Source organism: Brevibacterium oceani (assembly GCF_013623835.1).
GTDB lineage: Bacteria > Actinomycetota > Actinomycetes > Actinomycetales > Brevibacteriaceae > Brevibacterium > Brevibacterium oceani.
In genome coordinates, this window is sequence record NZ_JABKDE010000007.1 from 172493 (window position 1) to 285617 (window position 113125).

Here is a 113125-nt window from a genome sequence, read left to right on the forward strand (position 1 = left end):
CTCAGAGCTCATCGGCATCGCCACCGGCCTCGACTCCGGAGCCGACCTCATCATCGATGACCGGGTGTCCGTCAGCGCCGGCGACGTTCACCATCTGCGTCCCGTCTCCGGTTCGTCCGGCCCCGTTCCGCCCGTTCCCGACGGAGGTGAGCACTGATGTCGATCGACGACGACACCGACGCGGCTTACGCAGACGCAGCGGCCGAGCACGGGGCCTCGACAGCCTCGGTGCAGGGGATCGAACACGGTGATGACGACCTCTTCCGCGGGCTCGGATCCGCCGACGAGGACGACACCGACGCGAAGGAGACCGGCGGCGCGAGCAGTGCGGCCCACTCGGCATCGCCGACGCAGACCGCGGCCCACTCGGCGGCACCGTCGCATTCTGCGGTCTTCGATGCCTCCGGGCCCGACGAAGAGCCGGAAACCGCCGACGCAGATGAGAGCCTCGACGACGTGCCCGAGGACTCTGTGTCCGCCGCCGAGGACTTCTTCGGGGGACTGCACGAGGATCCGCGAACCTCGGCGATTCCCATCGTCGACGCTGACGGCGCCGAGGCGGCCGACGATGATGACCCCGACTTCGACGACACGATCTACGAGACACGGACTGCGGCCGAACGCCTCGAAGAGATCCTCCTTGACGGCAAACGCGTCCTCGACCGCCGGGAAGCGGCCAAACTCGGCGGCATCTCCACCGTCTCGGCGCGCAAGATGTGGCGCGCACTGGGCATGTCACAGGCGAAGGAGACAGACAAAGCCTACACAGTCAGCGACGCCCATGCCCTGCGGATCTGGGCGAAGCCCGTGGCCGACGGACTCATCGACCAGACGACCGCGCTGTCGCTGGCCCGTGCGATCGGACAGACCACCGACCGCCTCGTGGTCTGGCAGATGGAGACCCTCGTCGAATTCCTCACCGAGGAGAAGGGACTGAGCGACCCGGAGGCCAGGCGGGACGCCCTGCAGGTCGTCGAGGACATGATCGACCCGCTGCAGAAGATGCTCACCTACTCGTGGCGACGCAACCTCGCCGATGTCATGGGTCGCCTCAACGTCAACGTCTCCGACGGACTGGCCATGGACAACAGGCAGGGCTGGTACGACTCCTCGATGCCGCTGGCCCGCGCGGTCGGTTTCATCGACCTCGTCTCCTTCACCCGCCTGTCCCAGCAGATGGAGCCCAGGCAGCTGGCGGACATGGTCCAGGAGTTCCAGGGTATGGCCTACAACATCGTCGCCACCGGAGGCGGTCGCGTCATCAAGACCGTCGGCGACGAGGTCTTCTTCGCCGCCTCCACCCCCTTGGCCGGAGCCGAGATCGCCATGACGCTGATGGAGCGCGTCACCGCAGCCGAAGACCTGCCCCAGGCCCGCGTCGGCTTCGTCTGGGGGCGGGTGCTCTCACGCCTGGGCGATATCTTCGGCTCGAGCGTCAACCTCGCCGCGCGCCTGACCGCCGTCGCCGAGCCCGGCACGATCTTCACCGACGAGGAGACCGCTCGAGTGCTCTCGGCCTCCGACGACTACGTCTTCGAACCGCGACAGTCGATCTCGCTGCACGGGCTGGGAGAGACCTCGGTGGGAGAGATGAAGCGCGGCACCGCGACCCGGATGCGCCTCGACCTCGACGACGACACCGAGGCCTGAGGCCCGGCGTCGACACCGGGCCATGAGGCCCGGTCTCGGCTCAGAACAGAGCCGAGTCGTCGTCTCCGTCTTCATCGTCGTGGGAGACGATGACCGCGTCCTCGTCATCGAACTTCGAGCGCGCGATCTCGTCCTTGGCCTCATCGAGATCGAGGTCGAGTTCGTCGAAGCTCGTCGCCAGGCCCTGCTGTCCGCGCCGGCCCGATCCCGCAGACTTCCGTTTCGACGATGCCTGTGAACCCGACGATGCCCGCGCTTCCGCGGCTGAGTCGCTGCCGCCGGCATCCGCGTCGTCTCCGTCAGCACCAGAGCCGGCACCCGTGCCTGCGCCGGTGGTGTGGTCGACGGCTTCTGCACCGCCGAGGCGGGGCAGCGTGCCGATGACATCGATCTTCGACTCCAGCGGAGAGCCCGTGCCGTCCCGTCGCGACAGCTCCCCCGGCAGGGTCCGGGCGCCGCCGCCGACGGCAGCGGCCTGCGGGGAGTCGCCGACCCAGGCCAGCGACAGCTCGGACTCTCCCTTGAGGAACTTGTGCGCACGCACCCCCGAGGTGGCCCTGCCCTTCGTCGGGAACTCGGAGAACTCGCTGACCTTGATCGACGAGGACGGGGCACCGTAGAAGTTCTCGCCGCTGGCGACGGTGACCACGGCGAAGCTGCCGAGTGCTCCGTCGGCGTCGCCGTCCTCATCGGTCTTCGCTGCCTTCGGCGTCATCCCGAAGAAGATCACCTGTGCCTCCGCGGCGACCTTGATTCCGGCGACACCCGAGGCGTTCCATCCCTGTGCGCGCAGGCCCGCGGCGTCGAATGCCAGCAGCTGGGCGTTCGAGGTGACGAACACGGCCAGGGAGTCATCGATGTCCTCCGGCTGGGCGACGCCGACGACGGTGTCCTTGCCCTTGAGGGTGATGGCCTCCCATTCGCTCTTGTTCGGTCGCCCCGCCACCGAGACGCGTTTGGCCACGCCCTGGGCGGTGCCGAGGACGAACTCCCGGTCGAGATCGATGAGGCCTAGGATCTTCTCGTCCTTCTCCAGTGCCGCATATTCGGCGATCTTCACTCCGCCGGCGACATTGGGCCGCGCCGCCGCGGGAGGCAGTGCGGGCAGGTCGACGACGTCGACCATGTGCAGCCGACCCATCGAGGTCACTGCTCCGACCTTGCCCTGCGTCGTGGTCACGATCTCCGAGCGCAGCGCATCATGGCTGGAGCGGCGCCCCTCACGCGCCAGCGGCGCAGCATCCGAGGTGCGGGCGATGCGCCCGGACGTCGAGAGGAGCACTCGGCAGGGGGAGTCGGCGATCTTGAGGTTCGTCGGCGCCTTCTTGCCCTTGGCACTGAGCTCCTTCATCGATCCTTCGATGAGCACCGTGCGTCGAGGCGAGCCGATGACCTCGGCGGTCGCCTCGAGCTCGGCGGCCACGAGCTCACGCAGCTTCGCCTCATCGGCGAGCAGCGATTCGAGATAGTCGATGCGCTTCTTCAGTTCGTCCCGTTCGGCTTCGAGCTCGAGACGGGAGAACTTCGTGAGCCTGCGCAGCTGCAGGTCGAGGATATAGGTCGCCTGGAGCTCGGAGAGCTCGAAGACGTCCATCAGCCGCGTCCGAGCCGTCGCCGCATCGTCGGAGGAGCGGATGAGCTGGATGACCTCGTCGATGTCGAGGATCGCGATGAGCAGACCTTCGACGAGGTGGAGCCGGTCCTTGGCCTTGCGCAGCTGGAAGACCGTGCGCCTGCGCACCACGTCGATGCGATGGGACAGGTAGACGGTGAGGAGCTCACGCAGTCCCAGGGTCCGCGGCTGTCCGTCGACGAGGCAGACATTGTTGATGCTGAACGATTCCTCGAGCGGTGTCTGGCGGTAGAGCTCGGCGAGGACGGCCTCGGGATTGAACCCGTTCTTCACCCCGATGACCAGACGCATGCCGTTCTTGCGGTCGGAGTAGTCGTCGATGGAGGCGATTCCCGTGAGCTTCTTCGCACCGACGGCGTCCTTGACCTTCGCCACCACTTTCTCCGGGCCGACGAGGTAGGGCAGTTCGGTGACGACGATGCCCTTGCGGCGGGCACTGATGTTCTCGAAGGACACGGTGGCCCTGGTGCGGAAGGTGCCGCGACCGGTCTCATAGGCCTCACGCACACCGTCGAGGCCGATGATCCGCCCGCCGGTGGGCAGATCCGGGCCGGGAATGTAGCGCATGAGCTCCGAGAGCCCGGCGTCGGGATTGCGGATGAGGTGGGCGCAGGCGGCGATGACTTCGCCGGGATTGTGCGGAGCCATGTTCGTGGCCATTCCGACTGCGATGCCCGAGGCGCCGTTGATGAGCAGGTTCGGGAAAGCGCTGGGCAGGACCTCGGGCTGGGTGAGCGTGTTGTCGTAGTTCGGGACGAAGTCGACGACGTCTTCGTCGAGCCCGGCGATCATCTGCATCGATGCGGTGGTCAGCCGGGCTTCTGTGTAGCGCGGGGCCGCAGGCCCGTCATCGAGGGAGCCGAAGTTGCCGTGGCCGTCGACGAGCGGCACACGCATGATGAAGTCCTGGCTCAGACGCACCAGTGCGTCGTAGATCGCGGTGTCGCCGTGCGGGTGGAGCTTGCCCATGACGTCACCGACGATGCGGGAGGACTTCACATGACCGCGCTCAGGGCGCAGACCCATATCGCCCATCTGATAGACGATGCGGCGCTGGACGGGCTTGAGACCATCCCTGGCATCGGGAAGGGCGCGGGAGTGGATGACCGAGACCGCATATTCGAGGAACGAACTCTCCATCTCTGATGAGACGTCGACTTCGATGACTCTGCCTTCGGGCATGGAACTCCTTTGACGCACGAACTGTTCGATTCGGTCGCCCGCCTGCGCCGAAGCGTCACTTCAGCGCACGAGGGCACCCGTCGATTCTAGCGTTCGATTCGAGGTCTCCGGCTCAATCAGGCGTTTCGGGAGGGTTCGTGTCGGAGTCTCAGGAGGTCTCGCGGCTCGCATTCAGCCACACGAAGAACTCCCTCATGTAGGTCTCGACGTGGTCGCGGTCGGCGGTTCCGGAGACGAGCTCGGAGAGCATCATTCCGGCAACCGAGCTGTTGAGCCTGCGGGCGTAGTCGGCGTCGACTCCCGCGATGCGCATGACGAAGTCGTGGATTGCGCGCAGGTTCTTCTCCTTGGCGGCGACGGCCTCGGGCGGCAGCGCCGGGTCGAGGCTGAGCATCATCATCGTGTAGAAGCGATTGCGGTCGGTGGTCAGCCAGTTCATGCAGAACTCGACGGCCACCTCGAGGGGTTCGGCACCCTCGGCGCGCATCTGTTCGGGCAGGCGCTCGAGCTGTTGGGAGTTGAGTTCGCCGATGCGCTCCATGATTCCGGTGATCAGGGCATCGCGGGTGCGGTAGACATTCGACGTCGAACCTACCGGCAGCTCTGCCAGGGCGTCGACGGCTCGGTGAGTGAGCCCGCGGACTCCTTGTTCGGCGACTACGGCGATCGCTGAGTCGGTGACGACGTCTCTGCGCGAAATCATGACTGTGAGGCCTCGCTCTCATGGGACACCCGCCGGATGCGGACGCCTGGGACGGTGGATGGCCAGTGACTGGCCACAGACTGCGGCCGCCTGAGCGACCACTCGGTAAAGCACGAATTCATAACGTTTCGTGGTGAACGGATACAGACACTACCTGTCGAGTCTGCGAATTGGTATAAGACGCGCCAGGCAGTCGGTCGGATTCGCATTTCTGCGTCTCCCCCTCCTCGGCCGCAGCAGGGTGTCCCGCCTTCGGTGTGTCGTCTCGGACCGAGGAGGCCCCTCGGACGAGGAACCGCGGATGCGGATTCGACCGCGTCATCGGCGCTCAGCTGAGGAGCCTGCGAGTGCCGTCGATGCGGGTCGGATCCGGCAGCAGATCCACACGGGCACTGAGCACATGCCCTTCGGCCTCCGTGGCGATCATCGGATGGATGACGAGTTCGAGGATCTGCGGGTGGCGTTCGACGAGCACCGAGAGCCTTTCGAGGACGTCGCTGAGCGGCTCGATGTTCATCGGGGGCAGGCCGCGGTAGCCGAACAGGCGCGGGGAGGCCTTGACCGTGCGGATCATGTCGTCAGCTTCCCGGTCGGTGAGGGGAGCGACCCGGTGCGAGACGTCGCCGAGCAGTTCCGTGGTGTCCCCGGCCAGAGAGAAGGACAGCAGCGGCCCGAGGAGCGGGTCCTCACCGGCACGGATGACGCAGGGGACACCGTGGGGAGCCATGGCCTGAACGTCGACGAGGGGATCGTCATCGCCGATCACCTGGGTGATGATCCTCTGCACGGCGGCGAAGTCCTCGGCCAGCTCTTCCGGCGTATCGATGTTCAGGCGCACACCGCCGAGCTCCATCCGATGCCGCAGCACGTTGGTGACCGCCTTGAGTGCCACGGGATAGCCGATCTTCTCGGCGGCCGCGAGCCCCTCGTCGACCGAGGAGGCGGCGATATACGGCAGGACCTCGATTCCGTAGGCGCGGAGCAGTTCTCTGGTGGCGTCGCGTTCGAGCCGCACCGGTGTGCCCAGTGTCGCTCCGTCCAGAGCCGAGTCGATGATCGAGCGCACCGCTCTGTCGTCGATGTCGTCGAGTTCGACGTAGCGACCGTGGTCGGCGGCCCGCCAGCGCGAGTAGTCAGTTGCCCGGGCCAGCGCCCACACGGCGTCCTCCGGGCCGATGTAGCTGGGCACCGTGCGGGAGACGCGATTGCCGTCCTCATCCTTGATGTAGCTGGTCAGTTCGTCATGGACGCCCTGAATGCCGAGGAAGCAGGCCACCGTGGTCTTGTCCGACCGTGCGGCGGCCTCGGACAGCAGCGCGGCGATCTCCGACTCCTCGGCTCCCGCCGACGGAGTGAACGTGACGATGACCGAATCGATGTCGTCCCGGGCATACATCTCGTCGAGTTCGGCGCGGAAGGTCTGCGCATCGACCTCCGGGTGCAGGGCCACCGGGTCGGTGTGCACGTGCAGTCCCTCTGAGCGGGCTCGCTGCATGAGCAGCGTGCCCATCGCCGCAGAGTTGCCGACGATGCCCGCCCGTCGCCCTGCCGGCAGCTTCTGGGTGGCGAAGACCTGCGCTAAGTCGAAGAGCTGATGGATGGTGTCGGCCCTGATCACTCCCGCCTGTTCGAGCACCTGATCGAGGGTGTTCGGGGCCAGGGAAGAGGTGCGCACGATGTGCCCGGGCGGCAGCTCCCTGCCGGTGAGGTCGGATTTGATGACGATGACGGGCTTGACGCGAGAGACCCTGCGCGCAATGCGGGAGAACTTCCGCGGATTGCCGATGGACTCGAGGTAGAGCCCGACGGTCTGCGTGGCCGGGTCCTCCTCCCAGTACTGGAGCAGATCGTTGCCGGACAGATCGGCCCGGTTGCCCGCCGAGACGAAGGTCGAGACGCCCAGACCGCGGTTCTTCGCCGCCGCGAGCAGCGCGGTGCCCAGTGCTCCGGACTGGCTGAACAGTCCGAGCGTGCCCGAGGCCGGCAGGAACGGGGCGAGGGAGGCATTGAGAGAGACGTCCTCGGCCTCGTTGACCAGTCCGAAGGAGTTCGGACCGACGACCCGCATCCCATAGGCCCGCGCGGTCGCGACCATCCGACGCTGCAGCTCGGCGCCGTCGGGGCCGGTCTCGGCGAAGCCGGAGGAGATGACGAGCACGGCCTTGACCCCGTGCACAGCGCAGTCCTTGACCACCTCGGTGACGGACTCGGCCGGGACCGCGATGACGGCGAGGTCGGCCTTGCCCGGCAGTGCATCGAGGCTCGGGTACGCCTGGACGCCGGCGATCTGATCGGCCTCGGGGTGGACGACCCAGAGGTCGCCTGCGAACTTCGCCGCGGTGATGTTGCGGATGAGCAGATGGCCGGTGGAATTGCGTTTGCGGCTGGCGCCGATCACCGCCACCGAGGTGGGGTGGAGGACCGTGCGCACGCTCAGGGCCTCGGCCCTGTGCTCCCGCGAGGCCTGCACCTCGATCGAGCGTGCCGTGGGATCGATGTCGAACTTCACGGCCACGACGCCGTCGTCGAATCCGCGGGACACCTCGTAGCCGGCGGCCTGGAAGACCTGGAGCATCGAACGGTTCTGGGGGAGCACCTCGGCGGTGAAACGCTGGATTCCCGACTCCCTGGCCGCGGCGGCCAGGTGCTCGAGGAGGATCGACCCGATGCCGCGGCCCTGATGGGCATCGGCGATGTTGAACGCGACCTCGGCCTCGGTGTCGGAGATCTTGTCGAAACGACCCACTCCGATGATGTCATCGCCGATGAGCATGATCAGTGCGACGCGATCGCGGTGGTCGACATTGACGAAACGCTCGAGGTCGCGCTTGGGCAGCCGCGGAAGCGGGGCGAAGAAGCGCAGATAGACGGACTCCGGTGACTGGGCCTCGTGCATGCGGGCCAGGGCATCGGCATCGGCAGGAGTGATCGGGCGCAGATGGGCGGTGCCGCCGTCGCGGAGGACGACATCGGCTTCCCAGCCGGCAGGATAGTTTTCCATGGTCCCAGCATAGGGGTCTCGGCGAGGTTGCGGCCGTCGGAGTCCGGAGGAGTCGCGACCGCGCTGGGAAGTCTCCGGGGGAGTGGGGCACAATGGAACGCATGGCATTACCCGAGGTTCTCGTTCACGATCTGCAGTCGGCCGGCTACTACCCCCAGCTCACTCAGGGCATACTCGCCGACTCCCTCTACGACGAACCGGTGCTCGCACACTTCGTCCACATCGACACCCACGTCGACATCGAATCCATCCACCGGCACGTCACTGCGTTCGTCCTCACCGAGACCCGGTTGCTGTTGGCCCATGTCGACGACGACCCGAACGCTGCGCCGGGATCGAAGCCGCGCGCCGTGACCAGCAGCGAGGACATCGAACTCGATCGCCTCGGCACCGTCATGGTCGGGCGCACCTACGCCGATCCTGCCGCGTACGAGCCCGGCGACAAACCTGTCGAGGTCTCGCTCACCCTGTCCTGGGGCGCCTCGAAGCGGGTGGAGGCCTTCCCGGAGACCTGCGGGGATCCCAACTGCATGGGTGATCACGGCTACGGCGGATCGATCTTCGCCGAGGATGTCATGCTCAGGGTCTCGGCCGAAGCAGAAGGCCAGTCCTCCGTCGACCGGATCGCCGACTTCGCGGCCAAACTGCGGGCCGCGGTCTTCCACGCCCGGCTCCGGTCGCGGCGCTGATGAGCGAGATGACACCCGAATCGGCCGTGAGCGCCGACCTTCTGCGTCCCCCGGACTATTCCGGCCCCATCCTCTCCGATGTGATCCCTGCCGCGGCACTCAGCCTCGGTGCGGGTGGAATCTTCGACGACACCGCACGGGCCAGGGCACGGCACTTGGGCATCGACCGGGAGACCCGCACTGCCGTCGTCGTGCTCATCGATGGTCTCGGTGAGAGCCAACTGCGTCAGTACAGTGGGTACACGCCGTTCTTCCGGTCCCTGGCAGCGTCCCGGCGGACTCTGTCGACAGGATTCCCCTCGACGACCGCGAACTCACTGTCCTCACTGGCCACAGGACGTCTGCCCGGTGGCCACGGAGTCGTCGGCTACCGGGTCCTCGACCCGGCCAAGGACGCCGTATTCAACCAGCTGACCTGGAACCTCGACGTCGACCCCGTCGCGTGGGTGCCCGACGCGACCCTGTTCGAACGCCTCACGGATGCCGATGTCGATGTCGTCAGCCTCGGGGAGGCGAAGTTCGCCGGTCGCGGACTCAACCGTGCCTCTCTGCGGGGCGGACGATTCCGGGCGTCCAAGACACTCGAGCAGCGCTGCGCTCAGGCCGTCGAAGAGGCGAAGGCTCCCGGCCGCCGACTGGTCTATCTGTACTGGGGCAATCTCGACAAGACCGGTCACGTCCACGGTTCGAACTCTTCGCAGTGGACCGAGGAACTCGAAAGCGTCGACCTGGCTCTGTCGCAGCTGGCCACGGATCTGCCTTCGGATTCGACGATGATCGTCACCGCCGACCACGGCATGGTCGACATCGACCACACCTGTCGCCTCGACCTCGCCGATGCTCCGGCGCTGCGTTCGGGTGTCCGGCACGTCGGCGGCGAACCGCGTGCGGTCCACCTCTATGCCGAAGCCGGCGCCGCGGCGGACGTGGCATCGGCCTGGACCGAGACGGTCGGGGACAGGGCGCTCATCCTCACTCGCGATGAGGCCATCCGACGCGGCTACTTCGGACCCGTCGACCCGCGGTTCCGGCCGCGCATCGGAGACCTCCTGGTCATCTGCCGTGACGAGTTCGCCGTCGTCGACTCGGATACCGAATCACCCTCGGCGATCGCCCTCATCGGACACCACGGTTCGACCACGGAGCGTGAGCTCCACATTCCGCTGCTCGTGGTGTGACGGTGGCCGAAGACATCGCGGGGTCGACGATCACGTGGACCGAGGGCGGTGTGGAACTCTCAGCCGGGTGGCGTTCGGAGAACCGGTCCGCCGCGCCGACCCAGGTGAAGGTCATCGGGGATGACATCACCGCCGACGCTGCCTTTCGCTTGGCCCGGTCGGGAATCGGACTGCTGTGGCGCGGGGACTATCACAACGGGCGCCAGCTCATGCAGGCACTCGATCGGCGGTTCACACGGAATCACGCCGGCCGAGCCGGCAGCGGGCGGGGACGCGGCGCTGCTCGAGGCGGTCGGAGGACCGGTCGTGGTTCGGTCCGAGCTGACGCGGCGGAGACCTTCTCAGCGGAGCGCGCCTTCAACGCCGAGCGCTCACGACTGCTCGGTCTGCTGCTCGTCGAACTCGGGGAGGGCTACGCGCTCGAGCTGCGTCGTGCTCCGGAGGTCAGGCCGGCCTGCGAAGCCGCTTACGGAGTCTCGGACGGGCCGATGTGCATGTCACTGACCGAGCTCGGCGGAGTGCTCAGCGCCCACCAATGGCAGCTGAGAGGGGTGGCCATCGACGCTCTGGGGGAGCGCATCCACCCGCGCTATGGCGTGTTCTCCCCGATTCGCGGTGAGTACGTCGACCTCGTGGCCACGACGCCGTTCGGGTCCGCACCCCCTGCGACGGCGTTCGACCTCGGAACGGGCACCGGCGTGCTCGCCGCCGTTCTTCTGCACCGGGGCATCGGGACGGTCGTCGCCACTGACATCAACCCGCGGGCCGTGGCCTGTGCGCAGGAGAATCTCGAGCGGCTCGGCTTCGCCGGATCCGCCTCGGTCGTCGAAGCCGATCTGTTCCCGCCTGGCCGAGCAGATCTCATCGTCTGCAATCCTCCGTGGCTGCCGGCCGACCCGACGTCCGCCCTCGAACTCGGCATCTACGATCCCGGTTCTCTCGTCCTACGCCGGTTCATCGACGGACTCTCCGACCATCTCACGGACTCCGGCGAGGGGTGGCTGATCCTGTCGGACCTTGCCGAGCACCTGAGTCTGCGGACTCGTCAGGAGTTCGAAGAGTGCATCCGGGCCGCGGGCCTGCAGGTGTGCGATCGATATGACACGGCGCCCCGTCACCGTCGGGTCTCGGACGCCGACGATGCACTTCATCAGGCACGAAGCGCAGAAACGACATCCCTGTGGCGACTGAGACGCAATGCCTGAGTTCCGCTGACGGAGCGCAGATACCCGACGGCAGAGGGCCGACCGCTCGGGGTTCGTATGCTGAACCCGGGGATGACCAGCCCACAGCGAACGATAGGATGACGAACGTGACTTTTCCACGAATCGGCGTCATCGGCGGAGGCCAACTGGCCCGCATGCTCGCCCCAGCCGCAGAAGCCCTCGGCATCCGGTTCTCCGTCCTCGCGGAGACCGCCGACGCCCCCGCCACCCAGGTCATCAGCGAGGTGACCGTCGGCGACTACACGGACTATCCGACGCTCAAAGCCTTCGCCGAGACCGTCGACGTCATCACCTTCGACCATGAACACGTCCCGCCCGAACACCTCGAGGCGCTCGCCGCGGCCGGCCATGCCGTCCGTCCGGGACCTCAGGCGCTGATCTTCGCCCAGGACAAGATCCGGATGCGCACGAAGATGGATGAGCTCGGTCTGCCGAACCCTGCATGGGCCGAGATCACCTCTGCCGCCGACGTCGAAGCCTTCGCCGCCCGAGTCGGATACCCCTTCATCCTCAAGACTCCCCGAGGCGGCTACGACGGCAAGGGTGTGCGCGTCATCGACAGCCTCGAGCAGGCCGCCGAATGGCTGAGCGAGGTCCCGCAGCTCCTCGCCGAGGAGAAGGTCGACTTCACCCGGGAGCTCGCGGTCATGGTCGGCCGGTCCCCGATGGGGCAGACAGCCGTGTGGCCCGTCGTCGAGACCTGGCAGCAGAACGGCGTGTGCAAGGAGGCGATCGCCCCGGCCCCCGACCTGCCCGCGGACAAGGCCCGGGCGATCACGGAGGCGATCCTCACCATCGCCGGCACGCTCGAGGTCACCGGCGTGATGGCCATGGAGATGTTCGAGACTCCTGACGGCTTCCTCATCAACGAGTTCGCGATGCGTCCGCACAACACCGGGCACTGGACGCAGGACGGGTCGGTCACCAGTCAGTTCGAGCAGCATCTGCGCGCCGTCCTCGACCTGCCGCTGGGCAGCCCCGCAGCCAGGGAGGAAGTGTCCGCGATGGTCAACATCCTCGGCGCCGAGCACGAGGACCTCTACCAGCCCTACCTGCACGTGATGGCCCACGACCCGGCCGTCAAGGTTCATCTCTACGGCAAGGGTGTGCGCCCGGGCCGCAAGGTCGGCCACGTCAACGCCTACGGGCAGGATCGGGACCTAGTCCTCGCGCGGGCTCGCCACGCCGCGGACTTCATCGCCGGCGTCGACGTCGATCCGCATCCCGAGATGCCGACTCCCGCCGACCTCGTCGCCGATCACGACGCCGACACCGCCTGAGCAGGCGACCCGGCACCTCCTGAGGCCGGGGCGCCTGTGTCGTCGGAGGCGATGTTCCACGTACCTCCCGAGACGACGATTCGACCACCTCCCGAGACGAAGGAAGCACAGATGACCACAGCACATGCAGACTCGAGCCCGGCCGCCCCGGTCGGAATCGTCATGGGATCGGACTCGGACTGGCCGACGATGCAGGCCGCCGCCGAGGCGCTTGAGGACCTCGGCATCGAATCGAGCGCCGAGGTGGTCTCGGCCCACCGGATGCCCGAGGACATGGTCGCATGGGCCAAGACGGCCGCCGAGCGCGGCGTACGCGTCATCATCGCCGGAGCCGGGGGAGCGGCGCACCTGCCGGGGATGATCGCGTCGATGACCTCCCTGCCGGTCATCGGCGTCCCCGTGCCGCTCAGACACCTCGACGGAATGGACTCACTCCTGTCCATCGTCCAGATGCCCGGCGGTGTCCCCGTGGCCACCGTGTCCATCGGCGGAGCGAAGAACGCCGGCCTGCTTGCCGCGCGCATCCTCGGGGCCGGTGACGGCGCGGAAGCCGAGGCCCTGCGTGGGCGACTCGATGACTACCGTGACGAACTGCGGCAGGTCGCTCTCGACAAAGGACGTGCTCTCCGGGGATAATAGAACTACTTAACGATTGTTCAGTAGAAGGAGAATGATGTTCGACCTCTATCGGCCCAGTGAAGAGCACGAAGAGATCCGCGCAGCCGTCCGCGATATCGTGGAGAAGAAGATCACGCCGTTCGCGGCCGAGGTCGACGCCGACTCCCGCTACCCGCAGGAAGCCCACGATGCTCTCGTGGAGACGGACTTCTTCGCCGCCCACATCCCCGAGGAATACGGCGGCATGGGCGCTGACGCGCTGGCAGTGGCGATCATCATCGAAGAGGTGGCACGCGGCTGCGCCTCGTCCTCGCTCATCCCTGCTGTCAACAAGCTCGGCAGCCTGCCCGTGCAGCTCGGCGGCAGCGAAGAGATCAAGCAGAAGTACTTCCCGTCGGTGGCTGCGGGCGAAGCCGGGTTCTCCTACGGGCTGTCCGAACGCGAGGCCGGCTCGGACACCGCCTCGATGAAGACTCGCGCCGTCCGTGACGGCGACGACTGGATCCTCAACGGAGTCAAGACCTGGATCACGAACGCCGGGGAATCCGAGTATTACACGGTGATGGCAGTGACCGACCCCGATGGGGCCCGTGGGCGCAACATCTCCGCCTTCGTCGTGGAGAAATCCGATGAGGGGTTCACCTTCGGCGAGAAGGAGCGCAAGCTCGGCATCAAGGGCTCGCCCACACGTGAGCTGCTCTTCGACAACGTCCGCCTGCCCGGGGACCGGATCGTCGGCGAGCCCGGGGAGGGCCTCAAGATCGCCCTGCGCACGCTCGACCACACGCGTGTGACGATCGCTTCCCAGGCCGTCGGCATCGCCCAGGGTGCCCTCGACTACGCACTCAACTACGTCAAGGAGCGCCAGCAGTTCGGCAAGGCGATCGCTGAGAACCAGTCCATCCAGTTCATGCTCGCCGATATGGGCATGAAGCTCGAGGCCGCCCGGCAGCTGACCTACACCGCCGCGGCCAAGAGCGAACGCGGCGATGACGACCTCACCTACTTCGGTGCCGCGGCGAAGGCCTTCGCCTCGGATGCGGCCATGGAGATCGCCACCGACGCCGTCCAGCTGCTCGGCGGTGCCGGCTACGTCGTCGACCATCCCGTCGAGCGGATGATGCGCGATGCGAAGATCACCCAGATCTACGAAGGCACGAACCAGATCCAGCGCATGGTGATGGGGCGCAAACTGATTCGCTGAGACACGCATTCCGCCACGATGGGCACTGCGGCGCGTCCGATCCTGACGACCCGCCGCAGTGCCCTTCTGTGTACCCACGGACGCGGCTGCCTGAGCCCCCGCACAGCGGTCGTCTGCTCGGCTGAGCCAGGGTGCGAGCGCCGTCTGTGAAGAATCGCACACGCGGCGAATCCGACATGCACGGCGCGGATGTGCGTCGATCCCGGGCCTGCAGGCGACACAATGGATGAACACAGTGGACTCTGAGCATCGTTTGGCACAGTTGTTCCGGTGATCATCAGGCCGCCGAAGGCCGTCGCGACCGCGGACGAGACGAAGGGAAGGCAGTGGCCGAAACGAGATATGTGGACCCGATCCGCTACCCGTCGTATGCCTCACAGCCGACGCGGGACGTGCGGGCCTGGCTGCTGCTTCTGGTCACGGTCATCGTCCCCGGCGGGGTCCAGCTCCTGTTTCGCCGTCGCCGCTGGGCGCGCATCTCGCTGTCGATCACAGCCATCAGCTGGATCCTGGTGATCATCGCCGCAGTGATCGTCCTCCTCGACAGGACGTTCCTCTTCACTCTCGGCACCAACCCGTTCATCCTCACGTTCCTCACGATCTGGATTCCGGTCATCGCGATCAATTGGGTCGTGTGCCTCTTCGATTCGCTGCGGAGGATCCGTCTCGTCACGATCTCCCAGCGCGCCCGCAGACGCTTCATCGCCGCCTTCTGCGCCCTCCTGCTCATCGTCGTCGGGCCGCTCGCGTGGGGGACGACGATGCTCAACTCCCAACGCGGCCTGATGAGCGACCTCTTCGCCTCAGGGAAGGCGCTCAAGCCCGTGGACGGGCGGTACAACATCCTGCTGCTGGGCTCCGACGCAGGAAAGGGGCGCACGGGGATCCGACCGGACTCGCTGTCGCTGGTCTCCATCGACGCGAAGACCGGCAAATCGGTCATCATCGGCCTGCCGCGGAATATGGAGAATGTGCCGTTCCCGGACGACTCCCCGCTGCACAGGCACTATCCGCAGGGCTTCAACTGCGGCGACGAATGTCTGCTCAACGCTGTCTTCCAGCAGGGCGAACAGCACAAGGACGAGTTCGAGGACCCGAAGACCGCGGGTGAACAGGCCACGATGGATGCGGTGTCGGCGACCACGGGCCTCGAGGTCCAGTACTACGCGATGATCAATCTCAAGGGGTTCGAGAACCTCATCGACTCCCTCGGCGGAATCACCCTGGTCTCCGGCAAGCGCGTGCCGATCTCCTCGAAAGTCGATCCGACCACCGGTCAGCACGGTCCGGTGAAGGGGTGGATCGAGCCGGGCAAGCAGAAGCTCGACGGCTTCCACGCGCTGTGGTTCGCCCGCTCGCGTGAGTTCGCCAGCGACTACGAGCGTATGGTGCGTCAGCGCTGCGTGCAGACGGCGATGGTCAAACAGCTCGATCCCTCAACGGTGCTCACCCGCTATCAGGCCATCGCGAAGGCGACCCCTGGGGCCGTCTCGACGGACATTCCGTCCTCGCAGGTCGACTCCTTCGTCGACCTCGCTCTCAAGGTGAAGTCGCAGAAGATCGAGTCCGTCGATCTCACTCCGCCGCGGATCACTCCGTCGAATCCTGACATCGATGTGGCGCATCAGCTCGTAGCCGATAAGATCGAGGAAGCATCCAAGTCCTCCGATCAGGACAAGGGTGCGCTCTCGACACCGGGAGGCGGGAAGTCGGCCGCCGCCGGAGTCGATGCGGGACTCGAACCGGACTCCGATTCAGATCCGCAGCTGCTGGCGCAGAGCGCCGGCGGATCCTCGGCTGACAGCGGCGACGAAGCCGACGCGAAGGCGATCTGCTACGTGCCCTGAGACAGAGGACGCGCGGTCGGTCAGGCTCGACGATGACCGAAACCGGTCTGGCGATGAGTCTTCCGGGAAAAACTTTTGCTCGGTGTGTCCCTTGCCAATACTGGGAACCACAACGGTGTAACTAGAATATTCCTGCCTGTGGCTAGTCTGACACGCCGAAAATGTGTAACAATTTTGAGATGTTGGGGTTGCCCACCGTTCTGCCAACGGTGAAGGGGACCTCGAGGCCTGAACTTCCCTGTCTTCCTCGAAAAGGCTGTAACGATGAAATATCTATTGCCCACTGTCGCGGGCTGCGCATCTGTCGCACTCGTCGGCACCTTGGCGGTCACGGCGCCGGCGGCCTTCGCGGCCACCTCGTCGCCCGAAGTGTCCAAAGAGGAGCTCGACGTCAGCAAGGACGGACTCGACGTCCCCGGCGCCCGCGATTCCAGTGATTCCACCGCCACCGCCGCCAACCAGAGCGCCACGAGCAATCTGCCGAACATCTTCAAGTCGCAGACCGCTCTCGCCTCGGCCAAGGTGCCCGATGTCGTCAATGCCTCCGCCACGGCTGCGACCGGCACGGTCAACAACGTCTCGGCCGGGCTGACGTCCGGCTCGGACGAGACCGAGCCCTCGGAATCCTCAGCTCCCTCCGATGCGGAGCAGTCGCCCGCCGAGGATGAGAAGACCGAGGATCCGTCGACGTCCGAGGACGAGAAGTCCGACGACGAAGGGGCGAAGGACGAGAAGTCCGACGACGAGGACATCTCCGGTTCGGTCCGGCAGAAGACCGAGGACGGTGTGAACATCGCGCTGATCTCGGACGTCCTCGACGTTCCGACGAACAATCCGAGCCTCGTCGGCTTCACCTTCTCCGAAGCGAAGTCCAACATCCGCATCCAGGTCCGCATCAAGCACGGGTCCGATTGGGGAAGCTGGGACACACTCGATGAGGAGCAGCAGGAAGAAGCGCAGAACAACGGCTCCGAACCGATGACGGTGACGAACGCTTCGGGTGTGCAGATGCGCATCCTCGGCGATTCCGCACCGAGCGATGCGGAGCTCGTGCTCGTCGATCCCAAGCGCGACGCCGGGGACTCCCAAGCGGTGTCCGAGAACGCTCCCGTCGAGCTCGATCAGCAGTCTTCGGACGCTTCCGAGGACGCCTCAGAGGCTGCGACCGATGAGTCGACCGACGCCGAGGCGGCCTCCGCCGACAACGTGTCCGCCGCTCAGGGGGCGACCGTGTCCAACCAGAACTATGTTCCCGGATCGTCCTCGGTCTCGACCGTGGCGAAGAAGGTCTCGAAGCCGAAGATCGGCTCGCGCAGCTCCTGGGGAGCGAAGGCCTACCGGGGCAGCCCGGACTACGCGAGCGGCATCAAGCAGGCCGTCGTCCACCACACCTCGGGCTCGAACAGCTACTCTGCAGAGGACGTCCCCGGCATCATCCGTGGTATCCAGGCATACCACCAGGATGGACGCGGCTGGAACGACATCGGCTACAACGTCGTCGCAGACAAGTACGGGCGTCTCTGGCAGGCTCGCGGCGGAGATGTCTCGAAGGCTGTCATCGGCGCACACGTGCAGGGGCACAACACCGGTACCTTCGGCATCTCCGTGCTGGGCACCTACAACAGTGCGGCACCGCCGAAGAAGACCCGCGACGCCGTCGCCTCGGCGATCGCCTGGAAGTTCTCCATCAACGGAATCTCGAAGGCGACGAAGTCGAACCTGGTCGGACACCGCGACCTGGGGCAGACCGACTGCCCGGGCGATGCCTTCTACGCGAAGCTTCCCGAGGTCCGTTCGACGGTCAACTCCATCCTCAAGACCGGCGAGCAGCCCAGCGACAGCAAGGACGACTCCAAGAAGAAGGACGACGACAAGAAGACCGAGAAGCCGAAGGCAAAGACCTCGATCGAGAAGTACGCCGAGAAGAACAAGCTCGGCAAGGCTCTCGGCAAGGAGTACTCGGTCAAGGGCATTTCGGGTGCCAAGGCTCAGAAGTTCGAAAAGGGTGTCGTCTACTGGTCCAAGAAGACCGGAGCGTACCACCTGTCCGGAGCGATCGCGTCGTCGTACAAGGGCGACGCGGTCACCGACTTGGGGCTGCCCACCTCTGCGGAGAAGGGCGGTCTCAAGGGCGGGGGCGCTGCACAGCGCTTCGAAAAGGGCTCGATCTACTGGTCCAAGGCCACCGGCGCCCACTACACCACGGGCGTGATCATGAAGTACTGGGGTGACAAGGGGACCGTGAAGGGTCATCTGGGTTACCCCAAGTCCGACGTGGTCTACAAGAACGGCCGCGGCGAGCAGCTCTTCGAAGGAGCACGCCTGGTCTGGGCCGAAGGCTACGGAACCACCGAGTTCTCCCCGAAGGGAAAGATCGCCGGTGGAGTGACCGACGACAACCGTCCGGGAGACGACTCCACCGATGGCAAGTCGCCTGCAGACTCCGGGGAAGGTGCTGCAGACGACAAGTCCAAGGACGACTCCAAGAAGAAGGACGACTCCAAGAAAGACGACAAGTCCAAGGACGACTCCAAGAAGAAGGACGACTCCAAGAAAGACGACAAGTCCAAGGACGACTCCAAGAAGAAAGACGACTCCAAAAAGGACGACAAGTCCAAGAAGGATGACTCCAATAAGAAGGACAAGCCGACCAAGGCTGAGAAGATCGCTGCTCAGCGTTCGTCCATCGTCAAGGACGCGAAGTCCCACCTCGGCGTGAAGTACGTCTGGGGCGGAACCTCGCCGACGAGCGGCTGGGACTGCTCGGGCTTCACCCAGTACGTCTACGGCAAGAACGGCATCAAGCTGCCGCGCACGACGAGCCAGCAGCGCTACGCCGGCAAGGAGATCTCCATCAAGGACGCCAAAGCCGGCGACCTGATCTGGATCCCCGGTCACATCGGAATCATCTCCGAGACCAAGGGTCAGATGTACGATGCGGGATCGACCCGGACGAACACCACGAAGCGCAGCTACAGCTGGATGCTCAGCCGCGGCGCGAAGGTCATCCGCGTCGTCGGCTGACCAGCCGCTTCGACGGACAGAGTCACAGCGCCTGAACGACAGTGCCCCGTCGGGATCCGAATACGGATCTCCGGCGGGGCACTGTCGGGTTCTCCTCCTTTCCTCTTCCCTCCTGCTGCAGACGATCCCGCATCGTCGCAGGTGGTAGGCGGTGAATAGTATGTGACTTCGTCTGAACAGTGAGTGAAGTGGATGTCGGCGCCGAAGCGTGAGGGCTATCGTGGACAGTGCACGCCCGGACTCGCCGAGCGTCGTTCCTACGATCCGACCAAGGGGGCCAGAACAGTGCATCGTCTGCACAATACGGTCAAGAACTTCGACTGGGGCAGCACGGACGCGATTCCCGCGATTCTCGGCGCCGTCCCCGACGGCACTCCCTGCGCGGAACTCTGGCTCGGCGCCCACCCGATGAGCCCCTCTCAACTCGACCTCGCCGAGGAACGGACGACAGCCGCACGCAGACGCAGCGGCCGACTCGCCGATTCGGCATCCGGCAGCCCGACCGCCACCGCCGGGACCGCCACCGAAACGGGAACACGACCGGGACCCAACCTCATCGAATACCTCGCAGGTGATCCCCACGGTCTGCTCGGCCGGGACTCGGTCGACGCGTTCGGTCCGCGCCTGCCGTTCCTGCTCAAGGTCCTCTCGGCCAGCAAGGCGCTGTCGATCCAGGTCCACCCGAACCGCGAACAGGCAGCAACCGGCTTCGCACGCGAAGAGACGGCAGGACCGGCCCTCGACGCACCAGATCGCAACTACAAGGACGCCTCGGCGAAACCCGAACTCATCTATGCTCTGACCGATTTCCACGCACTCACGGGATTCCGGCCCCGCAAGGCCGTGCGCGCGACGTTCGAGCGGATGCTCTCGCAGCCGCTGACGCCGCCTTCGCTGGACTTCCTCGGTTCCGTCATCGGTGCCCTGAAGACTCTGAGCGAGACGAAGGCGCTTTCACGCACTGTCGAGCTGCTGCTCGCCGATCCGCGAGCTGCGGGCCTCGTCGACGAGGTGGCCGCACACGGAATCGACGAAGTGCCGTCCGGGCACCCCAGCCGCCGGGGCAGCGCTGTCGACCCGGCGCAGACGTTCTGCGAACTCGTCGACGACTATCCGCACGATCCGGGTGTCCTCGTCGGTCTCATGCTCAACCGGGTGCATCTGCAGCCGGGCGAGTCACTGACGATGGAGGCCGGTGTCCTCCACGCGTACCTCTTCGGCACGGGCATCGAGATCATGGCCTCGAGCGACAACGTCCTGCGCGGTGGCCTGACCTCGAAACACGTCGACATCGCTGAACTGTCGAAGGTCGCCGACTTCCGTGCAGGAATGCCGCGCATGGTCGAACCCGACCACTCCGGGGTCCTGCGGGGTGCCACCGACGACTTCGCCCTCCAGGTGCTGCGCTGCCCGCGCCTGCAGAGCCTCGCGCGCAGGGGAGCGGCGATCGCGCTGTGCACCTCCGGGACGATCACGCTGACCTCACTCGGGTCGACCGTGACCCTCGAGCGCGGAGAGAGCGTGTTCATCTCGGCCAACGAGCCGACGGCGACGGCAGACGGTCACGGAGACCTCTTCGTCGCAACCACAGGCCTGGAACCGGCAGCACCTCTCGTCTGACGACGACCGCCGCGCCGTGAACGACGAAGCGGGCCAAGCCTCCGATCGGAGACCCGGCCCGCTTCGTCATCCGCGGTGGGAGCAGCCTCAGGCGGCGACGTCGACGGTGGGCACGTCGGCAGGGACGACCACCTCGGCGCCGGTCTTCTCCTTGACTTCGTCCACCGTGACTCCGGGGGCGAGCTCGACGAGGGTGAAGGAGTCACCGGTGACGTCGAGGACGGCGATGTCGGTGATGATGCGGCTGACCACGGCCTCGCCGGTCAGGGGCAGGTCACAGGTATTCAGCAGCTTGTGCGAGCCGTCCTTGGCCACATGATCCATGATCACGATGACGCGCTTTGCGCCGTGGACGAGGTCCATCGCCCCGCCCATGCCCTTGACCATCTTGCCGGGGATCATCCAGTTCGCGATGTCGCCGTTGACCGCCACCTGCATGGCACCGAGGATCGCGGCATCGACCTTGCCACCGCGGATCATGCCGAAGCTCGCGGCGGAATCGAAGTAGGAGGCGCCAGGGAGCATTGTGACGATCTCCTTGCCGGCGTTGATGAGGTCGGGGTCGATCTCATCCTCGGTCGGGTAGGGGCCGACGCCGAGCAGACCGTTCTCGGACTGGAGCACGAGGTCGACGCCTTCGGGCAGGAAGTTCGGCACGAGGGTGGGCATGCCGATGCCGAGGTTGACGTAGCTGCCGTCTTCGAGTTCCTGGGCAGCGCGGGCCGCCATCTGATTTCTTGTCAATGACATAACTTGCTCTCCTCAGGCTTCTCGGACGGTGCGCTTCTCGATGGGCTTGTCGGCCACCTGCTCCGCCGTCAGCGGGACCACGCGGTGAACGAAGATGCCCGGGACGTGGACGTCATCGGGATCGATCTCGCCGGGCTCGACGAGCTTCTCGACCTCGGCGATGGTGATCCGGGCCGACTGCGCGGCCGGAGGATTGAAGTTCCTGGCCGAAGAGTGGAAGACGAGGTTGCCGTGACGGTCGCCGACGGCGGCGCGAACCAGGGCGTAGTCGGGAGCCAACGACTTCTCGAGGACGTATTCCTTCTCCTCGCCGAAGGTGTCGAAGACCTTCGTCTCCTTGGCGGGGGATTCCTTGACGACGTTGCCGTCGGAATCGTACTTCCAGGGCATTCCGCCCTCGGCGACCTGGGTGCCGGCGCCGGTGATGGTGTAGAACGCAGGGATTCCCGCACCGCCGGCGCGCATCTTCTCCGCCAGCGTGCCCTGCGGGGTGAGTTCGACCTCGAGTTCGCCGGAGAGGTACTGCCGGGCGAATTCCTTGTTCTCACCCACGTACGAGGCGATGATGCGACGAAGTCGACCGTCGGCGAGCAGAATGCCGAGGCCGCGTCCGTCGACACCGGCGTTGTTCGAGATCACTTCGAGGTCTGTGGCCCCTTGGTCCTGGAGCGCCCGGATGAGGAATTCCGGTACGCCCACGACACCGAAGCCGCCCACGGCGATCGATGATCCATCTGCAATGTCGGCCACCGCTTCAGCGGGGGAATCAACTACTTTGTCCATGTGCCCAGTGTGCCATGGACCACGCCGAGGCTGTCCGCCAGGTCCGTGATGCGGGAATCATCGACTCCGTTGGCGAGAAGGACCTCACCGCCGCCGAGGAGGTGGTGCAGGAATCGCGGCCACTCGCCGGGCAGCGGGGTCGAGTTCGACACGAGGAGGCCCTGAGGGCGCCCGGCAGGTCGGTCGGATCCCTCCTCCGGATTCCACGCGACGTCCTCGCCGTTGACGGTCAGCGTGCCGGAGCCGTCGAGTCGTCGGTGCGTGACGTCGGGGTAGGCCCGAATGGCGGAATTGATGTCGATGAAGTCCTCGTCGACAGGGGTGCTCAGGGCCAGGGCCGGGGGGTTGAAGACGAAGACCTCGTCGGCCTCGGCCACGGACTCATCGTCCTCGTGTCCGAGCGGGACGATGGCCACATGGTCCTCATCCGGAGGCGCAGGGGATCCAGCGGTTCTGCTGACGGTGGCGGGCGCTCCCGAGTTTCCGGCACCGGTGTCGGCGGAGCAGCCGATGACCGCATGCCCGCCGGCGAGCAGGACGCTGAGGGCGGAGACGAGCTCTCGCCAGTGCAGCCCTTGGGGCAGGGGAGCGAAGAGCGTGAAGTCCTCACCGAGGTCGTAGTCGCCGAAGAGGCCGACGCCCTTGTTCACCCAGTTCGCGATGACCGGCCCGGTGAGATCGAGGCTGTCGTAGTCGGGGCCGCGCCAGAGCAGAACGGGCCCTCCGGTGTGCGTGATGGCTGTCAGATCCATATCCGTTGTCCTTCGATGGCGGTGAGTGGTCGGTCAGGGGACGATGAGACCGATGTCGATGGTCACCCCGCGGGGGAAGGCCCCGAGCTCACCGTCGACCCAGTGGTAGCGGGAGGAGGCGCTGAGGTCCTCGGCGAACAGCGCCGTGTGGAGACGCTCGACGAGCGATCCGAGTCCGACCATGGCCTCGAGCAGCGGGGGACCGCCCGACTGCGCCGTGGCCGGGGAGTCCGAAGGGCTGAGCGTGATCCGCGAGCCGGAACCCTCGATCCGCATCCTCCAGGCGGTATGTCCGGGGGTGCGTGACTGCCCGGCGCGGACGACGCGGATGGCGCGGGAGACGCGCTCGAGGATGTCGTCCCCGCTGTCACCGGCGGGGGCGCTGCCGGGAAGATCGGTGACCCCGAGTCCGCGCTGCACGGCTTCGACGTGCCCGTAGCGGAACCAGTCGTCGCCGAGTTCGCGAGACAGCGCCTTCGCCCCGCCGCGACCGTTGTCGAGATAACCGCCGGCGCCTCTCACCAGGGCCATCGGCAGACCACGGGAGGAGCCCTTGACGAGATCGGCGGCCGCGGCGATCTCATCGGCGACGGCACGCACCGTCACTGTCTGCACGCGACCGTCGTCGTCGGGTCGGCCACGCTGATCGTCGAGGCCGGAGAGGCCGGACAGGCCCAGCGCGATGTCACCGACGCCGACCCGCCACGGCCGTGAGCTGGTATCGGAGATGACCAGGCCGATGCGCACGGAGAACGCCTGCTCGACCCGAGTCCGGAGCACATCGGCCGAGCGGTCGCTGTCGAGGGGATGGAGGACGACCGCGCCCGCAGAGTTCGATTGGTCGAGCCCGGCTGCGGCCTGCACCGTCCCGGCCGGGGTGCGCACGACCTGAACCGTGGTTCCCGAGCCATAGGAGCGTTCGGCGACGAGATGAGTGCCGGTTCGGGTGACGAGCTCTTCGAACTCGGCGCGATCGGCGACGGTGCGCAGCCGACCCTCGGCCTTCGACACGACCTTCGAAGCGATGACGAGGATGTCGCCGTCCTTGAGGTCGATGCGGTTGCGGCGCAGAGCGTTGATGAGGATCGCGGCGAGGTCGGATCCCGGTGCGATGTCCTCCTCGACGGGAGGGGCGTAGACGGTGAGGAGACGGTCATTCATGCCAGGCCGCCGGTGATTCGACTCTCATTGCTCCATAATCCCATCCACGGCGACTCATTTCGAAATTCTGCAGGTTTGCTCAGGAGTACCCCACAGATTGTGGCCGTGCTCGCGCGAATTCCCTATATATGGTGTTGTCGGCGCGTGTGCATGAGAAAGTGTGTTCGAATACGCGATCAGGCCGTCCTTAGATACTCCATCAGGGCTTGACGGGGCGGTAATGACACGCGTGTAATTTATACCTAAAGGGGAACGCGCCGAGCATGAATCCTCAAGGATTCGACCGTACATCGGACTGATCGCCTCAGTCACGGTGGCAGACCTGCTCAAGCGTGAGAAAGGGGAAGACCGTGCAAAGCGCACAGAGAGACTGGCGAGAGAGAGAAGATCTCTCCGCCGCACCGGGAGTCACCTCCCGCCGTGCCGAAGACTGGTTCGTCGAACCGGGCGCACGCGCACCCGAGACGCTGCCCGATCCGCTGGCCGTCGATCCGAGCGATCTGACGCCGCTGCCGCCGGACAATTCCGCGGTCTCGCCGCTGTCGCTGCTGCTCGGAGCCGCAGAGGACGGAGAGCTGTCCTGGCAGGATCAGGCGCTGTGCGCGCAGACCGACCCCGAGGCCTTCTTCCCCGAAAAGGGAGGATCGACTCGTGAGGCGAAGCGGGTCTGCGCCTCCTGCGACGTCCGGTCCGAATGCCTCGAATACGCTCTGGCCAACGATGAGCGGTTCGGCATCTGGGGAGGAATGTCCGAACGCGAACGCCGTCGGCTCAAGAAAAAGGTCGTGTGAGGCCAGCCGTCACCGTCGTCGTCGCCTCGAGCGACACGGCCAGCAAGGTCGAGCTCGAAACAGCTCTGCATCCGCTTCACCCCGAGATCCCGGTCGTGGATCTCGGGGGCCTTTCGGTACGCGACGCCTCGGAGATTCCCGCCATCGCGGAATCGGACTTCCTGTGGTTCCTCACCCCTGACTCCCGCCCGGAGCCCGACTGTCTCGACGAACTCCTCGACGCCATCGGCGAAACCGAGTCCATCGCCGCCGTGGGACCCAAACTCATGCGCGGCGACCGCATCGTCTCCGCCGGAGTGAGCACCACTTCGGCGGGGGAGCGATTCAACCCCGTCGGCTCCGGTGAGTTCGATCAGGGCCAGCGCGACGGTCGCACGGAGACCCTCGGACTGGACCTGCCGGGCATGCTCATGGCCGCCGCCGAACTCACACGGATCGGCGCTCCCTCCCGCGTGCTCGGCCCCGCGTACCGCGGGATCGAATACTCCCGCCGCCTGCGCGACCTCGGCAGGCGCGTCATCCTCGCCCCGCGGGCACGGATGGAGATCTCCGCCGAGGCGGCCGCCCGCCTGGGTTCGTCCCCGCAGCCGCCCGTCTCGAAATTCCAGATCCGCACCGAACAGCGCTACCGACTCAGTCTCGCCAGTCCCGGGGCGGCCTCGCTCTTCGGCCTGCTCGCCGTCGTCAACCTCGGGCACATCCTCGGCGGGCTGCTCTCGAACAATCTCCGCTCGGCCGGCTGGCACCTCGGCGCCCTGTTCGGGCTCGCCGCCGACATCACCACCACGGCGCCCCTGCGGCGGGCCAACGCTCGCCGCAGTCGCCTGGCCAAACGCACGAGCACCTCCCATGTGGCTGCCCTGTTCGCCGATGACGACGAACTGGCCGTTCAACGACGCTCGATGAGCGGCGAGGCCGAGGACCCGCACCCGAGTGAAGTCCCCACCGGCGGGGTCGATCCCGACGCCGAACTCAACCCGATCGGCGACACCGAAGAGGCCATCGACTCGTTCTCGCGACTCGAAGTCTCCGGCGGGTCGAGCCTGCTGCGGATACCGCTGACCTATGTGGTGCTCGCAGCCCTCGTCATCAGCGGCTTCATCTCCTACCGACTCTTCGGTCCGGGCCACCTCGTCGGCGGTGCCCTGGGCTCGACCGACGTCGGCATCGGCGAGATCTTCTCCCGACTGCTGGGTCGCCACCTCGACGTCTCCACCGGTGCCGCCGTGCCGGCCGATCCCTACCATCTCGTCATCGGGGTCCTCTCCCTGCTCTTCTTCGGCCATGTCGACATCATGGTCAGAACGCTCCTGCTCGCCGCGCCAGTCCTCGCCGGGATCGCCGCATATGCCGGCGCCGGAGCGGTCGTGCCGCGCAGGTGGGTGCGCGGCTTCGCGGCCCTGCTGTGGATCGCCTCCCCGCTGTTCACCTCTGCGCTCTCGGACGGCCGCCTCGGCGTGGTCATCGTCTGGATCGCCGCGCCGCTGCTCGTGCTCACACTGCGACGGAGCCTGCGCACCGGGTCGATTGCGGCAGCGGCAGGCAGCGGACTGCTGCTGTTCCTCATCGTCTCCGGCATCCCGCTGCTGCTGATCGCGGTCGTCCTCGGCACCGTCGTGCTCCTGCTGGCCGGGCGCGGACTGCGTCACCTGTGGCTGCTCGCTCCGACGGCATTCCTCGGTTGGCCATGGTTGTGGGCGCTGGTCCGCGACCCCGGAACGCTGCTGACCATGCCCGGACAGACGTTGGCACCGCAGGCGGCACCGACGTACCTGCTGGCCGTGGGATTCCCCGGCCCCATCGACATGTCGTGGCTGTCGGACCTCGCCGCCCGCATCGGGATCGACGCGGTCTCACCGGGCATCCTCCAGCTGTGGGCGCCGGTGCTCATGCTGCCGATGCTCGTCCTCGCCTTCTTCACCCTCATCGAGGCCAGACTCGACCTCTCCCGACTGACCTGGGCCGTCGGCCTCTACCTGACGGGTCTCATCGTCGCCGCCGTCCAGGTGCACCTGCCCGCACAGACCGGCCCCTTCGACCTCATCGGCTCCTATCCGGCTGCCGGTCTGACGCTGGTCAGCCTCGGTTCGATCCTGCTGCTCGCCCTCGGGGCCGACCGCACCGCCACCATCCGCGCCGCCGGCCGAACCGGCGGACGGCTGCCGATGCGCGGCCTCGTCGGGCTCGTCGCCGTCGCCGCCGTCGGACTCATCGCCATCGGTGCAGGCCGAGCCCAGGTCTCGCTCGACGCCGTCACCGCCAGCGAGGACAGCACGGTGCCGGCGCTGGCGGCCGACCGCGCCGACGGAGCATCACAGGCGCGGACCCTGCGCTTGGACAACGTCGACGGTGAGGTCATGGCCACGCTCATCTCCTCGGCGGACGGAACCGTTCTGGGCACCTCCACGGTGACCGATGCGGACACCGTCGGCGGGTGGCCGTGGCAGCGGCGTCCGCTGCCGATCCCGGATGACCAGGTGCTCGTCGCGCAGGCCGCGGCCGCCCTGTCGGCCGATGACGCCGGCGATGTCAGCGATATCCTCGGCGAACTCGGCGTCGACTTCGTCCTCGTCGACTCCGGCGCCGACGGGCTGCAGAATTCTGTGTCCGTGGCACAGGGGCTGCTGCCGGTCGGGCCCACCGAGTCCGGTGAGCTGTGGCGGGTCGACAAGCCCTACAGCGGACGGTTCCTCATCCGCGATTCCGAGGGAGCGCTGAGCACCGCACGGATGCACGGAACGACCACCGCCGAGGTGCCCGCCGGTGAGGACGACCGCACCCTCATCGTCGCCGACGCCTCCCGCGGCGTCAGTGCCAGCCTTGACGGCGAGGCGCTGCCGACGCCGAAGGACGCCGATGAGACGTGGGTGAGCGAGTTCGACCTGCCCGCCTCCGGAGGTACCGTCGAGATCTCCCTGAACTCACCGCTCTACCCCGTCGGTGTCGTCATCGGCTGGGTGTTGGGAGCGCTGACCGTGATCGTGGCCATCCCCTTCGGTGAGACGAACCGAAACCGGCAGCGGCGGGGGACGAAGAGCCGTACGGCGGCCCGTGAGCAGGAGGAGACGAGAGCATGAAGCATCTGCGCAGCATCGTGACCTTCGCGGCCATCGCCGTGCCCGGAGTGCTCGTGGCCACGACCTCGTTCCTCACCCCGCTGACCCCCGGCACCCTCGACCGCAGTCCCGAACAGGTGCGGATGCCGACGGCCGATACCCGCGCCATCTGTCCCGGGCCGCTGCTCACCGACGGGGAGGCCGAAGGCACCGACGCCGAGTTCGTCGACGATTCGAAGGTCTCGACCCGTGTCGTCTCGGCTTCCGCGCCGATCGGAGCGGCCGACGGCTCCACTTCCTCGGCGCGCCTGCAGGTTGCCGACCTCGGCGGTTCCGTCGACTTCGACAACCCCGTCGGCCAGGGCTTCGTCTCCGGCGACGACACCATCGGCTCGACGAAGCGCGTCACCGGGTTCGCCCGCCCCGGCGCGCCCGCGCTGACCACAGGGCTCGAGACCGTCGAAGGCAGCTCCGGCGACCTCACGGGCCTGGCCGCACTCACCTGTGCACAGGCCTCGAGCAGCTTCCGGATCCTCGCCGGCTCGGGGTCGACCGGGTCGAACTCCCAGCTGCTGCTGAGCAACCCAGGCGATGTGCCCGTCCAGGCGAAGGTCAGGCTGATGACTCCGTCGGGATCCTCGGCCGAACCGACAGAACTGAGCATCAAGGCCGGTGAACAGCGTGCCGTGCGACTGGCCGGACTGGCCGCCGGTGCCGAGGCCCTGGCGGTCGATGTCACCGTCGATGGGGGAGCCCTCGCCGGTTCCGTGCAGGAGACCGTCCTCGACGGGCTCCGGCCTCAGGGCATCGATCTGGCCGCCGCCGGAGCCGATGCCGGCCGGCAGCAGGTGCTGACCGGACTGAGCGGCAAGGACGTACGGGTGCGCGTGGCCAACCCGGGCAAGGACCTCGCCGAGGTCACGCTCAAGGCCTATGGACCCGACGGCGAGATCGACATCCCCCGCTCTTCCATGACCGTGGTCGGTCGCGGCGTCGCCGAGGCCGACCTCGGCGATCTCGACGCCACCAGTGTGGTGCTCGACGCGAACCGTCAGATCCAGGCCGGAGCATTCATCGGCCGGGACGGACAGAAGGGGGCATCTGACTTCGGCAGCGTGCAGAGCACGTCGAACCTCGCCGAGACTCAGATCATGGCACTGCCGCGCACCGGCAGCAGCTCCCTGCAGATCTCCCCGGGCCAAGGTCAGGTGCAGGTGCAGGGGATGCTCGACGACGGGTCCCTGTCCGACCCGCAGACGATCGACCTCAACCCCACCGCCACCACCGAACTCGACCCGAACGAGGTGTCCGACGATCCCGTGCGGGCACTGGTGATCCACGGTGCGCAGGCCTCGGGATCACAGGCCGACGGAGTCCACGCGAGCCTCGTCGTCACCACCGACGACGGCATCTCGACGGTGGCGCCGACCCCGGCGCCGGCCGGAGTGGCCTACCGCGATATCCGCCTCGGCTGAGGATCAGGCGCGGCGGAGGATGTCGACCTGATCGGCCACGACCTCGGCGATGAGGGCATCCCGCGTGTCCGCCTCGGCGTGGTCCTCGATGACCCTGCGATAGAGGACGATGTGCGTGAGTCGGTTCGGCGTCGCGGGGAACACCCGCCCGAAGCAGGGCTCGGTCGAACTCGCCGGAGGGACGCCGTCGATGGCGAACACCACCTCGGCGAGAAGGGCGGGCTCCCGCTGCCGCATCCGCGCGAATTCTGCGGCCGCGACCTTCGCGAAGCTCTGTGCTCGGCTCAGCCGCGCAGGCACCTGGGCACGGTGCAGCGGAGAACGCAGACCCCGGCCGTGCCGGTCGCGATATCGCCTCGATCTCATAGCATGTCATTCTACGGGCGAGACCGCCCTGCCTGACCGAATCGGGCACCGGCGGCGTGTAGAGTGGTCAACTGTGTCAGCCGTGAGAATGTGTTCCAAAGTCAGCTGCTCGCGCCCCGCCGCCGCCACCATGACGTACGTGCACGCTGATGCGACCGTCGTCATCGGCCCGCTGGGCAGACGAGCCGAGCCGGGTGCCCACGACCTGTGCGCCGAGCATGCGGCGAAGCTGACCCCTCCCGTGGACTGGCAGCTCATCCGCATCGAATCGGGCCAGGCGCCGCCCGAGCGCAGCCGCGATGATCTGCTGGCCATCGCCGACGCCGTCCGGGAGGCCGCCGACCGGGCGGACGTCAGGTCGACGCGCAGTGAGACCAGCGCAGCGGACTCCGCGCGACCCGGTTCGTCCGACCAGGCTCAGAGCGGGCGCAAGCACGGCCACCTGCGCATCATCGGCGACTCATGAGCGACGTCGCAGGCGACTCTGCTGGTGCTGTTCCGGGTCCTGCCGATGTGGATCCGCCGCTGACACGCAGCCGCGCCACCGCTCTGGATGCGGCGGTCGGCGCCTATGACATCCGCGGACGGATCCCCGACCAGCTCGATGCGGACATCGTCTTTTCCCTCGGCTGGGCGACGGCTGTGACGATGTCCGAACTCCACACCAGCGCCGAGGTGGTCATCGGACACGATATGCGTCCGAGCTCGCCCGGCTTCGCCCGAGCCTTCGCCGCCGGCGTCGAGGCCTCCGGATCGCGGCCGATCCTGCTCGGGCTGTGCTCGACCGATCAGCTCTACTTCGCCTCCGGCATCTTCGATGTGCCCGGTGCGATGATCACCGCCAGCCACAACCCCGCCGACTACAACGGCATCAAGATCTGCGGACCCCGAGCCGCAGGCGTCAGCCTCGCCTCGGGACTCGGACGGATCAGAGAACTCGCCCCCACGGCTCCTGCTTCGGTCGCCGGGGACGTCGAGGTCGACGAATCCGCCGCGGCACGGATGCGGCAGCGCTATGCGGCCCGCATCCGCGAACTCACCCGCGTCGGCGAGGTGACGGGACTGAGGATCGTCCTCGATGCGGGCAACGGCATGGCCGGGCGCCTCCTCGGTGAGGTCTTCGGCACGGACGCGGGAGCCGCCTCGGTGCCCTTCGACGTGATCGGACTGTTCACCGAACTCGACGGCACGTTCCCCAACCACGAGGCGAACCCGCTCAAACCCGAGAACCTCGTCGATGCGGCACGCAAGGTCGTCGAGACCGGAGCCGACCTCGGACTCGTCTTCGACGGGGACGCCGACCGGTGCTTCTTCATCGACGAGACGGGAGTGACGATGTCGGCCTCGGCCGTCGGCGCGCTCGTCGCCGAACGCGAGATCGTCCGAGCCAGAGCGGCCGGAGTCGCGGAACCGACCGTCATCCACAACCTCATCACCTCCCGCAGCGTGGCCGAGACCATCACAGCTGCCGGAGGGCGGGCCCTGCGGTCGAAGGTCGGGCATTCGGGCATCAAGACACTCATGCGAGAGACCGGAGCGGTCTTCGCGTGTGAGCATTCCGCACACTTCTACTTCGACGAATTCTTCGGTGCGGACTCGGGCATGCTCGCCGCCTGCCACCTCATCGCCGCCCTCGCCGAATCGGACGCGCCGGCCTCACAGCTCGTCGACTCCTACGACCGGTTCTTCCAGTCCGGAGAGATCAACTTCACCGTCGCCGACCCCGACGCAGTGCTCGCCGACTTCGCCGCACATGCGGAGGACTTTCCCCCCAACACCGTCGACGACCTCGACGGAATCGGCCTGCAGGGCGAGGACTGGTGGGTCAACCTGCGCAAGTCGAACACCGAGCCCCTGGTCAGACTCAACGTCGAAGCCGCGAGTGAGGCGCACATGCGAGCACTGACTCGCCGGGCCGAAGACTTCGTCGTCGCTCGGGCCTGAACCGGCCGCGGCCGGTCTGTCCGGGCTGTCAGCCGAGCAGGCGTGAGTGCGTTCGGCCTGTCCGCGGACCGGGCGGGATGAGACAGGCTCGCTGCTCGGGCCATAGACTCGGGGACGATCCGACTGTCCGCCGTATGGAGGTACCGTGCTCGATTCCACCGACTTCAAGGTCGCCGATCTGTCTCTCGCCGAGGCCGGTCGCCACCAGATCCGACTCGCCGAACGGGAGATGCCGGGGCTGATGGCCCTGCGTGAGGAGTTCGCCTCGAGCGCACCGCTGGCCGGTGCCCGCATCGCCGGCAGCCTGCACATGACCGTGCAGACCGCGGTTCTCATCGAGACCCTCGTCGCGCTCGGAGCCGAGGTCCGGTGGGCCAGCTGCAACATCTTCTCCACTCAGGACGGGGCTGCGGCCGCTGTAGTCGTCGGCTCCGGCTCCCCTGAAGCTCCTGCTGGAGTGCCGGTCTTCGCGTGGAAGGGCGAGACGCTCGAGGAGTATTGGTGGGCCGCGGACAGGATCTTCGACTTCGAAGACGGACCGAACCTCATCCTCGACGACGGCGGCGACGCGACCATGTACGTGCTCAAGGGCACCGAGTTCGAGGCCGCCGGGGGAGTGCCCACCGCCGCCGATGACGATCCCGAGGAGTTCAAGGTCCTGCTGACCAAGATCGCTTCCGCCATCGAATCCGCCCCCGGTCGCTTCGCCCGTCTCGCCGCAGGAATCAAAGGAGTGAGCGAGGAGACGACGACCGGAGTCAACCGCCTCTACCGCCTCGCCGAACAGGGGGCACTGCCGTTCCCCGCGATCAACGTCAACGACTCCGTGACGAAGTCGAAGTTCGACAACCGCTACGGCATCCGCCATTCGCTTCCCGACGGCCTCAACCGCGCCACCGACGTCCTCATCGGCGGTAAGATCGCCGTCGTCGTCGGCTACGGCGACGTAGGCAAGGGCGCCGCGGAGGCGCTGCGAGGTCAGGGTGCGCGTGTCATCGTCACCGAGATCGACCCGATCTGTGCGCTGCAGGCGACGATGGACGGCTACCAGGTCTCCCACCTCGCCGAGGTGGCCCCGCAGGCGGACATCATCATCACCACGACTGGAAACACCCGGGTCGTGGGTGTCGAGGTGCTCCAGACGCTCAAGCCCGGAGCCATCGTCGGCAACGTCGGCCACTTCGACGACGAGATCGACCTGGCCGGTCTCTCACGTCTGCCCGGTGTGGAGAAGATCGAGATCAAGCCGCAGGTCCACGAGTGGTCCGTCCCGGTGCCTGCCGAGGCCGGACTCGACCGGGAGCGCACAGACTTCCTCGTCCTCTCCGAAGGCCGTCTGCTCAACCTCGGCAATGCCACCGGACATCCCTCGTTCGTCATGAGTGCCTCGTTCGCCAACCAGGTGCTCGCACAGATCGAACTGTGGACCGCCCACGAACGCTATGACGATGCGGTGCACAGGCTGGCCAAGGAACTCGACGAGAAGGTCGCGCGACTGCACCTGCCGGCGCTCGGGGCCCAACTGTCCGAGCTGACGAAGGAACAGGCCGAATACATCGGAGTGGACGTCGCCGGGCCCTACAAGCCCGACCACTACCGGTACTGAGCAGCTTCGTCGACCGGTGTCGCCGGCTCAGCGTTCCTGCAGGCTCAGCGTCCCCGCAAGGCTCAGCGTCCGTGCAAGGCTCAGCGTCCGTGCAGGCTCAGTCCGTGAGGGAGGACGTCGACTCCGGCGCGGAATGACTCCGCCCTGGCCGACCGTGCCCTGGCCTGCTCGACCTCCGCGATGCGCTGGCGGTGGATGATCGCCGAGAGGAACTGCTCGGGGAACGTCCCCTCGGGTGGGGCCGGAGCGACATACGGATTGAGCTCGGTGGCGAGCTCGATCGCCCTCTGCCACCGGGACTCCTGCCCGAGCTTCGGCGCCATTGCGAGGAACTGGATGATGCGACGGTGGAGGCCGTCGGGCAGCCCGGAGACATCCGTGCGTGCCAGCCAGTCATGCAGCTGCGGGGCGACATGGGTCTGCACCGGCGGAACGGGCGCACTGCGCTCACTGACCGCCAGCGTCCCGGCCAGGTAGTCGCCGAGGCGCTTCGCCTGCGGGGACACGAGCCCGGACAGGGCGGCGATCCCACCGCCGGTGGAGACGACCTCGAAGGGCCACAGCAGAGCCCGGATGAAGGAATGGCGGATCCGCACGGCCCCGCCGTCGTCGCGGACGATCCGCAGCCCGAGGATGAGCTTGCCGAGCGAACGCCCGCGGCTGAGGACCTCGACGAGCATCGGCAGCAGCACGAACACGCCGATGCTCATCACCGTCATCACCGAGCCCAGCAGCAGCCCGTTGAGCTCAGCGGTGCTGATCAGGAGCCAGAACATCGCGATGAGCAGACCGATGTCGACGAGCGTGTAGACGATGTAGTCGATCAGGCAGCTGAGTGCCCTCGCCGCCAGCGCGGCGGGCTGGACGCTGAGTTCGACGGCTTCGCCGGTGACCAGAGTACTCACCCGACCATCTTGTCATATCTCGGCGGCCGCATGTGCGGTCCGGGGACTCCGTTAGGGTTGAGGCATGGACCCGAACCTTCTGGCCGAGCTGCACGGCAACGAGTGGCAGGAGCTGGCGGGGCTGGCGAAGAAGAACACGCTGAGCCCGGACCAGACGAGACGGTTCCTCGACCTCTACCGTGCCGCGTCGAAGGATCTGTCGCGGATCATGACCGTCGCACCGGACTCACTCGAGGCCGCACGGCTCTCGGCGATCGTCCACCGCTCGCGCAACCACCTCTCCGCGGTTCCCAGCGGGGGACTGTCCGGGCTGTCGCGGTTCTTCGTCGTCAGCCTTCCGCTCTCGCTCTATCGGCTCCGGTGGGACTTCGCCATCGTCGCACTGTCGTTCCTCGCGGTCGCCGTCGTGTCGGGGATCTGGGCGGGCACACACCCGGAAGTGCTCGAGACCTTCGGTGATCGGCAGTTCCGCCGCCAGTTCGCCGAACACGACTTCGTCGACTACTACAAGGAGAACCCGGACGGCTTCTTCGCCGTGGGGGTGTGGACGAACAACGCCTGGATCGCCGTCCAGTTCGTGCTGCTGGGGATCACCGGCGTCTACGTCGTCGCCGGACTGTTCTCCAACGCCGTCAACGTCGGATTCTCCGGGGCGATGATGTTCGAGTTCGATCGAGCCTCCGACTTCTTCCTCTACATCCTGCCCCACGGCATCCCGGAGATCAGCTGCATCATCCTCGCCGCCGCGGCCGGTCTCCGCCTCTTCTTCGCCTGGGTCGTGCCGGGACCCAGACCGCGTCGGGACAAGCTCACCGCCGAGGCCAGATCGCTGCTCATCGTCGCCGGCGGGCTCGTGCTGCTGCTGTTCGGCTCGGGCATCATCGAAGGCTTCGTCACCCCGAATCCGATTCCCCCGGCGCTCAAGATCACCATCGGCGTGCTCTACACGGCAGCCGTCGTCGTCTACGCCTGGCACTTCGGCAGACGCGCGGCCCGGGCGGGGCTGAGCGCCGATCTCGACGCGCATCAGGCGGGATACTCCGTCATCTCCACCGACCGCTGAGCAGTTCAGAGTCCGCCGGCGACCTTGAGCCGAATGTAGAGATCGGCCAGCGCCCCGGGCAGCTGCTCGGGCAGCGCCTGGACAGAGGAGATGCCGAGTCCACGCAGACGCGTGCGCAGAGATGCCTGCCGCAGCTGTTCCTCTTCGGCAGCGGCTGCGGTGAAGATCGCGTCGGCATCTCCTCGTGATTGCGTGAGCTCCTGGAGGGAGGGATCCTCCACCCCGGCGATGACCACCCGGTGGTGCGAGGTCAGCGTGGGCAGGATGGGCAGGATGTCATCGGCGATGGTGGCTTCGTCGAACTCGGTTACCAGGACGACGAGGGCCTGCTGGCGCGAGGTCTGGAGCACGGCCGAGGCGATCGTCTCCCAGTTCGCGTCGTAGAGCTCGGGATCCACCGGGGCCAGGGCCACCGACAGATCATGGACGGGATCATGGGCCTGCCGGCTCGAGGCCACGGCCCGCACGCGTGCGTCGGCGACGATGACGTCGACGCGGTCCCCGGCCCCGGTGGCCAGGGCGGTGAGGAGGAGAGACGCTTCGAGAGCCGCATCGAAGACCGTTCCCTCACCGCAGCGGCGAGCCGCGAAACGAGAGGAGTCGACGACGATGATGACCCGGCGGTCCTTCTCCGGACGCCACGTCTTGACCACGAGGTCCTGGGCGCGGGCGCTGGCCCGCCAGTCGATGGAGCGCACATCGTCACCGTCGACATAGTCGCGCAGCGAATCGAACTCGGTGCCCATTCCGCGGATCATCACCGCGGAACGGCCCTCGAGTTCGCGCAGCTTCTGCGTCTTCGACGGCAGCTCCCGGCGGGACACGAACGGCGGGAGCACACGGATTGCGGCGGGCACCTCGATGCTCTTCTGCCGAGCGATGAGGCCGATCACGCTGGACGAGCGCACAGTCACCAGATCAGCGGTCAGCGCACCGCGTCGGCGCGGGTGGAGTTCGATGCGCACCTGCTTCTCGGCACCGGGGTCGAGGACATGGCGTGAGCGGGTCCGCACGGCGCCGGCGCTCGGCGGCCAGGCATCGCGGACGTCGACGCGCATGCGGCGGGTCGAATCGTTGATGAGGCTGAGCGTGCTGTGCGTGTCATCGCCGAGGCGGACCATCGGTCCGGGGGTCCGCTGCAGGGACAGCCCGTGGGCGCGGGGGACGAGGAAGAAGTCGACCACCGCGGCCGCGATGATCACGCCGGCGACGATCAGCGCCGTCGGCCACCCGGGCACGAGCATGACGGGAACGAGCCCGACGAGGGTGAGCAGGAACAGCCGGGCAGTCATTCAGCGCGGCACTTCCGTGGTAGCGAGGATCGAATCGAGGACCTGGGTGACATCGAGCCCGTCCATCTGCGCCTCGGGCCGCAGGATGACCCGGTGTCCCAGTGCCATGTGCGCGAGCGCCTTGACGTCGTCTGGGGTGACGTAGTTGCGGTCGTTGAGCCAGGCGTGTGCGCGGGCGGCACCGAGGATTCTGGTGGCACCGCGTGGTGAGACACCGAGTGCCAGCGACGGGGCCTGCCGGGTGGCCCGGGCAAGATCGACGATGTAGGTGATGATCTGCGGGGCGATGTAGATCCCGGAGATGGCTTCCCTGGCCCGGGAGATGAGTGCGGCATCCGCCACCGGTCGCAGCCCCGCGGCGGCGAGTCTGGCGGAGTCGAAGCCGCGGGCATGGCGGTCGAGGATCTCGAACTCATGGTCGCGTTCGGGCAGGTCGAGGACGAGCTTGAACAGGAATCGGTCGAGCTGTGCCTCCGGCAGCGGGTACGTGCCCTCGTATTCGACGGGGTTCTGCGTGGCCGCGACCATGAAGGGATCGGGCAGTCCGCGGGAGCGTCCGCCGACCGAGACCTGATGCTCCTCCATCGCCTCGAGCAGGGCAGACTGCGTCTTCGGCGGCGTCCGGTTGATCTCGTCGGCGATGAGGACGTTGGTGAACACCGGGCCCGGTCGGAAGGAGAAGTCCGATGCCGAAGCATCGTAGACAAGCGAGCCGGTGACGTCGCTGGGCATGAGATCGGGGGTGAACTGCACCCGCGAACTGTCGAGGCTGACGGCCGCGGCGAAGCTGCGCACGAGGAGCGTCTTGGCCACGCCCGGCACTCCTTCGAGGAGGACGTGTCCCCGGCACAGCAGGGCGATGAGCATGCCGGTGATCGCCTGATCCTGACCGACGACGGCCTTGCCGATCTCCGCACGCACTCCGTTGAAGGAGTCGCGCAGCGGGTCCGGGCCCGGGGCCGTGAGGGGACCGGTGGGGTTCGGCGCGGCCGTGGGTGGCTGGTCGGCGGCCGACGGTGCGGGCGTCCGACCGGCCGAAGGTGTCGGTTCTTCGTGTGGCGACTGGGTCATGGGATCTCACTTTCGATCTGGGTGAGCTGATGGACGAGATCGGTCAGCTCGGCGTCCGTGTGCACGGTCGCCGAGACGAAGATGTGGTGGAGCGTTCCGGGATCTCGTCCGGTCACCTCGGCGATGCGGGCGATGATCTGTGAAGCTCCGGTCTCACGACCGAGCGAGAGCCGTTTCGCGATCCGCAGGAGCGCCGCGGTGCGCAGTGTGTGCAGCGCCCCGGCACGGTCGTGGCTGCGGGCTGACAGTGCCGCCCGGCCGTGGACGGTCTCGACGGCCGGGACGATCACCGGCAGGCGTTCGATCGCGAGTGGTCCGAAGCGCCTGCCGATCACAAGCAGGAGGACGAGCACGGTGGGTGCGAGCCACAGCACTCCGGCGAGGAACCAGTCGGGCACGAAGTCGATCGTCGAGGGCGGCGGCTCCTCGGAGTCGTCGAACGTCGGGTAGTACACGACGAGGTGGGCGGTCTCCGAGAGCTGGGAGAGGACGAGGGAGGCATTGCCCTCCTCGTCGATGTGCTCGTTCGTCACCCACTCGGCATTGCCGATCACGGTCAGCGGAACGTGTCCGTCGGCGTCGGTGATCAGCTGTCCGCGGGCGGAGCCGGGAGCGACCTCGGCGCCGTCGATCTCATCGACACCGGGACCGGTCAGCGGATAGCACGCGGTGATGCCGTCGGTGCCTTTCTTCGTCTCCGCATATTCGGTCTCCCCGGTGGTCACTGCGCCAGCCGTGCGTGCACTCGGCAGCGCACAGTCCGGCTGGGACTCCGGATCTGGTGAGGTCAGCGGACTGAGGTTGTCGTTGACGGTGATCCGGTCGGTGAACTCGGCGATCGCCGGGCCCGGGTCGATGAGCACCAGGCGGTCGCCGTGGGTGGCCAGCGCGGACTCGACTCCGTCGACGTCCCCGGCCGACATCGCGTCGGCGTTGGTGGGGACGAGCATGGTGGTGTCGGGCTGCGCTGCGGCGCTGCGGGCTTCCTTGAAGTCCTCGGTGGTCGTGACGTCCACGCCGTGGGCGCGCAGGGTCTCGACCATGGCCTTCGTGCCGTCCCTGGCCGTCGAGTCATAGTGCAGCGGAGCTTCGGTCTCGTCATCCGTGGTCATCAGCAGGGTGGCGATGACAGTGATGAGGATGACGATCGCCGCGGTGATCCACACCCCGGCCGAACGCAGACGTGCCCGCAGGGGTACGCGAGCACTCGAACGGGTGCCGCGGGTGGCCACGTCCAGCTGCGCGCTCATGCTCTCGCCTCTTCGACGCGGTCCGATTCCCCGCTGTCGTCGATCATCCGGCCTTCACGGGTATTCCCGTCCGTGTCGGCGGTCCGACGATCGTCGCCCTGCCGACGGCGATGCGCGGGCAGGGCGCAGAGCGAGCGGTCGAGGTCGCACAGGTCCTCGTACACGGTCGGCAGGTTCCGGTCGGGACGGAGGGAGGTGCCTGTCTCGTCGCCGTAGAGGACGTCGTTGAACACCTCGGCGACATTGTGCACGGCGGCGGCATGGTCGGGCAGCGCCGCCTCGGCGTCATGGGCGATCTCACTGGCCGTGGCCGAGGATTCGAGGGAGACGATCTGCTTGACCGAAAGCACCGCGAAGATGGCGCGGGATTCGTCGATGACGGCGGCTCTGTAGTCGCCGGCCGCGGCAGCGCGAGCGGCGCGCTCACGCCAGGGGCCCGGTTCGGGCAGCGAGACGACGGGATCGAACGCCGAGAGCGGCACCCCGGTGCGGCGCAGACCGACTCTGCGGACGCGCCAGATGATGAGCGCGATGATCCCGGCGAGGGCGAGGACGATGAGGAGCAGCAGCCAGGGCGAGTTCGCGCGCAGGGCCGCCCCGACGAGGGATTCCCACAGGTCGCTCAGCCACCGGCCGAGCTGTTCGAGCGGTGTGAGGTCGTTCGCCGAGTATTCCGACTTCGACAGTTCGTGTTCGACCCATTCGCGGCCGGTGCGCCGATCGACGGCAGGTGCGGCTCCGGCGAGGGCGGAGGACAGTGCCGAGGACAGCGCCGTGGTGGGGAGGGCCGAGGCTGTGATCATGACTCCTCCTCGCTGCGGATGAGGACGAGATCGAGTCCTTCGGTGCGCATCTGCTGGTCGAAGAAGCAGACGGTGACCAGGCAGGAGAAATAGGCGAAGAGGACGGCCGAGGAGATCAGCGTCAGTCCCAACAGGAGGCCGGCCGCGACGACCCCGATGGCGACCTGCGCGGCAGGGGAGTCCTCCGTCGTCGCGATTCCCACTCCGAGGACGGCCGTGACGATGAGGACGAGCGGTGAGATGACGAGCTGAACGAGCTGATTGGACAGGAAGTAGCCGAGCGCGAGCTGGCCGAGCAGTCGCCAGAAGCCGCGGTTGGTGAGCCTCCACGACCTTCTCAGCCCGGCTCTGACGGTCAGGCCCTCGACGGCGATTGCGGCACCGAGGAAGGACAGGCGCAGATTGAGCCAGAGCAGCGCGAGCGCCCACAGGACGGTGGCGACCCCCGCCCAGACGATCGCTGCCACCGGGGAGTCGATGAGGGCGAACAGTGCGGTGGGAGCGGCGAGGGCGAGCAGCAGGCCGAGGTTGATTCCGGACATCAGCAGAGTGGCCAGAAGGAGCCGCATGCGCCGTCCGGCCAGGTCACGCCAGCCCTGTGACAGGGTCGTCTTCCGGGCGCCGAACGAGGCCCGGGTGCCCGAGGCGATGAGACCGGAGAGCAGGTGGGCGAGGCCGAGGCTGAGCAGGCTGAGCGCCGCCGACCCCAGCTGCGCCAGCAGGAGGAATCCGTTGAGAGCATCCTCATTGCCGCCGAGGTCGTTGAGGAAGGGCAGGAACCGCAGGGCGATGAGGGTGCCGACGGCGGTGAGGAGCAGACTCCAGAGGGTGAAGACGATGAGCGAGGATCCGATGCTCAGACCGGGGGCGAAGCGCAGGAAGCGGAACCCGGAGTCGAGGGCCTCGATGAACGTCAGCGGCCGCTTGGGCAGCAGTCCGCGCGGCGGGGGCGGGCGCCAGCCTCGGCGGCGGGGGCTCGGAGAGCGCATCTGCCACCGGCCCGTGTGCCAGTCGACCTCGGAGGTCCATGCGTTCGATCGTCCCATCACCGCACAATCCTGCCATGTTTCGCCTCTTCGTTGGTGAAGATCGCCGAGGTTGTTCGGCCCTTCTCGACGGCTGTCCGGCACCTGATGCGTCGTCCGCAGGCACGTGATGTGTCGTCCTCGGGAGCCTGATGCGCCATTGTCGGACATCGGCCCGATAGGGTAGGAGTGTCGAGAACCGAAGAACAGGCGAACATAAGGGACAATGGGAGCATGAACGCTCGAATCCTCGTAGTTGACGATGACACCGCTCTGGCCGAAATGATCGGCATTGTGCTCAAAAGCGAAGGCTTCGAGCCGTTTTTCTGCGCCACGGGTGATCAGGCCTTCGAGGAATTCCAGAAGGTCGGACCCGACCTCGTCCTCCTCGATCTCATGCTGCCGGGCAAGGACGGGCTCGAAGTGTGCCGTGAGATCCGTGAGGTGTCCTCGGTGCCCATCATCATGCTCACTGCCAAGTCCGACACTGTCGACGTCGTCCTCGGACTCGAGTCGGGTGCCGATGACTATGTGCCCAAGCCCTTCAAGCCCAAGGAACTCGTCGCGCGGGTTCGCGCGCGTCTGCGCATCTCCGAACCGCAGGCTCCGGAACTGCTCACCGTCGGTGACGTCGTCGTCGACGTGGCCGGCCACACCGTGACCAAGGGCGGCTCGCCGGTGTCGCTGACCCCGCTCGAATTCGACCTGCTGGTCGCTCTCGCCCGCAAACCCTGGCAGGTGTTCTCCCGTGAGACCCTCCTCGAAGAGGTGTGGGGCTACCGCCATGCCGCGGATACGCGGCTGGTGAACGTGCATGTGCAGCGTCTGCGATCGAAGATCGAACGCGATCCGGAGAAGCCCGACATCATCGTCACCGTCCGCGGCGTCGGCTATAAGGCCGGCAGAGCCGCGTGAGTTCCGAGTCGGCCGCGGGCGGCGCTCTGCGCACCGCGGCTTCGGCACTGAAGACGTTCTGGAATTTCATCCTCCGATCGTTCAGCCACTCCCTGCAGGTCAGGATCGTCGTGCTCACGATCGTGCTCACCTCGGTGGCGATCTTCGGCGTCGGGACGTACATGTCCCAACAGATCTCCCGGGGGCTCTTCGACACCCGGCTGGACTCCCTGTCCTCGCAGACGCGGTCGATCCTCGCCGAGCTGCGGTCCCTCGCCCCGGTCGACGGCCAGGCGGTCACCCAGGACACGCTCAGTTCGCAGCTGTCCTCCATCTACAATCGCTCGGCCGGCTCCGTCTATTCGCTGACCCTGGAACCGAAGGACCCGAATTCGTCGTTCTCGACGATCACCGCTGGAGAGTCGAGCCGGGACGGGGAGTCGGCATCGGTTCCCATCAGCGACGAACTCCGTGAGGCGATGCGCAAGGCTCCGACCGATGACAAGCTCTACCAGTCGGTGAGCCTGCCCGACGGCACCGGTCCGGGCCTGCTCATCACGCAGGAGCTTCAGATCCCCGGGGCCGGACAGTTCCAGCTCTACTACCTCGGCGATCTGTCCGAACAGCAGGACACGCTCAACTTCGTGCAGCGATCGATGCTCGTGGCCGCCCTCGTCCTCGTCGTCCTCATCGGCGCGGTCGCCTGGATCGTCACTCGCCTGGTCGTCACCCCGGTGCGCACCGGGGCCGAGGTCGCCCGCCTCATCGCCGACGGCGACCTCGACGAACGCATGCCCGTCCATGGCAATGACGAGATCGCCGTCCTCGGTGAGAGCTTCAACGACATGGCCGATACGCTGCAGCATCAGATCCAGCAGATGGAGCGCCTGTCGGTGCTGCAGCGGCAATTCGTCTCGGACGTCTCGCATGAGCTGCGGACCCCGCTGACGACCATCCGCGCCGCCGCCGACCTCATCTACGACTCCCGCGACGAACTCGATCCGGTCACCGCGCGCAGTGCGGAGCTGCTGAATTCGCAGGCCGAGCGCTTCGACAATCTGCTCTCCGACCTGCTCGAGATCTCCCGCTACGATGCCGGGGCCGCGGCCCTCGTTGCCAAACCCGTCGACATCGGGGGCATCGTCACCTCCGTCATCGAGACGGTGTCGATGGTGGCCGAAAAGATGTCGACGGGGATCGTCGTCCATGCTCCGTCGTCGCCGGTGATGGCCGAGGTCGACCGGGTGCGCATCACCCGGATCATCCGCAACCTCGTCGTCAACGCCATCGAGCACGGCGAGGGCAATCCGATCGACATCTACGTCGCCTCGAACGCCGAGGCGGTGGCCGTGAGCGTCCGCGACCACGGCGTGGGCATGAACGAGGAGCAGGTCGAGCACGTCTTCGACCGATTCTGGCGAGCCGATCCCGCGCGCAAACGCACCCTCGGCGGATCCGGTCTGGGTCTGGCGATCTCGCTCGAGGACGCGCACCTGCACAGCGGGTGGCTGCAGGTGTGGGGCAAGCTCGGCGAAGGCTCATGCTTCCGACTGACCATTCCGAGGCGCCCTGAACAGGAGATCACGTCTTCGCCCCTGCCGCTGCCGCCGCGCGATGCCCAGATCAAGGGAGCCGCCCTCGTCGCCGGGCCGCTGTCGTCCGATGGTTCGGTGCGAATCCAGACCGGTTCGATCCCCATCGTCGTCGAGACCGATCAGGATGTCCCTGAGGGCTCCGGGTTCGTCGCCGACGCCGACGCCGACGCGAAAGCACCATCGGACGAGGAGGCCGCCGGAGCAACGGCCGAGGATGTGGCAGGGGGACCCGCGAAGGAGGTCGCCGTTGCGCCGGCCGAGGACGTCGCCGAGGCCGAATCCCTTCCGACGGCCGATTCCGTGCCGCAGGACGGTTCGGGCCCCGGTCCCACGGTCGCTGGGAACAGCCGTGATGGTCGCAGTCAGCGGGGGAACGGGCACCAGGGGAAAAGCGAAGGAGGACGGTCATGACAGCCTCGAGAGATCGGCGATTCCGGCCGGCGATGATTCTGGCGTCAGTGTGCGCCTGCCTTGCTTTGGTCGGATGCTCGTCGATTCCGACGTCCTCGCCCGTCGGGCACATCGAAGACGATTCCGGTGACCCGGCCGCCAGCAACGCGCGGATCCCTGATGGTCCTGAACCGGGCGACAGCGTGTCCGAGATCGTGCGCGGCTTCCTCGCCGCCGGCGCCGGGACCGGGAACAACTTCTCCGTGGCCCGGTCCTTCCTCACCGAGGCTGAGGCGCAGAAGTGGAGTCCGCAGGAATCGGTGTCGGTGATGCCCAACGACACCGACCTCAAGTCGCTCAACTCCGATCTCACCACCGACCAGAAGACCCTGACCATGTCGGCTCCGGTCGTCGGGCTCGTCGACTCCTCGGGGGTGTACAGCTCGACGAAGCCCGGCACCCAGTCGACCCTGGAGTTCTCGCTGCGCCAGGAGAATGGAGAATGGAGGATCTCCTCGGCGCCGAACGGGCTGCTCATCAGTGAGACGGACTTCCAGACGATCTTCCTCAACTACTCACTCGAGTTCTTCACCTCCGACTACTCGTATCTCGTTCCCGACTCGCGCTGGTTCCTCCGCTCCTCCTCGACGCCGACGGCACTGATGAATGAGCTGCTGAGCGGACCCGCCCCGTATCTCTCGGGAGCCGTGATCACGGCGGTCCCCGACGGTGCGAAACTCGGCGACTCGAACGTGGTGACGATCGAGAACGGCGTCGCTCATGTGTCCCTGGGACCGCAGAGTCCTGCCCCGTCCGACCGCGAGAAGGGGCTGATCCGGCAGCAGATCGCCTCGACTCTGCAGGTCATCCCCTCGATTTCGAGTATCGAGCTGACAATCGGCGGACAGGCTGTCGCGGCGAGCCTGCAGCCGAAGACGGATTCCTCGGTTCAGGTCGACGGTCCGCCCGTCGTCCTCGCCGACGATCGGATCTCTCGTGTCTCGGGTACGACCGTGGCCAAGGTCGAGAACAGCCCGAACCTGAAGAAGGCGAAAGCCAGCGACCCTGCCGTCTCTCTCGACGACTCCCTGTACGTGTACCTGCAGAACGACGGCAGGGTACTCATGAGGCTGAAGTCTGATGCTGTGGACTCGACGCCGATCCTCAAGGGCAAGAGACTTGTGAGGCCGAGCATCGACCGTTTCAACACCACGTGGACGGGGGAGGCTGAGAACAATGGCGAGCTCAAGGCGGTCGGCCGAGACGGGCAGGTCTTCACCGTCGCCGCCGACTTCCTCTCCGGCCGGCAGCTGATCGATGTCGAAGTTTCGCGCGACGGCACCCGGGTCGCGCTGCTCAGCCGCCACAAGGGCGAACCCGATCGGGTCGATGTCGTCGGTGTGCCTCGGGATAAGGCGGGCAACCCGGCCGACGGTCTGTCAGGAGACCCGATCACTGTGGGGGCGAACTTCGCCGAAGTCAAGGACGTGTCGTGGGCGGGTTCGACCTCCCTCGTCGCGCTGGCCGCGGAGGAGGGCGACAAAGTCCAGCCCTTCCGGATCGGAGTCACCGGTCCTTCCGCTCAGCTCGGAGAGGTCTCCGACGGCAGTCGCATCGCCGGCGGAGCCGATGGGCGGTCGATCCTCGTGACCAGCTCTCACGGAGCCCTCTACTCCTACAATTCCAATGCCTGGCAGCGGCTCGTCGACGTCGCGGCCGAGGATCCCTCGTATCCGGGCTGAGCATCCGCCGGCATAGTAGATTTCTCCCATGGGGCTGCTCGGGGAGATAGGCGAACTGCTCCTGCCTCGACGGTGCGCCGGCTGCGGGCGGGAGAACGTCTCGCTGTGCACGGCGTGCCTGCAGCTGCTCGCCGGCATTCCGCGAGCCATGGAACCGCGCTACGGGCAGATCCCGGTCGTCGGCATCTGCGAATACAATTCCCGCATCTCCCGGATGGTGGTCGGTTTCAAGGACGAAGGGCGTCGGGACATCCGTGACCCGTTGGCTATGGGCCTGGCCCGGTCGATCGTCGCGGCTCTCGATCTCATCGGGTATACGGGCGGTCCGATACGACTCTTCCCCGCGCCCAGCTCCGACCGGGCACGCCGTCGGCGCGGCGGCTCGCATACGGTCTCACTGGCTCAGCGGGCGGCGGAACTCGCCCCTGAGCTGCCGCTCGAAGTCCACGATGTGCTGCTGGCACGCCGTTCCCGCGACCAGGTCGGCCTCGGTGCGAAGGACCGGGCGCAGAACGCCGCGAGAACGCAGTATCTCAATCGCGGCGAACTGGACAGGACGGTGGCCGCAGACACTGAGGATGCTTCGGCAGAGGCGCCGGCGGATCTTCTCATCGACGACTTCTCAACGACCGGCGCAACCTTGGCAGAAAGCGCACGATTACTAGCATCGGTGCAGATCAGACCTGCTGCCGGAGCCGTTCTGGGTCTCGGGCGCGGGGGCACTCGATTTGTCTCTCCCTTTACTGTATAACGGTGTTTACCCATCCAAGGGCATGGGATCGGACGAATCCGAAGAACGAGTCGCTAAGGACACATCATGGACATTGTTGTCAACGGCCGTCAACTGACCATCTCCGACAGCTTTCGCGCCCATATCGAGGACAAGATCGCGAAGGTCGAACAGCTCGCTCCCCGGGCTCAGCGAGTCGAGGTGCACGTCACTCACGAGAAGAACTCCCGCCAGCCGGAGACGAGCGAACGGGTCGAACTCACTGTAGTGGCGAAGGGACCGGCGATCCGGGCCGAGGCCATGGCCAGCGACAAGTATGCGGCACTCGATCTGGCCTGGGCGAAGCTGGTCGAACGACTCAGGCGGGCTCGCGATCGACACAAGGTCCCGCGTTCTGGGCATCACCGCAAAGAATCCACAGCCGAGGTGCTGGCTAAGATGCCTGTGGCCGATCCGCTGGATCCCGGTCAGGAGGCTGAGACCGCGGTGTCCGCGAACGAGAGCGCCGACCAGACCAACGGGCGGATCAAGGCCGAAGGCGACTCACCGGTGGTGCTGCGAGAGAAGACATTCACCGCTTCGCCCATCGGCATCGAAGAGGCGCTGAACCGGATGGAGCTCGTCGGTCACGACTTCTACCTGTTCATCGACGAGGAATCGAGCAAACCCTCCGTCGTCTACCGCCGCAAGGGCTGGAGCTACGGCGTGATCGCCCTCGACCACGACTTCGAAGAGGCCATCGACTGACCCTCCCATTTGCTACCTGACGGCGGCCCTGCAACCTCGCGCGAGGTTGCAGGGCCGCCGTCAGGTAGCAAATGGGAGGGAGTGGTGTCAGCGGGATGGCCTACCGTTGGACTATGCAGAAGATGACCTCGGCGGCAGCACGCCGAACCGCGATCGCCGCGACGGGACTCGACCGTCCTCGGCCGGACACCGTCACCGCCCGTCACCTCAAGTCCGCCTTCGCCACCATGGGCTTGGCCCAGATCGACTCGGTCGCCAAGGTGGTCCGGTCACACTATCTGCCCTTCTTCTCACGCCTGGGCCCGTACCAGCGCGCGACGCTCGACCGTCTCCTCTACTCCTCTCCGCGGATGGGCATCGAGTACTGGGCTCATGCGGCCGCCTTCGTCCCGCCGCAGACATGGATGCACTTCGAACGCACCCGCACCGAATGGTGGCGCAATGACTACGGTCAGCGCCACCCGGAGACCGGCGAGGGCTTCAGAGATCTGCAGGCCTCGGTGCTCGAGGTCCTCGCCGAGGGGCCGAAGTCGGCGCGCGGTGTGGCCGAGCTCGTCGAACACGACCTGCCCGAACGCCATCGCGGGCACTGGGGATGGAACCCCAGCCAGGTCAAGGTCGCGCTCGAAGCCCTGTTCGCCGGCGGCATCGTCAGCAGCTCCGGGAGAAACGATCACTTCGAACGCATCTACGCCCTGACGCGGGACGTCTGCGCTGATCTGCCCGAGATCCCTCTGTCCTACGGCACCGACGACGATCCGCATCTCGGCCTCGACCCGGAAGCGGCTCGGACCCGCGGCGTCTCCGGAACGAACAACGATGTCCTCGAACTCACTCGCACCGCCGCCCGCGCGCTGGGCATCGCCCGTCCAGATGACCTCGCCGACTACTTCCGGCAATTGCGCGCACCCACGGATGAGGCCATCACCGAACTGCTGTCGACGGGAGAGCTGCGAGAGGTCGAGGTCGCCGGCAGCCCGGCTCTGCGGTGGCACCAAGCACGCACCCCGCGCAGCGTCTCGGCCCGTGCCCTTCTGGCGCCCTTCGACCCGCTCGTCTTCTACCGTCCGCGCCTCGAATGGCTGTTCGACTTCCACTATCGGATCGAGATCTACACACCTGCGGACCGGCGGGTGCACGGATACTACGTCACCCCGTTCCTCCTCGGCGATCGGCTCGTCGGACGCGTCGACCTCCACAGGGATCGGGCGGCAGGCATCCTGCGCGCCCACCAGGTGACCTGGGAACCGGGGGAGGAGCACACCGAAGACCTCGTCGCCGAGCTGCGCGAGATGGCGATGTGGCTGGGACTGGATGCCGTGGAGCTCGAAGGCACTCACCTGCCATTAAGCTAGAGACTATACAGTCGTTCGAGTCGTTGTCCGGCAGTCATGCCGATTAGGAGAAAAGTGGCTAATTTCCTCGAGAAGCTTCTGCGCACAGGTGAAGGCAGAACTCTGAAGAAGCTCCGCCGATATACGGAAGCCATCAACCAGCTGTCCGATGAGTTCAGCGAGATGTCGGATACCGAGCTGCGTGAGGAAACCGGGCGGTTCAAGGAACGCTACAAAGACGGCGAGACGCTTGACTCCCTGTTGCCCGAAGCCTTCGCCGCCGTGCGCGAGGCGTCGAGCCGCACCCTGGGACTGCGCCACTTCGACGTCCAGCTCATGGGCGGTGCCGCTCTGCACTTGGGCAACATCGCAGAGATGAAGACCGGTGAGGGCAAGACACTCGTCGCCACGGCCCCGGCCTATCTCAACGCCCTGACCGGGGACCCGGTCCACATCATCACCGTCAACGACTACCTGGCCACCTACCAGTCCGAGCTGATGGGACGAGTGTTCCGCTTCCTCGGCATGGAGACCGGCTGCATCCAAGCGAACATGCCCTCGGATCAGCGGCGGAAGCAGTACGCCGCAGACATCACCTACGGCACGAACAACGAATTCGGCTTCGACTACCTGCGCGACAACATGGCGTGGTCGGCCGAGGAGCTCGTCCAGCGCGGCCACGCCTTCGCCATCGTCGACGAGGTCGACTCGATCCTCATCGACGAGGCCCGCACCCCGCTCATCATCTCCGGCCCCGCCGAAGGCGATGCGAACCGGTGGTACGACGAATTCGCAAAGGTCGTCAAGCGGCTCAAGACCGACCGTGACTACGAGGTCGACGAGAAGAAGCGCACCGTCGGTGTGCTCGAGCCCGGCATCGAACGTGTCGAGGACTACCTGGGCATCGGCAACCTCTACGACGCCGAGAACACCCCGCTCATCAGCTTCCTCAACAACGCCATCCGCGCCAAGGAGCTGTTCAAGAAGGACAAGGACTACGTCGTCCTCGACGGCGAGGTCCTCATCGTCGACGAACACACCGGCCGTGTGCTCAAGGGCCGCCGATACAACGAGGGTCTCCACCAGGCGATCGAGGCCAAGGAGAACGTCAAGGTCCAGGCCGAGAACCAGACCCTTGCCACGATCACTCTGCAGAACTTCTTCCGCCTCTACGAGAAGCTGTCGGGAATGACGGGTACGGCCGAGACCGAGGCCGCCGAGTTCATGTCGACGTACAAGCTCGGTGTTGTGCCGATTCCGACGAACAAGCCGATGCAGCGCGTCGATCAGTCGGACTTCGTGTACAAGAACGAAGTCGCGAAGTTCGACGCCGTCGTCGACGACATCGTCGAACGCCACGAGACCGGACAGCCCGTCCTCGTCGGCACCACCAGCGTGGAGAAGAGCGAATACCTCTCCAAGCACCTGGCCAAGCGCGGCGTCAAGCACGAGGTCCTCAACGCCAAGAACCATGCTCGCGAAGCCTCGATCGTGGCGATGGCGGGCCGCAAGAGTGCGGTCACGGTGGCGACGAACATGGCCGGCCGCGGCACCGACATCATGCTCGGCGGCAACGCCGAGTTCCTCGCGGTCGCCGAGATGGAGAAGCGCGGACTCGACCCGGTCGAGAACGAAGAGCAGTACGAGGCCGAATGGCAGGACGTGCTCAAGGCCGCCGAGGACAAGGTCAAGGAAGAGGCCGAAGAGGTCGTCGAACTCGGCGGGCTCTACGTGCTCGGCACCGAGCGTCACGAATCGCGGCGCATCGACAACCAGCTGCGCGGTCGTTCCGGCCGTCAGGGCGATCCGGGTGAGTCTCGCTTCTACCTGTCGCTGACCGATGACCTCATGCGACTGTTCGGGTCGGGAGCGGCCGAACGGATCATGGCGACGGCGAACGTGCCCGACGATGTTCCGCTGGAGTCGAAGATGGTCTCCCGCGCGATCCTCTCCGCGCAGTCCCAGATCGAACAGCGCAACGCCGAGCAGCGCAAGAACGTCCTCAAATACGACGACGTCCTCAATCGTCAGCGCACCGTCATCTACGACGAACGCCGTCGCGTCCTCGACGGAGCCGACCTCGAGGAACAGGTCGCGGGCTTCCGCGAGGAGGTCATCGACGCCTACGTCGCTCAGGCCACGACCGGCCCGGTCGAGGACTGGCAGATCGACGAGCTCTTCGACGCCCTCGGCAAGATCTACGAACCCTCGATCACCTCCGAGGACCTCGCTGAGGAAGTCGGCGGTCTGGGAAATCTGTCGAAGAACCAGCTCAATCGGGAGATCCAGTCGGACCTCGAACTCTTCTACTCTCAGCGTGAGGAAGAGCTCGGAGAGGAAGCCACACGCGAACTCGAGCGTCGCGTGGTGCTCTCCGTCATCGACAAGCGCTGGCGTGAGCATCTCTACGAGATGGACTACCTCAAGAACGGCATCGGTCTGCGCGCGATGGCCCAGCGCGACCCGTTGGTGGAATACCAGCGTGAGGGCTTCGAGATGTTCACCACGATGCAGGACGGCATCAAGGAGGACGTCGTGCGCCTGACGAACACCCTCAAGGTGCAGGTGAGCACGAGTGCAGCCGAGTCCGGGGATGACTCCGAGGTCGAAGTGGACGCGGCTGAGTTGCGTCATACGACTCCGAAGATGCAGCTGTCGGCCCCGTCGGAAGACGGCTCCTCGTCGATCTCGGAATCCGAGGACGATGACGAACCGGCTCCGGCCAATCGTGCCGAGCGCCGAGCGAAGAAGAAAGCGAAGAGCTGACCTCATGGTCGCTCCTCCTCACATCGTCTGCAGCGCCGTCATCATCCATCGGGCGGTGAGCAGTTCGAGTCGCACCGCCACCGCCCGATAGCGGTTCGGGGTGCGCACGATGACCGTGACCTCCGCGACCGCGGGGCCGACCCGGCAGACGTGCGCTGTTCCTGGCTGTACCACCCGCGGCGACGTCAGCTCGGCCGGCGCCCGTGCCGGGGCGACCTCGGCGCGCAGCTGAGCCCGCTGATCGAGCCGAGCCAACAGCTCCGGGTCGACCCAGCGCGAGATCGTTTCGCAGCGTCGTACTCCTGAGAGTATCTCGAGGCACGCGACCGCCAACGAGGTTGCCGTGGCCGCAATGCGCTGCCTGTCATCGGCATCACCGCCGTCGCGGATGCGCGAATCGGCAGGTGCCGATGTCCGCAGTGGAATTCGAGAGCGCAGAGGCGCGGCCTGCGCCTGCGGCCTGGTGAGGGTGAGTGGGGCGGTCATTGCTGAATCTCCAATCTCTGTCCGGCGATGATGAGGCTGGGATCCGGCCCGATCGTGTCGCGGTTCGCGGTGTAGATGTCCTGCACGAGTTCCGGGACCTCGGCGGGACTGTCGGCGATCTCCTCGGCGATCGACCACAGACTCTCGCCGTCGTCGACGTCATGGACGCGCTGCTGTGTCTGTTCGGGGGAGTCGCCCGGGCGGCTTCTGGCCTCGGAGCCGGCTTCGTCCGAGCTGCTGCGGCTCGACCCGCCTTCGTCTGAGTCGCTGCGCTCCGGTGCCCGGTCGACAGCTTCGTCATCACCGGTCCCTTCGCCGTGGTCATCCTCGTTCTCATGGGCCGGAGGGTCGGTCGGCCACCCCGGATCCCGGACCTTGTCATCGGTCGGCACCTCATCAGCCCCCGACGAAGAATCGGGGGACCCCGGTGTCGAAGGGCGCTCTGCGCTGGTCGGCCAGCCGGGGTCGACGGGAGCCGCGGCCGCCGGCTCAGCCCCTGTCGGGTTCGCCGCACCGGTGGACTCCATGCTCATCGCCGGAGCTGCGTTCGCGGCCTGCACCACAACCGCGGTCGAGGCCACGGCGAGAACGCTTGAGGTCAGGAGGCGCGGCATCACCCTGATGACGGCCCTGGCCAGCAGTGCCCGGATGCGACCGGACGGGAGAATTCGAAGCAGCAGTGCGGCGACGGAGACGAGGCCGAGTCTGGCGAACGCAACGGCCGCCGCACCGACGACGGCGAGGACGATGAGGTCGGTCGCGGACCATGGCCGAGGGATCGAGGCCCACGCCGTGACGAAGGAACCGAGCAGAACCAGCCAGCAGACGGCACATGCGATAAGACGATACATCTAGACATCCTCCATTGGATATTGATCTCAATGATGAAGTTAGATGCTGTTTGGTGTCAATAGACATCTGCTAACTACAGCAGTGTAGTTCGTTCGATGTTCCTTTCGAGTCTTGAATGTCGACTACAGCTGGGGCAGGCTTGACGATTATGGATGATCGCATAGATGCGCTCCTTGCCGACATCGAAGCCGCCGAGGCGACCGCCGGGCGGCATGCGCGACGCGGCGAACTCGGCGACGAGGTCGCGGCTCAGGCTGCAGAACGCACACTCGTGGAGCGGCTGCGGGGCGCCCTCGGCCAGAGGGTGAAGATGGTGCTGCCGATGCGGGAGATCGTCGGCACAGCAGACTTCCTCGGTCGAGGCATCATCGTCGTTGTCGGTGCGGAGGCGTCTGTCATCTCGATCGACAGCATCCGCAGCATGCGGACGGCCTCACGATCTCACCAGTTCGATGCCGGACCGCTCGAACGCCTGGGGATGGGATCGGCTCTGCGCCGGCTCGCTGCCGACCACACGGAGGTCTCGATCGACATCGTCGACGGACCGGGCCCAGTGCGCGGCCGCTGTGACCTCGTCGGCGCGGACTACGTCGAGATCGCGCAGCGAATCATTCCGTTCGCCGCGATCAGCGCTGTCCACTCCCGAGTCAATCCCTTCGGGTGAGATCGCATGACCGGAACGGGACGGCGAGAGACGCGGCAGGCGGTGTCAGTCCTCGATGGAGCCGGTCTTGATCTGGTATTCGGTGCGTTCGTACATGCGCTGGATATACGCTTCGATCTCGGACTTCTCGACGCGCCACTGTCCGCGGCCGCCGACCTTGATCGCGCGGAGGTCGCCCGAACGGACCAATGCCCGGGCCTGTGCGATGGAGACATTGAGCAGTTCGGCCACATCGGTCAGTGGCAGGAAGCGGCTTTCGACGACCATGAGATGACTTCTCCCGTTCCGTATGTCTGTCTGCTTGTTGACCTCATTTGCCAAAAACATTGCTTTGGCATCATTTGATGCCCAATACTATCACTGGGAAAAAGTTTCTGTCATGGAATTCTCGTCCGATCTGGAGATGCAATGGAGCTCTCGAAACGTATCCGCCGACCCAAATGGACCGATGCCAGGCTCCTCGTAGGAGCGGTGCTCGTCGTTCTCGCCGTCGTCGCGACCTATCTGCTCGTCAGTTCGGCCAACTCGACGACCCGGGTCTGGGCGAGTGCGAGGGCGCTCGTCCCCGGCGAGGTGCTCGACCCCGCAGACTTGACAGTGGCCGAGGTCAACCTCGCCGACCTGGGCAGCCGATATCTGTCCGCCGAGGTGAATCTGCCCGAAGGCTCGAGCGTCCGCAGCGTCGTCGCCGCCGGTGAGCTGCTCGCCGCCTCGACGGTCGCCCCGCTGTCCGAGCTCGAGGGACGTGTGGTCGCGATCGACGTCGCGGGATCCGTGCCGAGCGTCGTCGATGCGGGCAGCCTCGTCGACGTGTGGTCGCAGCCCGAGCAGAACGGGCTCGATGACGATGGGGCCGGACCCGAGCAGATCGTCGACTCCGCTCCGGTCGCCCACATCACTCGTGACGTCGGCAGCTTCGGAGTCGGTGACGGGGCTCGGATCGAAGTCTTCGTCGGCACGGGGGACCTCTCTGCCGTGCTCGCCGCACTCGACGGACGCAGCGTGCTCTCCGTCGTCGGCGCGCCCTCGCCGAACTCGGGCGAGGGCGAGCAGTGATGACGCAGGTCCTGCTGGCCGTCGACTTCGAGTTCGACCTCATCCTCTTCGAACTGCTCAGCGACATCGACGATGTCACCATCGTGGCCCGTCCCGCCGACGAGGTGGAGCTGCTCGCCCACTGCCGCACCGGTGGCGCCGAGGTCGTCATCATCGGCCGCTACTTTCCCGGCCTCGACGCCGAGGTGGTCGCTGCGATCACGGCCACCGGAGCGAAGGTGCTCGGCTTCGGCAACGACGCCGAGGTGCTCACCGGGCTGGGCATCGGCTCCTCGGTGCGGACCGATGCCGATGCCACCGCGCTGGCGGCTGCCATCGAGGACATCCGCGACTCGATGATCGTTCCGCCCAGGCCGGCGGCGCCGCCGGGGCCTCCGGGAGGGCCGGGCAAGATCGTCACAGTGTGGGGAACCGGTTCGTCTCCGGGGCGAACGCTTCTCGCGGTCAATCTCGCCGACCAGGCGTCGCGGCAGGGGCAGAAGAGCGTGGTCGTCGATGCCGACACCGTCTCCGGGATGGTCGCAGCGACGCTCGGGCTGACCGAGGAGTCCTCCCATCTGGCAAGCCTGTGCCGCTCGTTCAGCGAGCGGCCGACCCGGCTCGATCCGGAATCGGTGCCGCATGCGGTCATCCGCGAGGGCTTTCACGCCATCACCGGGCAGACGCGACCGGAACGCTGGCCGGAGGTCCGCGCCTCCGTGCTCGATGCGGTGCTCCGACGGCTCGCGAAGATCTACGACCTCGTCATCGTCGACGTCAGCGACCGCATCGACCCCGACGACGACCTCGCCGATCCCTTCTATGATCGACACTGCGCGACGAGGGCGGCTCTCGACACCGCGGACATCGTCCTTGTGCTCGCCGCCGGTGAGCCGATCGGACTGCAGCGTCTGGTGAAGCTGCTGGGGACGCCGCGTGCGGAATCGCTGCGGGAGAAGATGCGCCTGGTGATCACGAAACAGCGCTCCAGCGCGGTCGGTTCGCCGGCCGAGGCGCGGATCCGGGAGGTCCTCGACCGGTTCGTCCGCGTGGCCCCCGACTTCGTGCTCAGCGACGACCGCGCGACTGCGGATGCGGCGATGCTGGCCGGGAAGACCCTGCATGAGCAGAATCCCCGCTCGGTGCTCGCTGCCGAGATCGCCGAGGTCGCCGCAGCCCTCGTGCCGAGTCGCAAGCGCACCCGGCGATCCCGACGGGTTCGGCACGGTTCGCGAGAGGTCTAGGATGGGACGCATGCCCATCCGCTGCTATATCCCGACCACTCTGACCGCGCTGCGATCGAGGCTGACCGACCTCCGGGCAGTCGCCCCCGACGAAGCGCACCGCGGACTGCGCGGAGAGGAAGCCGAAGCAGCCGAGTTCGATGCGCTGTGCATCGCCGCCGCGCTTGCGGCCGATGCGGCCCTCGAACCGTTCGCCGCCGTCGCCGAGGTGGACGCTCCGGATGCCGGGCTCGGGCCTCGCGTCGTCGTCGCCTACGATGCCTCCGATGCGAGCCCGCGCGAAGCGCTGACCGAGGGCTTCGACCTCATCGCACTCGCGGAGGTCGACATGGATGCTGTGGCGAGCTTCCACCTCGATGAGGAGGCGGATTGGGACGAAGCCGTATCGCTCGCCAGGGAATCAGGGCCGACGGCAGCCGCGGATCGCCTCGGCGAATCGGATCTGCTGTGGTACGACGCGACAGAACTCGACCAGCTGCTCAGCGAACTCGGCTGAGCCGACCGACCGAGACTGATCGGCCGATTCCGGCCAGCCGACCGGCTGAGCCGGTCTCGACACCTCGGCTCAGGCAGTTTCGAAGCGCTGGAGACGATCGCTCAGCCGCTTCTGCAGGATCGGCACGACGGCCTGTTCGATCATCGCCCCGAACATCGGGATCGACGAACTGATCTCGGCGTGCGCGGTCAGCTTCGTCGCTGACTCCACCTCGTGGAGCTCGAGGACCGCATCGATTTCGACCGGCACCCCGGCCGCACGTGCGGTCATGCGGACCTCGGCATCGGTGCCGAGGACGTCTCCGGGAATCATGTAGACCTCGACGAGCTCGGTCTCCGAAGGCAGCCGGGACGCCAGCGCGGAGGGCAGCTCGGTCTTGGGCATCGGTGTCCGCACGGTCATCTCGGTGTCGGGATCGATGTGTTCGGCACTGGCTTCGGATCCGAGCTTCTCCCAGACTGCGACATCGGCGAGTTTGGTCAGAAAAGTCGTCAGATCTTCCGCATAGTCATGATTGAGAGTGAGAGTTCGCATAGCTTAAGTCTGCCAGCGAACTGACGCTGCTCCGCGGCATGCCGCTCGGCGTGCCTTTCTCGTTATTTGGGCATAGTGTTGGTGATGGCGGTTCGACGGCGAACCGAATGACGATTGCCCGCTGATCATAGAGGTGACAAGGTGACTCAGGTCTCAATTTCGGACATTGCAGAAGAGTGGAGGACGCTGAGAGGGCAGAGTGCCCCGGAGAATTTTCTCGACGCTTACTACCCGCGGTTCGAATCGGGAGCCATCGACCCCCAGGCCTATGCCGCCGCGGCCGCACGGCACTTCGCCTTGGGCACCCGCTACGACGGTGAGTCTCCGGCCATCGAGATCTACAATCCCGCCGTCGACTCCCCGGAGTTCAAGGACAACCACACCGTCGTGGCCATGGTGCTCGCCGACATGCCCCACCTCGTGTCCTCGATCGTCAGCGATCTGGCGGCGAATGGGCGCGCCATCCGCCGCGTCCACCACCCCATCATCACCGTGATCGGGTCCGGGGCGAACGAATCGATCGTCTCTCCCGCCGAGGCGCCGGCGCTGAGCGCGGACACCGCGAGCATTCCGCGGGTCTCCGAAGCTCCCGACGCGAGGACCCCCGATGCACCGCAGCAGCAGTCATGGATCCGCCTCGAGATCGATCGGATCCCAGAGGAGGACTTCGCCGCACTCGAAAAGCGACTGCGCGGAGTCCTCGACTACGTCACGGCCGCTGCCCGGGACGCTCAGACCATGGCGAGCAGGGCCAAGGACATCGCGGCCGAACTCAGCAGCCAGCCGCCGCGTCCCGAACTCGCCTCCGAAGCCGAGGCCGCCGCCGAACTGCTGAACTGGCTCGACGGTCACTTCACGTTCCTCGGCTACCGCGAGTACGACTACACTCACGACGCCGAACACAGCACCCTCGAGCCGATCGAACACACCTCACTGGGCATCTCCGCACTGCGGCCCCTCGCCGCATCACAGCTCAGCCGCGCGGTCGCCGCGAAAGCCCTCGAACCGCACGTTCTGGTGCTGACGAAGGCGAACTCCCGGTCGCGGGTCATCCGCTCCGCGTTCATGGACTACATCGGGGTGAAGACCTTCGACGCCTCCGGCGAGATCGTCGGCGAACGCCGCTTCGTCGGAGTCTTCAAGCCCGAGTTCTACAACGACAGCGTCCTCAACATCCCCGTCATCGACCGGAAGGTCCGCCGGATCCTGTCCGCGAGCGGTTTCCCTTCGGGCTCGCACTCGGCCAATGAGCTGCTCGGGGTGCTTGAGAACTACCCGCGCGAGGACCTCCTCCACGAAGACACCGAAGAGCTCTTCGACGTCGTCATGGAGATCGTCGACATGCAGGAGCGCCGCGAATCGCGCGTGTTCGTCCGCGCCGACCCCTACCAGCGATTCGCCTCGGTCATCCTCTACCTTCCGCGCGACCTGTACAACACCGATGCGCGTGTGCGCGTGCAGGAGGTGCTGCGCGAGTTCTACAACGCCGAGAGCGTCGACTTCGACGTGCTGCTGAGCGAATCCGCTCTGGCTCGAATCCACTTCGTCGCCCGCGTCGCCCGCGACGCGAAGCTGCCGGAGATCGACCCCGAACGGGTCGAATCCCGCATCGTCGGTGCAGTTCGATCCTGGTCGGAGGACGTGCACGCTTTCCTCACCCCGTCCGAGACCGGTGAGTCCGGGGGCGCGAATGCCCGAGCCGACCTGTGGTCGAAGGCCTTCCCACCCAGCTACGGTGAGCATCACACCCCCACCGAGGCGGTCGCCGACGTCGCACGGTTCGAGGCCCTCGAAGCCGGCACCGGTCCTGCCGTCCGCCTCTACCGTCCGGAACGCTCGGCCGACGCCTCCGTGCGACTCGTGCTCTATCGTCGTGATCGTGTCGGCCTCTCCAAGGTGCTGCCCTACCTCACCGCCTTCGGCGCAACCGTCGTCGACGAGCGCCCACACGAGCTCGACCTCGCCGACGGCAGCCACCGGTACATCTATGACTTCGGTCTCAGCTTCGACGAGGAGCTGACCGGGAACGCCTGCGAACGCGTCTCGGACGCGTTCATGGCCGGCTGGGAAGGCAAGAAGGAAGCGGGAGTCTTCGACCGCCTCGTCGTCGCCGGCCTCAGCTGGCAGCATGTGACGATCATCCGGGCGCTCGGAAAGTATCTCCGTCAGGCAGGGTTCACCTATTCCGACAACTACGTCGGTGAGGTCTACAGCGACAACCCGGAGATCTCGAAGCTGCTCGTCGACTACTTCGAAGCGAAGTTTGACCCCGCGGCCGACGACGCCGGCCGCGACGAGCGGATGCAGACGATCGACGACGCGATCGAGGCTGCACTCAGCGACGTCGCCAGCCTCGATGCCGACCGTGTGCTGCGCTCCTCGCTCGAGCTGCTGCGAGCGACACTGCGCACGAACTACTACATCGACGAATCGGGTGAGCTGCCGACGGCCCTCGTGCTCAAGATCCGGCCGACCGAGCTCAGTTTCGTGCCGAAGCCCAAGCCGGCGCTGGAGATGTGGGTGTATTCGCCGCAGGTCGAAGGCGTGCATCTGCGCTTCGGCACCGTCGCCCGCGGCGGACTGCGCTGGTCGGATCGGCGCGATGACTTCCGCACCGAGGTCCTCGGCCTCGTCAAGGCGCAGATGGTCAAGAACGCACTCATCGTGCCGACCGGAGCCAAGGGCGGATTCTTCCCCAAGCAGCTGCCTCCGATGAGCGACCGCGACGCCTGGATGGCTGCCGGGCAGGCCGCCTACGAGGTGTTCATCGAAAGCATGCTCGAAGTCACCGACGACCTCACCTACGGCGCCGATGACAACTCGGTCGTCGTCCACCCCGACCGCGTGGTCTGCCACGACGGTGACGACTACTATCTCGTCGTCGCTGCGGACAAGGGCACGGCGCGCTTCTCCGATGTGGCCAACGCGATCGCCGAACGTCGGGGCTTCTGGCTCGGCGACGCCTTCGCCTCCGGCGGTTCCGTCGGCTATGACCACAAGGCGATGGCGATCACCTCGCGCGGGGCCTGGAAGTCGGTCGAACGGCACTTCCGCGAGCTCGGCCTCAACACCGCGGCCGAGGACTTCACAGTCGTCGGCATCGGCGATATGAGCGGCGATGTGTTCGGAAACGGCATGCTCCGCAGCGAGCACATCCGCCTCGTCGCGGCCTTCGACCACCGCGACATCTTCCTCGATCCGAATCCCGACGCCGCGAGCAGCTTCGGCGAGCGTCGGAGACTCTTCGATCTGCCGCGCTCGAGTTGGCAGGACTACGATCGGGAGCTGATCTCCACCGGCGGCGGCGTCTTCTCCCGCTCGGCGAAGTCCGTCGACCTCAGCCGAGAGGCCGCAGCGGCGCTGGGAGTCGAACCCGGACGACGCAGCCCTGCCGACCTTATGTGCGAGATCCTCAAGGCACCCGTCGATCTCCTCTACAACGGCGGCATCGGCACCTACATCAAGTCCTCGGAGGAGTCCCACGCCGAGGTCGGAGACAAGTCCAACGATGCGATCCGCATCAACGGTGAGGACGTCCGCGCACGGGTCATCGGCGAGGGAGGCAACCTCGGTGTGACTCAGCTGGGTCGCGTCGAAGCCGCGCTCGGCGGCGTCGAGGTCAACACGGACGCGGTGGACAATTCCGCCGGTGTCGACAGCTCCGACCACGAGGTCAACATCAAGCTGCTTCTGCGCACCCTGCTGCACAAGGGCGCGTTCGCCGCCGAGGATCGGGAGGATGTGCTCCTGTCCTTCACCGACCAGGTCGCGGACCGGGTGTTGGCGAACAACTACGCCCAGAACGTCGTCCTCGGCGAGGCCAGGGCGCAGACCGAATCGATGTCGGGCACCTACGGCCGGATGCTGGGCTACCTCGAAAAGCACGCCGACCTCGACCGTGCCGTCGAGTTCCTGCCGAACGCCGAGGAACTGGCCAAACGCGAGTTCAGCTACTACGTGTCTCCTGAGCTGGCCGTGCTGTTGGCGTATGTCAAGATGCACGCCGCCGATGAGATCCTCGACAGCGTCGTCCCCGACGAGACCTGGATGCGCAGGGAACTCGTGTCCTACTTCCCGGATGCGCTGCAGGAGAAGTATGGGGAGCTCATCCCCGAACACCCTCTGCACAGGGAGATCGCGACTGCGAAGCTCGTCAACCGCCTCGTCGACCGCGGCGGACTGACCTACGTCTACCGGATGCTCGAGGAGACTCCGGCCTCGGTGCCGCAGATCGCACGCGTCTTCGTCGTCGTCTCGGCGATCTTCGGACTCGACGACTACTTCGACGCGGTGTGCGCCCTCGACAACAAGGTGCCCACCGAGGTGCAGGTGGCACTCCAGCATGACTATGTGCGCCTGCTCGACCGTTCCTCGCGGTGGCTCGTGCAACAGGCCCCCGACACCCTCGACGTCGATTCCGGCATCGAGATGTACGGCAAGGTCGTCGAGGCGCTGCGCTCCAGAGTCCCGGATCTCGTCGACGGATACGACGCGGAGACCATGCAGGCGAAGGCGCAGGGCTATATCGATCAGGGTGTGCCGGAGGAACTGGCGTGGCGCGCCTCGGCGCTTCTCGACGAGTTCGTGCTGCTCGACATCACGCAGCTGGCCGCCCGCACGAACGAATCCGCGGAGGACGTCGCCGAGGTCTACTATGCCGTGAACGAACGGTTCTCCGGTTCGCAGGTGCTCACCCTCATCGGCAACCTCGACCGCAGCGATCGGTGGTCGGCGCTGGCCCGCGGGTCGATGCGCGATGACTTCTACGCCGCGATCCTCTCGGTCGCAGGGACTGTCCTCGAAGCCACGGATTCTCCGATCTCGGGTTCTCCCGACGACCGCGCGAAGCAGCGGCTGGCCGAATGGCTCGACCGCAACGAGACCGTCGTCGGCCGGGTGCTCGAGACCACGGAGACGATCCTCGGCCTCGACACCGTCACCCAGGCGCCGCTGTCGGTGCTGCTGCGGTCCCTGCGGTCGATGGTCCGGTCCTCGGCATGGGAGAGCGAACACAGCGTCTGATCCTCGCGATCGCTCGGGTCGAGGCAGCGCCCGGGATGATCGTGATCAGTGATAGCGTCTGATCATCGAATGTTCAGCAGACCCGGGGGAGACCCGGGTCTGCTGTTCTCACCTGAGAGGAACACATGGTGCTCAATGAACTGCTCGCGGCAGAGGGGCTGACGAACGAGTCGGACGTCGAACAGATCCACCTGCTCGTCGGTGACTGGCAGCTGATCGCCGACCTCTCCTTTGCCGACCTCGTGCTGTGGGTGCCTTCGCCCAGCGGTGCCTACACCGTCGTCGCGCATGCGCGTTCGACGACCGGAGCGACGCTGTTCAACCGCGACCTCATCGGCGCCCGCGCGACCGGTCTGGAACGGGAGCTGCTCGACGAGGCGGCCGACTCCCACACCTACGTCACCCGAGTGTCGAAGGCCAGGGAGCTCGGAGTCAGCGCCGGTTCGGACGAGGTCGACATCCTCGCCGAGGCGGTCCCGATCGTGCGGCATTCCCAGACGATCGCGATCGTCGTCCGCTACTCCGAGGAGGTGCGCCGCCGGGGTTCGTCACGCCTGGAGAAGTACTACCGCGAGACGGCCATGGCGCTGATGCGGATGATAGTCCAGGGGACCTTCCCCGACCGTGATGCCCCGAGCGGAGTCCGACACGGGGAACCCCGGGTCGGCGACGGCATCTTCATCCTCGATCGGGACTCGCACGTCCAGTACGCCTCCCCGAACGCCGTATCGCTGATGCACCGACTCGGGCACGGGGGTGAGATCGAGGGCAGCTATCTCGCCGAGGTGGTCTCCAGCCTCGGGGCCGAACTGCGGCAGGTCGATGAGACGCTGCCGCTGGTGCTCACCGGCAGGGCACCTTGGCGTACCGAGCTCGAGGTCGGACGTACGAGCATATCCCTGCGCGCGATCCCACTGACCGACGAGGGGGAGAGGCTCGGGGCGATCGTCCTGGCCCGCGACGTCTCCGAGATCCGCCGTCGCAAACGCGAACTCCTCTCCCGAGATGCGATGATCAAGGAGATGCACCACCGGGTGAAGAACAACCTGCAGACCGTCTCCGCCCTGCTGCGGCTGCAGACTCGGCGCATCGACAGCCCCGAAGCCAAGAGTGCCCTGACGGAGGCGATGCGTCGGGTCTCGATCATCGCCGTCGTCCACGACGTCCTCAGTCAGGGGGTCGAGTCCGAGGTCGACTTCGACGAGGTCGTCGACAAGGGCCTGCGCCTGACTCCGGAGCTGACGAGTCCGCTGGTGCACATCGAACTCAAACGGTGCGGCAGCTTCGGCGCGATCTCCTCGGCCGATGCGACCTCGTTGGCACTGGCGATCACTGAGCTGATCACGAACGCCATCGAACACGGATTCCCCACCGAGAAGCAGGACAGCTTGGAGCCGGGGGAGACGCTCAACGGCCATGTGTGGGTCACCCCGCAGCGCGACGGCGATCATCTGCAGGTGACGATCGCCGACGACGGGGTCGGACTCGGTGAGACGCAGAGTCCGGGCAACGGGCTGGGCACCCAGATCGTGAAGACCTTGGTCTCGGCGGATCTGGCCGGCTCCATCCAGTGGCAGGCACGCGAGGGCGGTGGCACCGTCGCCATACTCGACGTCCCGCTGCGGCCCGACTCGTACGACTGAGTTGCCCGGCATCACGGGGAGGCCAGAGCGTCAGCGAGAGATCGCGGGCGTGTTACTCCGTTACCGGAGAGCCATACTGGCCATCAGCCGCAGATCCGGCGGACATGACTGAGTCCCTTGTCCGGACGGCGAATCATCGTCGTCCGGACAAGGGACTCGGCTGCGTCTGCGGAGGTCGGCGCGGGGCCGGTGGGCCCTCAGCCGGCGCGACGGGCGCGGGCGGCGCGACGCTTGAGCGCGCGACGCTCGTCTTCGCTCAGACCGCCCCAGACTCCGGCATCCTGACCGGATTCGAGAGCCCACTGCAGGCAGGTCTCTGCGACTTCACAGCGGCGACAGACAGTCTTTGCCTCCTCGATCTGGAGCAGCGCGGGTCCGGTGTTGCCGATCGGGAAGAAGAGCTCCGGATCCTCATTGAGGCATGCTGCACGGTGTCGCCAATCCATGGTGACCTTTCGACGAATTCAGTGAACGCGGTTGACCACGCCCGAATTCCGGGCGCGCAACTCTCTCAGACAAGGTTCACATACGGCAATTGGGCGCACAAGGGTCCGGCAGTGTGAAATTTCTGACAAATATTTTCCCTATTGTCCTGCTATGGACGCCTTCGCGCAAATCAGTCCGAGATGCGTCTTCAGGCCCTGGTCACGGGCGCTCCGCCTAGACTGGCACACGCAAGCAGACAGCACGTGAACCAATGGAGGACACATGACAAACGACCTCGCCCGCCCCCGCATCGTCTCCGTCGCCGGGCACACTCCGCAGATCGATCCCGGGGCCTTCGTCGCCGCCGGCGCCACCCTCGTCGGAGATGTCCGCGTGAAGAAGGGAGCGAGCGTCTTCTACGGCTGCGTGCTGCGTGCCGAAGCCGCTCCGATCACGATCGGTGAGGACTCGAACGTCCAGGACAACACCGTGATGCACACCGATGCCGGCAAGCCCGTCGTCATCGGCGCACGCGTCTCGATCGGTCACCAGGCGCTCGTCCACGGGGCGAGCGTCGACGACGACGTCCTCATCGGCATGCATTCGACGGTGCTCAACGACGCCCACATCGGCAGCGAGTCCCTCATCGCCGCCGGCGCCGTCGTCCTCGAGGGCACCGACATCCCCGCCCGTTCCCTCGTCGCCGGGATCCCGGCGAAAGTGCGCCGGGAGATGACCGACGACGGTGTGGAGAAGGTGCGTGCGAACGCCCAGTCGTACGTGCGACTGTCGACCCTGCACAAGGACACCGCCGAGGTGGTCGACGAGGGCTGAATCCGACACCGCGGGGGCTGCCGATCCGACACCCCGGGGGCTGTCAACCCGACACCGTGATGGCGGCCCGTCCGCCATTCGCCAGGTCGGGGGCGATTTGAGACAATCACAGTGTGAGTACAGAATTTGATTCCACTGCAGATCGTGTCGTCATCATCGGCGGCGGCCCCGGCGGCTACGAAGCCGCTCTCGTCGCCGCGCAGCTGGGTGCCGATGTCATGCTCATCGAGGAGAACCGCTGCGGAGGATCCGCAGTGCTCACCGATGTCGTGCCCTCGAAGTCCCTCATCGCCACGGCGGAGATGATGGACGAGATCGGCCGCTCCGGCGGTCTGGGAATCCGCATCTCCGACGCCGACACCCCCGAGGACGACGAAGGCATCGTCACCGCCGACCTCGAAGCCGTCAACAAGCGCATCCTGGCCCTGGCCGACGCTCAGGCCAACGACATCTACGAGGGGCTCATCCGCGCCGGGGTCAAAGCGATCCAGGGCAAGGCCACGCTCGCCGGTCGCGACCAGGTCCACGTCGTCGAGACCGGAGGCACCGAATACACCCTCGACGCCTCGACGATCCTGCTCTCGGTCGGTGCCCACCCGCGCGAACTGCCGAGCGCGCAGCCCGACGGAGAACGGATCCTCACCTGGACCCAGCTCTACGCCCTCGACGAGCTGCCCGCGCACCTCATCGTCGTCGGCTCCGGCGTCACCGGCGCCGAGTTCGCCTCGGCCTACCGGGCGTTGGGCACCGAGGTGACGCTCGTGTCCTCGCGTGAGAAGGTTCTGCCCGGGCAGGACGAGGATGCGGCCGACGTCCTCGAATTCGTCTTCCGCAACAAGGGCATGAACGTCCTCTCACGCTCTCGCGCCGCATCCGTGACCCGCACCGACTCCGGCGTCGAGGTCGTGCTCGCCGACGGTCGACGCGTCGAAGGCTCCCACTGCCTCATGGCCGTCGGCTCGATCCCGAACACCGAGGGCCTCGGCCTGGAGAAGGCCGGTGTGCGTGTGAACGACTCCGGTCACATCGTCGTCGACGGAGTCTCCCGGACCTCCCGCGCAGGCATCTACGCCGCCGGCGACTGCACCGGCGTCCTGCCGCTGGCCTCGGTGGCCGCGATGCAGGGTCGGATCGCAATGAACCACGCCCTCGGTGACGCGGTGCAGCCGCTCAAACTGCGCAACGTCGCCTCCAACGTGTTCACGGCACCGGAGATCGCCACGGTCGGCTTCACTCAGCAGAACTATCGGGAGAACCCGACGGACATCGACACCGTGATGCTGCCGCTGGACACGAATCCGCGCGCCAAGATGCTCGGGATCGAGGACGGTTTCGTCAAGATCTTCGCCCGCCGCGGATCCGGCTCCATCCTCGGCGGCGTCGTCGTCGGGCCGCGGGCCAGCGAGCTCATCCTGCCGATCACGATGGCCGTGGAGAACCGGCTCACAGTCGATCAGCTCTCCGCATCATTCGTCGTCTATCCCTCGGTGAGCGGTTCACTGACCGAAGCGGCACGGAAGCTCCACCGCCACCTCTGAGTCTCGGCGGCACGGCCTGCAGATCAGCGCGGGGAGGGAAATTCCGAAATTTCCCTCCCCGCGCTGTCGATCTCGGACCTCCTCGCCCGCCATGATGGTGTCTGGCCGCCCGGTCGCCGACTACTGATGGACCCCGACCCCGAGGCGGCCGCCCGGATCCTCAGCGCGATCAGCGCGGAGGACCACGGGCGGCTGCTCGCGGCATTGGTCAACCGGTTCCACGACTTCGACCTCGCCGAGGAGGCCCTCCACGATGCCGTGATCGGCGCAGTCGAGATGTGGCCCGGTCGAGGTGTGCCCGATCGTCCCCAGGCCTGGCTGATGGCCACGGCGAAGAATCGCGCGATCGATCGCATCCGCGCCGATGAGGTGCGTACCCGCCACCTCGCCAGACTGCGGATCGAGGAGGAGATGCGACCGGGCGACCATGACGATCACGCCGGCCGCCTCAGCGAGGAACTCTCCGGCGTGAACTTCCCCGACGAGCGGCTGGGGCTGTTCTTCACGTCCTCCCATCCGACCCTGCGGGAGGACGAGCGGATCGTGCTCATGCTGCGCTTCCTCACGGGCCTGACCACCGCCGAGGCGGCCGCTGGGTTCCTCGCGGAGACCGCGACGATGCAGCAGCGGATCGTGCGCGCGAAGAAGCGGATCACGACGACGGGCATTCCCTTCGCGGCACCCGTACCGGACTCACTCGTCGACCGGCTGCCGGGAGTGCTGCGTGTCATCAGCCTCATCTTCACCGACGGCATGAATGCGACCTCAGGTGCCACCCACACACGGGTCGATCTGCAGACGGAGGCGATCAGGCTGGCTCGGCTGCTCGCCGATCTCCTGTCGGCCGAGACGGAGGTTCGCGGTCTGCTGGCCCTGCTGCTGCTCACATACGCTCGTGGTCGTGCCCGGGCGACAGACGACGGGTCGCCGGTGCCGCTCTCAGTTCAGGACCGCAGCCAGTGGGACTCCCATCTCATCGCCGAGGGGATCGGGCTTGTCCGCACAGCCGCCGCTGAAGTGGGCGCTGGCGCCTACACCATTCAGGCTGCGATTGCGGCCCTGCACGCCGAAGCGGCGGATTTCTCAGACACGGACTGGCCGCAGATTCTCGTGCTCTACCGCATGCTCGCCGACCTCGACCCGTCCCCGTTGGTCGCGCTCAACACCGCGATCGCGCTCGGGCAGGTCTCGGGCCCCGAGGCGGCCCTGCGCGCTCTCGACGAGCTCGGTGAGGGCCCCGGCTGCGCAGGCACAGGCCATTCCACACCGCGCGGGCGATCATGCTGTCCGAACTCGGACGAGCAGGCGAAGCCGAGGAGGCGTATGCGGCCGCACTCGAGTGCCCGGGCAACAATGCCGAATCCGACTACATCTCTGCCCGGGCCGCCGATCTCTATCGGTGACCCGGGCAGGACTCTCACGAGGCGGGAGGCCGCACGCGGCAGTCCACCTCACGGCTGGAATCAGGCGGCGAAGCGGATGATCGTCTCACCGGACTTCACAGCGGCTCCGGCGTCGACGAGCACCTCGGAGACGGTGCCCGAATGCCCGGCCTTGAGCGGCTGCTCCATCTTCATCGCCTCGATCACGGCCAAGGTGTCCCCGGCCTCGACGGTGTCACCGGCACCGACGGCGACGGAGACGATGGTGCCCTGCATGGGGGCGGCCAGCGCGTTCGAATCGTCGGCGAGCTGGGCACCCTTGTGGCTGGTGAGACCGCGCTTGCGGCGCGGCACGCTCGGGCTGGGGACGTGGCCGAGATCGGAGATGACGTCCTTGGGCACCGAGACGGTCATCCGTCGGCCGTCGACCTCGACGACGACGCTGAAGCTGTCGGCTGCAGTACTCATGAGATCTCCCGTGTGCGGATCGGTGAGCGGATTGACGAAGGCGGTCTCGAGCCAGTTGGTCCAGACCTTGAAATCGGTGGCGAAGGCCTTGTCGGAAACGAGCACCCGATGCAGCGGGAGCAGAGTCGACACGCCTTCGATGCGGTACTCGGACAGTGCGCGGCGGGCCCGTGCAAGAGCCTCATCGCGAGTGGCTCCGGTGACGACGAGCTTGGCGAGCATCGGGTCGAAGTCGGTTCCGACGACGCTGCCCTCGCCGATGCCCGAGTCCAGACGCACACCGGGACCCGAAGGAGCCCGATAGCTCTTCACGATGCCGGTGGCGGGGAAGAACGTCGTCGGATCCTCGGCGTTGATCCGGAACTGGAAGGAATGTCCGCGCACGGCCGGGAACTCATCCGGCAGGGTCTCGCCCGAGGCGATGCGCATCTGCCAGCCGACGAGATCGACTCCGGTGATCTCCTCGGTGACGGTGTGCTCGACCTGGATGCGCGCATTGGCCTCCATGAAGATGATCGTTCCGTCCTCGCCGAGGAGGAACTCACACGTCGCGGCGCCGACGTAGCCGACATGGGCGAGCAGACGTGCCGAGGCCTCGGAGACGATGCGCTCCTGCTCGGGAGAGAAGAACGGAGCAGGCGCCTCTTCGATGATCTTCTGGTTGCGACGCTGCAGGGTGCAGTCGCGGGTGGACACGATGCGGACATTGCCGTGGGCGTCGGCCAGGCACTGGGACTCGATGTGTCGGGGGCGCACGATCTGCTTCTCGATGAGGCATTCGCCGCGGCCGAAGGCACTCTGCGCCTCACGGGTCGCAGCCGTGTAGGCGGACTCGAGGTCATCGGCGGAGGCGCATGCGCGGAAACCTCGCCCTCCGCCTCCGTGGACGGCCTTGACCACGATCGGGTAGCCGATCCGGTCGGCCACCTCGGCGGCCTCTGTCAGATCGGCCACGGCACCGTCGGATCCGGGCGCGACCGGAGCGTCGACGGCCTCGGCCACGGTTCGGGCCCCCGACTTGTCACCGAGCAGTTCGATCGCTGCAGGGGGAGGACCGATCCAGGTCAGTCCCGCATCGATGACCGCCTGGGCGAAGAGGGCGTTCTCGGCCAGGTAGCCGTATCCGGGGTGGATCGCGTCGGCGCCGGAGCGTTTGGCCAGCGCGAGGATCTTGTCGACATCGAGGTAGGTCTCCCCGGCTCCGGACCCGTCGAGCAGCCAGGCGTCGTCGGCGAGGTCGACGAAATCGGCATCGGAATCGGCACGGGTGTACACGGCGACGGCCTTGATGCCGAGGTCATGGGCGGCCCGGATGATGCGCAGAGCGATCTCACCGCGGTTGGCGATGAGGACTCGGCGGACGGCTGCCGTCGGCACCGTGGTGTTCAGTGCTGCGGTCGTCGTCTCGGGGAGGACTGTGGTCATGGCGCTCCTTTGTATGATCACAGAACAATTTAGAGAAGCCCACCAAGCCTTTGTAGGACAGCGATAAAAAGTTCGAGCGAAAACTTCAAAGGGATCGGGCGTGTCATGCCGCCTTGACCGATCCTAGCGCTTCGACGACCACAGATCCGGCCAGAACAGCCCCATGTCGGTGACCGCTTCGCGCACCACGGGCAGACTGAGTCCGAGCACGGTGAGATGATCGCCGTCGAGGCGGTCGACGAAGGCGCCGCCGTAGCCGTCGATGGTCAGTGCTCCGGCGACGTGGAAGGGCTCCTCGGTGGCGATGTACGCCTCGAGTTCGTCCGGGGTCGGAGTGCCGATGAGCACCGAGGTGGTCGATCGCCGCGAACGCAGATCGGACAGCTCGAAGTCGACCGCCGACGTGTCACCATCGCGACTGCGTCTGAGCACGGCGACCGTGTGACCCGAATGCAGCTGCGTCCACTGACCGGCGATGTGAGTCCACACGGCACGGGTCCCTTCGGCGTCGCCGGGTTTGCCGATGGGGCGACCGTCGAATTCGAGGAGGGAGTCGCCGGCGATGACCACGATCGTCTCGGCGCTCGAGAGATCCTCGGGCGGGGAGGCGGTGATCCGGTCGATGACGGCCCGGGCCTTGGCCTGTGAGAGTGCGATCGTGAGATCGCCGACCGTTCCGGAGAAGTCGGATTCGATGGCGCGTTCGTCGACGTCGGAGACGATGATGAGCGGGTCGATCCCGGCGGCGGTGAGGATCTGACGTCGGGCGGGGGACTGGGAGGCCAGGACGACGGGGATCACGAGGCGGCCGCCGGGCTGCCGGTTGCCGGGCTGTCGGTCTCCGCGGGCTCGACTTGCGGAGTGTCGGTGGCCGGGCTGTCTGGCTGCGGGGATGGCGAGAACTCGTGCCGACGTGCGGTCTCACCCTTCTCAGGCACATCGAGGCTGCGGTCGACGACGACCGGTGCTTCGATGCGTTCGGCGATCGCGGCGAGCAGGGTCGAGGACAGCTGCGCGTAGCCGAGTTCGCTGGGATAGCGACCCGATTCGTTGAGCAGGGACCGTCGCGTCGTCCCGCTCAGGGCCCCGGTCGCCCGGAGCGGAACGGCCCGCGCGGACAGTGCGGCCAGCCACTGAGATCCTGCCAGGACTCGGGAGGTGCGCCGCATCGACGTCTTGAGCGGATCGCGCAGACCTGGCAGGCCCCCGAGGTTGGGACAGACGAGGACGAAGACCGTGTAGCGGCCCTCGCGTTGGAGCCGGTTGATGGCCTGATTGAGGATCGGAATGCCGATCGTCGCCTGGATCGGGTGGATGATGTCGCCGGTGCCGATCGAGATGATGGCGAATCGCCGGGATTCGCTCCACTGCGCCGAGAGCTGCCGTGAGAGCCAGGGGGAGCGGAGCACCTCGTCGACCTGCTGGTGCAGATCCTCCGACAGGGCCGAAGGCCGTGCGGTCGACTGCACTCTCACGGTGGTGCCGAGCATGCGGGCCAGGCCGCGTCCGATGAGGGTGGGCGGTGCGTGCTCGGCATCGAGGTCGACTCCGCACAGCCAGGAGTCACCGATCACGGCCAGGGCGGCCGAATCATCATCGTCGCGGTGAGGCGGGGCGGCGATCACCTCGGCGATGGTGGGATACGGGCGGTTCTCGTCATCGTCGAAGGCGAGCCGAAGCGAGCCTGCCTGATGACGGAGGAGGCCCACCGCCGACGCCCCGGCGCCGAAGGCCGTCGCGCCCATGGTGGCCAACGTGTAGATGATGCGTTTTCCCACGGATTTCCCTCCTCAGCGGTCATCATTGCACCTTTGTCGGCGCATCAACAACTATTGTTGAGGCATGACCGATAACGACCAACAGCAATCCCCGAGCCGATTCCGTGGGGCGTGGGAGGCGTTCCGGCGAGGACGTGATTCCTCCCGCACCCAATCCGAACCCGCAGTCCAGGAGCCGCAGGAAGTCAGCCCCGAGGAGATCGCGCTCAGCCGCATCGAGGCCGAAGCCAAGCCGTACGTGTCTCCCGGCCTCAAGCTCGCTGCGGCCTGGTCCTGGCGGTCGATCGTCGTTCTCGTCGCCATCGGCGTGGCCCTGTGGCTGCTGTCGAAGATCTCGAGCGTCGTCCTTCCGGTGCTCATCGCACTGCTCCTCGCCGCGCTGCTCGCGCCCCTGACCGGATGGCTGGTGAAGAAGGGCATCCCTCGGGCCGGATCCGCGGCGATCGCCTTCATCGGCTTCATCGTCGTCGTGCTCGGCCTCTTCGGCCTCGTCGGTCAGCAGATCTACTCGGGCATGCCCGACCTCGTCAAGCAGGTCATCGCGGGTGTCTCCGGCATCAGCAGCTGGTTGGCGACGAGCCCCTTCGGGATCGATTCCTCGACGATCTCCGGCTATATCGACGAGGGCATCAAGACCGCCACGAACTTCTTCCAGAACAACAGCAGCCAGCTCCTCGGCGGCGCACTCGAAGCCACCTCATCGGTCGGCACGTTCCTCACCGGCATGGCCGTGTGCCTGTTCACGACGTTCTTCTTCCTCTATGACGGGCAGAACATCTTCAAATGGGTGATGGGGCTGCTGCCGATCCCGGCGCGTCCCGTCGCCACCGGTGCCGCGCAGCGGGGCTGGACCACTCTCGTCCAGTACGTCCGTGTCCAGGTTCTCGTCGCCGCCGTCGATGCCGTCGGCATCGGCATCGGCGCCGCGTTCCTCGGCATTCCGCTGGTCATCCCCATGACGGTGCTCGTGTTCCTGACCTCGTTCGTCCCCGTGGTCGGTGCGATCGCCTCGGGAGCCGTGGCCGTGCTCGTCGCCCTGGTCTCGAACGGTCTCATCGCCGCCGTCATCATGCTCGCCGTCGTCATCGCCGTGCAGCAGATCGAAAGCCAGGTGCTCCAGCCCTTCCTCATGGGCAAGGCGGTCTCCGTCCACCCGCTGGCCGTGATTCTCGCGGTCACCGGGGGCGGCTTCCTCTTCGGCATCGTCGGCGCCCTCTTCGCCGTTCCGCTGGTCGCCGTCGTCAACAGCGTGGTCAGCTACATCGTCCGCGCGGGCGGATCCGACGAGGCGGGTGACTCCGACGAGACGGGCGATCCGCCAGCAGATCCCGATGCGAGGGAGGCCGCCGAGGTGCTCGATGCCGCCGAGGAGCGACTCACCGAGGCGGTCAAGGACTCCGCGGCGAAGTCCGACGGTGCGTCGTCGACGGGGGAGACCGATGCCGCCGGAGCCGGAGCGGATTCCGCGGAATCCGCTCCCTCGGATCCGGCCGGACCGGATGAGAGCGGGCCGCATGGAGCCGGAGGCCGGAGGAAGTGAGAGCCGCCGCGGCATCTCGGTGAAAACGGCAGGTGACCTGAATGCGCAGGTGACCTGAATACACCGGGGCACACAGGTGATCTGAATACAGCAGTGGGCGGGTGACCATCACCCGCCCACTGCTGTCTGCGCTCCGGTCGCGTCGGTCAGCCGGTGAATGCCTCGACGGACTTGACCTTGACCTCGATGGTCTTGCCGTTGGGGGCCTCGTAGGACGAGGAGTCTCCGGCCTTGACGCCGAGTACGGCGGCACCGAGCGGTGACTTCTCCGAGAAGACGTCGATATCGGAATCGCCGGCGATCTCACGGTTGCCGAGCAGGAACCGCATCGAATTGCCTGCCACCTCGGCGGTGACGACGGTTCCCGGGGCCACGGTCTTGCCGTCGCCCTCGCTGGAACCGACCTTCGCGTTGCGCAGGAGCACTTCGAGCTGACGGATGCGTGCTTCCTGCTTGCCCTGCTCGTCGCGGGCGGCGTGGTAGCCGCTGTTCTCCTTCAAGTCACCCTCGTCACGGGCGGCTTCGATCTTCTCAGCAATCTCTGCACGACCCGGTCCGGAGAGATGCTCGAGTTCCTTCGACAGGCGGTCAAAGGCTTCCTGGGTCAACCATGTCTCTTCCTGGGTGACTTCCTCGGTCATGACTTCTCCTTCTTCGGTTCGGTGCACTGACGGGCGTGTCAGGCAACGAAAAAACCGGGCGTATGGGCACGCCCGGAAGTTGAATGAAACTACAGTATAACGCATCTGTCGTGAAAGACGATGAGCTGGGTCACTCCCGGAATGTCACGGCCGTGCGGTCGGTCACAGGCGAACGGCGAGTTCGGGGCCGAACCGGGTATGAAGCCGAGGCGAAGGGCCGTGCTATTCGAACCAGCAGGAGTCGACATGCCCCGATGCGGCCAGCTGCGTCGTGGCCAGATCGATGTCGAGCTGCCTCGGCGAATTCGGATCGTTGTCGGCAGCGGCCGGCACGGTCACTTCGGTGAAGCCGACGACCGCCTCGTTGTCGTTCGTGGCCTGGACGATGCAGTGCACATCACGGGTCCGGTCGGGAAATATTCCGACGGTGACCTGCGTTGAAGAGGAGTCGACAACCGAATAGTCGAGTGTGCGCGGCGTCGTCGGATCCGTCTGCGGACGGAAGGCCCAGACGGCGATGACCACGGCGACGGCGAGAACGGCTGCTGCGGCAATGATCTTCGACGTGCGGGTCAGGCCGCGCTTGGGCGTACGGGTCCGACCGTACCGATCATCCTGCAGCGGCCTGTCCACTGTTACCTCAGTCATTGAATTCCTTTTTGAGAACATCGCGCACTAACCTAGAGTAGTCGATTCTCTGCCCGCGATCATGTCAGCCGCGGTGCGGGCAGTGAGAGGTCGCCGGCTGATTCGAAAGGGACGATCAAGGACATGACTTCGCTTCCGTACCATGGGCTGCGTCTGCTGGCGGTCCATGCCCACCCCGATGACGAATCCTCGAAGGGTGCGGCCACGAGCGCGAAGTACGCATCACTGGGAGCCCGGGTCCTCATCGCCACGATGACCGGCGGCGAGGCGGGCGACATCCTCAACCCTGCGCTGCTCCAGTCCCCGAAGGCCAGCCGGGACATCGCCGGTCTCCGCCGCGAGGAGATGGCCGCCGCGGCCTCCGCGCTCGGAGCCGAACACGTCTGGGTCGGGCACGTCGACTCCGGTCTGCCCGACGGCGACTTCGACAATCAGACACCGCCCGGCTGCTTCTACCGGGTCCCCGACGAGGTGGCGATGCTGCCGCTCGTCCACATCATCCGCACCTTCCGCCCGCAGGTGGTGACCACGTATGACGAGCTCGGAGGCTACCCGCACCCCGATCACATCAAGAACCACGCGGTGACCATGGCCGCCGTCGCCGCAGCCGCCGATCCTGCCGCGCACCCCGAGCTGGGGGAGGCCTGGCAGGTGCAGAAGGTCTACTACAACCAGGACCTGTCGGCGAAGAAGTGGATCACCATCCACGAGAAGATGCTCGAGGCTGGACTCGAATCCCCCTTCGCGGACCACCTCGAGGACTTCAAGAAGCGGGACAACCAACGCAACAACTGGCTGAGCACCAGGATCGACTGCGGTGAGTTCTTCCCGTCCAGGGACAGGGCGCTGCTGTCCCATGCCACCCAGATCGACCCGGAGGGCGGATTCTTCTCCGCCTCACGCAAGGCCGCCCGCACCTATTGGCCCACAGAGGAGTTCGAGCTCGCCACCGACCTCACCGGCCGGGAGCCGCTGACGCCGGGAGTCGACTTCCAGGAGGATGACCTGTTCGCCTCTGTGACCTTCGACGACGGCCGCCGCGTCCCCGCAGAGGGAATGCTTCCGAAGTCGCCGGAAACTGAGACAGAGGCCGGGGCCGAGACCGGTGCCGAGGCCACGATGTCGACCGAAAGCGATTCCCCCGCATGATCCTCGCCTCCACCCCAGCATCGACGCCCGACGGCACCGCCCCTGACCCCGACCTGGTGACCCCGGGAACGATCGGATTCCTCGTCACCTTGGCCGTGGTCATCGTCGTGATCTTCCTCATCCGCGACGCCCTCCGCCGCGTTCGTCGGGTGCGGGCACGCTCCGGCACCAGCGACGCCTACCCGATTCCGCTGCGCAGGCATGTCGTGCCGAATCAGTCGACGCTCTCGGGCCCGGAAGAACCGGAAGCAGAGGACACATCCGCCGAGGCAGCCCCTTCCCCGGATGATGACGCTGGCAGCGTTGACACGAAGTCAGATGGCACACATGGCACTGGCGCAGAGTCAGAAGGCACTGAAGGCGATGGCACGAAGCCAGACGACGCCGACGGCTCTGACCCGAGGTCATGAACACACACGAGCCGGCCTGAACCGCTGGAGCTCAGTCCACTCAGCACACCGCGACAGCCGCGACGATGAGCGCGGCGAGGTGGCAGCCATAGCCGAAGATCGTCAGGATGTGGAAGATCTCGTGGAATCCCAACCACTTCGGTGACGGGTTCGGGCGTTTGATCCCATAGATCACGGCCCCAGCGATATAGCAGACCCCGCCGAGGACGATGAGGAGGCCGACGGCGGGAATCGTCTCCCAGATCTGGGGGATGTACCCGACTCCGGCCACACCGAAGCCGACGTAGATCGGAACGAAGAGCCACCTCGGCGCAGTGGTGAAGATCGTACGGAACGCCGCACCGAGAGCGGCGGCACCCCACAGCACCGACAGGAGCAGGATCGCCTGATCGGTGCGGAGCATGAGCACGGCCAGGGGTGTGTAGGTTCCGGCCGTGATGAGGAAGATGTTCGCGTGATCGAGCCGGCGCAGAACGAGGCGGGCTCGGGTGCGCCAGCGACCGCGGTGGTAGACGGCGGAGGTGCCGAAGAGCAGCATTCCGGTGATCGCGAAGATCGCGGCGGCGATGCGCGACTCGATCGTCGGCGAGATGATCACGAGGGCGAGTCCGCCGAACATCGCCAGTGGGAATGCGCCGGCATGGAACCAGCCGCGCAGCTTCGGCTTCACATGCCCGGCGAGCTTGGCCAGTTCGGCGCGCAGCGCGGAACGACGACGGGCGACGCGGTCCGGACGGGCCGGGAGCGCATTGTCACGGCCAGCGGCATCGGCTGAACGGGAATCATCGGGGACGAGTGCTGAGGACTCGGTGACCGGAGCATTCATGCCCCTATCGTACCGAGCGGGGCTGAGGCCTCATTCAGCGAATCCGGCTAGTAGTCTGTATGGTGTTCGAACCGACCCGCGACCAACGTGAAAGAGGACAGCTGTGGCTCGACCGGTGAACCTGCTGTATCGGCTGTACGAGCGACGGCTCAAACGCGAGCTCGACAAGTCGGTCCCGGTTCCGCGCCACGTCGGCGTCATCACCGACGGCAACCGCCGGTGGGCCAAGGAATTCGGTGCCACCACCGCCGACGGACACCGAGCGGGAGCGGCGAAGATCGTCGAATTCCTCGGCTGGTGCTTCGAGATCGACGTCGAGATCGTCACCCTCTACGTCCTGTCCAAGGAGAATCTTGCGCGTTCGGTCGACGAGGTCGAGATCCTCATCGAGATCATCTCCGATCTCGTCGAGAAGATCGCGGCCCTCGACGGCGTCGGCGTGCAGCTCGTCGGCGACCTCGACATCCTGCCCTCCGACCTGCGGGCGCGACTGGAAGCGGTGACGACGAACACCGACTGCGGAATGCGAGTCAACGTGGCCGTCGGCTACGGCGGTCGACAGGAGATCGTCAACGCGGTGCGCTCACTGCTCCGCACGCGCAGCGACGAGGGCACAGATCTTGAGACGATCATCTCGGAACTCTCACCTGAGCAGATCGGCGAACACCTCTACACGAAGGGGCAGCCGGATCCGGACCTCATCATCCGCTCCTCCGGCGAGCAGCGGCTCTCCGGCTTCCTCATGTGGCAGAGCGCCTACTCCGAGTTCTACTTCTGCGAGGCCTACTGGCCCGACTTCAGGCGCACCGACTTCCTTCGCGCCGTGCGCGACTACGGCCTGCGTCAACGGCGGTTCGGCAAGTAGGACGAACCGCCTCGGCGGGGGTGCGGGCATCGCCCATTCACACGAAGTTCATGACGCCGACTTTCCCGAACGCGCGTGCCGGTACCGATCCCGGCCGCGAACGGGGTTAGGTTGGCAGTAGTTGGTCGACACCAACCCGAGATCGGGGGATGTCAGAACCGGATCTCGGCGGAACTCACGCCACAGAGGTCCTCATGGCTAAAAATGTCCACACCTACGTTCTCGACACCTCGGTGCTGCTCTCGGATCCCGGCGCGCTTCTGCGCTTCGCCGAACACCATGTCGTCATCCCGCTCATCGTCGTCTCCGAACTCGAGGCGAAACGCAACCATCCCGAACTCGGCTTCACCGCACGCAAGGCCCTGCACATCCTCGACGACTTCCGGTCGGACTTCGACCGGCTGGATGAGCCCATCCCCGTCGGAGACGCGGGAGGGACCCTGCGGGTCGAACTCAACCACATCGACGCCTCGACGATGCCGATCGGATTCGACCGCACGGAGAACGACACGCGCATCCTTGCCGTGGCCCGCAATCTCTCGGCCGAGGGCCACGACGTAGTGGTGGTGACCAAGGACGTGCCGATGCGCGTCAAGGCCTCGGCGCTGGGGCTGCACGCCGAAGAATACCTCGCTGAGCTCGCCACCGACTCCAGATTCACGGGGATGAGTGAGATCGGCTTCGACGACGAGCAGATGAGTGAGTTCTACGATTCGGGGTCGGTGGTCACCGAGGACGTCTCGGACGAGATCGTCAACACCGGTGTCGTCATCACCTCCCCGCGCGGTTCCGGGCTCGGGCGGGTGCAGCCAGGCAATCGGGTGAGCATGGTGCGTGGGGACCGGGACATCTTCGGCGTCCACGGTCGGTCGGCCGAACAGCGCATCGCCATCGACATGCTGCTCGACGATGCGCTGGGAATCGTGTCACTGGGAGGGCGAGCCGGAACGGGGAAGTCCGCGCTGGCCCTCATGGCGGGGCTGCAGAAGGTACTCGAGGAGAACAAGCACTCGAAGATCATGGTCTTCCGCCCGATCTATGCAGTCGGCGGGCAGAGCCTCGGCTTCCTTCCCGGCAGCGAGGGGGAGAAGATGAACCCCTGGGCCGAGGCGGTGTTCGACACGCTCAGCGCTCTGGTGAGCAAGAACGTCATCGACGAGGTGGTCAACCGAGGGATCCTCGAGGTGCTTCCGCTCACCCACATCCGCGGCCGTTCACTCCACGATGCGTTCGTCATCGTCGATGAGGCGCAGTCGCTGGAACGCAACGTGCTGCTCACGGTGCTCTCACGGATCGGGATGAATTCGAAGGTGGTGCTCACCCACGATGTCGCCCAGCGTGACAACCTGCGCGTAGGACGCCATGACGGAATCGCCGCGGTGATCGAGAAGCTCAAGGGCCACGAACTCTTCGCCCACGTCACGCTGACGCGGTCGGAGCGCTCGGAGATCGCGGCCCTGGTCACCGATGTGCTCGAGGAGTTCGATCCGTTCCGGTCCTGAACTCGGCGCCCGCGTCACCGACCGCTCAGGTCACCGCCGTTGTATCGCGCTATGCGGCGAGCTGTCGGCAGCAACGTGAGCGGTCGGCGGCAACGTGAGCGGTCGGTGCAGAGGCACGAAACGGCGCCCGGACGATGTCGGCCGGGCGCCGTGATCTGATCAGGCAGGTCTGATGCTTACTTGTAGCTGCCGATCATCGTGGTGACGTCGAGGGCCTTGTCGAGGTCGGCTTCGGTGATCGAACCGTTCTCGACGAAGCCGAGGTCGATCGTCGCTTCCTTGACGGTCATCTTGTTGGCCACGGCGTGCTTGGCGATCTTCGCGGCCGCCTCGTAGCCGATGACCTTGTTGAGCGGGGTGACGATCGAGGGGCTCGCCTCGGCGAGGAAGCGGGCGCGCTCCTCGTTGGCGGCCAGCCCGTTGATCATCTTCTCGGCCATCACGGTCGAGGCGTTGGCGAGCAGTCGGATCGACTCGAGCAGGTTCGAGGCCATCACGGGAATGCCCACGTTGAGTTCGAAGGCGCCGTTGGTCGAGGACAGGGACACCGAGGTGTCGTTGCCGATGACCTGGGCCGCGACCTGGATCGTCGCCTCACAGATGACCGGGTTGACCTTGCCGGGCATGATCGACGAACCGGGCTGCAGATCGGGGATCGCGATTTCGCCGAGGCCGGTGTTCGGTCCTGAACCCATCCAGCGCAGATCGTTGCAGATCTTCATGTAGCCGTAGGCGATGGTGCGCAGCTGGCCGGAGGCTTCGACGAGTCCGTCGCGGTTGGCCTGGGCCTCGAAGTGATTGCGTGCCTCGGTGATGGGCAGCCCGGTCTCCTCGGCGAGGATCTCGACGACACGGGAGGAGAATCCGTCGGGGGTGTTGATGCCGGTGCCCACGGCAGTTCCGCCCTGCGGGACCTCGGCGACGCGGGGGAGTGAGGCTTCGATGCGTTCGATGCCGTAGCGGATCTGAGCTGCATAGCCGCCGAACTCCTGGCCGAGGGTGACCGGGGTGGCGTCCATGAGGTGGGTGCGGCCGGACTTGACGATGGAGGAGAACTCCTCGGCCTTCTTCTCCAGCGAGGTCGCCAGCGTGTCCATGGCCGGGATCAGGGTGTTGACCAGTGCCTTGGTCACGGCCAGGTGCACCGAGGTGGGGAAGACGTCGTTCGAGGACTGCGAGGCATTGACGTGGTCGTTGGGGTGGACGTCGACGCCGTCGGCCTCGAGGGCCTTCGTCGCGAGCGAGGCGAGGACCTCGTTGGTGTTCATGTTCGACGAGGTGCCCGACCCGGTCTGGAACACATCGATGGGGAAGTGGGTGTCGTACTTGCCGGCGATGACTTCGTCGGCGGCGTTCTGGATCGCGGTGGAGCGAGCCTCGTCGAGGACTCCGAGCTCGAGGTTGGCCTTGGCCGCGGCCTTCTTGACCTGGGCCAGGGCGGCGATGTGTGCCGATTCGAGGGTCTTGCCCGAGATCGGGAAGTTCTCCACCGCGCGCTGTGTCTGCGCACTGTAGAGGGCGTCCTTGGGGACCTTCACTTCTCCCATGGTGTCGTGTTCGATGCGAAACTCTTCGCTCATGTCTGTCCTTTCCGACTTGCTGCCGTGGAATGATTCCGGGGCGTGATGGATCTGTGTGGTGACGTCGTGGCGGCGTCTCTTCTGGGCCCGCGGGCCCGGGTCAGGACGCGTAGGTGGAGACAGCCGCCTCGTCGCCTCCGTACTGGGCGACGACCGTGGTCCGGCCGTCGTGGAGCTGATAGGTGAGTCCGACGATGATCAGTCGCCCCTCATCGACCGCGCGGGCGATGAGGGAGGAGAGCTGCATGATCTTGTCGACGGTGTCGATGGTGTTCTGGACGACGGTCTCGTTCACCGTGGTGCGGTCGTTCTTGCGCGCACGGGCAACGGTGGGCAGGATCCTCGCGACGACGTCGGAGATGAACCCCGGGGGAGTCTCACCGGTGTCGTAGGCGTTGTAGGCCGCAGTGACAGCTCCGCAGCTGTCATGCCCGAGCACGACGAGCAGCGGAGTGCCGAGCATCTCGACTCCGTACTCGAGCGAACCCAAAGTCACCGGATCGACGACCTGGCCGGCGTTGCGCACGACGAACATGTCTCCGAGGCCGACGTCGAAGATCATCTCCGCGGCCACCCGGGAGTCGGCGCAGCCGAAGAGCGTGACGAACGGAGCCTGATCGCCAGTGACCGCTTCTCGTCGAGCGGTGTCCTGATTCGGGTGTTCGGGCTCATCGCTGACGAAGCGCCGGTTGCCTTCGATCAAGCGGTTCCACGCGTTGTTGGGCATTGTGATCAGACCTGCTTCCAGTGGCGATGGATATGTGTGCGCTGCTCGGCGTGTGTAGGGGCTCCGACTCAGATGAGTCCGCGACGCGCCGCTTCTTCGGCTGCCTCGACATAGGAGTGGGTCTTCGCGGACTGGTGCTCGGCGAAGACCTGTCGGACGGTGCCCGACTTCGAGCGCATGACGAGTGAGTGAGTGGTGACGTGCCCGCCCTGGAACTTCACGCCGTCGAGCAGGTCGCCGTTGGTGATGCCGGTGGCCACGAAGTAGCTGTTGTCGCCGGTGACGAGGTCGTCGGTGTTGAGGACCTGGTTGACGTCGAGTCCGGCCTTGGCGGCGGCATCGCGTTCGGAGTCATCCTGGGGCCAGAGACGACCCTGGATGACACCGCCGAGTGCCTTGATGGCGCATGCGGTGATGATGCCCTCCGGGGTGCCGCCGATGCCCATGAGCATGTCGACGCCGGTGCCGGGACGGCACGCGGCGATGGCGCCTGCGACGTCACCATCGGTGATGAGCTGGATTCGGGCGCCGGCGGCGCGGATCTCATCGATCATCTGCTGGTGGCGGGGGCGGTCGAGGATCATCACGGTGACGGAACCGGGATCCTTCGTGCCCTTCGCCTTGGCGACGCGGCGGATGTTCTCGGCGATCGGCAGGCGCAGGTCCACAGCATCGGCCGCTTCGGGGCCGGTGACGAGCTTCTCCATATAGAACACTGCGGATGGGTCGTACATCGCACCGTCTTCGGTGACCGCCATGACCGAGATCGCATTGGGCATGCCCAGCGCGGTCAGGCGGGTGCCGTCGATGGGGTCAACGGCGACGTCGCAGTGCGGGCCGGTGCCGTCGCCGACCTGCTCACCGTTGAAGAGCATCGGAGCTTCGTCCTTCTCGCCCTCTCCGATGACGACGGTGCCGGCCATGCGGACGGTGGAGATGACGTTGCGCATCGCTGCCACGGCGGCTCCGTCGGCTGCGTTCTTGTCACCGCGGCCGACCCAGGGAGCGGCAGCGATTGCCGCGGCCTCAGTGACTCTCACGAGTTCGAGTGCGAGGTTGCGGTCGGGCGCGTCCTCACTGACCTGTGCTTTCTGCGACCATGCATCGGTCACGGCAACGGGGGGAGTCTCGTCGTCGACTCGTCCGCGGTCATGGTGAGATTTCACGTCAACAGGCTCTTTGGAGTCACTCATGCCTCCAATTGTGCCACCCCTGTGATGAGGGTCGCGACAGCGGTATCGGGTTGTGGCGTCGGCCACCTCGGAGCGTGGGGATTGGCTCTTGGCACCCCAGCCGAGGACAATGGCGATGTGAATGTCCGAAATGCTGCCGACGAGGCGGGTACCCGAACGGTCGTCAACGACTCGATCTCGGGCCCCAAGGGAGAGTCCATGGCTGACGAGTCCGGAGCGATGTTGCCGGGTTCTCGGGAAGAGATGCGCTTCCTGCGGAAGAACTCGAACTGGGTGAACATGGTCATCGCCATCCTCGCGTGTCTGGCGGTGGCAGTGGGGATCCTGTTCATCGCGCCTCAGCCGGAGGTCGATTCCGAACGCGTCGTCGATTATCAGGGCATCGCCGAGCAGTCCGAAGGCAACGCGGACTTCGACCTCATCGTGCCGCAGATCCCTCAAGGCTGGTCGGCCAACGAAGCGACCCTTGATCGCCTCAATGACTCAGAGTTCCTCTCCTGGTACATGTCCTTCATCGGCACCGACGATCAGTGGGTGAGCATCGAGCAGTCCAAGGCCAGCGCGAACTGGGCGAAGAATAAGACTGATGACGCCGTCGCCGCTGAGAAGGTCACCGTCGGTGGAGCCGACTTCCAGATCTACCGCACCGATGAAGCGAAGGAATACTGGGTCACGCATAAGGGCGACGTGTATGTCGTCATGACGGCTACAGCCGCGCCGGACACGATCAACTCCTTCGCCGACCAGGTGGCCGCGCAGCTGAAGTGAGCCGCCGGCTCACTCCGCGTCGTCGCTCACTCCGCGTCGTCGGAGGTCTCCTCGCGTGCCTTGTCGAGCCGTTCGCGGGCACCGTTGAGCCATGACTGGCAGCGGTCGGCCAAGGCTTCTCCGCGTTCCCAGAGGCGCAGTGACTCCTCGAGCGGCAGATTGCCGGTTTCGAGTCGTTTGACGGTCATGACGAGTTCCTCACGCGCCTGCTCGTAGCTCAGCGTGCTGATTTCGGGCTGGTCCTGTGCGGTCGTCGGTTCGGTCATCGTGGTCTCCTTCTCATGGTGTGGTGTCTGTCTGTTGGTGCGATGTCGATTCGCAGTGATGCGGCGCAGTGGTCAGTCGGCTGGCTCGGTCTCGGGTGTGACTTCGGTGATATCGGCATCGAAGCGTCCGTGCGCGACACGCACGTGGACCGTGTCCCCGGCGGCCACCTCGGCGGCATCGCGGACCGCCTGGCCTGCATCGGTCTGGACGACGGCATAGCCGCGTTCGAGGGTACGCAGCGGCGAGAGCGATCGTGCCTGGGAGCGGAGATGCTGAATCTCGTTCTGAGCCTGAATGAGCAGTCCGTTCGCTGCCTGCAGGCTGCGGCGGCGGATCATCGTCAGTTCGTTCTCATGCGCGGTGATCATTGTCTGCGGTTCGGCCAGCACAGGCCGTGAGCGTACGGCGGTGAGCATCTCCTGTTCGCGGTCGAGGATGCGATTGACCGCAGCTTCGAGTTCGGCACGGGCCCGCAGCAGGTTCATTCCCTCCTCGGCGACATCAGGAACGATGCGTTTGGCCGCGTCCGTCGGCGTCGAGGCGCGCATATCAGCGACCTCGTCGAGGATCGGACGGTCGGCCTCGTGCCCGATCGCCGAGACCACCGGGGTCCGGGCCGAGGACACAGCTCGGACGAGTGCCTCATTGGAGAACGGGAGGAGATCCTCCATGCTGCCGCCGCCGCGGGCGATGACGATCACGTCGATGTTCGGGTCCTCGTCGAGCTCGGCGAGGTTCTTCATCACCCCGGGCACGGCGTCGGGGCCCTGCACGGCGCAGTTGCGGATCTCGAACTCCGCCGCGGGCCACCGCAGGTGCACATTGCGTACGACGTCCTTCTGCGCATCCGATTCACGTCCGGTGATCAGGCCGATCCGGTTCGGCAGGAAGGGAAGCCGGAGTTTCCGGCCCGGGTCGAAGAGTCCTTCGGCGGCCAGCTGCTTCTTCAGCCGTTCGAGCCGGGCGAGCAGTTCGCCGAGGCCGACGGCGCGGATGTCGTTGGCCCGCATCGTCAGCCGTCCGGTCTTCGTCCAGAAGTCGGCCTTGAGGTTGGCGACGACGTGGCTGCCTTCGGTCAGGGGTGCGCCGGTGCGTTCGAGGACGTTCTTCCAGATCTGAACGGGTAGAGACATCTCGACATCGGTGTCGCGCAGGGTCAGGTAACTGGCTTTGCCGCGGTGGTTGAGCTCGACGACCTGCCCTTCGATCCACACGCTCGACATGCGGTCGATATAGGACTTCATCTTCGACGAGAGCAGGCTCAGCGGCCACGGGTTCTCCGCCGTGGTGTCGGCGGCTGTGGCGGCGAGTTCCTTCGGTTCGACGGCTTCGCCGAGCGTGCCGGGAGTCCCGGAGATGCGTTGTGCCATGGTGTGTCCCCTTCCGAACCCCCAGCCTAACGAACACCACTGACGTAGACCCACATCGCTGTGCGTGGGTGCTGTTGATGCGCCCGGCTTAGACTGGTCGGGTGAGTGCTGTCACCGTTCCCACACCGACGATTCCGCGCCGACGACTGCCGCGGAGTGAGATCCGCACCCCCGACGGCGGGCGGCAGAGAGTAATGCTGGCTGCTCCGCGCGGCTACTGCGCCGGGGTCGATCGTGCCGTCATCGCCGTCGAGCGCGCCATCGAACACTTCGGTGCCCCGATCTATGTGCGCAAGGAGATCGTGCACAATCGGCACGTCGTCGAGACACTGTCCGAACAGGGCGCAGTCTTCGTCGACGACACGACCGAGGTGCCGGAAGGGGCACGAGTCGTGTTCTCCGCCCACGGGGTCTCACCGACCGTCCACGCCGAGGCGGCCGACCGGTCGCTTGCCACGATCGATGCGACGTGTCCGCTGGTGACGAAGGTACATAAGGAGGCGATCCGCTTCGCACGGGACGGCTTCCGAATCCTGCTGGTCGGCCACGCCGGCCATGAGGAGGTCGAAGGCACGATGGGAGAGGCCCCCGAGCACATCACCCTGGTCCAGAATCCTGAGGAGGCACGCACCGTCGAGGTGCCTGAGTCCGAGAAGCTCGTGTGGATCTCCCAGACCACGCTGAGTGTCGACGAGACGATGGCCACCGTGAACATTCTGCGTCAACGCTTTCCTCAGCTGCAGGACCCGCCCAGTGACGACATCTGCTACGCCACCCAGAACCGGCAGGTCGCCGTGAAGAAGATCGCACCTGAGGCTGACCTTGTTCTCGTCGTCGGTTCGGCGAATTCATCGAACTCCGTGCGTTTGGTCGAAGTCGCCCTCGAACACGGGGCGAGGGCAGCGCATCGTGTCGACTTCGCCCGCGAGGTCGACGAGACCTGGTTCCATGATGTCGCCTCCGTCGGCGTCACTTCGGGAGCGAGTGTTCCGGAGAACCTCGTTCAGGACGTGCTGGCTCTGCTGGCCGACTATGGTTTCGAGGACGTCGACGAGGTCGTCACCGCCGAGGAGGATCTCATGTTCTCCCTGCCGAAGGAGCTGCGCAAGCTCGGCTGAGCAGCTCCGGCCTCCCCGCCGCCGGGATGCTGATCCTCAGCTCGTTCCCGTGTGCCGATTCCGCAGGTCGGTGGGTCGGCGTTCATCGAATCGATTGGTCTGCGGGCGAGTGAGTTCCTCGGCGCTGACTCCGCGGGCGCGGGTATCGAGTTCGGCGACGGAGTCGAGCTCGTCGGCGACGATTCCCGTCGACGGGAACTTTCGGGCGGTGACGAGGAAGCGTGACTCCAGCGACGAGACGAACCGGTTGTAGTCGTCGACGGAGCGATCGAGGCTGGCACCCATTCGCGACACGTGCGTGACCAGCGTGCCGATGCGTTCGTAGAGCTCCGTCCCGAGGCGGAGCACTTCACTCGCCGAGGTGGACATGTCGGCCTGCCGCCAGTTCAGCGCCACCGTCTTGAGCAGGACCAGCAGGGTGGCAGGGGAAGCGAGGACGACGTTCTTGCCCAAGGCATGATCAATCATCTTCGGGTACGTCGCCGCCGCCGAGGACAGCAGTCCGTCGGTCGGCACGAAGCAGACGACGAAATCAGGGGAGGAGTCGAAGGACTTCCAGTACTCCTTCGATGCCAGCGCATCGACGTGGCGCAGCAGCGCTCGAGCATGATCCTGTGCATCCGAGCCGTTCGTTGCCTCCGAGTCCGAATCCGAGCTGCCCATCCGCGCCGACAGCGGAGTCTTCGCATCGATGACGATGGTTCCGCCGCCGGGCAGGTGCACGACCATGTCGGGGCGATGCCGTTTCCCGTCACGGTCGCTGCTGACCTGGGTATCGAAATCGACGTGGGGGAGGAGTCCCGCATATTCGACGATGCGTCGCAGCTGCACTTCGCCCCAGTCGCCTCGGTGAGTGGTCGAATTCAGGGCATTGGCCAGGGATCCAGTGGATTCCTGGAGGCGCAGGTTCTGCTGGCTGAGATGACCGATCTGTGAGTTGAGGCGGGTGATCTGTTCGATCTGAGTCCGGTCCTGGGCGTGGAGGTTCTCCTGCAGATTCTTCACACTCGCGGCCAGGGGGCCGATGGCAGCGGTGATCTCACCAGCCATCTGGGCATCGGCTTCGAGGTCCTCCGTCCGTTCCGACAGAATGCGGGACGTGGTTTCGGCGCGCGTCAGTCTCTCGAGGTAGCGGGAACGGGTCAGTGAGCGCCCGAGGAGGAATCCGAGGGCGGCGGCGAGGACGATCGCCACGACGAGGGCGATGATGACACCGGAGGCGGGGAAAGCATTCATGGTTCCAGGGTGACAGAGGGCACTGACACGAGAATTCTGCGACCACCTCGGCGACGGCTAGACTTGTCTACTGTGGCTCTGACTATTGGAATCGTGGGACTGCCCAACGTCGGCAAGTCGACCATGTTTAACGCACTGACCAAGAACCAAGTTCTCGCGGCGAACTACCCGTTCGCGACGATCGAACCCAACGTCGGCGTCGTGCCTCTGCCCGACGCCAGGTTGGGTCGGCTGGCGGAGATCTTCTCCTCGGAGCGCATCCTCAATGCCACGGTCGACTTCGTCGATATTGCCGGCATCGTGCGCGGCGCCTCCGAGGGTGAGGGCCTGGGTAACCAGTTCCTCGCCAACATCCGTGAGGCCGACGCGATCTGTCAGGTGATCCGCGGATTCGTCGACGACGACGTCGTCCACGTCGACGGCAAGATCAGCCCCGCCGATGACATCGACACGATCAACACCGAACTCATCCTCGCCGACCTGCAGACCTTGGAGAAGGCACGGCCGCGGATCGAGAAGGAAGTCAAGGGCAAGCGTGCCCCGGCCGAGCAGCTGAACGCGATCGACGCCGCCACCGAGGTGCTCGAGGGTGGAAAGACCCTGTATCAGGCGATGCAGGCCGACAAGTTCGACGTCAGCAACCTCCGTGAACTGCAGCTGATGACCGTCAAGCCGTTCCTCTATGTCTTCAACGTCGACGACGATGTTCTGGCTGATGAGGCGAAGAAGAACGAGATGCGCGCCCTGGTGGCGCCCGTCGAGGCGATCTTCCTCGACGCGAAGTTCGAGTCGGAGCTCGCCGAGCTCGACGCGGAGGAAGCCCTGGAGATGCTGGAATCCACCGGCCAGGACGAGGCAGGTCTGGACAAGCTGGCTCGCGTCGGTTTCGACACCTTGGGTCTGCAGACCTACCTGACTGCCGGTCCCAAGGAGTCCCGTGCGTGGACGATTCCGAAGGGAGCCACCGCCCCCGAGGCGGCCGGAGTCATCCACACCGACTTCCAGAAGGGTTTCATCAAGGCGGAGGTCGTGTCCTTCGAGGATCTTGATGCCAACGGATCGATGGCTGCCGCAAAGTCCGCCGGCAAGGTCCGGATGGAAGGCAAGGACTACGTCATGGTCGACGGGGATGTCGTGGAGTTCCGCTTCAACGTGTAGGCCTCGCGGACGGCGGCGGACTCAATCGAGTTGGACGAACGGATCTGCTTCACCTGGACATAAGGAGGGGCTGACAATGTCCAACTCGTCGACTACGACTGAGAAGCGGGATCCCACCCGCACGGTTGAGGCCCCTGATGGAGGAGTTCATTGACGGAGTTGGGACCACCCCCAAAGAGCTCGCGGTGTCGATCGTAGTGCCGCGACGGATCAACGACATCGTGCACGGCAAGCGAGCGATCACTGCTGAAACAGCATTGCGACTGGGATGCTGCTTCGGGCTCGACCCGCAGTTCCGGCTCAACCTGCAGAAGCACTACCAGCTGGAGCTCGCCGAGGACCGGGTGGCAGAGCAAATCCCCGCGATTACGCAGCTGGAGGTCGCGTGAGCGCGATCGAGCTGAAGGGTCGCCTGATCTGCGAAAATGAAGAAGAGGCGGCGACCATCAGCTGTCACCTCCCGCGACATCTGGAACTCACCCGAGCCGAGGTCGGGTGTCTTCACTTTGAGGTCGTGCAAACGGAGGATCCGCTCGTCTGGTCCGTTGCAGAGAGGTTCGCGGATCAATCGGCGTTCGACGCGCACCAGGCGCGAGCACGGGCGAGCGACTGGGGGAACGCCACTGCTGGAATCAGGCGGGACTATGTCATCAGCGGGGGAGACCGGGTCCGATGAGTGCATAGGGCCAGGACGCCCGGCATGTCAGCGATCCAGTCCGGAAGGTCACGGCTGGGGGCACACTGCCAGCAACGCGGTGTATGCTCCCGTGGCCACTCCGCGCTCCTCGACCACGGTATTCATTGCCACTCTGCTCGTCATTCCTCTGCGAGAGTGGGCAACGCACTGAGAACTGACTGCTACACAGTCGGGTCGTCCCCTCGGTTCGCTCAATCCGAAGACGGCCTGTGGCGAGTCTGCCTGAGCGTCTCAGATGCTGTATTTCCGCAACGTCAGTGTGGCCGACGTGCGACATCAGCCGCCAGCACGGAGGGCCAGCGGCGCACATCGTCAGGAGTAGAAGCGACCTGCAGAGTCGCGTTCGGCATCAGCGAAACCAGAGCCTCGGCGGTGGAGATCGGATGTGCGGGATCGTCGATCCACGCAAGCACGGACGTCGGCTGTGTGAGCTCAGTGAGGCACTCCGGATCCGGAAGATCACTGAGGGCGGCCCCACGATAGACTGAGGACAACAGGTGCTCGTCGATGTGAGGCATGGTGTCCGGATTTCCCACAGCCGCAGGTGGGTGGGCAATCACCTGATCGCCGATGAGCAAAGACTCGACACCGTACTCATCGATCAAGGCCGCCGCACGCGAATACTCCTCGGCCTTGGCCGCACGGGTCTCCCAAGCCGTGGAAGGAAGCAGAAGAGTGAACCCGCTGAAGCGTTCTGGTTCACGAACCGCGGCGTGCAGCAATGTCCCTGTGCCCATCGACGGTCCGACACCGTGCACCTTCTCGTCGGGAAACCAGTGGTCGAGCAGCCGCAGGAGATCCTCGGCGAGATTCTGCCACCGGTAGTCCTCGGGAACGGGCCGACCGGTTGAGTGACCATGACCACGGGCGTCATAGCGGAGCAGGCGTGTGCCGGAGAGTCTGCGGCCGAGATCAAGATCGAGGAGTCGGTCGCGGGATCGGCTTGAAGTGAGGCCGTGGAGCTGGACGACAGGGCGGCCGGATTCGTCGCTGAATGCCCAGGCGATCTTCGAACCCGGGACTTCGAATCTATGATGCACGCGCGCAGCCCCTTCAGGTGATGTGACTGCGCTTACACTAGCACCATGCGCCTCACGCATGTCTCCCATCTCAATCTCCCGTTCGGCCCGCTGTTCAGCTATGAATTCACAGCTTCGGCCCAGGGGGCAGTGCTTCCCGTGTCCTTCGACCAGAGCCGACATGTGGCGGCCGGAGATCGCTCAGGCTCATGGATGGCTATTGCGTTCCGACTATCCACGTCAATCGGCAGGGACCTATTGGCTGCGGCGTGGAAGACGGTTATCGCGACTCACGGAACTCTGCGGACGGCGTTCGTCGACGACGGCAGCGGCGCCCCCTCGCTGCGCGAGTTCGAATTCACCGCAGGCCAGTGGATTCAGCACGAGATCGTCGCGGGACAGACTATGTCTGCGGCGCTTCAGTCTGTCCTCGACGAACACTGTCGACCGTTTTCGAGACCCGCGCACCGTCTGTGCATGATCGAAACCGCGGATGGGCCCACTCTGATCGTGGCCGCCGACCATGCCCATGTCGACATGTGGTCGATGCTTGTCATCACCCGTGACCTCCTTGCAAATCTGGAAGACCTCCGTCAAGGGCGAACTCCCGAGCCGAAAGCCGTGCCGACCTTCGCCGAGCACACTCAGGCGCTTGCAGCTCGTCCACCCGCTCCTTCAGAGATCCATCGCCGGTGGAAGCAGCTCATCGACTCGAGCGGAGGAGGAATGCCTCGGTTTCCACTCCCGCTCGGTGCCTCGACACTTCAGCCTGAACGAGTCGAAGTCCGTGACGTGCTCGACAGCATCGGGCTGGTGGCCTACTCCGAACGCGCAAAGAGGTCGGGGGTATCCGCGCTCGCTCTGACGATCTCGGCTATGACGGACACGACGCGGGAGCTGGCCGGAGCGGTGTTGCGGACTGTCTTCCCGGTGCACAGCCGGTATGACCCGTGCTGGCACGATTCTGTCGGCTGGTTCATCACGAACTCAGTTCTCGAATCCGGCGATCCTGATCCGTCGGCCTGCGCTGCTGCAGTCAAGGAATCGCTCCGTCTCGGCTCGTATCCGCTCGCTGAGATCATGCGGCCCTGGGGAGGGATGCCCGAACTGCCGGGGATGCTCGCGGTCTCTTGGCTCGACATGCGTCGGCTGCCTGTGACGATAGACGCGCTGAGCCTCGCCGCGCAGTACGTCAGTGCTGGGATTCAGACAGACAGTGTCATGCTGTGGTTCATCACCGACAGTGTGGGCATCCATCTTCGATGTCGTTACCCTGACACTATGGAGGCTCGCCGAAATGTCGGTGCTTGGTTGGATGACCTTGTCACGCGCATGCGGGGTCTGGGAGGTGTGAACAACCCGCAACCCAACGGTGCCTAGCCGCGTGACCTCGTCGCGCGGAACTCCATAATGACACGGCAACTGACGGCGGCGGAAGAATGTGATTGATTGGGCTCGGACTCCGGCTTCCTCGTCGACAAGCGGTCTCGGCCGGCGGGTGGATCGCCGTCGGGCCGTGATTCGTAGGCAGCGCGGAGGCATCTTCCGTGTTTCGACAGGCTATTCGGCTACGGAACGTGGTGGAGTTCCGGTTTAACGTCTGAGTCCAGTCCCGGTCAGGTTTTCGCCTCGACCTGATCGACGTGCGCTGGATGACTACTACCAAACAGTGGTACCATTATGTTGTACCACTCGCCCGAGGGAAGGTCTTCATCATGTCCATCAGTGCAAGCGAGGCGCGCAAGACTCTGTTCCCGCTCATCGAGCGTGTGAACGAGGATCGTGACGCCGTCGAGATTGTCTCCCGTAAGGGCAATGCCGTTCTCATGCCGGCTGCGGAGTACGCCGCGTGGCAGGAGACCGCATACCTGTTCCGCTCGCCGGCCAACGCCCGCCGTCTGCTCGATGCCTACGACCGCGCCCACGCCGGAAATGTCGAGGCCCACGACCTGGATCGAGCAGACGAGGAAGTCTGAGTGCTTCTGGTCTGGGATGAGTCGGCGTGGGAGGACTACAAGCACTGGCAGACCGCCGACAGGAAGATCCTGAAGAGGATCAACACCCTCATCGACGCCTGCCTTCGCGAACCGTTCTCCGGTATCGGCAAGCCCGAGCAGCTGAAGTACGGAGCGCAGGGTGCGTGGTCGCGGCGTATTACCGACGAGCACCGGTTGGTCTACCTCGTGGACGACGACGACCTCGTGATCCTGCAGGCCCGCTACCACTACTGAGCCAGATAGCCCTGCGTGCGGGCACGCGGTGGAGTTCCGGTTCAACGTCTAGCGTTGATGACGCTATCCGTCACAAGCTGATCTTGTGTTCAGATCATTCGGCAGCAAGGACACCGAACGCATCTGACACGAGCAGTACGTCAAGAGCGTCCAACTCGTCGACTTCCACTGATTCCGATCTGATCGAGCCCATCCACCCGGGAGAGATCCTGATGGAGGATTTCATCGAGGGGGTTGGGATTACGCAGAACAAGCTGGCCGTGTCGATCGGGGTGCCTCCGCGGCGCATCAACGAGATCGTGCATGGGAAGCGCGGCATCACTGCGGATACGGCGATCCGTTTGGCGCGCTACTTCGGCACGTCCGAGGAGTTCTGGATGAACCTGCAGTCGAACTATGAACTGCGGCTCGAGCGGCGCGCATTGCGCGAGAAGGTTGCAGCGATCACGCCGCTGCGAGTCGCGTGAACTCACCCGATCGGCGGGCATTGTTCGGTCAGAACCGCCATCCGATGAGGTCCGACTGGGCCCTGCGGGTGCGCAGTCGATGAAGGCGGATCTCGCGGTCGTCGTTGACGTTCTGAGTTTTTCGACGTCTGTGTGCGTCGGGGTCGAGCGTGGGATGAGGTTCTTTCCGTATCGGTGGAAGGGGCCCGGAGCAGAAGCCTTCGCTCGTGATCACGACGCTGTCCTGGCAGTCGGTCGGTTCGAGTCGACTCCGCCGGATTCGCCGACTGCCCTCTCGCTGTCGCCTGCGGTGTTGCTCGCCGAGTCGACCGCCGTGAAATGATCCGCTCGTCGCTTCTGGTTCCTCGTTCGCCAACGGTGCGCTTTCAGATACTCTGCTCACTGCAATTGTCGGGGCATCATCTTGGTCGCACCCGAAACATCAAGGTCACGGGAAGCGGCCTGCGTTAGAGTGGCCCCCGGCGTCAGCATGTGATCGCAACAATGAGGTCTGGTGCAGATGGAAAACCAACCTGAAAGATCGAGAGTCGAGGACCGACGATGACAGACAGCACGAGATCGTCACGGCACTCGATGCCAAGGGGCGTCGCCAGGACGGGTCTGACCGTGGTCCTCGTCCTCGCAATTGTGCTGGGTGCCCTTTCTGCGATCTTCGGGCTCGCTTCGCTCATTCCCGGGATAGGCCCGCTCAGCTCGTTCGCTGCTCGGTTTGCCCCGACCGTGGCACCGCTCGTGGCTCTGGCGGGGCTGATCGTGCTTGTCGTCGGAATCGTTGCTGTGCGCAGGGGCCGTCGACCCACCGGAACGGTCGCAACAGTGCTCGGCGGGGTCGGCGCGGTTGCGAATACCGCGGTCATCGTCGTCCTCATCGGCGCTGTCGTCTCCGCCGGCGGCTCGGTGAACCTGTTAACAGCGACGTTCGGGCTGTCCGCCATCGACGCAGAGAAACCCGACCGACAGGAGGTCTACGACACGACCGGTTCAGGCGATGACCTTTCCGTGTCGATCTACGAGCCGGCGGGAGTGAACGGCTCGGCGCCGACGATCATGTACGTGCACGGGGGCGGCTGGATCGCTGGCGAGGCGAACGGTTCGAGTTCGGAACTCCGCGAACTCGCTGATCGCGGCTACCTGGTGGTGTCGGTCGAATATGAACTCGCAACCCCTGACAACGCGACCTGGCAGAAGGCGCCCTCGCAGGTTGCCTGTGCAGCGAGCTGGATTCACACTCACGCGAGTGAGCTCGGTGCCGACATGGGCCGTCTGGCATTCTGGGGCGAGAGCTCCGGCAGCAATATGGCCGCCAATACCGCAGGCGCCGCTGCGCATGGCGACGCCGAGTCGTCGTGTGGTGGGAAAGTTCCGGCTCCGGCAGCAGTCATTGCAGACTATCCCGCTTTCGACGTGACGGGGCTCTATGAGAACGCTCCCGTCGGCCCGGGGGCGGGTGTCGGCACGCGCGTGTTTGCGACCAGCTACACGGGTGGCACTCCGAAGAAATATCCGGAACGCTATGAGGCAGTGAATTCCACCACTCACCTCAACTCATCCGCGCCGCCGATGCTCATGATGACCGCAATGCGCGATGACGTCATCGCCCCGGCCGACCAACTTGCCTGGGCTGATGCAGCCCGAAGCCGTGGAGCCGACGTCCAGACCGTGCGGATTCCACTCGCCAATCATGCCTACACGCAGAAGTCGAAGAACTCGCTCGGCAGCCAGGGACACCTGAGCATCGCAGAAGCTTACCTGTCCGAACGCTTCCGCTGACCCGCCGAGGCCGGGAGCCGCGCCGAAATTCGCTTCACGGTGTGCGGGAAGTTGAAGAACAACACTGACAAACACCGATTGGCTATGGTGGAGCCCGAGGGACATTCCGGTTCCAACCGCATTCGAGTCAGGAGTCTTCGATCATGAGATTCAATGTCTATCTGTCCGGTGAGATCCACACCGATTGGCGCGATGAGATCCAGCTCGGTGCCGAGGCCGCCGGACTGGAGATCGAGTTCAGCGCCCCGGTGACCGACCACCCGGCCAGCGATGCCGCCGGCGGCCGCTCTCGGTACGCCGTATGTCACTCTGCATGATGCCGACATCGTCCATCCGCTCAAGGAAGTCGACGCCGAAGCCAAGGCCTGGTGTACGACAACCGACCAGGTCGTCGAAACCCTGCGCTACGTTCTCAAAGCCTGACCCCTGCGCTGGAGCGGCCTGTCCGTTTGAGACCTACGGCAACGGGTGCTCACCCTTGATGACGAAGTACGAGCCCCGAATCTCACCGGCGAGTTTCGACTTCTGCCTGGCGAACTTGAACGCCGAAAGCTCCGGCGGCACCTCCATTCCGGCGGAGAGTTTGAAGCCGACCGCACGCTTCCCGGAATCCTCCCGTGTCCACAGCACGTTGACAGCGAGCCCGGACTCGTAGAAGACATGGACCCAGAAGATGCCGTCCACATCGTTGATGCTGACTTCGAGAGCCGGAGACGTCGGGACGATCTCGCGCTCGGACTGAAGTATCTCCTCCACCCAGGCGAGAGCCTCCGGAGCCTCCGCGGCAGGGGCGACCGAAAACGTGTGCTTGTACTTGTTGGAGAAATAGCGTGCTTCGTTGGCACGCAGACCGGCGAGCGCCTCGGCGACGGGGGAGTACTCGAGTCCTCCGATGGAGACATCGGTGAATGAAACTGGTTCGATGGGCATAGGCTAAGGATATGCCCGATCGCGCGTGCGGCTACGATGGCATCAATCGCCCCGCTCTCCGGGAACGTCGAAGGAGGAATGCATGCACAGCGGTTCCGATGTCCGACCCTTCACCCCGTCACGACACTGGCTCGACGACTGGCCGTACGACGAGCAGACCGTGGTTCAGGTCAGAGCCTCGGTCACCGGTGCTGCGGTCGATCGTGCGGTGAACTCCTTCCACGCATCCCTCACAGCAGTGCCTGACGCTGATGTCGCTGACGGTACGAGCGTGCACTACTGGGGCGGCTACACGGCGGAGACATCGAAGTCGGCCGACGGAGACGGGTGGCAGATCATGCTGAAATCGGCGGGCGAAGACGGAATCAGCTCCGTCATGGGGGCGACCGAAGACCTCGTCGAGGCGTTGCGCGCGGAACTGAGAGACGTGCGAGTCACGTGGGACGAGATGGCCGCAGGCAGGTCAGAGGGGATCTGAGTCGATGTCGTCGGAGTCCGCGATGAAAGGCACAACGCATCGTCCATCCGCGCCGAACCGGCCTCGGGCCGTGCCCTTGTCCACCCATCGCCTCGGCCTCGAACCGCTGAGAATCGAGCATGCCGCGGAGATGGTCGAGACCCTGTCGGCGCCCGACCGTCAGCGACAGGGATTGGCCACCGAGGCGGCCCGTGCCATGGTTGAATAGTTGGACGATCAGGCGGTGGCCGGTCTCCGGGCGGCAATCCACCCGGGCCATGTCGCGTCGAACCGAGTCGCCGAACGACTGGGGCTGCACCCGAGCGACGACGTCGACGACGGTGAGATCATCTGGCGCACTGAAGACAGGACCTGAGAATGACCATTCGAGAGCCGTCCGTGACCGACCTGCCCGAGGTCATCGATAACGTCGCGACCTGGCAGGCGGAGGGCCAGCCGGTGCAGGTCCATCCGGGCGACCTCGGCTGGTACCAGCGCTTCGGCGCCGCCGCGCTCGCCTCTGCCCTGCGAGTGTGGGTACTGGACGATGAGATCGTCGCCGTCGGATTCCTCGACGAATCCGAGCTCATCCGCATGGCCGTCTCGCCTGCGCAAGCCTATGATGCGCCCCTCGCCGAGGCGATCGTGATCGACCTCTCCGGTGCCCTGTCCGATCTCCTTCCCCCAGGGAAGGGGATCGTCGAGGCCCGATTCGGTCCTGCCCTGAGGAACACCCTTGCCGAGGCGGGATGGACAACCGACGAACCATGGACTCAGCTGCGTCGCGAGCTGTCAGATCCGATTCCTCCGGTACCGCTGCGGATCGACGTCGTGACCCCCGATCGGGTCGAAGACCGCATCGACGTAGAAGCCGCGGCCTTCCCCGGATCTTCACTGACCCTTGAGCGGTGGGCTGCGATGGCAGACGGGTACGCCTATCGGCAGGCTCGATGTCTTGTCGGCTACACCGAAACAGGAGATGCGGCAGGGGCGACGACCGTTTGGTCGGCCGGTCGAGGTCGCCCGGGCCTCATCGAACCTCTCGGCGTCGACGCCGCCTACCGCGGACGCGGCTTCGGCGTCGCGATGGCACAGGCAACGGCCTCGACGTTGCGGGCGATGGGCGCCTCCAGCGTCACGGTCGCCACACCCTCATCGAACACCGCCGCCGTGGCGACCTATCGTGCGGCCGGGATGGACAGCCTCGGCGAGGTCACGGACTTCCGCCGTCCCTGACCGTGCCGACAGACAGGACGGTCAGGCCTCGGCGCCGGCGATGAACGCCGCCTGAGCGACATGCTGGATGGCATCGTCGACGATCGAGACCATCCGCGCCCCGCGTGTGACCACGGGTGTCCAGTTCTCATCGATGACTTCGCCGAGGTCAGCCTCGGACAATGTGGCAGCATAGTCGGTGAACGCGTTCAGTGTCGCTTCGAGGTAGTCGAGGAGCACCTGCTGATCGTCGACCCTGATCTGCGCGGCTTCCTCGGGAGTGTGCCCGAGGCCGATGCCGTCACCAGCCTTGCCGAGATCGAATCGCTCCCGGAAGTCCTCCCACTGCTGTGGGCGGCCGGTGAGGTCGGTCAGTTGGACGTCGATCTCCCGGCCGCTGTGCCACAGCAGCCATGCCACCGAATTCGGATGACCGCCGAGGTGGTCGTTGAGCTGATCGGCGGACAGTCGGGGGAGGGCGTTGGCTGCCTGCAGGGGGCGCTGTGCCAGGTCGGTGAGGACTTCGATGCTGTTCATGTCGCCCATTCTGCTCCTCGATACCTGTCCTGTCACGGAAACCGGGCCTGCCGTGGGCAAGTCAGTTTGGGACGTGGGCAAGTCAGTCCGGGCGCGGTCTGCGCCGGTTGCGTTTGATCTCGGATCTGCGCTGTTCGGTCCGGACTCGGCGGCGACGGGAGTTCCGCGAGGGCTTCGTCGCTCGCCTGGGCGTCGGCGGTGCCAGGGCCTCCCGCAGCAGCCCTGCCAATCGGGTTCTGGCGTCCTGTCGGTTCTTCAGCTGGGATCGCTGCGACTCGGAGGTCACCGTGAGTACGGTGCCCGTCAGCCTCGGCGCCAGAACACTGAGCGCCCGTTCGCGCTGGGTTTCGGTGAGGAAGGACGCGCTCGCCAGATCCAGGCTCAGCTGCACTCGGGAGTCGGCAGTGTTGACGTGCTGCCCGCCTGGGCCGGAGGAGCGGGAGAACTGTTCGCTCAGTTCGCCAGCGGGGATGACCAGACCGGTCGGGATCCCCGGCCCCGCGGGGACGCGCACATCACCGTTCATCTCAGTTCGGCTCCGAGCCGCCTTCGCGACCGTCACCTGCGACGTCCTCTTCGCGCAGCCTCGGCGTGATCTGCAGGTGCGGTCGAATACCGCGCTTGTCGGCATAGAATTCGCGGATCCGGTCCATGTCCTCAGCGATGTCTCCGGTCATCTCAATGGTCGGTCCCAGTCCCGTCGTCCGGGTCGCGGTGTCGAGGTATCCCATGGTGACCGGCATCCCGGTCTGCACGGCGATGCGGTGGAAACCGGACTTCCAGTGCGTGTGCCCGCCGCGGGTGCCGTCAGGGGTGATGACGAGGCCGAAGACCTCGCCCGCGCGGACACGGTCGACCACCTCGGCGACGATTCTGCTGGGGTCGGACCGATCGACCGGGATTCCGCCGAGACTGCGCATGATCGGGCCTCGCCAGCCTGTGAACAGTGAATCCTTGCCCAGCCAGTGCACCTCGACACGAAGACTCCACGCGATGGCGAGCATGATGACGAAGTCCCAATTGGACGTATGCGGAGCCCCGATGAGCACGGTCGGACGGTTCGGGGCGGGCTCGGTGACGAGTCTCCACCGGCTGACGGTCCAGAAGGCGCGGGCGATGAGGCGTCGGATCATGACCTCAACGGTAGAGCACCGCGGTGTGTGGACCTACCGGTGTCCATAGGGGCGGGCTGAGAAGCGTGCATGTGCGGCCGCCAGAATCGGGTGGAGGCGGCGGTGGCTGAGGACGAATCCGGAGCGGACCATCCAGCGCGGGTTGAGACCGCGACCGCGCAGCCTCCGGGTCGCCTCCTCGGTGAGGATGTAGGCCAGAACCTTCGGCCCACGGGAGACGGCGCGTTCGTAGACGACGGCCTCCATGTCGTGCCACGGCAGAAGGGTTCCAGGCACAACTCTCCCGTGCCTGGCGAGGGCGACACCCGCGGGGGAGAGGACGAGTGCCTCACGGCGACGCAGCCGCAGCGCCACGCCGATCGGAGCTACGAGGAGGCAGCCGACGATGCCGACGACGAAGGCCCACATGCGCAGGTTGGCAATGACGAGCCACCAGCTGCGGCCCTCGCTGATCGTGGCGGCGACGATCCAGACGAAGGCGATGAGCAGCCCGACCCCGATGACGAGCGCAAAGATCAGGGTGAAGACGATGTGCCGGATCGACGAAGGGATGAACACGGACTGTCCGCGCTCCAACCGGCGCAGCACAGTGGCGGGCGAGAGGTCCTCGGGCATAACCGTCAGCCTACCCGGCGAAGCACTCGGCTGAGGACCCGATGAGGCTCGCAGCGGAAGCGCAGTGAGCGGACACCGAAACGTAGAAGCGAGGACTCATCGAACCCCTGTTCGGGAACAGGCAGAAGGCCTCAGCCGGTGCGCTCGGCGAAGAAGTCCGCCAACCTCCGGGTGCCTGTCGCAGGGGCGATTGCGTCGTGGACCATGCCCCACACGGCGAACTCCCCGAGATCGGCCGTCCGTGGGCTGAAGAGGCCGACCGCGCGCAGTGCAGGGGCGGCGATCCGTTCGGGCACGTGAAGGATGCGCGGATGCCGACCTGCTGCCTCGAACGCAGTCAGCGCGACGTCCCGCCATGTGAGGGACTGCGGTCCGCCGACATCCCAGCTTCCCGCGTCGCTTCCCTCCATACGGTCGACGCAGAAGCGAGCGAGATCGGCTCCGTGGATAGGGTTGATCCGGCCATGCGGTCGCAATAGGGGAACGAGACCCCTTCGTGCCAGAGCGAGCACGTCGAGCATGTCCGAGAAATAGCCTGTCGGATTGATGATCCGTTCCGACATCGGCGAGGCCGTGAGCGTCTGCGCGAACGTCGTCTTCGCTCGAGTCAGGCGGGCAGGACACCGGTCCCCATGAAGCACACCGACATACGTGAACGAGCGGACCGCGAACCGCAGTGACGAATCGAGGACGGCGAGGTTCGCACGGTTGTCGATCTCCCAGGGGTCGGCCTTCTGCCGAGTCACCCCGAGAGCCGAAATCACTTCGTCGACTCCATCTGCGATGTCGCGGGTGAAACTCGCATCGGTGACGTCGCCGACTGCCCATTCGTCCACTGAGCCGGACAGGGGAGGAGCCGAGCAGGCTCCGGGGGCCTCTGCGCGCGATCGATGACGGACGATCGCACGCACCCGATGTCCTCGCCGGGACAGTTCGGCAACGACATGGCGTCCGAGATACCCGGTGGCTCCGGCGACGAGTACTCTGCTCATGACCCGAGTGTAATGCGGGGTCGACTCCGTCAGACGAGCACTGCGATCCGGCTGTCAGCAGACGCGACGGAATAATCGTGGCCGACAGATCGCTATGTTGACCACCAAACATCACCAACAGCAGAGGAAGATATGTCTGATTCAGCTCGTGTTGTCATTCTCGGCGGCCATGGGAAGATCGCCCTCCTGGCCGCGCCCAAGCTCAACGCCGCCGGCTTCACTGTGGACTCCGTGATCCGCAATCCCGATCAGTCGGCCGATGTCGAAGCCGCTGTGGCCAACCCGGTCGTCCTCGACATCGAAACCGCGGACACGCAGGCGCTCGCCGACCTGTTCTCCGGGGCCGAAGCGGTCGTCTTCTCTGCCGGAGCCGGCGGAGGCAACCCGGAACGAACGAAGGCCGTCGACCTCGACGCGGCCAAGCGCTCCGTCGACGCCGCCGAACAGGCCGGGGTCAATCGCTTCGTCCTGGTCTCCTACGCCAGTGCTTCCGTCGACTCCGACCGCGTCGACCCGGAGAGTTCCTTCTACCCCTACGTGCAGGCCAAGCACGGTGCCGATGAGCATCTGCGCGCAAGCTCGCTCGATTACACGATCCTCGGCCCCGGCGGCCTTACCCTCGAACCCTCGAACGGCAAGGTCCTCATCGCCGATGCCGCGGGTGACCTCGACGGACAGAAGCCGGCCGATGATGTGCGCGTGACCTCACGCGAACTCGTCGCCGACGTCATCACCCACGTGGTCTCCGAATCGGCAGCGGTGCGCGAGACGGTGAACTTCTACGACGGTCAGACCCCCATCGCCGAGGCGATCAGCTGACCTGGATCGTCACGCGGGCACGAATGCCCGCAGGCTTGAAGGCTCACGAACCCGATGGCCCGTCGCTCCGGAAGGAACGACGGGCCATCGGTCTGTCGCACCGGCACTGGCTGCCGGTGACGACCGGCCGGCAGTGACGACCGGCCGCCAACGATGATCGGCCTGCCGGGACCTCGGCACGCTCAGCCTCGGCGATTCCACAATTGGTGGGTCAGACCGCTCGCGGTGGTCACGGACTCGATCGCGAAATCCTTCTCCACCCCATCGAGGCCCTCCCAGAGCGAGACGCCCCGGCCCAGGGCGACCGGCACGACGACGAGGTGCAGGAAGTCGACGAGGCCGTCCGCGAGGAACTGTCTGACCGTCGAGGGTCCGCCGCCGATGCGGACGTTGAGTCCGTCGGCAGCTGCAGTCGCCTCGGCGAGAGCCTCGGCGGGGGAGGCGTCGATGAAATGGAAGCTCGTGCCGTTGTCGAACTCCATCGGCTCCCGCGCATGGTGGGTGAGTACGAAACACGGGGTCTTGAAGGGCGGTTCCTCACCCCACCAACCGCGCCACCCGTCATCGGGCCATGGCCCCGACTGCGGTCCGAATTTCTTTCGCCCCATGATCTCGGCACCGTTGCCCTGACCCCACATGGCGAACAATGCGCGATCTGCGGTCACCGGCGCGTCGACATGATTCACGCCCTCGATCCCGCGGCCGTCGAAGTAGGAGAACAGCGCCTGCGCTTCACCGATCGGCTGGTCGAAGGTGACGAACTCGCCGGCAGCGAAGCCGTCGAGGGAGACGAAGAGGTTGTTGACACACGCTTTGGCCATGAGCACTCCAATGTGATGGTTCGGCTGATGTCTGCTGTCGGATGGATAGCGTCGGTTCCCGAGAAGTGCACCAAGTGTAAGATTAAGTAGTTTCAGAATGCAATCACTGGAGGTGGATCGATGCCTGCGCAGCCGCGCTCGGGATGTGCGATCAATGCCGCCGTCGAAGTCCTCGGCGACAACTGGTCGCTCATCGTCCTGCGCGACATCATCTTCGGCAACCGCCGGCACTTCCGCGAGCTGCTCACCTGCAATAATGAGGGCATCGCCTCGAACATGCTCGCCAGTCGTCTGAAGAAGCTCATCGACGAAGGCCTGCTGACAAGGGCGGATGCCGCACGCGGGCAGCGAGCCGAGTACTCCCTCACCGAGGCTGGAATCCAGACTCTGCCGGTCATGGTCGCTCTCGGGACCTGGGGGATGACCCACCGGGAGACCTCTCGGGAGTTGACGATCCGCTCCCGCCTCATGGCAGAAGATCCGCAGCTCGTTGACGGCCTCATGGATGAACTCCGGGAGACCCATCTCGGCGTGCCTCGCCCGAACCCTGATGCTCCGCGTTCCTCAGAGCGACTGCAGGCCGCCTACGAGGCGGAGATCGCCGGTAGTTGAGCCGGGTATCGACCCGCGTTGCGGCCGGTGTCGATGACCGAATGCGCCACTGGCCGCGATGACGTTGGCTTTCGGCATCGGCGGAGCCTCGCAGATCGTCCTGTCGAAGGAAAGATTTCGTGCGCTGGCCCCGTTCGGCGGCTGAGTTGAGCATCGCTCTTGTCCCTGGGGCCGATGTGTGCTTCCATGGAATAAGTGATTGCAAAATGCAAGCACTCGTTCTCAAGACTGATCCCGAAGGAGCGATCATGTTCACAGGACTCATGGCCAACATCGTTGTCACCAACGAAGAGGAAGCTGCCGAGTGGTGTTCCCGACTCTTCGAAAGGCAGCCGGATGGCAAGCCGATGGCGGGGCTGGCCCAATGGTGCTTCGACGAGAAGTTCGGCGTCCAGATCTGGCAAGACCCGCAGCGAGCCGGAGGCTCCAATGTGGTCATCGACGTGGACGACCTCGACACAATGGCCGAGCATCTGCGAGCGGTCGGAAACGACCACGACGAGCCGAGCCCCGGTGGTGGACAGCGTATCCTCCCGGTCAGCGACCCGGATGGAAATCAGGTGGTGTTCTTCGGTGAGTGACGCGTCTTCCGATCAGGATGGGCCGGTGACCGCCACGATCAGCCTCGGTGCCGACATCGAGCACTCGACTTCCGTGGTGTGGAAGGCCTTCGCCGATGTCGACCAGCGAGTGCGGTGGGGTGTTCCCGACGGCGAGGCGATGATCTGCGATGTCGACGAGTTTCGGCCCGGCGGCTCGATTCGTGCGCGCTGCGGAACACCGGGAGCACTGGAATTCGACTCCGCGGGAATGTATTGCGCAGTCGAGCCCGAACGCTGGCTTGTGACCACCGAGACGCTGACCCGCAACGGACAGATCCTGTCGACCGCGATCATCACCTGGACCTTCACGGCCACCGCGAGCGGCACCCGGGTCGACCTCGTCGACCAGGTCGTCTCCTTCGTCGGGCAGGGAATGATCGACGGCCACCGCAACGGCCATGACATCTGCCTGCGCCAGCTTCGAGACCACCTCAGCGCGTGAGGTCCTCCGCCCAGGGCAGGTCGGCGCCCTCGCGTCCGACCGTGACCGCGGCAAGCCTGACCGCACGTTCGGCCAGGCACATGAGGTCGGATTCTCCGAGGGTGCTCACCTCGGTCGCGTTCGCGTGCAGTTCGTGGATGAGCGAGACCATGAACGTATCTCCGGCTCCGATCGTGTCCCGCACATCGACCCGCACCGCCTCCACCTCCGCCCGCGCCGAGGCGGTCGCCACGATCGCCCCATCCCCACCGCGGGTCATCGCGACCATTCCCGCGCCGAGGTCGAGGATGCGTTCGATCTGAGCGGTGACGTCGAGATCCGGGTAGAGCCAATCGGCATCGGCGTCGCTGAGCTTGACGACGTCGACCCGTGCGGCCAACTCCTCGAACCGGTGCAGCGCCTCGGCGTGAGTGCCGATGATCGAGGGCCGAATGTTCGGATCGAAGGTGACGAGAGGGGAGCGGGGCGCCGCTCCGGTCGCCGAGGCGGCCCGCTCGAGCAGCCGATCCACAGCGGCCGCGCCGGGCTGGAGGAACGCGGCGATCGACCCGAAATGCAGCACCGACCGCTCATCGTCTGTCACCAGCGAGTCGTCGGGGTCCCACCGCAGGCGGAAGTCGTAGTCGGCGGAGCCGTCTGCGGCCAGTCGCGCGAGCGCCGTCGACGTGGAGCCGGTCGGGCGGGAGAGAACCTCGACCCGTGATTCCCGCAGATGGGCGAGGAGGAACCCGCCGTGGAAATCATCGCCGACATCAGTGAGGAACTCGACCTCATCGCCGAGGCGGCCCAATCCGAGCGCGACATTCGCCGGGGCGCCGCCCGGGGAGTACCGATCACGGTTGCCGGCGGTGCTGACGATGTCGATGAGTGACTCACCGATGACGAGGATGCCCATGCCTGCGATTCTACGACGAGTACTGACTTGCCGAGTGACCTGCATCAATAGGACGACAATCGAGAATCCAGGATGTAAGGAGCGGTTTCATGTCAGTGCCTCCTGGCAATGTGTGGTCATGGACAAGAACACGATTGACACAGACGTCAGAACGATCATCGATTCAGCATCCGCAGCCATCCTCGCCCCGCGGCCAGGCGAATGCCTGGTCTGCTATGTCAACCGCCAGCTCAGTGAATTCGGCTGCAACGGTACTCACCGTTTCGCCGAAAGCTTCCGCGATAGAACAGCACCGCGTGCTACGGCGATGCTCGAACGACTCAGCAGAATGGGTGCATGCTGCTGCGACTGCGAGATGTTCCTCAACGCTTTCGTACTCGTCGACCGGCCGTGGATCACCAGTATGCCGTTCGGTGAACTCATCGGCACGCGTCTCGGCAGTGAGGACCTCGATGAACTGCGAGAACGATTCGGGATCAGTGAACCTCCCTCGACGACTCTGTACCTGTGCTGCCGACTGGTGAGGCGGGGATCGACCCAAGCTTGCGGAAACTGGACCCGACTCCGACGGTGGTGACCTGAAACGTCCGGCAGAATTGAACTATGACGCCGACTCTTCCGCTCTTCCTCGACTGCGACCCTGGCATCGACGATGCGCTCGCCCTCGCGTACCTGTGCTGTCAGGACGACGTCGAGATCGTCGGCATCGCAGCCTCGGGCGGCAACGTGCGCACCGCGCAGGTCGTGGCGAATACCCGCGGCTGGCTCGACCTGGCCGGACGGACCGATATTCCCGTTCACTCTGGACACGGACTGCCACTGGCCTGGCAGCAGACCGACGACGATGCCGAAGATGATGCTGCTCGTGACGGTGCGACCACCTCATCCTCTGCCGGTTCCGTCAGCGGACCCGAATACGCCGATCTCACCCACGGTGCCACCGGCGCCGGCTACGCCGAACTGCCCGCACCGACGCGTCCCGCGAACTCGGTATCGGCAGCCCAAGCGTGGGTGGATGCGGCACACGCCCACCCGGGCCGGCTCATCGGTATCGTCATCGGACCATCGACGAACCTCGCGCTCGCCCTGGAAATCGAACCCGAACTGCCGCGACTGCTCAAACGTCTCTTCATCATGGGAGGAGCCTTCAACTATCGCGGCAACACCCAGCCGACGACCGAGTGGAACGTCACCTTCGACCCGGAATCCGCGGCCCGGGCGCTCGCCGCCTTCGGTGAAGCGCATGCGCAGGGCCAGCTCACCCACCTACCGGTCATCGCGCCGATCGAAGCCACCGAAGCCGTCGAGATGACGTCTGACCGACTCAGTGACATCCTCGGTGGGGCAGTGGGCACCTCTGCCGGGTGGCAGCGGATGCTCACCCAGTTGGCCGAGGCGCTGCGGTTCTACTTCGAATTCCACGAATCCGACGGACTCGGCTATCTCGCTCACATCCACGATCCCTTCGTCCTCGCCTGCGCACTCGCCTGGGCACGCCAGAACACGTCTTCCTCGGACGGGCCGGCGCCTGCGGTCACCAGCATCGAGGCGAAGCCCACAGTCGACGCCGACCCGTCGGCCGCCTCGGCGCCAGTGAGAGGATCTGCGGGCCTGCTGCCCTGGGCGCGGACTCTGTTCGCACCCGTTGACGTCGAACTCACGGGTACACTCACACGAGGCGAAACCGTCGCCGACTGGCTCGGTCGGTGGGACCGACCCGTCAACGCCGAGATCATCCGCGCGATCGACGCCCCGGCCTTCTTAGACCACCTCAGCTCCACACTGATGAAAGGACCATCCTCATGACCGCATCCTCCCCACAGTCTGGGCAGGGGCCGACCACCTCCACGGTCGGTCCCGGACAAAGTCGCAGAACTGCACTTCCCCTGACTCTGACCCTCCTCGGAACCCTCGTCGTCATCGGCACCTACCTCGCGGTGCTCCTGACACAGCCTGCCAATCTCGGTATCGACCTCGGCCACACCACCCTGTGGGTGATGGTCGGCTATCTGCTCGGCGGAATCCTCCTGGCCGCCGGCACCCTTCCGCTCATTCCTCGCCGCGTCCTCGCGCTCATCCCCGTCGCCATCGCGCTGAACATCATCATCGGGCAGATCATCGGCAACTACACCCCGGTCCCGCTCTACCTCGACTCCATCGGCACCGTGATGATCGGCGTCCTGTCCGGCCCCGCCGCCGGTGCCTTCACCGGGATCATCTCGAACCTCATCTGGGGAGTGACGCTGAGCCCCAGCGTCATCGCCTTCAGCTCCGGGGCCGCCTTCATCGGCGCCGCCGCCGGATGGGCAGCCCGCCTCGGCGTCTTCCGCACCCCCTGGACTGCCGTCATCGTCGGCGCAGTCGCCGGAGTCCCCGCCGGAGCCATCGGCGCCCCGGTCGCCGCATATGTGTTCGGCGGCGGGCTCGGTGCCGGAACAGGGGGAGTGGTGGCGATACTCCAGGCCGCGGGGCTCGAGATGTTCAACGCGACCTTCGCGCAGAGCATGTTCTCCGACATCATCGACAAGGCGCTCATCTTCGCCCTGGCCTACGTCGTCATCCGGTCCCTGCCCAAGCGCATCATCGGACGCTACCCGTTCGCCGCATTCAGCCGCCCGAAGGCAGTGCGCTCCGGTTCGACGCCTCCGGCGGACGCGCCGGTCGAGTCGACTCCTGCGGCGGAATGACCACCACCGGCACCGAGACCGGCGCCAGCGGAAACACCACCGGGCATTCCGGGGCCGACCGAGTCGAACCCGGACACTGCGCTGCCGACGACACTGCCGGTCGCGACGGTCAGCGGCTGCACCCGGCGACCGAGATCGTCATCCTTTTGTGCAGCCTGCTGCTCGTCTTCGGAATCCCCTCGCCCGTGGTGCCAGCCGCCGTCATCGTCGCCACAGTGATCACGGTCGCCTCGTCCCCGGCGGTGGGCCGGCGGTCGTGGGCCCTCGGTGTCGGCGTGCTGTGTCTGCCGACGCTGCTCGTGCTCATCATCGTGCAGGGATTGTTCTATCCCGGCGCGAACGCGCATGTCCTCTGGGAGGCCGGACCCGCGCACTTGAGCGTCGAGGGCCTGAGCATCGCCGTCCAGATCTGGCTGCGCGTGACTGCACTCATCGGACTGTGTGCCCTCTTCGGGCTCGGCACTGACTCCGCCCGACTCTTCGATGGTCTGCGCAGACTCCGACTGCCTGATGCTCTCGCCTACGTGTGTGCCTCCGCGATCGGACTCATCCCCCTCATCGGGGCCCGGACCCGCAACATCATTGAAGCTCGAAAGGCACGAGGCTGGGCGACGGAACGCTGGCGGGTGCGGATGCGGCTGCTGCCCGGCATCGTCACCGGCCTGTTCACCTCGATGCTCATCGACGTCGAACAGCGCCATGAGGTGCTCGAACAGAGCGGTCTGGGAGTGCACGGCCGCACCGTCGAACTGCAGGACCACCACGACAGTCGCAGGCAGGGACTGATCCGGCTCATCATTCCCGTCCTCGTGGTCGGACTCATCGCCTGTTCAGTGGCCGGTGTGCTCCCGCTGCCGGACGCTGAACAGCTGATCGGCAGCGACTGAGATGGTGGTGCGGATGAGAGGCTTCGGCTTCACCTATGCCGGCGAAGACAGCCGAGTCCTGACCGATGTCGACCTCGAATTGCCTGCCGGGTCGATGACCGCAGTGCTCGGCCCCGTCGGCTCGGGCACATCGACCCTCAGCCGGGCCCTGGCCGGTCTGCTCGAGACCCGAGGAACCACGACCGGTCGCGTCGACGTCACCGGCACGGTCGGCTTCCTCGGTGACGATCCGGAAGCCCAACTGAGCGGACTGACCAGCCGAGTCGCCGACGAGACCCAGCTGGCATGCCGGCTGCGCGGTATCTCTCCCGCCGCTGCCGAGGCCCGGGCACACGATGTGCTGGCCAACCTCGGGATCGACGATCTGTGGAACCGGCGCCTCGACACCCTCTCCGGTGGTCAGCGCCAATTGGTGGCACTGTCGAGGATCGCGTCACTGGATCCCGATCTGCTCATCCTCGACCAGCCCTCACAGTCGCTCGATCCCGATATGCGTCGACGCCTGGCGGGCCTCCTCCGTGAGAACTGCGAGCGTGGAGGATCAGCGCTCATCACCGGCCATCAGATCGACGAGCTCACCGTCGCCTGCGACGAGGTGCGCTTCCTCAGAGCGGGCGACGGGTTGGCCCAGGGGAGCGCTGACGGTGTCAGGCTGGCACAGTCGGCTCGAGCGCAGGGAGTCTGGGACACCCGCCCAGACCATGCGGCTCAGTCACGAAGCGCGTCGATGACGGGGAGCCGCCCGGCCGCATCGACGACCGCCGATCCGGAGCTGAGTACGACCGCGGCGGCCGAACCTCCGAGGGCCGAACCGGTGCTCAGCGTGAGGAGCCTGAGCGTGCATCGCGCGAGCAGAACCGTTCTCGACGGCGTCAGCGTCGATCTGCTTCCTGGCGAACTGGTCACGCTCACCGGTGCCAACGGAGCGGGGAAATCGACTCTGCTGCGCGGACTCATCGGACTCCTCGGTCGGTCCGGCGACTGCACGGGCACGGTCACGATGAGCCGCCTCGGCGAAGGAACCAATCTGTTGGACATGCCCGCTCACGCACGCAGCGCCCACTTGGGCTGGGTGGGGCAGGATCCGGGCATTCAGCTCTCGGCGGCGACTGTGCGGTCCGAACTCATGCATGCGGCCCCGCTGCCGCGCCACCGGCGGCGGGAACGGACCCAGGTTCTCGACGACCGTCGCCGTATCGTCGACTCGGTGCTGCACGAGGTCGATCTGGCGGCGGTCGACGAGGAACACCCGTTCGACCTCGACGGCCCCCGGCGGAAGGATCTCGTCATCGCTTCGGCCCTGGTCACAGGTGCCGACGTTCTGCTTCTCGACGAACCCACGATCGGGCGTGATCAGGCGGGGATGAACCGACTCACCGCCATCATCGATCGCGTCCTGCGCCGAGGCGGTGCGGTCCTCGCGACGACCCACGACCCGCGGTGGGCCGCGGAATCGTCCCACCGTCGCCTGCACCTCGCCGATGGGCGAGTGCACTCGCGTTGAAGAGGAAACGTCACTGATGCGGTCGTGTGATGCAATGGGTGTGAGAACCGTCGTCGGAAGGGATCGCAATGCGCGGGCCACTGGTGCTCTTCGCCTCCTGGGCTCTTCATGATGCGGAGGAGGCGCTGACCTTTCCAGCCACGGCTGACCACCTGGCCGACCTCACTGGAATCGACGCCCTGCGGATGACCACCAAGCAGAGTTTGTCCGCGATCGGCCTGGTGGGAGCCGCGCTCGCCGTCGCCGGAGTCCGAGGAGCGAGAACCCGTGGCGCGTCACGGTTCTACCGAGCCTCCGTCACCGGCCTCGAAGCTCATGTGTTCACTCATCTGCTCTCGGCGGCGGCGGCTCGCCGGTACACCTCAGGGGTGCTCACGGCCCTGCCGATCATGTGGCCGGCAGCCGCGTTCGCGCGACGAGAACTCGCTGAACTCGGCAGACCGCTGACCGCCTCCGATTGGCGATTCGGTCCTCCGACGATGGGCGCGATCGCACTCGCCGCCCACCTCGTCGTCAGAATCGATCGGGCCTCTCGGCTCAGAAATCGTAGCTCGAGTCCGCGGTGACGGCACCGCCGCGGAACCGCTGCAGATGGAGATGCCGGATGAGGCGGATGACCGGGCGGATGAGCATCTCCACACTGCCGATGACGAACAGCCAGGTCCCGGTGGTCATCAGGGCCTCAGAGAAGAACATGAAGCTGCCGATGAGGAACCACACACCGATGAGCACGTCATTGGCGATGCTGAGCACCTGGTAGCGCTGCCGGATGACGAGCTCTTCCGGCCCGATGCGCAGGTGGATGTCGCGCTTCTTCTCAGCCATGTGACTCTCCTCTTCCTTCGGCGGGTTCCCTTCACCCGGGCACCGGATTACCGGGACCTCGGTCGAATCCCGCTGCAGTCCTTGCAATTCGAGCCTACTTCTCAGCCGATGCTGCGTGCAGGTCCGGGCACTGGCAGATCTCGTGTCAGGGGCGAGATCTAGATTGAGCATATGGATGACAACCGGTATTCCTTCGACGCTCTCTACAGCGAACCGCTCGAGCGCAGCTCACTCCTGCCGTGGGACGAGCTGCTCGTCTGGGTGCGCCGGTGCCCGCAGTTCGCTGCCTTCGACGCAGCGATGCTCGCCCGATCGGGCCCGGAGGCGGCCGTCGGGACTCCGGAGACGGCCGCCGGGACTGGAAAGTCGACGGTCGTCTCGGCCTCGGATCCGACAGCCGCCGGCACCGCAGGGACGCTGGCTTCCGCCGAGGCGGAGGGGTCGGACACCGCGAACCGTGCACCGACGTGGGCCGGCGTCGACACGGTGATCGCGGATCTGCGCGGACAGGACCTGCTGCCCGAGACGCTGCCGACGACGCGCAGCCCCACCGTCATGCTCATACACCTCATCGAAGAGCTCGCCCTCGTCTTCGCCGGTCATCGCGGGGACCGTCCCGACCACGGCATCGCTGCCAGCGAGCCTGCGCTTGATCAGGCTCAGGTGCGCTTCGAAACCGAATGCATCAGGTGGCTGATCGCCGGTCGCCTCGGTCTGAGGTCGGCGGCCGCCGGCTCACTCAAGGGCTACCTCAAGGACGGAGACCTCATGCCCCCGATTTCACGCGATCGGGTGCTGCGGACAGTCGACGCCGTCGAAGGACTCTTCGGTGGGGCACCGGCCCTCGGCAACCAGATCCGGCAGGAGGTTCCGAGCCTCTTCTCCCTCGACGAGCCGTTGGCTGTGTGATCACCGGAGATCCGGGCACACCCCTGGTATTCGCGGACGGATGAGAGCAGAATTCCACTATGTCCACCCCACCTCAGCGATGGACCGTCGCCACCGTCTATCCCGACATGTGGGTCGATCCCGCAGACGACCCGCGAAACACCGAAGGTCTGAGCCCCGACGGTGAGTCGGCGACACTGCTCGACTACATCCACGACTACCGACTGACCCTGGCGATGAAGTGCCGTGGACTCACACTCGACCAGATGATGACGCTCTCCGTTCCACCGTCGACGATGTCTCTGCTCGGCCTCGTCCGGCATATGACCGAGGTCGAGAGGGACTGGCGCAACTGGATCTCCGACGGCGATCGGGAACCAGCGATCTACGGTGGACTGGATGCGGCGTTCGACCTCAGCGGGCTCGTGTCACAGCCCGGCGCGGCCCAGTCCAACACCTCAGCGGCGGGTGCGCCGCAGTTCGGAACAGCGCGGTCCGGCGCGGCGCACAACAACGGAGCACAGTCTGACGGCGAGGACATCGAGGACCCCCTGATCACAGAGGCATTCGACAGGCTCGAACAGGAGCAGACAGCCACCGACGCAGTGGTCGACAGGCACGAGGATCTGGGCACCCATCTGGGCCGAGTGGGCATCGCCGTGCGCGAGCTGCAGGTCCACCGGATCGAAGAATACGCTCGACACTGCGGGCATGCCGACCTGCTGCGCGAATGCATCGACGGCAGGACCGGACAGTAGAGGCCGAGGAGAGACTGAGATGAGCAGAACCTTTCAGGTGACATTCGACTGCCGTGACCCGGAGACGGTCGCGAGATTCTGGGCGTCAGCGCTCGGTTACATCATTCCGGGACCACCCGGTGTCGAACTCGCCGATGACGATGATCCGTTCGACGCGTGGAAGAACTTCTTTTCAGACCTCGGCATCGAACTGGGGCCAGAGGATATGCGCGCGGCCATCGAGGATCCCGGAGGCGTCGGGCCCCGACTGTTCTTCCAGGCCGTCCCTGAAGGCAAAACGGTGAAGGACCGGATCCATCTCGACGTCCGAGCGGCACCGGGTCTCGACGGTGAGGAACGGATGGAGGCACTGGAGGCCGAATGTGTTCGCCTGGCACAGCTGGGAGCAAGCCGGCTGAGACGAGTCGAACCCGATCCGCCGATGGAGCACGGTTTCATCGTCATGACCGATCCCGAAGACAACGAATTCTGCCTTGACTGACACCGGCCGCCTCACCGTCATCGCCGGACCGATGTTCTCCGGAAAGTCCGAGGAGCTCATGCGTCGGGTGCGGCGGGCGACCATCGCCGGGATCACCGTCCTCGTCGTGTCCCATTCGCTCGACACCCGGTCGTCGATCTCGACGATCACCTCCCACGTCGGGGCGAACATCCCTGCGGTGCCGCTGTCTGATGTGGATTCCCTCGCCGAGGCTGTCCGCTCCGCAGACTACGATCTCGTCGCCATCGACGAGGCCCAGTTCTTCGGCCCCGATCTCATCCCCGCCGTCGATGAGCTCCTGCACCGAGGAGTCGACGTCATCGTCGAAGGGCTCTGTGTGACCTTCGATGGAGAACCCTTCGAACCTGTGCCGAGTCTCATGGCCGTAGCCGAAGAGGTGCTCAGGCTCACCGCGGTATGCACGATCTGCGGCCGCGACGCCGTCTTCCACCAGCGGCTGAGGGACTCGGAGCGCGGATCGGGCGCTGCAGTGGCACCGAAGGTGGCCTCGGACGAGGACTCACCGAACCCTGCCGCCACCGTCATCGATGCCAGCCACGTCGGTGGTCTCGACGCCTATGTCGCCCGCTGTCGAGAACACTTCAACCGGGGCTGCGCCACAATGTCAGCCGTCAGCAGTTCTCAGGCATAGCCGGTGCTGGGACTGTCGCATTCTGCCTGTGTGGTGCTGGTTCTGCCCTCGCAGCGCAAGCCTTCCTGAAATTGCGCAGACGGTTCTGACCTCACGGTTCGGCTCTGACCTGTAAGAACACCCGCCCGGAATCTTGTGTCAGTGCCGAGGTTTAGTGTTGTGGGTATGGAAGCAGAGCAGGTTCCGGACGTTCTCACCGAGATTCATCGGTGGCGTCG

At 65.9% G+C, this 113125-nt stretch carries 112 protein-coding genes and 2 pseudogenes (1 of these 114 only partly in view); 72 read left to right on the forward strand and 42 right to left on the reverse strand.

All coding sequences use genetic code 11. The features are described 5' to 3' along the window. Together HK401_RS15700 and HK401_RS15705 are read left to right on the forward strand one after the other, a co-directional pair. Window positions 1-157, forward strand: the end of a protein-coding gene (locus tag HK401_RS15700; RefSeq protein WP_181275592.1) for a biotin--[acetyl-CoA-carboxylase] ligase. Its footprint begins 731 nt before the window's first position; 157 of the gene's 888 nt are visible here — the last part of the coding sequence; its start codon lies off the left edge, out of view; the stop codon is at window positions 155-157. Next, window positions 157-1650, forward strand: a complete 1494-nt coding sequence (locus HK401_RS15705; protein ID WP_258234264.1) for an adenylate/guanylate cyclase domain-containing protein — start codon at window positions 157-159, stop codon at window positions 1648-1650. Before HK401_RS15700 ends, HK401_RS15705 begins: the two co-directional genes overlap by 1 nt. A gap of 40 nt (window positions 1651-1690) precedes the next feature. Here HK401_RS15705 and HK401_RS15710 read toward each other — a convergent pair whose 3' ends face one another. The 3 genes from HK401_RS15710 to HK401_RS15720 all read right to left on the reverse strand — a co-directional run bounded on the left by HK401_RS15710 (window position 1691) and on the right by HK401_RS15720 (window position 8169). Then, a complete protein-coding gene (locus HK401_RS15710) occupies window positions 1691-4465 on the reverse strand; it encodes a DNA gyrase/topoisomerase IV subunit A (RefSeq protein ID WP_181275593.1) in 2775 nt (924 codons plus the stop codon). 148 nt (window positions 4466-4613) lie between these two features. Further along, on the reverse strand, window positions 4614-5168 hold the full coding sequence (locus HK401_RS15715; RefSeq protein WP_181275594.1) for a TetR/AcrR family transcriptional regulator: 555 nt from the start codon (window positions 5166-5168) through the stop codon (window positions 4614-4616). A gap of 328 nt (window positions 5169-5496) precedes the next feature. Next, window positions 5497-8169 (reverse strand): bifunctional acetate--CoA ligase family protein/GNAT family N-acetyltransferase, encoded by a 2673-nt coding sequence (locus HK401_RS15720; RefSeq protein WP_181275595.1) that lies wholly within the window; start codon window positions 8167-8169, stop codon window positions 5497-5499. Between the two features lie 101 nt (window positions 8170-8270). On the opposite strand from HK401_RS15720, the gene HK401_RS15725 reads away from it, so the two are divergent. The 9 genes from HK401_RS15725 to manA all read left to right on the forward strand — a co-directional run bounded on the left by HK401_RS15725 (window position 8271) and on the right by manA (window position 20855). After that, window positions 8271-8858: a DUF5998 family protein gene (locus HK401_RS15725; RefSeq protein WP_181275596.1), complete on the forward strand. Its 588-nt coding sequence runs from the start codon at window positions 8271-8273 to the stop codon at window positions 8856-8858. 8 nt (window positions 8859-8866) lie between these two features. Next, on the forward strand, window positions 8867-10036 hold the full coding sequence (locus HK401_RS15730; RefSeq protein WP_181275597.1) for an alkaline phosphatase family protein: 1170 nt from the start codon (window positions 8867-8869) through the stop codon (window positions 10034-10036). Between the two features lie 2 nt (window positions 10037-10038). Then, window positions 10039-11241, forward strand: a complete 1203-nt coding sequence (locus HK401_RS21090) for a methyltransferase (RefSeq protein ID WP_309136019.1) — start codon at window positions 10039-10041, stop codon at window positions 11239-11241. Between the two features lie 98 nt (window positions 11242-11339). Next, entirely contained in the window at window positions 11340-12542 is a 1203-nt protein-coding gene (locus HK401_RS15740) for a 5-(carboxyamino)imidazole ribonucleotide synthase (protein WP_181275598.1), read from the forward strand. Between the two features lie 111 nt (window positions 12543-12653). After that, entirely contained in the window at window positions 12654-13178 is a 525-nt protein-coding gene (purE, locus tag HK401_RS15745; protein WP_181275599.1) for a 5-(carboxyamino)imidazole ribonucleotide mutase, read from the forward strand. Window positions 13179-13215: 37 nt separating this feature from the next. Next, window positions 13216-14364, forward strand: a complete 1149-nt coding sequence (locus HK401_RS15750) for an acyl-CoA dehydrogenase family protein (RefSeq protein ID WP_309136020.1) — start codon at window positions 13216-13218, stop codon at window positions 14362-14364. 326 nt (window positions 14365-14690) lie between these two features. Then, entirely contained in the window at window positions 14691-16211 is a 1521-nt protein-coding gene (locus HK401_RS15755; RefSeq protein ID WP_181275601.1) for an LCP family protein, read from the forward strand. Between the two features lie 264 nt (window positions 16212-16475). After that, entirely contained in the window at window positions 16476-19235 is a 2760-nt protein-coding gene (locus HK401_RS15760; RefSeq protein ID WP_258234265.1) for an NlpC/P60 family protein, read from the forward strand. 192 nt (window positions 19236-19427) lie between these two features. After that, window positions 19428-20855 (forward strand): mannose-6-phosphate isomerase, class I, encoded by a 1428-nt coding sequence (gene manA, locus HK401_RS15765; protein WP_219921989.1) that lies wholly within the window; start codon window positions 19428-19430, stop codon window positions 20853-20855. 87 nt (window positions 20856-20942) lie between these two features. Here manA and HK401_RS15770 read toward each other — a convergent pair whose 3' ends face one another. Genes HK401_RS15770 through HK401_RS15785 form a run of 4 tightly spaced genes read right to left on the reverse strand, consistent with a single transcriptional unit; the run spans window position 20943 to window position 24301 of the window. Then, entirely contained in the window at window positions 20943-21605 is a 663-nt protein-coding gene (locus tag HK401_RS15770) for a CoA transferase subunit B (protein WP_181275602.1), read from the reverse strand. A gap of 12 nt (window positions 21606-21617) precedes the next feature. Further along, entirely contained in the window at window positions 21618-22388 is a 771-nt protein-coding gene (locus HK401_RS15775; protein ID WP_181275603.1) for a CoA transferase subunit A, read from the reverse strand. Then, window positions 22376-23140, reverse strand: a complete 765-nt coding sequence (locus HK401_RS15780) for a hypothetical protein (protein ID WP_181275604.1) — start codon at window positions 23138-23140, stop codon at window positions 22376-22378. Before HK401_RS15780 ends, HK401_RS15775 begins: the two co-directional genes overlap by 13 nt. Window positions 23141-23173: 33 nt before the next feature. Further along, window positions 23174-24301, reverse strand: coding sequence for a coenzyme F420-0:L-glutamate ligase (locus HK401_RS15785; RefSeq protein WP_181275605.1), 1128 nt, complete (start codon window positions 24299-24301; stop codon window positions 23174-23176). Window positions 24302-24651: 350 nt separating this feature from the next. On the opposite strand from HK401_RS15785, the gene HK401_RS21095 reads away from it, so the two are divergent. Genes HK401_RS21095 through HK401_RS15800 form a run of 3 tightly spaced genes read left to right on the forward strand, consistent with a single transcriptional unit; the run spans window position 24652 to window position 29623 of the window. Then, on the forward strand, window positions 24652-25092 hold the full coding sequence (locus HK401_RS21095) for a WhiB family transcriptional regulator (RefSeq protein ID WP_373563660.1): 441 nt from the start codon (window positions 24652-24654) through the stop codon (window positions 25090-25092). Then, window positions 25089-28169, forward strand: a complete 3081-nt coding sequence (locus HK401_RS15795) for a glycosyltransferase family 2 protein (RefSeq protein ID WP_181275606.1) — start codon at window positions 25089-25091, stop codon at window positions 28167-28169. Before HK401_RS21095 ends, HK401_RS15795 begins: the two co-directional genes overlap by 4 nt. Then, window positions 28166-29623, forward strand: coding sequence for a DUF5719 family protein (locus HK401_RS15800; protein WP_181275607.1), 1458 nt, complete (start codon window positions 28166-28168; stop codon window positions 29621-29623). Before HK401_RS15795 ends, HK401_RS15800 begins: the two co-directional genes overlap by 4 nt. A gap of 3 nt (window positions 29624-29626) precedes the next feature. On the opposite strand, the gene HK401_RS15805 is transcribed toward HK401_RS15800, so the two are convergent. Continuing rightward, window positions 29627-29989: a metallopeptidase family protein gene (locus tag HK401_RS15805; protein WP_181275608.1), complete on the reverse strand. Its 363-nt coding sequence runs from the start codon at window positions 29987-29989 to the stop codon at window positions 29627-29629. Window positions 29990-30062: 73 nt separating this feature from the next. Here HK401_RS15805 and HK401_RS15810 point away from each other — a divergent pair, with 73 nt between their 5' ends. The 3 genes from HK401_RS15810 (at window position 30063) to ahcY (ending at window position 33539) form a co-directional block, all read left to right on the forward strand. Beyond that, on the forward strand, window positions 30063-30455 hold the full coding sequence (locus tag HK401_RS15810; protein WP_309136022.1) for a DUF3499 domain-containing protein: 393 nt from the start codon (window positions 30063-30065) through the stop codon (window positions 30453-30455). Further along, complete coding sequence (locus HK401_RS15815; protein WP_181275609.1) at window positions 30452-31933, forward strand: phosphohexomutase domain-containing protein; 1482 nt, start codon at window positions 30452-30454, stop codon at window positions 31931-31933. Before HK401_RS15810 ends, HK401_RS15815 begins: the two co-directional genes overlap by 4 nt. Before the next feature lie 145 nt (window positions 31934-32078). Beyond that, entirely contained in the window at window positions 32079-33539 is a 1461-nt protein-coding gene (gene ahcY, locus HK401_RS15820; protein WP_181275610.1) for an adenosylhomocysteinase, read from the forward strand. Window positions 33540-33619: 80 nt separating this feature from the next. Here ahcY and HK401_RS15825 read toward each other — a convergent pair whose 3' ends face one another. Further along, window positions 33620-34444 carry an RDD family protein gene (locus HK401_RS15825; protein ID WP_181275611.1) on the reverse strand — a complete coding sequence of 275 codons (825 nt, stop codon included), beginning with the start codon at window positions 34442-34444 and terminating at the stop codon, window positions 33620-33622. Window positions 34445-34508: 64 nt separating this feature from the next. Between HK401_RS15825 and HK401_RS15830 the strand changes: the two genes are divergently transcribed. Beyond that, window positions 34509-35507 (forward strand): stage II sporulation protein M, encoded by a 999-nt coding sequence (locus HK401_RS15830; RefSeq protein WP_181275612.1) that lies wholly within the window; start codon window positions 34509-34511, stop codon window positions 35505-35507. A 5-nt stretch (window positions 35508-35512) separates the two neighbouring features. On the opposite strand, the gene HK401_RS15835 is transcribed toward HK401_RS15830, so the two are convergent. The 5 genes from HK401_RS15835 to HK401_RS15855 are packed head-to-tail and all read right to left on the reverse strand — an operon-like array spanning window position 35513 to window position 40969. Then, entirely contained in the window at window positions 35513-36799 is a 1287-nt protein-coding gene (locus tag HK401_RS15835; protein WP_181275613.1) for a DUF58 domain-containing protein, read from the reverse strand. Beyond that, entirely contained in the window at window positions 36800-37870 is a 1071-nt protein-coding gene (locus HK401_RS15840; RefSeq protein ID WP_181275614.1) for an AAA family ATPase, read from the reverse strand. Continuing rightward, complete coding sequence (locus HK401_RS15845) at window positions 37867-39120, reverse strand: DUF4350 domain-containing protein (protein ID WP_181275615.1); 1254 nt, start codon at window positions 39118-39120, stop codon at window positions 37867-37869. The genes HK401_RS15840 and HK401_RS15845 overlap by 4 nt, the downstream gene beginning before the upstream one ends. Beyond that, window positions 39117-39923, reverse strand: a complete 807-nt coding sequence (locus HK401_RS15850) for a DUF4129 domain-containing protein (protein ID WP_181275616.1) — start codon at window positions 39921-39923, stop codon at window positions 39117-39119. The genes HK401_RS15845 and HK401_RS15850 overlap by 4 nt, the downstream gene beginning before the upstream one ends. After that, a complete protein-coding gene (locus HK401_RS15855) occupies window positions 39920-40969 on the reverse strand; it encodes a DUF7847 domain-containing protein (protein ID WP_181275617.1) in 1050 nt (349 codons plus the stop codon). Before HK401_RS15855 ends, HK401_RS15850 begins: the two co-directional genes overlap by 4 nt. Window positions 40970-41182: 213 nt before the next feature. Here HK401_RS15855 and mtrA point away from each other — a divergent pair, with 213 nt between their 5' ends. From mtrA to secA, 7 genes are all read left to right on the forward strand, one after another. Next, window positions 41183-41863 carry an MtrAB system response regulator MtrA gene (gene mtrA / locus HK401_RS15860; RefSeq protein WP_181275618.1) on the forward strand — a complete coding sequence of 227 codons (681 nt, stop codon included), beginning with the start codon at window positions 41183-41185 and terminating at the stop codon, window positions 41861-41863. After that, on the forward strand, window positions 41860-43848 hold the full coding sequence (gene mtrB, locus HK401_RS15865) for an MtrAB system histidine kinase MtrB (RefSeq protein WP_309136023.1): 1989 nt from the start codon (window positions 41860-41862) through the stop codon (window positions 43846-43848). Before mtrA ends, mtrB begins: the two co-directional genes overlap by 4 nt. Beyond that, window positions 43845-45569: an LpqB family beta-propeller domain-containing protein gene (locus HK401_RS15870; protein WP_181275619.1), complete on the forward strand. Its 1725-nt coding sequence runs from the start codon at window positions 43845-43847 to the stop codon at window positions 45567-45569. Before mtrB ends, HK401_RS15870 begins: the two co-directional genes overlap by 4 nt. Before the next feature lie 28 nt (window positions 45570-45597). Then, complete coding sequence (locus HK401_RS15875) at window positions 45598-46320, forward strand: ComF family protein (protein ID WP_181275620.1); 723 nt, start codon at window positions 45598-45600, stop codon at window positions 46318-46320. 66 nt (window positions 46321-46386) lie between these two features. Next, window positions 46387-47046 (forward strand): ribosome hibernation-promoting factor, HPF/YfiA family, encoded by a 660-nt coding sequence (gene hpf, locus HK401_RS15880; protein ID WP_181275621.1) that lies wholly within the window; start codon window positions 46387-46389, stop codon window positions 47044-47046. Window positions 47047-47159: 113 nt separating this feature from the next. Continuing rightward, window positions 47160-48401 (forward strand): winged helix-turn-helix domain-containing protein, encoded by a 1242-nt coding sequence (locus tag HK401_RS15885; protein ID WP_181275622.1) that lies wholly within the window; start codon window positions 47160-47162, stop codon window positions 48399-48401. Window positions 48402-48455: 54 nt separating this feature from the next. After that, window positions 48456-51146 (forward strand): preprotein translocase subunit SecA, encoded by a 2691-nt coding sequence (secA, locus tag HK401_RS15890; RefSeq protein ID WP_181275623.1) that lies wholly within the window; start codon window positions 48456-48458, stop codon window positions 51144-51146. An 18-nt stretch (window positions 51147-51164) separates the two neighbouring features. Here secA and HK401_RS15895 read toward each other — a convergent pair whose 3' ends face one another. Next, window positions 51165-51632, reverse strand: a complete 468-nt coding sequence (locus HK401_RS15895; RefSeq protein WP_181275624.1) for an Rv3235 family protein — start codon at window positions 51630-51632, stop codon at window positions 51165-51167. Beyond that, a complete protein-coding gene (locus HK401_RS15900) occupies window positions 51629-52483 on the reverse strand; it encodes a LysM peptidoglycan-binding domain-containing protein (RefSeq protein ID WP_181275625.1) in 855 nt (284 codons plus the stop codon). Before HK401_RS15900 ends, HK401_RS15895 begins: the two co-directional genes overlap by 4 nt. A gap of 149 nt (window positions 52484-52632) precedes the next feature. On the opposite strand from HK401_RS15900, the gene HK401_RS15905 reads away from it, so the two are divergent. After that, on the forward strand, window positions 52633-53148 hold the full coding sequence (locus HK401_RS15905) for a hypothetical protein (protein WP_181275626.1): 516 nt from the start codon (window positions 52633-52635) through the stop codon (window positions 53146-53148). A gap of 45 nt (window positions 53149-53193) precedes the next feature. Here HK401_RS15905 and HK401_RS15910 read toward each other — a convergent pair whose 3' ends face one another. Further along, window positions 53194-53415 carry a helix-turn-helix domain-containing protein gene (locus HK401_RS15910; protein WP_181275627.1) on the reverse strand — a complete coding sequence of 74 codons (222 nt, stop codon included), beginning with the start codon at window positions 53413-53415 and terminating at the stop codon, window positions 53194-53196. A 141-nt stretch (window positions 53416-53556) separates the two neighbouring features. Between HK401_RS15910 and HK401_RS15915 the strand changes: the two genes are divergently transcribed. Genes HK401_RS15915 through HK401_RS15925 form a run of 3 tightly spaced genes read left to right on the forward strand, consistent with a single transcriptional unit; the run spans window position 53557 to window position 55923 of the window. Further along, on the forward strand, window positions 53557-54204 hold the full coding sequence (locus HK401_RS15915) for an SAF domain-containing protein (protein WP_181275628.1): 648 nt from the start codon (window positions 53557-53559) through the stop codon (window positions 54202-54204). Next, complete coding sequence (locus HK401_RS15920; protein WP_181275629.1) at window positions 54204-55427, forward strand: CpaE/TadZ family protein; 1224 nt, start codon at window positions 54204-54206, stop codon at window positions 55425-55427. Before HK401_RS15915 ends, HK401_RS15920 begins: the two co-directional genes overlap by 1 nt. A 10-nt stretch (window positions 55428-55437) precedes the next feature. Further along, on the forward strand, window positions 55438-55923 hold the full coding sequence (locus HK401_RS15925) for a DUF6912 family protein (protein ID WP_181275630.1): 486 nt from the start codon (window positions 55438-55440) through the stop codon (window positions 55921-55923). A 69-nt stretch (window positions 55924-55992) separates the two neighbouring features. Here HK401_RS15925 and HK401_RS15930 read toward each other — a convergent pair whose 3' ends face one another. Next, window positions 55993-56457 carry a DUF2505 family protein gene (locus HK401_RS15930; protein ID WP_181275631.1) on the reverse strand — a complete coding sequence of 155 codons (465 nt, stop codon included), beginning with the start codon at window positions 56455-56457 and terminating at the stop codon, window positions 55993-55995. 141 nt (window positions 56458-56598) lie between these two features. On the opposite strand from HK401_RS15930, the gene HK401_RS15935 reads away from it, so the two are divergent. Together HK401_RS15935 and HK401_RS15940 are read left to right on the forward strand one after the other, a co-directional pair. Further along, window positions 56599-61479, forward strand: coding sequence for an NAD-glutamate dehydrogenase (locus tag HK401_RS15935; RefSeq protein WP_181275632.1), 4881 nt, complete (start codon window positions 56599-56601; stop codon window positions 61477-61479). A 128-nt stretch (window positions 61480-61607) separates the two neighbouring features. Beyond that, complete coding sequence (locus HK401_RS15940; protein ID WP_181275702.1) at window positions 61608-63122, forward strand: sensor histidine kinase; 1515 nt, start codon at window positions 61608-61610, stop codon at window positions 63120-63122. A gap of 197 nt (window positions 63123-63319) precedes the next feature. Here the strand turns inward: HK401_RS15940 and HK401_RS15945 are convergent, their stop codons facing one another. Continuing rightward, window positions 63320-63568 carry a WhiB family transcriptional regulator gene (locus HK401_RS15945; protein ID WP_009374875.1) on the reverse strand — a complete coding sequence of 83 codons (249 nt, stop codon included), beginning with the start codon at window positions 63566-63568 and terminating at the stop codon, window positions 63320-63322. Window positions 63569-63830: 262 nt separating this feature from the next. On the opposite strand from HK401_RS15945, the gene HK401_RS15950 reads away from it, so the two are divergent. From HK401_RS15950 to HK401_RS20825, 3 genes and pseudogenes are all read left to right on the forward strand, one after another. After that, complete coding sequence (locus tag HK401_RS15950; protein ID WP_181275633.1) at window positions 63831-64382, forward strand: gamma carbonic anhydrase family protein; 552 nt, start codon at window positions 63831-63833, stop codon at window positions 64380-64382. A gap of 113 nt (window positions 64383-64495) precedes the next feature. Continuing rightward, on the forward strand, window positions 64496-65920 hold the full coding sequence (locus HK401_RS15955) for an NAD(P)H-quinone dehydrogenase (RefSeq protein WP_181275634.1): 1425 nt from the start codon (window positions 64496-64498) through the stop codon (window positions 65918-65920). A gap of 126 nt (window positions 65921-66046) precedes the next feature. Further along, a pseudogene (locus tag HK401_RS20825) lies at window positions 66047-66223 on the forward strand (RNA polymerase sigma factor); the annotation flags it as partial. Between the two features lie 131 nt (window positions 66224-66354). Here the strand turns inward: HK401_RS20825 and HK401_RS20830 are convergent. Beyond that, on the reverse strand, window positions 66355-66651 hold the full coding sequence (locus tag HK401_RS20830; protein WP_258234266.1) for a hypothetical protein: 297 nt from the start codon (window positions 66649-66651) through the stop codon (window positions 66355-66357). Between the two features lie 34 nt (window positions 66652-66685). Between HK401_RS20830 and HK401_RS21100 the strand changes: the two are divergent. Both HK401_RS21100 and HK401_RS20835 read left to right on the forward strand, forming a co-directional pair. Next, window positions 66686-66868 (forward strand): annotated as a pseudogene (locus tag HK401_RS21100) (DUF6596 domain-containing protein); the annotation flags it as partial. A 332-nt stretch (window positions 66869-67200) separates the two neighbouring features. Then, complete coding sequence (locus HK401_RS20835; protein ID WP_258234267.1) at window positions 67201-67323, forward strand: hypothetical protein; 123 nt, start codon at window positions 67201-67203, stop codon at window positions 67321-67323. Between the two features lie 60 nt (window positions 67324-67383). Here the strand turns inward: HK401_RS20835 and HK401_RS15965 are convergent, their stop codons facing one another. From HK401_RS15965 to HK401_RS15975, 3 genes are all read right to left on the reverse strand, one after another. Continuing rightward, a complete protein-coding gene (locus HK401_RS15965) occupies window positions 67384-69195 on the reverse strand; it encodes an acetyl/propionyl/methylcrotonyl-CoA carboxylase subunit alpha (protein WP_181275635.1) in 1812 nt (603 codons plus the stop codon). 123 nt (window positions 69196-69318) lie between these two features. Further along, complete coding sequence (locus tag HK401_RS15970; RefSeq protein ID WP_181275636.1) at window positions 69319-69996, reverse strand: Maf family protein; 678 nt, start codon at window positions 69994-69996, stop codon at window positions 69319-69321. Further along, window positions 69993-70973: an SGNH/GDSL hydrolase family protein gene (locus tag HK401_RS15975; protein ID WP_309136024.1), complete on the reverse strand. Its 981-nt coding sequence runs from the start codon at window positions 70971-70973 to the stop codon at window positions 69993-69995. The genes HK401_RS15970 and HK401_RS15975 overlap by 4 nt, the downstream gene beginning before the upstream one ends. Window positions 70974-71037: 64 nt before the next feature. On the opposite strand from HK401_RS15975, the gene HK401_RS15980 reads away from it, so the two are divergent. After that, window positions 71038-72513 carry an AI-2E family transporter gene (locus tag HK401_RS15980; protein ID WP_181275637.1) on the forward strand — a complete coding sequence of 492 codons (1476 nt, stop codon included), beginning with the start codon at window positions 71038-71040 and terminating at the stop codon, window positions 72511-72513. Between the two features lie 146 nt (window positions 72514-72659). Here HK401_RS15980 and greA read toward each other — a convergent pair whose 3' ends face one another. Next, window positions 72660-73154, reverse strand: a complete 495-nt coding sequence (gene greA, locus HK401_RS15985; RefSeq protein ID WP_181275638.1) for a transcription elongation factor GreA — start codon at window positions 73152-73154, stop codon at window positions 72660-72662. Between the two features lie 222 nt (window positions 73155-73376). Then, the gene (locus tag HK401_RS15990) at window positions 73377-73802 is read right to left on the reverse strand and encodes a DUF4307 domain-containing protein (protein WP_181275639.1); all 426 of its coding nucleotides are present in this window, start codon (window positions 73800-73802) and stop codon (window positions 73377-73379) included. Between the two features lie 123 nt (window positions 73803-73925). Between HK401_RS15990 and mca the strand changes: the two genes are divergently transcribed. Beyond that, window positions 73926-74951: a mycothiol conjugate amidase Mca gene (gene mca, locus HK401_RS15995; RefSeq protein ID WP_258234268.1), complete on the forward strand. Its 1026-nt coding sequence runs from the start codon at window positions 73926-73928 to the stop codon at window positions 74949-74951. Beyond that, window positions 74948-75361, forward strand: coding sequence for a hypothetical protein (locus tag HK401_RS16000; protein WP_181275640.1), 414 nt, complete (start codon window positions 74948-74950; stop codon window positions 75359-75361). The genes mca and HK401_RS16000 overlap by 4 nt, the downstream gene beginning before the upstream one ends. A 40-nt stretch (window positions 75362-75401) precedes the next feature. Here HK401_RS16000 and trhA read toward each other — a convergent pair whose 3' ends face one another. Further along, window positions 75402-76187, reverse strand: a complete 786-nt coding sequence (gene trhA / locus HK401_RS16005) for a PAQR family membrane homeostasis protein TrhA (RefSeq protein WP_181275641.1) — start codon at window positions 76185-76187, stop codon at window positions 75402-75404. 103 nt (window positions 76188-76290) lie between these two features. Between trhA and HK401_RS16010 the strand changes: the two genes are divergently transcribed. Both HK401_RS16010 and phoH2 read left to right on the forward strand, forming a co-directional pair. Further along, a complete protein-coding gene (locus HK401_RS16010) occupies window positions 76291-77052 on the forward strand; it encodes an isoprenyl transferase (protein WP_181275642.1) in 762 nt (253 codons plus the stop codon). 194 nt (window positions 77053-77246) lie between these two features. After that, window positions 77247-78554 carry an RNA 5'-3' helicase PhoH2 gene (gene phoH2, locus HK401_RS16015; RefSeq protein WP_181275704.1) on the forward strand — a complete coding sequence of 436 codons (1308 nt, stop codon included), beginning with the start codon at window positions 77247-77249 and terminating at the stop codon, window positions 78552-78554. Window positions 78555-78730: 176 nt separating this feature from the next. Here the strand turns inward: phoH2 and HK401_RS16020 are convergent, their stop codons facing one another. The 3 genes from HK401_RS16020 to glpX form a co-directional block, all read right to left on the reverse strand. Continuing rightward, entirely contained in the window at window positions 78731-80134 is a 1404-nt protein-coding gene (locus HK401_RS16020; RefSeq protein WP_181275643.1) for a class II fumarate hydratase, read from the reverse strand. A gap of 100 nt (window positions 80135-80234) precedes the next feature. Next, window positions 80235-80861 carry a carbonic anhydrase gene (locus HK401_RS16025; RefSeq protein WP_181275644.1) on the reverse strand — a complete coding sequence of 209 codons (627 nt, stop codon included), beginning with the start codon at window positions 80859-80861 and terminating at the stop codon, window positions 80235-80237. A 68-nt stretch (window positions 80862-80929) separates the two neighbouring features. Further along, window positions 80930-82054 carry a class II fructose-bisphosphatase gene (glpX, locus tag HK401_RS16030; RefSeq protein ID WP_181275645.1) on the reverse strand — a complete coding sequence of 375 codons (1125 nt, stop codon included), beginning with the start codon at window positions 82052-82054 and terminating at the stop codon, window positions 80930-80932. A 117-nt stretch (window positions 82055-82171) separates the two neighbouring features. On the opposite strand from glpX, the gene HK401_RS16035 reads away from it, so the two are divergent. Further along, window positions 82172-82822 (forward strand): DUF4245 domain-containing protein, encoded by a 651-nt coding sequence (locus tag HK401_RS16035; RefSeq protein WP_309136025.1) that lies wholly within the window; start codon window positions 82172-82174, stop codon window positions 82820-82822. Between the two features lie 26 nt (window positions 82823-82848). Here the strand turns inward: HK401_RS16035 and HK401_RS16040 are convergent, their stop codons facing one another. Further along, window positions 82849-83088: an exodeoxyribonuclease VII small subunit gene (locus tag HK401_RS16040; RefSeq protein WP_181275647.1), complete on the reverse strand. Its 240-nt coding sequence runs from the start codon at window positions 83086-83088 to the stop codon at window positions 82849-82851. A 72-nt stretch (window positions 83089-83160) separates the two neighbouring features. Next, window positions 83161-84459 (reverse strand): exodeoxyribonuclease VII large subunit, encoded by a 1299-nt coding sequence (xseA, locus tag HK401_RS16045; RefSeq protein ID WP_181275648.1) that lies wholly within the window; start codon window positions 84457-84459, stop codon window positions 83161-83163. 101 nt (window positions 84460-84560) lie between these two features. Between xseA and HK401_RS16050 the strand changes: the two genes are divergently transcribed. After that, window positions 84561-85577, forward strand: coding sequence for a 4-hydroxy-3-methylbut-2-enyl diphosphate reductase (locus HK401_RS16050; protein ID WP_181275649.1), 1017 nt, complete (start codon window positions 84561-84563; stop codon window positions 85575-85577). 36 nt (window positions 85578-85613) lie between these two features. Here the strand turns inward: HK401_RS16050 and HK401_RS16055 are convergent, their stop codons facing one another. Further along, window positions 85614-86813: a DNA recombination protein RmuC gene (locus HK401_RS16055; RefSeq protein ID WP_181275650.1), complete on the reverse strand. Its 1200-nt coding sequence runs from the start codon at window positions 86811-86813 to the stop codon at window positions 85614-85616. A 72-nt stretch (window positions 86814-86885) separates the two neighbouring features. Between HK401_RS16055 and ychF the strand changes: the two genes are divergently transcribed. The 3 genes from ychF to HK401_RS16070 all read left to right on the forward strand — a co-directional run bounded on the left by ychF (window position 86886) and on the right by HK401_RS16070 (window position 88647). Continuing rightward, window positions 86886-87971 carry a redox-regulated ATPase YchF gene (gene ychF / locus HK401_RS16060; RefSeq protein WP_181275651.1) on the forward strand — a complete coding sequence of 362 codons (1086 nt, stop codon included), beginning with the start codon at window positions 86886-86888 and terminating at the stop codon, window positions 87969-87971. Between the two features lie 137 nt (window positions 87972-88108). Then, entirely contained in the window at window positions 88109-88360 is a 252-nt protein-coding gene (locus tag HK401_RS16065) for a HigA family addiction module antitoxin (protein ID WP_181275652.1), read from the forward strand. Next, window positions 88357-88647: a putative quinol monooxygenase gene (locus tag HK401_RS16070; protein WP_181275709.1), complete on the forward strand. Its 291-nt coding sequence runs from the start codon at window positions 88357-88359 to the stop codon at window positions 88645-88647. The genes HK401_RS16065 and HK401_RS16070 overlap by 4 nt, the downstream gene beginning before the upstream one ends. A gap of 275 nt (window positions 88648-88922) precedes the next feature. On the opposite strand, the gene HK401_RS16075 is transcribed toward HK401_RS16070, so the two are convergent. Next, a complete protein-coding gene (locus HK401_RS16075; protein ID WP_309136026.1) occupies window positions 88923-89708 on the reverse strand; it encodes an alpha/beta fold hydrolase in 786 nt (261 codons plus the stop codon). 45 nt (window positions 89709-89753) lie between these two features. Between HK401_RS16075 and HK401_RS16080 the strand changes: the two genes are divergently transcribed. The 8 genes from HK401_RS16080 (at window position 89754) to HK401_RS20845 (ending at window position 94578) form a co-directional block, all read left to right on the forward strand. Continuing rightward, window positions 89754-91067, forward strand: a complete 1314-nt coding sequence (locus HK401_RS16080) for a condensation domain-containing protein (protein ID WP_181275654.1) — start codon at window positions 89754-89756, stop codon at window positions 91065-91067. 335 nt (window positions 91068-91402) lie between these two features. Next, a complete protein-coding gene (locus HK401_RS16085; RefSeq protein WP_181275655.1) occupies window positions 91403-91663 on the forward strand; it encodes a type II toxin-antitoxin system Phd/YefM family antitoxin in 261 nt (86 codons plus the stop codon). Continuing rightward, window positions 91664-91918: a Txe/YoeB family addiction module toxin gene (locus tag HK401_RS16090; RefSeq protein WP_181275656.1), complete on the forward strand. Its 255-nt coding sequence runs from the start codon at window positions 91664-91666 to the stop codon at window positions 91916-91918. 179 nt (window positions 91919-92097) lie between these two features. Next, complete coding sequence (locus tag HK401_RS16095) at window positions 92098-92385, forward strand: HigA family addiction module antitoxin (RefSeq protein WP_181275705.1); 288 nt, start codon at window positions 92098-92100, stop codon at window positions 92383-92385. Window positions 92386-92464: 79 nt separating this feature from the next. Then, window positions 92465-92707, forward strand: coding sequence for a hypothetical protein (locus HK401_RS16100; protein ID WP_181275657.1), 243 nt, complete (start codon window positions 92465-92467; stop codon window positions 92705-92707). A 218-nt stretch (window positions 92708-92925) separates the two neighbouring features. Further along, window positions 92926-94155, forward strand: a complete 1230-nt coding sequence (locus tag HK401_RS16105; protein ID WP_181275658.1) for an alpha/beta hydrolase — start codon at window positions 92926-92928, stop codon at window positions 94153-94155. Between the two features lie 143 nt (window positions 94156-94298). Next, entirely contained in the window at window positions 94299-94472 is a 174-nt protein-coding gene (locus HK401_RS20840; RefSeq protein WP_258234270.1) for a YtoQ family protein, read from the forward strand. Next, on the forward strand, window positions 94426-94578 hold the full coding sequence (locus HK401_RS20845) for a YtoQ family protein (protein ID WP_258234271.1): 153 nt from the start codon (window positions 94426-94428) through the stop codon (window positions 94576-94578). Before HK401_RS20840 ends, HK401_RS20845 begins: the two co-directional genes overlap by 47 nt. A gap of 33 nt (window positions 94579-94611) precedes the next feature. Here HK401_RS20845 and HK401_RS16115 read toward each other — a convergent pair whose 3' ends face one another. Continuing rightward, window positions 94612-95085 carry a DUF8821 family protein gene (locus tag HK401_RS16115; protein ID WP_181275659.1) on the reverse strand — a complete coding sequence of 158 codons (474 nt, stop codon included), beginning with the start codon at window positions 95083-95085 and terminating at the stop codon, window positions 94612-94614. Between the two features lie 82 nt (window positions 95086-95167). Here HK401_RS16115 and HK401_RS16120 point away from each other — a divergent pair, with 82 nt between their 5' ends. The 4 genes from HK401_RS16120 (at window position 95168) to HK401_RS16130 (ending at window position 96778) form a co-directional block, all read left to right on the forward strand. After that, window positions 95168-95563, forward strand: a complete 396-nt coding sequence (locus HK401_RS16120; RefSeq protein ID WP_219921993.1) for a hypothetical protein — start codon at window positions 95168-95170, stop codon at window positions 95561-95563. Window positions 95564-95633: 70 nt separating this feature from the next. Next, window positions 95634-95771 (forward strand): hypothetical protein, encoded by a 138-nt coding sequence (locus HK401_RS20480; RefSeq protein WP_219921994.1) that lies wholly within the window; start codon window positions 95634-95636, stop codon window positions 95769-95771. Further along, window positions 95772-95918, forward strand: coding sequence for a hypothetical protein (locus HK401_RS20485; protein ID WP_219921995.1), 147 nt, complete (start codon window positions 95772-95774; stop codon window positions 95916-95918). 2 nt (window positions 95919-95920) lie between these two features. Next, window positions 95921-96778, forward strand: coding sequence for a GNAT family N-acetyltransferase (locus HK401_RS16130; RefSeq protein WP_219921996.1), 858 nt, complete (start codon window positions 95921-95923; stop codon window positions 96776-96778). 21 nt (window positions 96779-96799) lie between these two features. Here HK401_RS16130 and HK401_RS16135 read toward each other — a convergent pair whose 3' ends face one another. From HK401_RS16135 to HK401_RS16155, 5 genes are all read right to left on the reverse strand, one after another. Further along, window positions 96800-97294, reverse strand: a complete 495-nt coding sequence (locus HK401_RS16135) for a DinB family protein (RefSeq protein WP_181275660.1) — start codon at window positions 97292-97294, stop codon at window positions 96800-96802. Between the two features lie 82 nt (window positions 97295-97376). Then, the gene (arfB, locus tag HK401_RS16140) at window positions 97377-97820 is read right to left on the reverse strand and encodes an alternative ribosome rescue aminoacyl-tRNA hydrolase ArfB (RefSeq protein WP_181275661.1); all 444 of its coding nucleotides are present in this window, start codon (window positions 97818-97820) and stop codon (window positions 97377-97379) included. Between the two features lies 1 nt (window position 97821). Then, window positions 97822-98427, reverse strand: coding sequence for a 1-acyl-sn-glycerol-3-phosphate acyltransferase (locus HK401_RS16145; protein ID WP_181275662.1), 606 nt, complete (start codon window positions 98425-98427; stop codon window positions 97822-97824). Between the two features lie 33 nt (window positions 98428-98460). Beyond that, entirely contained in the window at window positions 98461-99042 is a 582-nt protein-coding gene (locus tag HK401_RS16150; protein ID WP_181275663.1) for a hypothetical protein, read from the reverse strand. A gap of 131 nt (window positions 99043-99173) precedes the next feature. Continuing rightward, window positions 99174-100034, reverse strand: a complete 861-nt coding sequence (locus HK401_RS16155; RefSeq protein ID WP_181275664.1) for an NAD(P)H-binding protein — start codon at window positions 100032-100034, stop codon at window positions 99174-99176. Between the two features lie 132 nt (window positions 100035-100166). Here HK401_RS16155 and HK401_RS16160 point away from each other — a divergent pair, with 132 nt between their 5' ends. Next, window positions 100167-100853, forward strand: coding sequence for an SDR family oxidoreductase (locus tag HK401_RS16160; protein WP_181275665.1), 687 nt, complete (start codon window positions 100167-100169; stop codon window positions 100851-100853). 182 nt (window positions 100854-101035) lie between these two features. Here the strand turns inward: HK401_RS16160 and HK401_RS16165 are convergent, their stop codons facing one another. Continuing rightward, the gene (locus HK401_RS16165; protein ID WP_181275666.1) at window positions 101036-101674 is read right to left on the reverse strand and encodes a dihydrofolate reductase family protein; all 639 of its coding nucleotides are present in this window, start codon (window positions 101672-101674) and stop codon (window positions 101036-101038) included. A gap of 120 nt (window positions 101675-101794) precedes the next feature. On the opposite strand from HK401_RS16165, the gene HK401_RS16170 reads away from it, so the two are divergent. The 3 genes from HK401_RS16170 (at window position 101795) to HK401_RS16180 (ending at window position 103330) form a co-directional block, all read left to right on the forward strand. Continuing rightward, window positions 101795-102286 (forward strand): winged helix-turn-helix transcriptional regulator, encoded by a 492-nt coding sequence (locus tag HK401_RS16170; protein ID WP_181275667.1) that lies wholly within the window; start codon window positions 101795-101797, stop codon window positions 102284-102286. Between the two features lie 248 nt (window positions 102287-102534). Continuing rightward, on the forward strand, window positions 102535-102867 hold the full coding sequence (locus tag HK401_RS16175; protein WP_181275668.1) for a VOC family protein: 333 nt from the start codon (window positions 102535-102537) through the stop codon (window positions 102865-102867). 25 nt (window positions 102868-102892) lie between these two features. Then, window positions 102893-103330, forward strand: coding sequence for an SRPBCC domain-containing protein (locus tag HK401_RS16180; RefSeq protein ID WP_181275669.1), 438 nt, complete (start codon window positions 102893-102895; stop codon window positions 103328-103330). On the opposite strand, the gene HK401_RS16185 is transcribed toward HK401_RS16180, so the two are convergent. After that, a complete protein-coding gene (locus tag HK401_RS16185) occupies window positions 103320-104225 on the reverse strand; it encodes a carbohydrate kinase family protein (RefSeq protein ID WP_181275670.1) in 906 nt (301 codons plus the stop codon). The genes HK401_RS16180 and HK401_RS16185 overlap by 11 nt on opposite strands. Window positions 104226-104343: 118 nt before the next feature. Between HK401_RS16185 and HK401_RS21210 the strand changes: the two genes are divergently transcribed. From HK401_RS21210 to HK401_RS16215, 6 genes are all read left to right on the forward strand, one after another. Continuing rightward, a complete protein-coding gene (locus HK401_RS21210) occupies window positions 104344-104802 on the forward strand; it encodes a DUF2695 domain-containing protein (protein WP_210605197.1) in 459 nt (152 codons plus the stop codon). Window positions 104803-104828: 26 nt separating this feature from the next. Then, entirely contained in the window at window positions 104829-106031 is a 1203-nt protein-coding gene (locus tag HK401_RS16195; RefSeq protein ID WP_181275672.1) for a nucleoside hydrolase, read from the forward strand. Continuing rightward, window positions 106028-106912, forward strand: a complete 885-nt coding sequence (locus HK401_RS16200) for a histidine kinase (protein WP_258234273.1) — start codon at window positions 106028-106030, stop codon at window positions 106910-106912. Before HK401_RS16195 ends, HK401_RS16200 begins: the two co-directional genes overlap by 4 nt. Further along, window positions 106909-107799, forward strand: a complete 891-nt coding sequence (locus HK401_RS16205; RefSeq protein WP_181275673.1) for an energy-coupling factor transporter transmembrane component T family protein — start codon at window positions 106909-106911, stop codon at window positions 107797-107799. Before HK401_RS16200 ends, HK401_RS16205 begins: the two co-directional genes overlap by 4 nt. A gap of 13 nt (window positions 107800-107812) precedes the next feature. Next, window positions 107813-109303, forward strand: coding sequence for an ATP-binding cassette domain-containing protein (locus HK401_RS16210; RefSeq protein WP_181275674.1), 1491 nt, complete (start codon window positions 107813-107815; stop codon window positions 109301-109303). Window positions 109304-109371: 68 nt separating this feature from the next. Beyond that, a complete protein-coding gene (locus tag HK401_RS16215) occupies window positions 109372-109869 on the forward strand; it encodes an HXXEE domain-containing protein (RefSeq protein ID WP_181275675.1) in 498 nt (165 codons plus the stop codon). On the opposite strand, the gene HK401_RS16220 is transcribed toward HK401_RS16215, so the two are convergent. After that, the gene (locus tag HK401_RS16220) at window positions 109841-110128 is read right to left on the reverse strand and encodes a YrhK family protein (RefSeq protein WP_181275676.1); all 288 of its coding nucleotides are present in this window, start codon (window positions 110126-110128) and stop codon (window positions 109841-109843) included. The genes HK401_RS16215 and HK401_RS16220 overlap by 29 nt on opposite strands. A gap of 171 nt (window positions 110129-110299) precedes the next feature. Here HK401_RS16220 and HK401_RS16225 point away from each other — a divergent pair, with 171 nt between their 5' ends. The 4 genes from HK401_RS16225 to HK401_RS16240 are packed head-to-tail and all read left to right on the forward strand — an operon-like array spanning window position 110300 to window position 112907. Then, window positions 110300-111037: a hypothetical protein gene (locus HK401_RS16225; protein WP_181275677.1), complete on the forward strand. Its 738-nt coding sequence runs from the start codon at window positions 110300-110302 to the stop codon at window positions 111035-111037. Window positions 111038-111096: 59 nt separating this feature from the next. Further along, window positions 111097-111774, forward strand: coding sequence for a mycothiol transferase (locus HK401_RS20850; protein WP_181275678.1), 678 nt, complete (start codon window positions 111097-111099; stop codon window positions 111772-111774). 19 nt (window positions 111775-111793) lie between these two features. Continuing rightward, a complete protein-coding gene (locus HK401_RS16235; protein WP_181275679.1) occupies window positions 111794-112255 on the forward strand; it encodes a VOC family protein in 462 nt (153 codons plus the stop codon). A 31-nt stretch (window positions 112256-112286) separates the two neighbouring features. Continuing rightward, the gene (locus tag HK401_RS16240; RefSeq protein ID WP_181275708.1) at window positions 112287-112907 is read left to right on the forward strand and encodes a thymidine kinase; all 621 of its coding nucleotides are present in this window, start codon (window positions 112287-112289) and stop codon (window positions 112905-112907) included. The last annotated feature ends 218 nt before the right edge of the window (window positions 112908-113125 follow it).

Coding starts and splice junctions, on each gene's coding strand:
- HK401_RS15750 (WP_309136020.1), top strand. CDS start 13,216: ATGTTCGACCTCTATCGGCCCAGTGAAGAGCACGAAGAGATCCGCGCA.
- HK401_RS15845 (WP_181275615.1), bottom strand. CDS start 39,120: ATGAGCGCGCAGCTGGACGTGGCCACCCGCGGCACCCGTTCGAGTGCT.
- HK401_RS15720 (WP_181275595.1), bottom strand. CDS start 8,169: ATGGAAAACTATCCTGCCGGCTGGGAAGCCGATGTCGTCCTCCGCGAC.
- HK401_RS16240 (WP_181275708.1), top strand. CDS start 112,287: ATGTTCTCCGGAAAGTCCGAGGAGCTCATGCGTCGGGTGCGGCGGGCG.
- HK401_RS16150 (WP_181275663.1), bottom strand. CDS start 99,042: ATGCCCGAGGACCTCTCGCCCGCCACTGTGCTGCGCCGGTTGGAGCGC.
- HK401_RS20850 (WP_181275678.1), top strand. CDS start 111,097: ATGTCCACCCCACCTCAGCGATGGACCGTCGCCACCGTCTATCCCGAC.
- HK401_RS15835 (WP_181275613.1), bottom strand. CDS start 36,799: ATGACTGCCCGGCTGTTCCTGCTCACCCTCGTCGGGCTCGTTCCCGTC.
- HK401_RS15800 (WP_181275607.1), top strand. CDS start 28,166: ATGAAGCATCTGCGCAGCATCGTGACCTTCGCGGCCATCGCCGTGCCC.
- HK401_RS16195 (WP_181275672.1), top strand. CDS start 104,829: ATGACGCCGACTCTTCCGCTCTTCCTCGACTGCGACCCTGGCATCGAC.
- HK401_RS15925 (WP_181275630.1), top strand. CDS start 55,438: ATGCCCATCCGCTGCTATATCCCGACCACTCTGACCGCGCTGCGATCG.
- trhA (WP_181275641.1), bottom strand. CDS start 76,187: ATGAATGCTCCGGTCACCGAGTCCTCAGCACTCGTCCCCGATGATTCC.
- HK401_RS15980 (WP_181275637.1), top strand. CDS start 71,038: ATGACCGATAACGACCAACAGCAATCCCCGAGCCGATTCCGTGGGGCG.
- HK401_RS16020 (WP_181275643.1), bottom strand. CDS start 80,134: ATGAGCGAAGAGTTTCGCATCGAACACGACACCATGGGAGAAGTGAAG.
- HK401_RS16200 (WP_258234273.1), top strand. CDS start 106,028: ATGACCGCATCCTCCCCACAGTCTGGGCAGGGGCCGACCACCTCCACG.
- HK401_RS16065 (WP_181275652.1), top strand. CDS start 88,109: ATGGAGGAGTTCATTGACGGAGTTGGGACCACCCCCAAAGAGCTCGCG.
- HK401_RS16175 (WP_181275668.1), top strand. CDS start 102,535: ATGTTCACAGGACTCATGGCCAACATCGTTGTCACCAACGAAGAGGAA.
- HK401_RS16220 (WP_181275676.1), bottom strand. CDS start 110,128: ATGGCTGAGAAGAAGCGCGACATCCACCTGCGCATCGGGCCGGAAGAG.
- HK401_RS15815 (WP_181275609.1), top strand. CDS start 30,452: ATGAGCGACGTCGCAGGCGACTCTGCTGGTGCTGTTCCGGGTCCTGCC.
- manA (WP_219921989.1), top strand. CDS start 19,428: ATGTCGGCGCCGAAGCGTGAGGGCTATCGTGGACAGTGCACGCCCGGA.
- HK401_RS16100 (WP_181275657.1), top strand. CDS start 92,465: ATGAAGGCGGATCTCGCGGTCGTCGTTGACGTTCTGAGTTTTTCGACG.
- HK401_RS16155 (WP_181275664.1), bottom strand. CDS start 100,034: ATGAGCAGAGTACTCGTCGCCGGAGCCACCGGGTATCTCGGACGCCAT.
- arfB (WP_181275661.1), bottom strand. CDS start 97,820: ATGAACGGTGATGTGCGCGTCCCCGCGGGGCCGGGGATCCCGACCGGT.
- HK401_RS15740 (WP_181275598.1), top strand. CDS start 11,340: ATGACGAACGTGACTTTTCCACGAATCGGCGTCATCGGCGGAGGCCAA.
- HK401_RS20835 (WP_258234267.1), top strand. CDS start 67,201: ATGCTGTCCGAACTCGGACGAGCAGGCGAAGCCGAGGAGGCGTATGCG.
- HK401_RS15840 (WP_181275614.1), bottom strand. CDS start 37,870: ATGACCCAGTCGCCACACGAAGAACCGACACCTTCGGCCGGTCGGACG.
- glpX (WP_181275645.1), bottom strand. CDS start 82,054: ATGAGTGACTCCAAAGAGCCTGTTGACGTGAAATCTCACCATGACCGC.
- xseA (WP_181275648.1), bottom strand. CDS start 84,459: ATGGCACAACGCATCTCCGGGACTCCCGGCACGCTCGGCGAAGCCGTC.
- HK401_RS15990 (WP_181275639.1), bottom strand. CDS start 73,802: ATGACTGAGGTAACAGTGGACAGGCCGCTGCAGGATGATCGGTACGGT.
- purE (WP_181275599.1), top strand. CDS start 12,654: ATGACCACAGCACATGCAGACTCGAGCCCGGCCGCCCCGGTCGGAATC.
- HK401_RS15805 (WP_181275608.1), bottom strand. CDS start 29,989: ATGAGATCGAGGCGATATCGCGACCGGCACGGCCGGGGTCTGCGTTCT.
- HK401_RS16080 (WP_181275654.1), top strand. CDS start 89,754: ATGCGCCTCACGCATGTCTCCCATCTCAATCTCCCGTTCGGCCCGCTG.
- HK401_RS16165 (WP_181275666.1), bottom strand. CDS start 101,674: ATGGCCAAAGCGTGTGTCAACAACCTCTTCGTCTCCCTCGACGGCTTC.
- hpf (WP_181275621.1), top strand. CDS start 46,387: ATGGACATTGTTGTCAACGGCCGTCAACTGACCATCTCCGACAGCTTT.
- HK401_RS20840 (WP_258234270.1), top strand. CDS start 94,299: ATGAGATTCAATGTCTATCTGTCCGGTGAGATCCACACCGATTGGCGC.
- HK401_RS16170 (WP_181275667.1), top strand. CDS start 101,795: ATGCCTGCGCAGCCGCGCTCGGGATGTGCGATCAATGCCGCCGTCGAA.
- HK401_RS16115 (WP_181275659.1), bottom strand. CDS start 95,085: ATGCCCATCGAACCAGTTTCATTCACCGATGTCTCCATCGGAGGACTC.
- HK401_RS15730 (WP_181275597.1), top strand. CDS start 8,867: ATGACACCCGAATCGGCCGTGAGCGCCGACCTTCTGCGTCCCCCGGAC.
- HK401_RS15875 (WP_181275620.1), top strand. CDS start 45,598: ATGGGGCTGCTCGGGGAGATAGGCGAACTGCTCCTGCCTCGACGGTGC.
- HK401_RS15785 (WP_181275605.1), bottom strand. CDS start 24,301: ATGAATGACCGTCTCCTCACCGTCTACGCCCCTCCCGTCGAGGAGGAC.
- HK401_RS16085 (WP_181275655.1), top strand. CDS start 91,403: ATGTCCATCAGTGCAAGCGAGGCGCGCAAGACTCTGTTCCCGCTCATC.
- HK401_RS16185 (WP_181275670.1), bottom strand. CDS start 104,225: ATGGGCATCCTCGTCATCGGTGAGTCACTCATCGACATCGTCAGCACC.
- HK401_RS15780 (WP_181275604.1), bottom strand. CDS start 23,140: ATGGATCTGACAGCCATCACGCACACCGGAGGGCCCGTTCTGCTCTGG.
- HK401_RS16000 (WP_181275640.1), top strand. CDS start 74,948: ATGATCCTCGCCTCCACCCCAGCATCGACGCCCGACGGCACCGCCCCT.
- HK401_RS16135 (WP_181275660.1), bottom strand. CDS start 97,294: ATGAACAGCATCGAAGTCCTCACCGACCTGGCACAGCGCCCCCTGCAG.
- HK401_RS21210 (WP_210605197.1), top strand. CDS start 104,344: ATGGACAAGAACACGATTGACACAGACGTCAGAACGATCATCGATTCA.
- HK401_RS15725 (WP_181275596.1), top strand. CDS start 8,271: ATGGCATTACCCGAGGTTCTCGTTCACGATCTGCAGTCGGCCGGCTAC.
- HK401_RS16025 (WP_181275644.1), bottom strand. CDS start 80,861: ATGCCCAACAACGCGTGGAACCGCTTGATCGAAGGCAACCGGCGCTTC.
- HK401_RS16105 (WP_181275658.1), top strand. CDS start 92,926: ATGACAGACAGCACGAGATCGTCACGGCACTCGATGCCAAGGGGCGTC.
- HK401_RS16040 (WP_181275647.1), bottom strand. CDS start 83,088: ATGACCGAACCGACGACCGCACAGGACCAGCCCGAAATCAGCACGCTG.
- HK401_RS16160 (WP_181275665.1), top strand. CDS start 100,167: ATGTCTGATTCAGCTCGTGTTGTCATTCTCGGCGGCCATGGGAAGATC.
- HK401_RS15895 (WP_181275624.1), bottom strand. CDS start 51,632: ATGACCGCCCCACTCACCCTCACCAGGCCGCAGGCGCAGGCCGCGCCT.
- greA (WP_181275638.1), bottom strand. CDS start 73,154: ATGACCGAGGAAGTCACCCAGGAAGAGACATGGTTGACCCAGGAAGCC.
- HK401_RS15905 (WP_181275626.1), top strand. CDS start 52,633: ATGGATGATCGCATAGATGCGCTCCTTGCCGACATCGAAGCCGCCGAG.
- HK401_RS16130 (WP_219921996.1), top strand. CDS start 95,921: ATGACCATTCGAGAGCCGTCCGTGACCGACCTGCCCGAGGTCATCGAT.
- HK401_RS15900 (WP_181275625.1), bottom strand. CDS start 52,483: ATGTATCGTCTTATCGCATGTGCCGTCTGCTGGCTGGTTCTGCTCGGT.
- HK401_RS15855 (WP_181275617.1), bottom strand. CDS start 40,969: ATGGGACGATCGAACGCATGGACCTCCGAGGTCGACTGGCACACGGGC.
- HK401_RS15775 (WP_181275603.1), bottom strand. CDS start 22,388: ATGGACAAAGTAGTTGATTCCCCCGCTGAAGCGGTGGCCGACATTGCA.
- HK401_RS16205 (WP_181275673.1), top strand. CDS start 106,909: ATGACCACCACCGGCACCGAGACCGGCGCCAGCGGAAACACCACCGGG.
- HK401_RS15830 (WP_181275612.1), top strand. CDS start 34,509: ATGGACCCGAACCTTCTGGCCGAGCTGCACGGCAACGAGTGGCAGGAG.
- HK401_RS15710 (WP_181275593.1), bottom strand. CDS start 4,465: ATGCCCGAAGGCAGAGTCATCGAAGTCGACGTCTCATCAGAGATGGAG.
- HK401_RS15760 (WP_258234265.1), top strand. CDS start 16,476: ATGAAATATCTATTGCCCACTGTCGCGGGCTGCGCATCTGTCGCACTC.
- HK401_RS15945 (WP_009374875.1), bottom strand. CDS start 63,568: ATGGATTGGCGACACCGTGCAGCATGCCTCAATGAGGATCCGGAGCTC.
- mca (WP_258234268.1), top strand. CDS start 73,926: ATGACTTCGCTTCCGTACCATGGGCTGCGTCTGCTGGCGGTCCATGCC.
- HK401_RS16055 (WP_181275650.1), bottom strand. CDS start 86,813: ATGAATGCTTTCCCCGCCTCCGGTGTCATCATCGCCCTCGTCGTGGCG.
- HK401_RS15910 (WP_181275627.1), bottom strand. CDS start 53,415: ATGGTCGTCGAAAGCCGCTTCCTGCCACTGACCGATGTGGCCGAACTG.
- mtrA (WP_181275618.1), top strand. CDS start 41,183: ATGAACGCTCGAATCCTCGTAGTTGACGATGACACCGCTCTGGCCGAA.
- HK401_RS16235 (WP_181275679.1), top strand. CDS start 111,794: ATGAGCAGAACCTTTCAGGTGACATTCGACTGCCGTGACCCGGAGACG.
- HK401_RS15930 (WP_181275631.1), bottom strand. CDS start 56,457: ATGCGAACTCTCACTCTCAATCATGACTATGCGGAAGATCTGACGACT.
- HK401_RS15715 (WP_181275594.1), bottom strand. CDS start 5,168: ATGATTTCGCGCAGAGACGTCGTCACCGACTCAGCGATCGCCGTAGTC.
- HK401_RS20830 (WP_258234266.1), bottom strand. CDS start 66,651: ATGACACGCAGCACTCCCGGCAGCCGGTCGACGAGTGAGTCCGGTACG.
- HK401_RS15920 (WP_181275629.1), top strand. CDS start 54,204: ATGACGCAGGTCCTGCTGGCCGTCGACTTCGAGTTCGACCTCATCCTC.
- HK401_RS15770 (WP_181275602.1), bottom strand. CDS start 21,605: ATGTCATTGACAAGAAATCAGATGGCGGCCCGCGCTGCCCAGGAACTC.
- HK401_RS16215 (WP_181275675.1), top strand. CDS start 109,372: ATGCGCGGGCCACTGGTGCTCTTCGCCTCCTGGGCTCTTCATGATGCG.
- HK401_RS15950 (WP_181275633.1), top strand. CDS start 63,831: ATGACAAACGACCTCGCCCGCCCCCGCATCGTCTCCGTCGCCGGGCAC.
- HK401_RS15850 (WP_181275616.1), bottom strand. CDS start 39,923: ATGATCACAGCCTCGGCCCTCCCCACCACGGCGCTGTCCTCGGCACTG.
- HK401_RS15965 (WP_181275635.1), bottom strand. CDS start 69,195: ATGACCACAGTCCTCCCCGAGACGACGACCGCAGCACTGAACACCACG.
- HK401_RS15915 (WP_181275628.1), top strand. CDS start 53,557: ATGGAGCTCTCGAAACGTATCCGCCGACCCAAATGGACCGATGCCAGG.
- HK401_RS16145 (WP_181275662.1), bottom strand. CDS start 98,427: ATGATCCGACGCCTCATCGCCCGCGCCTTCTGGACCGTCAGCCGGTGG.
- HK401_RS15870 (WP_181275619.1), top strand. CDS start 43,845: ATGACAGCCTCGAGAGATCGGCGATTCCGGCCGGCGATGATTCTGGCG.
- HK401_RS15885 (WP_181275622.1), top strand. CDS start 47,160: ATGCAGAAGATGACCTCGGCGGCAGCACGCCGAACCGCGATCGCCGCG.
- HK401_RS15705 (WP_258234264.1), top strand. CDS start 157: ATGTCGATCGACGACGACACCGACGCGGCTTACGCAGACGCAGCGGCC.
- HK401_RS16120 (WP_219921993.1), top strand. CDS start 95,168: ATGCACAGCGGTTCCGATGTCCGACCCTTCACCCCGTCACGACACTGG.
- HK401_RS20845 (WP_258234271.1), top strand. CDS start 94,426: ATGCCGCCGGCGGCCGCTCTCGGTACGCCGTATGTCACTCTGCATGAT.
- HK401_RS16225 (WP_181275677.1), top strand. CDS start 110,300: ATGGATGACAACCGGTATTCCTTCGACGCTCTCTACAGCGAACCGCTC.
- phoH2 (WP_181275704.1), top strand. CDS start 77,247: ATGGCTAAAAATGTCCACACCTACGTTCTCGACACCTCGGTGCTGCTC.
- HK401_RS16210 (WP_181275674.1), top strand. CDS start 107,813: ATGAGAGGCTTCGGCTTCACCTATGCCGGCGAAGACAGCCGAGTCCTG.